This window comes from Flavobacterium aestivum, from assembly GCF_026870175.2.
GTDB classification, from domain to species: Bacteria; Bacteroidota; Bacteroidia; order Flavobacteriales; family Flavobacteriaceae; genus Flavobacterium; species Flavobacterium aestivum.
Genome location: NZ_CP113977.2, coordinates 2,998,427 through 3,113,769, shown reverse-complemented (window position 1 = coordinate 3,113,769; position 115,343 = coordinate 2,998,427). Strand labels below are relative to the sequence as shown.

Genomic DNA, 115,343 nt, shown 5'->3' with positions numbered 1-115,343 from the left:
CCTGATTGCTATTGATGAAGCACATTGTATTTCGGCTTGGGGGCATGATTTTAGACCGGCATATACGAATTTGGGATATCTAAAAAATCGCTTCCCCTCTACTCCAATCTTAGCTTTGACAGCAACTGCCGACAAAGCAACACGTACAGACATAAGTGATCAATTGAATTTGGTAAATCCTAAAACATTTGTTGCTTCATTTGACAGGAAAAATTTGAGCCTGGAAGTAAGACCGGCTTTAGACCGAGTAAAACAAATAATTGATTTTATAAAAGATAAACCCAATGAGTGTGGAATAGTTTATTGTTTAAGTCGTAAAACAACTGAAGAGCTAGCAGAAAAATTGCAAAAAATCGGAATAAAAGCAAAAGCCTATCATGCTGGTCTAGACAATAAAGTTAGATCGAAAACGCAAGATGAATTTATAAATGATGATTGTCAGGTAGTTTGCGCCACGATTGCTTTTGGGATGGGAATCGATAAATCGAATGTACGCTGGGTAATTCATTATAATTTGCCTAAAAACATAGAAGGCTATTATCAAGAAATTGGTCGTGCCGGTCGTGATGGTTTACCATCAGAAACGGTTTTGTTCGAAAGTTATGGTGATGTTGTTCAATTGCAAAAATTTGCATCTGTAGGTTTGAATGCCGAGGTACAACTGGCTAAACTGGAAAGAATGAAACAATATGCTGATGCCTTAAGTTGTCGCAGAAAAATTTTGCTTTCCTATTTTGGAGAATTGATTACTGAAAATTGTGGCAATTGTGATATTTGCAAAAATCCACCCGCTTTTTTTGATGGAACAATCATTGCCCAAAAAGCCCTATCAGCTGTGATTCGTTTACAGGAATCTGAGGCACTGCCAGTAATTGTTGATTTTTTGAGAGGCTCAAAAAATGCTTCAATTTATGACAAAGGGTATCAAAATTTAAAAACGTATAATGTAGGGTCAGATATATCTTGGCATGATTGGAATCAGTATATCATTCAACTAACTAATTTGGGATACTGTGAGATTGCTTTTCACCAGCAAAACAAAATTAAATTAACCTCTTTAGCAAAAAAAGTATTATTTGAAGGTGAAAAAGTTCAATTAACGACCGTGCCAAAATTTAATGCTGAAAAATCAGAAGTAAGTCAAGTAAGAAGTAAAACCACAACTAATTCCCTTTTTGAAATTCTTAGAAAGCTTAGAGCAGAATTAGCAAAAGAAGAAGAAGTTCCTGCTTATGTCATTTTTAATGATGCGACTTTGAAACAAATGGAAATTCAAAGACCGATGAGTGATGAAGAGTTCATCGCGATTGATGGTGTTGGAAAAGCTAAACTTGAAAAATACGGCGATTCATTTATCAAGGCAATTATAGAGTTTCAAAAAAATAAAGTAGTTCGGAAGAAAAAAGAAGGAAGTACTTATAAAGAAACTTTAGAATTATTTCAAAGCGGACTAACTGTTGAAGAAATAGCCGCAAAAAGAAAATTGGGAGTGACAACTATAACTTCACATTTGGCGAAACTATATGTTGATGGACATCCGATTGACTTGAGTGTCTATATTACTGAAGCAGAAATTTCAAAAATTGCCGAAGCCAAAATTAAATTAGAATCACCTAATGCGTTAAAACCCTATTTTGAATATTTTGAAGAACAGATTGCTTATGATAAAATCAGAATTGGTTTAGCTTTGATTGAAAAAGAAAATGCAACACTTTAATTTATGACGATATATTCATTTCCTTACTTTATAAATTCAAATACCGAAGTATTGATTTTGGGAACTATGCCTGGTTCAGTATCACTTACCAAACAGGAATATTATGCAAACCCGAGAAATCATTTTTGGAAAATTATGTATGCCCTATTTGATACATCACCAATTGCTGAAGTTTTTGAAGAAAAAGTTCAATTCCTTTTATCCAATAAAATTGGTCTATGGGATGTTTTAGAAAATTGTGAAAGAAAAGGAAGTTTGGACATCCATATCAAGAATCAAAAAGAAAATGATTTTGAATCCTTATTCAGAGAATTTCCGTCTATTACCAAAATTATATTTAATGGTAAACAGAGCCATGCCTTTTTTTATAAAAGATTTGGACAGATTGAAGGCATCACGTATTATGTAATGCCTTCGACTAGTCCTGCTAATACTATGACTTTTGAGAATAAATTGAAAATTTGGTCAGCTTGTTTCAAATAATCTATAAATATCTTTCTTGGAAAATTTTTTGATGGTGCTTTTGATGACCGATAGTAACAAAACCTAAAGCACGAACCGAAATTTCATTATTAGAAGCAATTCCTAATCTTTTTAACTGTTCATCAGATAAACTTTTATACAGCAATAAAGTTGATTGTCTTACTGCAGAAAATTCAGTTAACAAATCTTGAATACTTCTTCCGTTAGCATTAGTGTTATCTACATAATCATTTTCTTCAAAACCTGGTAAAGGAGTTTTGTCATTTCTGGAAATTCTCAACGCTCGGTAACTGAAAATTCTTTCTGTATCAATAATATGCTGAATAATATCTTTTATAGTCCATTTTCCTTCGGCATATCGATAATCAAATTTGTCTAAAGGAATATTTTGAACAAATTTGATGAAATCGTGTAAAGAGATTTCTAATTCTTCAATTAATTCAACATTTGAAGCAGCTTGAATGTAAGTCGCAAAATGACCTGAATATTCATTTACGGGTAATTGGTTTGAGTTCATTTTTGTTGGTTTGTTTAATTTGATATTTATTCTAATATTTAATATAAATCGACATTATTGCAATGATTATAATTGAGAAAAAAGACAATATCGTATAATTATAGCAGGATTTTGAGTTCCTAAAACTATATACTAATTCTTTATCCGTTAGTTTTTCAAAATCTGGATTATTAAATAAATTCATTCCATTTATCATTTCATCTTTGGAATTACCATAATCGATTTTGTTTATCCTAAATAATTCTGGCTCTTTAACTTTTAATTGACTACTAAATGATGTCACACTGCTAAAGGAATGATAACCAAAGATTGGGACTCCAAATATAAAAAATATAAAAGGGGAATAATTATTGTAATAATTTGGGCCTAATGTAACCCAAATTATACTCAAAATTAGTAACGTTAAATAATATTTTCTTGGATTGAATTTAGTTTTCATACTAAGCTGAATTTCTACTGGCATTAGTATTTCCGAAAAGAGATCGTGTTACGATTTTTTCATATACTTTTACCAGCTCCAAATCAGGATTTTTTTCTTTGTTTAATTCGTTAATTCTTAACAGTGCATATTGTTGTATTGTCAACAAAGGCAATACAATACGCTCTCTTATCTGAATAGATGCTTTACCATCAGGATAGTTCTCCATTAATTCAGTGTGACCAGCAATTTTTAATAATAATCTTTTGGTTTCCAAAAACTCATCATAAATAATTTGCCAAAAAGCTCCAAATTCAGGATCCTTACTCATGTAAGCTGTCAGTGGGAAAAATGATTTTGCCAATGACATCATACTGTTTTCCAAAAGCGTTTTGAAAAATAATGATTCATCATATAATGACTGAACTTTATCCCATTGATCCGTATCTTCAAAGTGCCTCAAAGCAGAACCCACTCCAAAAAATCCCGGTACATTTTGTTTTAGCTGACTCCAAGAACCCACAAAAGGTATTGCGCGTAAATCTGCAAAATCTAAAGTTTCGGATTTACTTCTTTTTGAAGGACGGCTTCCGATATTCGTTTTCGCATAATATTTCAAAGTACTCATTTGTTCTAAGTACGGAATGAATTTTGGATGATTCTTAAAACTTAAATATTTATTATATCCTAAATCAGCTAATTGATTTAGAATTTCTTTTTCATTGGCAGACAATTCATTTTGGCCTTTATTGAATACCTGATTGGCTACACCAGCACTCAAAAGATTTTCTAAATTATAACGACAAGAATCTAAGGTTCCGAAATTAGAACTAATCGTTTGTCCCTGAATTGTAATTTGAATTTCGTTATTTTCGATATTTGGACCCAGTGATGCATAAAATTTATGCGTTTTTCCGCCACCACGAGCAGGAGGTCCCCCACGCCCATCAAAGAAAATTGCATTAATTCCATATTTTCTGGAAATGGCAGTAAGCGATTCTTTTGCTTTATAAATACTCCAATTCGCCATCAAATAACCACCATCTTTCGTGCCATCAGAGAAACCAAGCATTATAGTTTGCTTATTATTTCTGTTTTCTAAATGTTTCGCATATTCAGGATTGGTGTACAATTTTTCCATGATTACATGGGCATTATGTAAATCATCCACGGATTCGAATAACGGAATAATATCTACAGTAGCATTTTCCCAATTACTCAAGCGGAATAATGCAAAAGTTTCCATCACATTCAGAGCGCTTTCGTTGTTACTGATAATATAACGATTGGCTCCAAATTCACCATTTTTCTCTTGAATTGTTTTAATGGCTTGAATAGACCCTAGTGTAGATTTTGTCATTTCATTATCAAAATCATTCAAATCCAAATCTCCTTTTGCATTCGATAAAACTGCAAATTTTTCTTCTTCTGATAAATTAAAATAATTAGCAGGAAAAACATCTGAACCAGATTTTAAATGATAAGTTACAATATCATTAAAAACGGCATCATGAATTTTACTGTTTTGACGAATGTCTAAAGTGGCAAAATGAAAACCAAATAAATTCAAACGGATAAGCAAAGCGTCAATTTTATCTAAATATAAAGACTGATGTTGCTCGATTATTATTGTTTTAATTTTATTTAATTGCGTTTTAAATTCTTCTAATGTAATATAGATTTCACCACGAGAATAAAAAACTGAACGATATAGTTTTTGTTCAAGTTCTGCAACCAAAACATCTACTCCAGAGAATGTTAGCTTTCTTTTTAGACTTCTAATTTCGATATAATAACATTTCAAAATTGAAGTCCTAAGACGCTCCGCAACTTTTAATGTGATTTCTGTTGTAACAAAAGGATTTCCATCACGATCACCACCTGGCCAAAAACCAAGTTTAATCAATGGATTTTGAATGGAATTCCCTTTGAAAATATTCTTCTGAAGATAATGTACCATTTCTCCGGAAGTATTATAAAATACATTTTCTAAGTACCATATTAAACTTACTGCTTCGTCATAAGGATTTGGTTTCTCATTTTGAATAAATGGAGTTTTCCCTAACTGCGCTAACAATTGTTTTATATCCTGAAGGTCATTTTTCCTGATAGCCTCTGTTAAATCATTGATAATACCCAAGACGGCTCCAGGGTAAAATTGTGTTGGGTGTGCCGTAAGAACCGTACGAACATTGAAACTCTCTAAAAACTCAATCAACTCTTCTTTATTATCTCTGGCATCTGATTTTTCTTTTATATCACGAAGAGAACCTCTTCCTTCCATATTATTTACAATAGGGAAAGCTGCATCTTCAATAGCATCAAATAAAACTATCTGACGTTCGATATATTGGATAAAATGAAACATTAAATTAATCTTATCCTTTTCTGAAGTGCTGTGCATGTACTTTTTAGAAAAGAAATCAACTATTTCCTTTGGAGTTTCTAGTCTCTTGAAACCGCTATCACAAACATCTGTAAATATTGGCAACAAAACACCTGTATTATCAATGGAGTCAAATGGTAACGTAATAAATACACTGTTGTAAATATGGTATTTAGAGAGAACGTCTTGGTTGAAACGTTCGATTTTAGGCAGCGTGTACATAAAGGTTATATCGGTTAAATTGGTTAATTTGGCATAAAAAAACCCCAAGATTACACTTGAGGTTATATTTATAATATAGCATTCAAGATTTCATTACATTTCTTTAAAGATAGTGTGCATCAAACGCTTCTTATCGTTGATGCTTTCTTCTAATGAAATCATAGTTTCTGTTCTGTATACTCCATCAATATCGTCAATCATAAAGATTACGTCTTTAGCATGCTTAGTATCTTTTGCTCTGATTTTGCAAAAAATATTAAATTTACCTGTAGTTACTGAAGCTACAGTTACATAAGGAATTTCGTTAATACGTTCTAAAACGAATTTAGTTTGTGAAGTGTTATTAAGAAAAACACCTACATAGGCGATAAAAGAATACCCCAATTTATCATAATCAAGAACCAATGAAGATCCCATAATTATACCGGCATCCTCCATTTTCTTAACTCTAACGTGGACAGTTCCTGCAGAAATTAATAATTTTTTGGCAATGTCAGTAAATGGAACTCTTGTGTTGTCAATCAACATATCTAGTATCTGGTGATCTACTTCATCTAAACGGAACTTACTCATAATTCTTTTATTATATGGTTATTTTTTAATATAAAGATTAAATTTATGCATAAAAGTTGAATAAAATGCTAAAAAAATTACTTTTTTATTAATCCATTAACAAAATGCAAATTATCATTTAAATAAAAGTCTGCTTTTTGATTTATATTAGGAATATTAGTAAAATCATCTTTATAAGATGCTCCTTCAGCATCGAACTCATAATGACCAAAATAATTTTCTAAATCACCTACTTCAATTATGTAAGCATTAAAACAAATTTGACCTTCTATTAATTCTTCTTTATATTGTGCAGCAAAATTCGTAATTATTTCAATACCATCATAATTTATTTTGACATTTTTATACATAAAATCATAAAAAACGACTTTATTCTGCGGAATGTTTAAATATTTGTCAATTCCATTGCTAACTATATCGTTTTCGTTAAGTATTGTAAAACTGGAAACTAAGGCCATAAATGCAAACTTTCTGGTCTCTTCTCTCAGATAATCATCTTGGAAATGTCCTGCCTCAAATAATAATGTAGGCACTCCAAGAAATTGAAAAGTATCTCCGATACAGTTAATATTGAACGAATCATCAAATCGACCTATTTGACCAGGTATGTATTGCTGTAAAACATCATTTATTCCTGCAATTAGGTTAATTGACTGCAATCTGGTTTCATTTACTTCTCTTTCTTCATTATAAGAAGGTGCCAAGAAAGACATTGTTGCTGGTTTTCCGGTATCTGAAACTCCAAAAATAGTGCGCTGATCGTGTAGATTAAAACAAAAATGAGGCTCAAATTCTTCGAAAGCTGCTCTTAAAACTTTACTTTCTGGCTGAGTTAGAGTTTGTGAATCACGATTCAAGTCGACATCGTTGGCATTGGCTCGTGTATATAATTTTGCTCCATCAGGATTCAGCATAGGGATGCAGGAAAAAGTAAAAGCTCCCAGTAATTCTTTTGCTAAATCTGTTTCACTGTTTAGTAAATTTATAAAGTCAAAAAGCGCTTTAGTAGTTGTGCTTTCGTTTCCATGCATTTGTGACCACAGGAAGATTTTTGTTTTTCCTGTCCCAACTTGGTAGCTATAAATTGGCGCTTCTAAAACAGATTCACCAATAATTTTTACATTCTTTTTGATATTATTTCTCTCCAATAAAGGAGTTATAGAATCTAAAGTAAGATAGCGTCCCTCAATTAAGCTTTCTTTATTCTGAATAAATAATTCTTCCAAATTCATATTACAATGTTTAATTTACAAAAGTAAACATCTTTATAGTTATAATTGTAAACAATGAAATTTTTAATCTATTTAAATTTGTAAACAATTTTTTAAACTTTTGAATTGCGATAAAAACAAAAGCATAAGAACTAATTGTATTCTGTTAAAGAATTGTCTATTTTTTTTAATATCAATTATTTAGGAGTGTTTATATAATTGATCACTATAAACAAATATACCTGATTGATGCATTTTCGTAATGCAAATTAGTAGATATCACATAGTTTAATTACATTTGTAAATGCTCTAACTTAAACAGTAATTCACAATGGTAAACACTGATGAATTTATAAAGAGACTAGAAATTATCTTAGACTATTTTGGTCTGAATGCCTCCTCATTTGCAGATAAAATTGGGGTGCAACGTTCTAGTATGTCCCACCTACTTTCAGGTAGAAACAAACCTAGTTTGGATTTTATTCTTAAAATAATTGATATTTTTCCAGAGGTAGATTTATATTGGATATTGAATGGGAGTGGTTCGTTTCCTAAAATAAATGAAGAAAATATTTTGAAGGATAGTATTTCCGAAGATTTAAAAAATACTACCACTACCCCATCCAGTTCTGAAATTTTACCATTGGATTTATTTTCAGAAATTAAAAATCCAATGGAAACTAATTCAATCGAAACTCAAAAATTAGAAAATTCAAATCTTCTTAGTAGTGCTTCATCAGATGAACTGGAGAAAATTGTGTTTTTTTACAAAAACGGCACTTTCAAAGTTTATACACCAAATTAATACTGGAAGTACTTACCTCTTCTATTTTTTGAAATTTGAAAATTTAATTTTTATTTTTTGTTTTATCCAATTCTCAGGAAGGTAGGAACAAATTAAAACTTTACTTTATTTGGAATCCTTTTTCAGGATATTTTCCAGTTACACCTTTGTAATGAGTGTACAAAATAGCTAAATCAGAATCTATATTTCCTGATGGCGTTATTGGTGCTCCAAAACTAACCACTTTTTTTCCAAAATCTAATGCGACCGGAACTATGGGTACATTTGCTTTAAGGGCTATATAATAAAATCCAGTTTTGAGTTGCTCTACCTTTTGACGGGTTCCTTCCGGTGATAATCCCAAACGGAATACTTCTTTTGAATCAAAAAGGGCAGCAATAGAATCTACTTTATTTAAACCTCCTGTACGATCCAATGGAGCTCCTCCTAAATATTTAAAAAACCATCCAAATGGAAAACGAAACAATTCTTTTTTTCCAACCCAATTGATATCTACTCCTGTTGCTCCTCTACAAATTATGGCTATATAAAAATCATGCCAACTGGTGTGTGGCATTACTGTTACTACACATTTCTTTATTTTCTCATCAAAATCTCCTCCTATTTTCCACCCCATAAGATTAAAAAATATCCATCTGTAGATTTGTTTCTTCATTAAATTTTTAATTTTTGCGCAAAATAAATAATTTAAATCCTATTTTTGGTAAAAACTCAAACTAATGTTAAAGAAACTGTTTAGTTATTTCATTCCTATAAAAATTTTTAAAGTAAATTCTTCTTTAAGTAAAACTATAGAAGTAACCTGGGCAAATGGGGAATTGGTTTTAGATTCAGAAAACACCAATTATTCTTATGGTAGTCTACAACGCATTTTGAGAAAAGGGCTAAAACATATTGGATTTGAAAAAATCGCAAAGATGGAACATGTACTGGTGCTGGGGGTTGCAGGAGGAAGTGTGATCAAAACTTTGGTTGACGAGATTAACTTTAATGGTAAAATTACTGGTGTAGAAATAGATCCTGGTATCATTACTATTGCCAATGAATATTTTAAATTAAACGAGATTCAAAATTTAGAAATTATAATTGACGATGCTTTTGAGTTTGTTTTGAAAACAAAAGACAGATACGACTTGATTATTATTGACATTTTTCAAGACACCACAATGCCTAACTTTTTATTCGAAGAATTTTTTGTGAACCGTATTTGTTATTTATTAAAAAGTAAGGGAACCATCCTTTTTAATACTATGTGTTTAACGGCAGCTCATAATTCTAGAAATAAAACCTATATAGAAGAATTTAATGATAATCATTACCAAATTCAATCAATTCCCAGAATTGAAAGACATAATGAGTTGATTATTATCAACAAAACAGCATAAAAAACAGGAATATACTTTTGTTTATTCCTGTTTTTTATGCTGTTCCTTTTTTAATTTAGGCTATAGATCTAGATCATTTTTCTAGCTTTTTCCAAATCTTCAAGAGTATCAATTCCGATTCCTACATGAGTGGTTTCAACCATTTTGATGCGCTTTCCAAATTCTAAATATCGTAATTGCTCTAGCTTTTCGGAAGCCTCTAATGATTTCATTGGCAAATTATAGAAATCTAATAACGCTTGTTTTCTAAAGGCATAAATGCCAATATGCTGCATATATCTAACACCTACATTTACTTCTCTTGGATACGGAATCACTGAACGAGAAAAGTACAAAGCAAATCCGTTTTGATCTACTACCACTTTTACATTATTAGGATTATTGATTTCATCTTCATTTGTTATCTCACGCATCAACGAAGCTAAATCGACTTGTTGGCTTAAATCGTTTTTAAAAACTTCAATAACTTTTGCCAAAGGTTCCTTATCTATAAAAGGTTCATCTCCCTGCACATTAATCACAATATCTACATCCAGATTTTCTACAGCTTCGGCAATACGATCACTCCCCGATTCATGTTCTTTTACGCTTCGAATGGCTTTTCCACCATTAGAAACAATTTCGTTATAGATTAAATCAGAATCCGTTACCACAAAAACGTCGTCGAACAAATTTGTATTTATGGCTGCTTCATAAGTTCTTAAAATCACGGTTTTGCCTCCTAAATCTTGCATGAGTTTTGCTGGAAATCGTGTAGATGCGTAACGGGCTGGAACGACTGCTATTATTTTCATTTTTCTTATTCAATTTCAATATAAGTTTCAAATATACTTTTTTATAATCTAAAATTAAATTGAAATCTTAATGAATTAATTACACAAAGCATCAGGTTCAATCCTTATATTTTTTTGTTTAAAAATCAGCTAAATATAAGTTTTAACTCTAATTTAATCTTTCTTGTTAAATATTTTACAGAATGATAGAAACACATTTTTAGTATTAAATTTCTTGCTATATTGTCATCTTCAAAAATGTCATTTGCACTCACAAAAAATAAAATAGCATGAATAAATCATTTATAGTAATTATCCTCTCACTTTTTTTAATTACGAGTAGTAGTTCTGTTTTTGCACAACTGGAAAAAAATACAACAATTAGTGCATTTCAAGATCGAGTCTTTAACAATGATCCAAAATATAAGCCTTTGGGTAACCAAAAATGGGCTTTTAAAACAAATGGAAAAATATTTTCATCACCTATCGTTCAAAATGGAATTGTTTACATAGGTAGCGAAGATGGGTTTCTTTATGCAATTGAGGAACAGTCCGGAAAATTACATTGGAAATTTAAAACAGGCGGTGCTGTACATAGTTCACCAGTAATTTTTAAAAATCTGGTCTATATAGGTAGTTTTGATGGTAATTATTATGCTATTGATACCAAAAACGGCCATTTGAAATGGAAGTTTAAAACCGGTGGGGAAAATTGGTTCGGGGAAAAAGGCTCTTTAGGCATGAAACCACTTGATATGTATATGGACGATTTATGGGATTTCTTTTTATCATCACCAGTAATAAATCTTGAAGAGGAAAATCCAAGTCTTTTCTTTGGGAGCAGTGATGGGAATGTATATGCACTCAATGCGCTTACAGGAGAACTAAAATGGACATTTAAAGCAAATGGCTCTATTCATTGCAGTCCTGTTCTTTATAAAAACAGTTTGTATATTGGTAGTTGGGATGCCAATTTATATGCGATAGATGCAGAAACTGGCAAAGAGCGCTGGCGATTTGAAACGGGAAGAAAATCTGGTTTTACAGGAATTCAATCTACAGTTGCTGTTGCCAATGATATGGTTTATTTTGGAGCTCGTGATCCTTTTTTCTTTGCTGTCAATGCCGAAACTGGTAAACTGGTTTGGAAATACAATGCCGCCTCTTCCTGGATATTAAGTTCTGCAGTTGTAGTAAATAATGTGGTGTATGTTGGCACTTCGGATTCTTATTTATTGCTAGGCTTGGATGCAAAAACCGGCACCGAATTATTTAAATTCAAAGCTAATGGCTACATATATTCCTCTCCTGCAATAGCGGGTAAAACGGCTTACTTTGGTGATTTCACAGGTAACTTTTTTGCTTTGAATATTGAATCCTCAGGCAAAGAATGGAATAGCTTTAGTACAGAAAACAGAAAACTATTTGCTCCTGGAATTCTAAATAATGACCTTTTGGACTTTAGATATGCTGCCAAAGGATCGAATATTTCACTTTATAGCAATAATAAAAAAGTAATGGATGAATTCTATAAATTGGGCCCAATTGTTTCTTCACCATTTGTTGCCAATAATACTGTGTATTTTGGAAGCGCAGATGGGAATTGTTATGCAATTGAGTTGCAAAAATAAAGAGTGATTTAAAAAAGCTTTTTAATTGTCTTAAAAAATCTTCACCGAAGTCATACTTAGAGAACCTGCAACCAATTTGTCATTAAACAAGCTCAATTCTTCTGATTTCCCTTTTAGTCCTAAAGTATAAATCAAGGGTAAATAATGGTCCGGCGTAGGAATCGATAGTTGAAATGCTTTGCTTTGTTTTTCGAAATCTATAAGCGGTTGGAAATTTTCGTTTACTAAATAATTATTTATGCTTTCTTTGGCTTCAATTGCCCAATCATAGCCATAATTGTCTTTGTCAAAATTATGAAAATCTACTAATCGCAAATTATGAATTATATTTCCGCTGCCTACAATTAGGATTCCTTTATTTCTTAATGCACTTAGTTTTTGGGCTAATTCAAAATGATACTGACCAGATTTAGTGTAATCAATACTCATTTGAATTACAGGTACATCTGCATTGGGATATAAATGTTTTATTACGCTCCATGCACCATGGTCTAAACCCCAGTGTTGGTCTAATTCTACTGCCGTTGGTGATAATAATTCTTGGGTTATTATAGCTAATTCCGGGCTACCTTTTGCAGGATATTGTACCTCGAATAACTCTTGTGGAAAACCTCCAAAATCATGAATGGTTCTAGGCATTTCCATAGCGGTAACTTTGGTTCCATTAGTAAACCAATGTGCCGAAATACATAAAATAGCATTTGGTTTTTGCAATGTTTTTGCCAAGTTTCGAAAACCAGTCACAAACTGATTTTCTTCAATAGCATTCATAGGGCTACCATGTCCTAAAAACAATACAGGCATTTTCTCGGTATTTAAAAATGAGTCCGATATTTTGTGTAAATCATTTAGAGTGTTCATAATGCATTGATTTTATTGAAAGATCAATTTAGAGATGCGATAAATCTAGAGACGCGATAAATCGCGTCTGTACGGCTGTGAGCTGATAATTATTTTCTAAAAAATTTATCTTCTCCCCATTTCGATGGGTTTTCTTCTATATAATTTTGTATTCTTTCAAAAGATTCTGAGTTTCTGATAATATGATCGTGAAAACGTGAATGCCATTCGAAATTTTGATTTACTTTTCGCATTTCAAATGTACATCTTCCTTTATACCATCGGATTATTCTTGAAATATTTTCTGCAAGCATAGGATTATTTTCTCCTGCAAATCCACCTATTGCCTTCTCTGATTCTATAGACGGAATTAATTGCGTTTCTACAGATTTATTAATAATCAATATTCCATGCATGTGATTGGGCATGATCTGAAAATTTCCCAATTCGATATATGGAAATTGTTTTACTATTTCTATCCAATATTTTTCAGCCAATGCTCCAATTGCATTTAAATTCATTCCACTATCAACAACTTCTCCAAAAAAGTGCTTCATTTCCTTTGTCTAAATCGTAATGAAATAAGCTCCATTAGTACCATAATCCCAATTTTTTAATCTAGCAGAAGGAATCCTATATTTATTTCGAAATTTTTCTGCCATAATTTATTTTTATCAGAATATAATGTACAGACGCAATTTATCGCGTCTCACGTAACAACTATATGTTAGACGCGATAAATCGCGTCTCTACAGTTATAACAATGATAGTTTAATCTACAAAACTCTCATCCTTAAATCCTATCAAATATAGTTTATTTTTGGCACGTGTCATAGCGGTGTATAACCATCGGATATAATCTCTGTCTATGCCGTTTGGCAAATACGGTTGTTCAATGAAAACGGTATTCCACTGCCCTCCTTGTGATTTGTGGCAAGTTATCGCATATGAGAATTTAACTTGCAAACCATTGAAATACTCATTGGTTTTTACTTTCTGAAATTGTTTGAATTTGGTTTCTCCTTCATAATCTTTTAGAACTTCCTGATACAGTCTATTAGATTCTTCGAATGTTAAAGAAGGAGATTCACTTTTTATAGTATCCATCAAAAGTACAGTTTCAAAGGGCTTTTGATTAGGGTAATCAATCATTCGGATTTTTACTTTGGCAAATTTAAAGCCGTATAATTCTTTTATGCCAAACATTTCCAGAACCTCGATAATATCACCATTAGCAATAAATCCAGCTTCATCAGAGTCTTTTAGCCAAAAATAATTATTCTTCACAACCATCAGGAAATCACCTGTAGACAGTTCACTTTCTTTATCGAGAATTTTGGATCGAATTTGCTCATTGTATTGATTGGCTCTTTTATTCGACCGTACAATAAAAGCCGTATCTTCTATACTGTAATTACTGTAAGCCGAATTAATAGCATCCTGAATATCGTAACCATCTGTCAATCGTACAATATCCTTGAATTTACGAACATCAAACTTAAAGTCGGTTATAAAAGAATCCTTCAATAATTCTCGCAATTCGGTGGCATTATGCAAAATTCCTGAACTTTCTTCCTGACGCATTACTTCGTCCAGTTCAATATAATCGACTTCTTTGTTGTAATTCAAACTCAATGTTTGAATGTCTAATGCAGGGCTAACTTCTAGATTTACAGGAGGTAATTGAGCTATATCTCCCAATAAAATCATTTTACAATTGGTACCCGAATACACATAGGAAATCAAATCATCTAGCAAAGAACCGTTTTCATATAATTTAGAATCCGAATTCGTATCAGAAATCATCGAGGCCTCATCGACTATGAAAATAGTGTTTTTGTGTTTGTTTGGCTGTAAAGTAAATGCAACCCCTCCTCCAGAAGTTTTCTTGGGGAAATATATTTTTTTATGAATTGTAAAAGCTGGCTTTTCTGAATAATTGGCAATTACTTTAGCAGCACGTCCTGTTGGTGCCAACAAAACATATTTCTTATTAATATCCAATAAACTATTTACAATCGTAGAGATAACAGTAGTTTTTCCTGTTCCTGCATAACCTTTTAGAACAAAAATAGTGTCATTCTCGTTCTCAGTCAAAAACACGGCTATTTTTTGAAAAAAGATATCCTGTTTGTAAGTTGGCTGAAAAGGGAATTTTCGCTGTAAAAGGCTATAAAATGAGGAGGAATTCATGGATTGTAATTTGATTGCAAATTAAGTGAAAAAAGGTCAAAAGTTTATTGGTTTACAAGTTTTAGATTGCACTTCACTTAGGCACAAACCATCTAAACGAATAACTATCTAAACTTTTAAACTAAAAAATAAAATTTGTAAGTTTGCAATCGTATGAAATCCAACTATAATTCATGGTCTATAATGAATTGTAAATCAAACAATGTCAATGCAAAACACCAATATAACAGATAAAAAATACAAAAAGCTATCAATTCAAGTTTCCTTGACAGGACTTTCTTTTTGTTGTTTTGACACTTTGAACAATAAGATTACCTCACTAAATGAGGTACGGTTTGACACTTTTCATAAAGCAACCAAAATTGAGGATTTATTTTCGGATGCCTTTCGGGATTATCCGGAATTAAAAGAATCTTATGACGAGATTCAAGTAATACATAATAATAATCTTTCGACATTTGTTCCTACAGCATTGTTTGATGAACAATTTTTGGCTAGTTATTTACAATACAATACCAAGGTTTTTGAAACAGATTTTTTTGCATTTGATGAAATCACAAATTATCAAATGAATGTGGTTTATATACCTTACGTAAATATCAATAATTTTTTTATAGATCAATTTGGTTCATTTGATTACAGACATGCCAACAGTATTTTAGTTTCAAAACTTTTGGATGCCTCCAAAAATAATGATGACAAGAAAATGATGGTTCATTTTAATCCGGGTCATTTTGAAATTATTGTTATCCAAAATCAAAAACTACTGTTATTCAATTCATTCGAATATAAAACTCCGGAAGATTTTATTTATTATTTGCTTTTTACTGCAGAACAATTAAATATGAATCCCGAAAGTTTTAAATTGGAATTATTAGGAGCCATTTCAGAAGAAGATGATTTCTATAAAATCGCTTTCAAATACATTCGAAATATATCCTTCTTTGATGTGACTGATTTACAAAAAAACAACCCTTTCACAAAAGCTCAAAATCAGCAACATTTTATACTTTTTAACTCATGAGAATCATATCCGGAAAATACAAAGGAAGACGCATTATGCCACCAAAAGGCTTACCTGTTCGCCCAACAACGGACATGAGTAAAGAAGCATTGTTTAATGTTTTGAATAATAATTTTGACTTTGATGGCCTAAAAGTATTAGACTTATTTGCAGGAACTGGTAATATCAGTTATGAATTTGCTTCACGTGGTAGCATGCCCATTACCTCAGTTGATGCTGATTTTGGTTGTGTAAAATTCATTAAGCAAGTAGCTGCTGAATACGATTTTAATATTGCTGCTACAAAAAGCGATGTTTTTACTTTTTTAGAAAAAAACAAAACTTCTTACGACATTATTTTTGCAGATCCTCCTTATGGTTTAGATCAAAAAACTTTTGAAAAAATTGTATTATTGGTTTTCGAAAAAGGATTACTCGACGATGAAGGCATGATGATTATTGAACATTCTAAATATACCAAACTGGATCACATGATTAATTTTTCTTTCCAGAAAAGTTATGGTGGCTCTGTTTTTAGTTTCTTCGAATTGGATTCAACCGAAGAGGAAGAAGTTGATGACGAGTCTAATCGTAAAGACACAGAAGAAGACGAAGGTTAATTTATCAAAGAATATATACTTACAAAGCCCTTGAAATTCAAGGGCTTTTTTAAGATTTTATCTAATTCTATTGGAGTTATCATCAATGCTTTTTTCCTTAAACTCAGTTGATTTTATTTTTCCAAAAGAATATTTAATGGCTATCGAAAATTCATGTGAATCCACCAAATATCTGGCTTTTGAGTTGATATTATTTATGGTAAATCTTTCTTCATAAATCATATTCCTAAAAATGTCATTATAACTTAAGGTACAATCCCAATTCTTGAAAAATATTTTTGAAATTCCTAAATCCAAGATGAATTTTGCATTTCTTTCAAAAACACCTTCTTTTTGTTCCGTTAAACCCCAGGCTGTCATTACTATTGTATACTCTTTTGGGAGTTTAAATTCATTACTGGAATAATAGTATAAATAGGGTTTTGATGCTATAAACAATGCCGAATCATCTTCTATTTTATTCAATATGCAGCTTAAGCTATTGGTCGATGTCCAATTTTTATATGTGAAAGGCAAGGTAAATTCTAAATTAAACCCAGATTCTTTCTCAAAATTAGTTTCTCTAAAAGTCAGTATGTTGTTTTGACTATCAAATATAAAGCTACTGTATACTGGATCTGTATTTACGTAATAGCTTAGCTTTACTGATTTGTCATGATATTGAAAACTGGATGAAATTTGATTATTGATAGTTGGATCTAAATTGATATTCCTGGAATATAAAAAATAGGGATTGATATAAGTGGCTCCCTGACTTGTAGATGAATAATTGGGTCTCGAAATACTTTTGAAATAGTTTAAAGTTATAGATTTGGTACTATCAATCGGAATATCCAGCTGTACTTTCGGAAAAAAATCAGTGTAGTTTTTATTGATTAATGGCGCATTATCATTCTTAAACTCCCCAACAATATTGGTGTTTTCAACTCTTAAACCAACTGAATATCCAATCTTTTTAAGGCTTCCAGACAATTGTGTATAAGCTGCACTATTCTTCTCTTTGAAATTATAATTGGAGTTGATTGTAATATTGGTATCAAAATTCAAGATTTTAAAATCAGTTTTGGCATTCGCTGATAAATAAAGTCCGCCGTATTCCAACTTCATTTCGTTTTTAAACTTCTTTTCGAGATCTGCCCTACCGGAAAAAACATCAATATTAAATTTTTGATTACTATTTTGAGCCCTTTCAAATTGAGTATCGTTGAAATTATTCTGAACTAAAGATTTAGAATCCTGATCAAAATTTGAATATTGAAAACCAGTAAACAATTGAGTATCTATTGATTTTATCTTCTTGGAATAATTAACAAAAGTGTTAATAAAGTTCTTTGTACTCTTATTATCACTGTGAGTTACAATATTATTTTCTACAGCTTCTTTCTTGTTATAAGTTGTAGTGTTTATATCAAAAGGTTCGCTTTGCAATTTACTGTTTGCACTGATTGAAAAATAATCGTCATCATTGATTTTATAAAACAAACTGCCTCCAAAAATAAACTGCTTCCTTTGGGTATTTGCTGTAGCAACATTATAGTTTGAGATTATATCAGCTTCTGGTATTTGATAATCAATACTATGGCTTTCCCAAGGATTCAATCTGTTGAAGTTAAAATTGACTTTCCATTCTAATTTGTTCTTTTTGAAACTTGAATTTATCCCTAGATAATTATTGAATGATTTTTTAAAGGAAGCCACTTCGGATAAAGTCGTTTGTGAACCTTCTTTTTTGCTAAATTTTCTGGTAATCAAAATGACGGCTCTTCCTTCGGCTTCATATTTAGAGGAAGGATTATTAATGAGTTCAATGGTTTTAATGTCATCTACAGTCAAGGCGTTCAAATCACTAATTCCTACTTTTTGGTTATCTATGTATACCAAAGGATTTCCCTTTCCTATAACCGTAATATTTTCTTTGTCGGCACTTATCGTAATATTGGGTAATTTTGATAGTAAATCTATTGTATTGGGAGTTGCATTTAGAATCGAATTGGCCACATCAACTTTTATATTTCCATTTTTATTGGAGAACATTTTCTTTTCTTTAGTAACAATTACTTCGCTTAAATTGTTTGATATACTGTCCTTCGCAGTTGTATTCTGTCCATATCCAAATCCAGAAATGGTAAAACAAAGTACAATGATTATAATTTTATTCATTATTAAGTAAATTAAGAATCCAATTTAGACAATCTTGCGAATCCATTATTGACCAAGAATGTGGATTTTTACTGCCGTCTAATCTTACTCCTTTTCCTTGACTAATAATTACATTTGCATTTTTATTACCCATAACTTTCAATTGATTTATCATAGCAACTATATCAATTCCATTCCAATCATACAAATCACGGTGGCGTTTATTGATTAGCCAATCAACATCTAAATCTGTATACATACGTATAGGTGTGCCTTTTAAGTATTTTGCATTTCCTCCTTCTTTTGCTCCAAAAGAAAAAATGGATGCTTCAATATACTTATCTGGGAATTTATCTGGGGAACCACCATACAAACTATCGGAATTATTCTTTATCCATCTTGCCTCATTTACTCCTGCTTCAGAAAGATTTCGTTCAATTTCTCTTTCGCAATATTTATAGAAACGGGCTTGATCCAGTGGAGTATCTAAAGCAAATACTCCTTTGGGAATTAAGAAAAATTTATTTGGGTTTTTTGTGGCTTTTTCCGCATAGGTCAATGAAATGATACCTCCATTCGACAGGCCTCCCAAAATAAAATTATCCTTGGAAACATTGTACTTTATTACTATTTCATTAAAAATCGTATTTAAAAAATAGAATTCAGCCTCTCGGCTATCGGTTCCCCAATTTACTGAAGGAATAATTACTAAGATTCCTTTTTGAACAGCAAGTTGATGTAATGTTATTTGTTTTAGTAAATCTTCTGTAGTTTCTCCTCCAGATGGTAAAATTACCAAAGCTCCAATAATTTCAGTATTTGGAACAATTTTGTAATAATACAAAGATTTTGAGTCACCGTCATTGATATATAAGTCATTGGTATCTGAATTATTAACAATTACTTTCTCAAGTCCTTGCCCATAACAAAATGTAACTCCAAGTAAAATCACTATGGATAATAGATTTTTCATAATTTATATTTTTCAGTATTTTGAATGCAAAAATGATTCTAAATACTCACTTCCTAAGTTAATCGAAGGTTAATGCGGAGTTAATGGCTAATTTGAATAATAAAAGGATTATTTTTGAATTCAATTTTATGCTTGCCTATGTTGCTTAGCAGGTAAAAATAGCACGCAGATTTTGCAGATTTACGCAGATTGTATTGGTTCTTTCATTATAAATTTGTGATAATTCGTGTAATTTGTGACAAAAGCTTTTTTTCAGGCATTAATTGCGTTTAAGCATTTTTAATTTTCACCAAATGAAGCAAAGAATCAATTTATTAATCGCGTTTTCAGTAGTTGCTCTGATTGCTCTATCTGTGGTGCAATGCTATTTAGTAAAGACTACTTATGATTATAAAGTGGCTCAATTTCACACTGAAATCAAAGATAAAATTGCCCAGATAACAAATGATTACAGCGATATTGATTCGGCTTACGTCAATAAAAAAGAATTATTGTATAAGCAGTTGGCACAAAATTATGTTTTAAACAAAAAGCCTAAATTCCATATAGAAAGTACTTTGCTTGATAATGAATCCGGAAGTGAATTAACCCGCAAACTGCACCTTAAATTTAAACGTGAATTTCCAGATATTTCAATAGATTTTGCCATTGTTCTTAACAAGTTTGTCATTTACAACAGTCATAAAAAAGCAGATACTATTTTCTCCGAAAAGCCTGTTATAAAAAATAAAATGTATGGCAATTTGACAACTTTAAACAATGCCTTTTTAGTTCGGAATTATGTTAGTACAACAAGTGGTTCTTCTGTAATGCAGGATTATAAATTACTTACGGAAGACTCCATGTATGTCTCTGTAATTGATTGGGAAGCCATAATTCTAAAAAGAATGAGAATGGTTTTATTACTGTCACTGCTTTCAATTCTAACCTTAATAACTCTGTTTGTTATTGCTATAAAAGCACTAATCAAACAAAAAAAAGTGAGTGATGTCAAAACCGATTTCATCAATAATATAACACATGAACTCAAAACTCCTCTGACCACTTTAGGAATCTCCACAAAGATATTAGAACGAAAAGACATTAGGGATAATGAACAGCAGTTCAGTAGTGTCCTTGATACTATTTCACGCCAAAACAATCGTTTGCAAAGTTTAATCGATCAGGTAATGGCCAATTCTTTGGGTGAAAATGAAATCGAATTGCAAAAAGAGAAAATCGCAACCGAATTATTTTTGAATGCCATTGTTGCTGATTTTAAGATTGCGTATCCAAAAGTGACTATTGAAACCGATTTTAATACTAAAGAAACTTCTTTGGTCTTGGATAAATTTCATTTGACAACAGCTATTTTAAATGTGCTCGAAAATGCCGTGAAATATGGCAGCACCAAAATCACGATCAAAACAGAATTAATCAAAAATCAATTCAATATCAGTATCAAAGATGATGGAATTGGAATTTCAAAAAACAAGCATTCCTTATTGTTTGATAAATTTTACAGAGTTGAGCAAGGTAATCTTCATAATGCGAAAGGATTGGGATTGGGATTGTATTATGTGAACCAAATCATAAAAGCACATCAAGGTACTATTGCCGTTATGAGTGACTTGGGAAAAGGATCGGTATTTACAATTATGTTTAAAGTCTAATATACTGCCATTGAAAAAAGTACTTTTAGCCGAAGACGATACTGATTTTGCAAGCGTTCTCAAACAATATTTAGAATTATACCAGTATGACATTACTTGGGCAGAAAACGGAGAAGATGCCTTGACTTTATTTCAAACGGAAAACTTTGATATTTGCGTTTTTGATGTGATGATGCCCAAAATGGATGGATTTACCCTTGCCGAAAAAATCATCAAAATAAATCCCGAAATACCTTTTATATTCCTCACAGCCAGAAAGCTAAAAGAAGATAAAATCATTGGACTAAAATTGGGTGCCGATGATTATATCGTAAAACCATTTGAGGCTGATGAGCTTGTTTTACGACTAAATAATATCTTGAAAAGAAGTCAACAAAAACAAACTCATTTTTCTACAATTGATGAATTACAAATAGGCACTTATGTATTTGACACCAAGCGGCTTTGTCTAAAAAACAACTCTATGATTCAGCAACTTACTGAAAAAGAAGCCGCTCTAATCCATTTTTTCTATACACACAAAAATCAAATGGTAAAACGGGAACAAATATTAAAAACCGTTTGGGGCAGTGACGATTTTTTTTCCGGAAGAAGTATGGATGTTTATATCAGTAAGATTCGAAAATATTTTAAAAACGATGATCGAATCAGTATTAACAGTGTGCGAAATATTGGGATAGAATTTAAGATAACAAACAACTAGTCCTTTTTTAAAGCTAGTTTTTCATCTTTAGAAGCGGCAATAACGATTAAGCCTAAAATTAAGGCACAACTATATTCCATTCCGCCAGCACCATGCTCACCAACCCACCAACCATTCTCATAGTGTATGATGATGTTACCCATAATTAGCATTAAGATAAATCCAAGAGAAAGATACCTTTGGAAATAACCAAAAGCAAGTGCTAGTCCTCCAACAATCTCATAGAAAGTAATACCCCATACCATTGCGGTAGTTGCAAAAAAGCCTTTGTTAGATAAAAAACCAGCAAATCGTTCTATAGTTCCGTTTGCTATTCTCGTAACCGCATGGGCTACAAAAAACAAAGGAAGTACTATTCTAAAAAGTAAAAGTGATTGCGATGAAGACAAAAAAGGAAACTTTTTCATGTTTTTTTTACTAAAATAATAAAAAAACATAAAAAACAGCAAAAAAAAATGCAGACCTATAAGCCGGATTCTGTTCTCGTCTTGCGACGATACCTTATCATTTATCTAGATCTTGCATTACTGCAAGACTCAAGCTATCTACCCTTCAGCAACGGACGAGAAACCCTTAAATGCTGATATACTTGATATTTCACCGCATAGAGTTTACCTGGTTTCACTACAGCATTACCTGTACATACTTTCTGTTGCACTTGTCCTAATCGCGTCCTAAAACGCAACCGACGGGTGTTACCCGCTATGCTTCTCTTTGGTGTCCGGACTTTCCTCCCTCCCGATTCATCGGGACGACGATAAGGCGGTCTGCGGCGCAAATTTACATTTTTTATTACTGGTTTACTATTCTAAAATATTTACTTTAACCATACTTTTACAACATCTTAATTATAAAATAGTTAACTTTATTCCATAATACTAATCTCCTTTATATCATGGCAAAAATGTATCATTATTCTACTGTTTCTGAAGCCTTGGAAGATTTAAAAGAAAAAGGTTTTACCTATGATTTCAATCTTAACGAAGCTGATATTGTAAAAAATCCAGACAAATATGAGATTGTGCATATTTATCGTTACGAGGGAGATTCAAGTCCAGATGACGAAGCTGTTGTCTATGGAATAAAATCAAGCTCAGGTGAAAAAGGCGTATATGTAGCTGGATTTGCCGCAAATTCTGTCAATGAAGCTACACAAGTACTAATCCAATTAAGTATTAAGGGAAGATAAAATCATCTTCTCATAAATTAAAACAAGGGCGTGCCACCAGTAGAAAAGGAGCCCAATATACAAACCGCTTATCCGGCTCCTTCTCTACTGCTGTCAGGCTATCCGGGCTACTTCGGTAGCTTCCTGCTATCCTTCACGCGATTCGGTGCAAATCAAGAACATTTTTAGATCCACATAAATTGGAATTTAGAATTTGATATTTTTAAACCAATGCTACTTTCAGAAATAATAATCGAACAAATCAAAAATCAAGGGCTTATGTCATTTCGGGATTTTATGGAAATGGTTTTGTATTATCCGGAGTTGGGCTATTATAACTCCAAACAAAATATAATTGGAGCCGAAGGTGATTTCTATACCAATGCCAGTCTATCGGCTTCTTTTGGAGTCATGTTAGGGCGACAAATAGAGGAAATGTGGAAAAATTTAGGCAAAAAAGCATTGAGAATTATTGAATATGGAGCCGGAACCGGATTATTATGCCATGACATTTTAGATTATCTAAAAAACAATGCGGACTTATATAATGATTGCTCCTATTCTATTATCGAAAAAAGCAGTAGCATGCGTGAAATAGAAAAAAAACATTTACATGAAAAAGTGAGCTGGCATTCTTCTATTCAAGAAATCCCTCAAATGAATACCTGTATACTATCAAATGAATTAGTCGATAATTTTGCTGTACATCAAGTTGTTATGCAAGATCAATTAATGGAAGTCTTTGTAGATTATGAGAATGGATTCAAAGAAGTATTACAACCAGCAAATCCAACTCTTCTTGCTTATTTTGAAGCTCTAAATGTGACATTACCAAAAGGATTCCGAACCGAAATAAATCTTGAAGCCACCACTTGGATAAAAGAAATAGCACAATGGCTCAAAAAAGGATACGTTATCACTATTGATTATGGTGCACTATCATCAGAAATGTATAAAATAAATAAATGTTTGGGAACGCTCTTGTGTTATAACAAACACCAAATCAATGATAATCCATATCAATTCATTGGGGAACAAGATATCACGACACATACCAATTTTTCAGCGTTAAAACATTGGGGCTCAAAATACGGATTAAAATACCGAGGGTTGGTTAATCAAACTAGCTTTCTACTAGGACTAGGTTTCAAGGAATACCAAGATACAATGCTAAAAGAAAAAATATCGAATGCAAAATTAGCCTTAGAAGAATCAATCATAAATTATAGATTGTTGATGGACTTAGGAACAAAAATAAAAGTGTTGATTCAGCAAAAAGGAGTATCTGATTACCCATTATCAGGACTGAAATTTTTAAATCCTACTCCAAATTTACCTTAAAATTGCTTTTAGGTTGTTTTTCAAAATTTGAATTTTGTTTATTTTGGATTTGAGTTTTTTAAAACTATATTTGCTTTCGAATAAAAATACCTATGGAACAATTTATAGTATCGGCACGTAAATACCGTCCACAAACATTTAAAGATGTGGTGGGACAAAAAGCCATTACCAATACTTTGCTTAATGCCATAGAAAACAATCACTTGGCTTCGGCTCTTTTATTTACAGGACCTCGAGGAGTAGGAAAAACAACTTGCGCTCGTATATTGGCCCGTAAAATAAATCAGCCAGGTTATGATGATCCTAACGAAGATTTTGCCTTCAATGTATTCGAACTCGATGCTGCTTCTAACAATTCAGTAGACGATATTCGAAATCTAATCGACCAAGTGCGTATCCCGCCACAAACAGGACAATACAAAGTTTATATTATAGACGAGGTGCACATGTTGTCTTCGGCAGCTTTTAATGCTTTCCTAAAAACATTGGAAGAACCGCCAAAACATGCTATTTTTATTTTAGCAACAACAGAGAAACATAAAATCATTCCAACGATTTTATCTCGTTGTCAGATTTTTGATTTCAAAAGAATCACGGTAAAAGATGCAAAAGAGCATCTAGCTGATGTAGCAACCAGCCAAAATGTTGTTTTTGAAGATGATGCTTTGCATATTATCGCCCAAAAGGCAGATGGTGCCATGCGTGATGCTTTATCTATTTTTGATAGAGTAGTTTCTTTTTGCGGAAATAACTTAACCCGTCAGGCCGTAACAGAAAATCTAAACGTTTTAGATTACGAAACTTATGTTACTGTTACTGATTTAATTCTTGAAAATAAGATCCCAGATTTATTAATGGCATTCAATGATATTCTTTCCAAAGGATTTGACAGCCATCATTTTGTATCAGGATTAGCCACTCATTTTAGGGATTTATTAGTTAGCAAAACACCTGCAACCCTTGTTTTACTGGAAGTTGGGGAACAAGCACAAAAAATGTACGGAATTCAGGCACAAAAATGCAGTCAAGATTTTTTATTAAAAGGAATCGATATTGCCAATGATTGTGATTTAAAATATAAAGCCAGTCAAAATCAACGACTGCTTGTTGAACTTTGCTTAATGCAATTAGCCTCTATCACTTTTGATGGAGAAAAAAAAAAGTTGAACAATATATAATCCCACCTACTTATTATAGAAAAACTCCTGATTATTCTATTGCAGAAGTTCCAAAAAGCAACAGCGATAGCAATACAAATACTATTGGTAATGAAAATTCAAATTCAAAAGCTGAAGTTTCAAATCCAATTGCAGTTACACAGGAAAAGCCTCAAGCTCCTTCTATTACAAGTCCTAACACACCGAGCAACGAATCTAAAATTCCTGCATTATCACTTTCTAGCATTAAAGCTAAAAAAGCTTTAGAACAAAGTATTAAAGGATTTGTAAGAGAAACTACAACATTACCTTCGGAGCCTTTCTCAGAAACCGAAATGCTTTTGCAATGGACAAAATATGCACAACGTCTTGGTGAAAAAGGATACAAGATAATGGAATCCTTGTTGCTGATGAATGATCCTGTATTAAATGGAACAAATATTTCTTTTGAATTACCTAATGAAGGTTCAAAACTGGATTTTGAAAGCGAAATGATTGGACTTTTAGGACATTTGAGAGGACATTTGCACAATCATGACATTACAATTCAAGTTAATGTAAATGAAACTATTGAAACCAAAAGAAGCTTTACAGATCAGGATCGCTACAATAGGCTTTTAGAGTTAAATCCAAACATAGAACTTTTAAGAACAACCTTTGGTTTGGATATAAATGCTTAATTAAGTTTTTTTGAATAATGATTAATGATTTTTGATTAAAGAGTTATAAATCTAAAGTCAAAAATCATTAATCTATTTCTATATCTATTTAAATTTTCCCATAAAACATAGCTTTCACAATACCATCAGAAAGCCCTATTTTTGGTACATAAATTTGTCTGGCACCACTCCATTTCATTGCATTAAGATAAATTCGGGTTGCAGGCACAATTACGTCAGCTCGGTCGGGGTTTAAACCCAATTGTGATATTCTTTGCTCATACGTTAGTGAATTCAAATAAGCATATTGAGAATTAACATAAATGTAAGACAAGGGCTTTTCTTGTACTTTGCCAGACATTTTAAATAGTTTATTGATGTTACCACCAGATCCAATTAGAGTAACTTCCTCATAATCTTCTGTGATAGTTTTAATCCATTTTTCAATTTCATTCCAAACCACTTCACAAACCATTTCGTTCAATAATCGAACAGTACCTGCTTTGAAAGATCTTGAGGTAACCATTTTTCCATTAGCAAATAAGGTGAATTCTGTACTACCCCCACCTACATCTACAAAGAGATAGGTTTCGTCAGATTTTATTAAATGATGTAAATCTGTTGAAGCAATTATGGCTGCTTCTTTCTTACCATCAATAATATCAATTTTTATATCTGCCTTTTTTTTAATCAAAGCCACAACTTCTTTTGCATTGTAAGCCTCTCGCATTGCAGACGTTGCGAACGCCATATAACGTTCTACTTTATGTACTTTCATTAATAGATTGAATGCTTTCATGGCATCACACATTCGCTCTATATTTTCAAGAGAAATCTCTCCAACTGTAAAAGCATCCTGTCCTAAACGAATAGGAACCCTTACTAACGAACTTTTATTAAATTGAGGTTCTTTACCATCTTCCTCTACAATGTTGGTAATTAACAAACGCATGGCATTTGATCCAATATCTATAGCGGCATATTTCTTTATTTTAATCATATTTTGATGGATACCATTAATGGTTTATTATGCAATTATTATGTTTTGAGATTTGAAGATTTAAACTGATTCTTCAAATACTGCTACTTTGTTTTGATAATATTTATAAGTCTCTAATTGTGCCCTAAATACTGGATTATTGCCACGAACTCTATATTTATTATCTAATTTATAGGAATGATATCTTGCTTTTACGTTTCCTTTCCAACCTAAATCAAAATTATCTATCAATTCATTTTTTATATTTTGATCATAAATAGGACATGTAACTTCTACTCTTGCATCTATATTTCTGGTCATAAAATCTGCCGAAGAAATATAAACTTCAGGTAAACCTGCGTTACCAAATATATAAATTCTGGAATGCTCCAGATAATTATCTACAATACTAATGGCTTCTATGTTTTCACTTAGTCCTTTTATTCCCGGAATTAGAGAACAAATTCCTCTAACCTCCAGCTGAATCTTAACACCTGCTTTACTGGCTTCGTATAGTTTATCAATCATCAATAAGTCTGATAAACTATTCATCTTTAGCTTCATATAGGTTTTTCTACCGGCAAGGGCATGTATAATTTCCCGATCAATCATTTTTACAAAACGTTGTCTTGTATATTGAGGGGAAACAATAAGATGTTTATAACGCTGTACTTTATAATTAGTGTCAAAAAACTCAAATATTTTTGATACGTCTTTTAAGATTTGCGAATGACAGGTAAATAAGGTGACATCAGTATATATTTTTGCTGTAGATTCATTAAAGTTCCCTGTTGAAATAAAACCGTATCTTTTTATTTTATGCTTTTCAAATCTTTCAATAACACATACTTTACTATGAACTTTTAATCCTTTTATTCCAAAAATAAGTTCAATCCCTTCGGTTTGCATTTGCTCAGAATAGGAAATATTTGAAGCTTCATCAAATCTAGCCTGTAACTCAATCTGAACCGTTACTTTCTTTCCGTTTTTGGCAGCATTAATTAGAGAACTTATAATTTGTGAATTTTTGGCCAATCGGTATAATGTAATTTTTATGGAGATAACCTTAGGATCTAAGGCTGCTTCACGCAAAAACTTAATCAAGTATGAAAAAGACTGATAGGGAGCATTCAATAAATAATCCCTTTTATTTATTTTTTCCAAAATACTACCTTCCAGACTAAGCCCCGGAACTGGTAAAGGGTCATTCTTTTTATACAATAAATCATATCTCCCTAAGTTGGGAAAATCCATGTAATCCCTACGATTATGGTATCTACCACCAGGAATGATACTATCTGTCGCATCGATACTCATTTTATCCAAGAAAAACTGAAGCGTATCTTTATCAATTTCCTGATCATAAATAAAACGTACAGGCTCTCCTATTCTTCTGTCTTTTACACTGGAAGCAATTTTTTCCAGCATACTCTTACTCAAATCACTATCGATATCCAATTGGGCATCTCTTGTGATTTTTATCATGTGTGCCGATACACTTTCGTAATCAAAAATATTAAAAATGCTACTTAAATTGTCTCTTATAACATCATCAATTAAAATAACATATTGCTTTTCATCATTACTTGGCAATACCACAAAACGATTGATCATTTTTGGAATCTCGATAATGGCATATCGCACTTCCTGATCTTTTTTCATCACTAATTTTACCGCTAAGTAACCAGATGAATCTTTTAATACAGGAAATTCGGCTAAGTCATTTAATATAATGGTAACTAATTCAGGACTTAACGTTTGAATAAAAAAGTCTTTCAAAAAAACTTTTTGATCTATGTTAATATCCTTCTCATTAATGATAAAAATATTTTCAGTCTGTAATTTGGATTCAATATTGCTTAATATCCTTAAACTTTCAGACTGTTGTTGAATTACTATTTCTGTAATATCTTTTATTAATTGTTGAGCAGATACACCACCAAAATATTTTTCTCCGGTTATTCCGCTTAAACTTAATCTTCTAATCGCTGCAAAACGAACTCTAAAAAACTCATCTAAATTATTAGAGAAAATCCCTAAAAAACGCATACGGTCTAATAATGGAACGCTGTCATCACCTGCTTCTTGAAGTACTCTTGCATTAAAGGCTAACCAACTTTTTTCTCTATCTATATATCTTTGTTCTAACACTCTTTATTATTTTAAATCTCTGGGGAATAGTATTTTCTTGGTATGGCCTTTTTCGATTGTGTCCCAGGTATCTGAATCGAATTCGATATGAACAAATCCGGCAGTAGGAACATTATCTATAAAAACATTTCCAAATTTATTAACAAAATTTGTAATAGCCTCGTTATGCCCGAAAATAATAATATTCTCGTAATCATTATTACTGGTTTTAATGACTTTTTCTAATTTTCTTTCATCAAATGTATAAAGCTCATCCTTATATAATATACTATCTAAGGGAAATGATATATTTTGGGCAAAAATCATTGCTGTTTCTAATGCTCTTTCTGCCGTACTACTCCAAACATTATAGGTTTTAGGAAGAAATTTTTTTATATGGGAAGAAACCAAATGCGCACTTTTCATGCCTTGAGCTGTTAATGGTCTGTCTTTGTCATGTAATGGAGATTCCCAACTTGACTTTGCATGTCGTACTAATATTAAATTTTTCATAAAACACTACTATTAAGTTTGTAATAATTGACAACTATATCGTATGCTAACTTTAAAAAAATAAGATTTTCTGATTATAATGATTTTAAATATGTTACTACGACATTGTAATAAAATGAAGTGTAACCTATTTTTAAAGGGAGTAACAATTTACAAAAAAATAAATTAGAATTGTCTGTTTTAGATTTTCATTTTAAAATATTTTAAGAATCATTAATTACAATGAAACTTAATTGAATTCATCATTTAGTAATGCTATCCTAAATTTATTCAAAAAATAAAAATTCATAACCATAATTATATCAATTACTTATACCCAAAAACACAAAAAAAAGAACTAAACAATTGTTCATTCAGTCTTTTAAGCATTCAAATACATATAATAGTCATTAAGTAATTCTGTTAATTTTTAGGAGAATTATTTTTGACTTGATATCTCTCTTTAACTTTCTTAGGAGATTTTTAAAACAAGTAAATATATTAAGCTGATTTTTAGTGATTTTAAGAAAAGTTTACATGGATTATATTACACTTTTAACTTTTCAACGAGTTTTTAGGTTATTAAAAGATAATCAGAACAATTTTAGAACATTATGCATAATTTTAAACTGTAAACAAATTCTAGTTTTTAGAATGTTCATTTTGATTTTATCCCCAAATTGGAATTAAAATGGATTATTGTCAATAAGTTATGATCTTAATTCGGTTTATTCAAAAACGAATTTCAAACGATTGAATTTTAAATAAAAAAAATTCAAAGTAAGCGATTAAAGAAAATCTATTAGCTCCAAGTTAAATTTAATTTTAATTGAATGGGAACAAAACTACTTTCTTTTTCAGACTTTGTATATACTCATTGGTAGCGCATTTATTTACTTGCGATACTTCAAGAGTATAAAATAAATCAACAAAATAACGTGAATTTTTCTATTGCCTATTGATGCAATCAATAAGGCAACCACTATAACTATTTCTTGTTTTTTATAAAGCTTTATTGCTTTGTAAAATTATTTATTCAAAAAATTTGCATGAATTTTTAAGTGTGAATTTCATTATATACCTACTCAAAATACTTTCTAACGATTTAAAACAAATCAAAATGGAACCAATTTTACCTCAAAAAAAACTAAAACAAACCTTAATTTTGGTTTTACTACTTTTATTAGTCTCTTTCGCAAATGGATATGCTCAAGATGCCTCTGAAGGAGATTACTGCCCGGGTCCTGGAGCAATTGGTGATGAATATGCCACTGGAATAGTTTTTAGCCAAGAAATAACGTCAAGTCCATCATCTACATGTCAAATAGGAACAGTCTTTGCTAAGGTCATTACCCAAGATCAAGTACTAAGATTAGGGATGAATATTGGTAATGGAGGTTCGGCGCTTTTCCGACTATATCTAGATACCGATAATAACCCTACAACTGGATTAACATCAGATTCATTTGGCGGTAGTTTAGGTGTAGCTGGTGCTGAGTATATTTTAGAGCTTAATTCAAATGGTAGTGGCTTCGTTCTATATTCTGGAAACGGAAGTACTAAAACTCCTCTAGCCATTAATAATGGACTTGCTGCTGCAAACGGTAGCTCTACGGGTTGTAATGCTGGTGGAGGTCAATTTTTAGAATTCAATATTCCTTTTGGCAGTATTGGCATAAATATTTGTGATCCAAATAACCCAGGTTTAATCAATCTTACAAAATTAGCCTCTGTTAGTGGTAACTCACCTTCTTCAAGTAGATGTATAGATGTCCCTCTTAGTTTTGGAATACCATTAAAAGGATCTGTTGCTCCAGATGCAAATGTATGTGAAGGAGTTAATAACACAGTCTTAAATGTAAGCGGTCTTACCAGCAATGCCACAGTTACTAAATGGCAATACAGCATAAATGGCGGCTCTACATGGAATGACATTCCTAATACAACAACTACTTATACAGCAGTTAATTTAACTGTAACTACCAAATACAGAGCGGTTATAAAAGATAATGGTTTGTGTCTAAATACATTTAACACAAGTGAAGCAACAATAACTGTAACCCCTTTGCCTACTGATGCAGAAGCCGGTAACAATCAAGCACAGTGCAACAATGGGAACTTTACACTTTCAGGTAATATCCCAACTATAGGTACAGGTACATGGACTGTTGTAAGCGGAACAGCAAACATAACTAGTATACATTTAGCAACATCTGGTGTAACTGGCGTACCAGCAGGAACTACGGCCGTACTAAAATGGAAAATTGTAAATGGAACTTGCAGCACCGAGGATACAGTGTCATTAACCAATGATCTTGCTCCAACTGCAGCATCAGCAGGTAATAATCAAACCAACTGTAATAACGGAAGTTTTACACTTGCAGGTAATGCTGCATCTGTAGGTACTGGCACATGGACAGTAGTTAGCGGAACAGCAATTATTGCTAATATACATTTAGCAACATCTGGTGTAACTGGTGTACCAGCGGGAACTGCTGCCGTACTGAAATGGAAAATTGTAAATGGAACTTGCAGCACTGAAGACGATGTAGTTTTGACCAATGATGCTGCACCAATTGCTGTAGCTGGCCCAAACCAGACAAAATGTAACACAAGTACTTTTACCATGGCTGCTGTTCCTTCTGTAGGAACGGGAGTTTGGAGTTTTGTTGGAGCATCAGGAACAGCCGTGATTACTTCGCCATCTTTGGCAACAACAACTGTAACATCAGTTCCGGTTAATCAAAATATAACTCTCCGTTGGACAGAAACTAATGGAACATGCCCTAGTAGTACAGACGACGTGATTATTAAAAATGATGGAGCACCAATAGCATCTGCTGGAGGCGGAAGCCAAACCATCTGTTCCAACTCTTCTGCAACAGTAAGTGGAGCTACAGCCTCAAACGGAACTATACTTTGGACAGAAAATGGTGCAGGTACTTTAAGTAATGCAACTACTTTGACTCCAACCTATACTGCTGTTGCTGCCGATGAGGGAAAAACCGTGACCTTGACTATGACCGTAACCAGTAATAATACTTGTGGAAGTGCCAAAGCTACATCAACCTATCTCATTCATGTAGATCCAACACTAACAATTTCAGGTACACTTAATGTATGTGTAAACTCAACTACACAATTGTCTGCATCTGCAACAGGAGCTGCTTCTGATGCATGGGTATCATCTAATCCTTCAGTTGCCACTGTTTCTGCTACAGGATTGGTAAGTGGTGTGTCTAATGGTACAGCTGTGATTACTTTTACTAATGCTACTGGTTGTCAAAAATCTGCAACTGTAACAGTAAATAGTCTGCCAGTTCCACCAATTTCCGGAGGCAACATAACCGAATGTATGGCTCCTTCAATACAAACATTAACAGCTACAGCCACAGCCCCTGCAGGTCAGCATGTTGATTGGTATACCTCTGCAACTGGAGGTAGTCCTATAAGCAGCCCAACTCTAAATACTGTAGGAACTATTACCTATTACGCTCAAGCTGTAAATAATATCACTTCTTGTGTGAGTTCTACTCGTACTCCAGTAGTCTTAACCATAAACTCATGCTCGCTTAAAATTACGAAAGATGGAACCTATCAAGATACCAATGCAGATGGCATAACTAATATTGGAGATAACGTAATATATAATTTTGTTGTAACCAATACTAGTAACGTAACTATGACAAACATTACAGTTACGGATATTAATGCTGTTGTTTCTGGTGGCCCAATTGCTTCTCTTGCCCCTGGTGCCACAGATAGTACGACTTTTACCGCGATTCATGCAATAACACAAAGTGATATAGATTCTGGAATTGTTTATAACTGGTCTAAAGTTACTGGAACTCCTCCTACTGGTGATGATATATCATCTATGTCTACTGATCCTACACCTTGTACAACTTGCCCTATTAACCCTCAATGTCCAGATTGTACTATCACACCTTTGACTCAAACACCTAAAATCGCTTTAGTAAAAACCAACAACATAGAAGTTGGACCAAACGGATGCGCTGTCCTAGCGGTTGGCGATGTGGTAACCTATACCTTTGCAGTGACCAATCCGGGTAATGTGAGTTTACATAATATAACTGTTACCGACCCACATACCGGCTTATCTGCCATAGCACTACAAAGCGGAGATAGCAATAACAACAATATACTTGAGGTTACCGAAACCTGGATTTATAAAGCCACCTATACCGTAACCCAAGCCGATATTGATAACGGAAGCATTACCAATCAGGCTTCGGTTAGTGGTACCGCGCCTAATAATGCCACAGTGAGTGACCAATCCGGTGATTCCCCAACAGGTGATAATCCTAACGTAATCCCTATTTGTACTAACGCTGGTATTCGTTTAGTAAAAACCAATGACATCGAAGTGGGACCAAACGGATGCTCTACTCTAGCCGTTGGCGATGTGGTAACCTATACCTTTACGGTGACCAATTCCGGTATTGTGAGTTTGCACAACATAACTGTTACTGACCTTCATCCTGGCTTATCTGCCATAGCGCTACAAAGCGGTGATAGCAATAACAATAACATACTGGAGGTTACCGAAACCTGGATTTATAAAGCCACTTATACTGTAACCCAAGCCGATATCGATAACGGAAGCATTACCAATCAGGCTTCGGTTAGTGGTACCGCGCCTAATGATACTGTAGTGAGTGATCAATCCGGTGATTCACCAGCAGGTGATAATCCTAATGTAATTACGTTTTGTATTACTCCTGGATTAACCGTTACCAAAACAACCACAACTGCCAGTTTTAGCGCCGTTGGTGATGTAATTAACTATACCATAAACGTAAAAAATACAGGTAATACCACATTGCACCAAATAACCGTAAAAGACCCATTAACCGGACTTGATACTGTTATAGAAACCCTAGCTCCGGGTGCCAGTTTAGACTACACCCAAAGCTATACAGTAACTCAAGAGGATCTAGACAAAGGATCCGTTATCAATGTAGCCAAAGCTGATGGATTAACTCCTACCAATACGCCTGTGAGTGCCACCGATGATGAAACTGTAAACGAGAGTGCCCATCCTATTGATGCCGTTGATGATAATGCCGGTACCATTGTCGGGGTGAACCAAATCACGCCTAATGTGATCAATGTATTTACCAATGATACTTTAAACGCAGCTGCGGTTAATCCTGCCGATGTTATTCTAACCACTGTAACACCTAACCCATTCCTGCAATTAAATCCGGATGGTTCTATAGATGTGTTGGCTGATGCCCCTGTGGGTCCTCAAACATTGGTGTACCAAATCTGTGAAAAACTAAACAACACCAATTGTGATTCTGCCACTGTAACGGTAAACATAGAAGCGCCAAGCATGACCATCTCCGGAGAAGGGATCTGTATCAACGATGTGCCTTACTTTAGTTATACTGCCACTGCCAATAACTTTACTCCGGTAAATGGTTTAACATTGACTTGGACTGACAGCAAAAACAACGTTGTTAGCACTATGACCAACTTACCGCTAAGCGGAAAAGTGTTATGGCCTGGGGCTACTGTGGATCAAAACGGCAATGGTACCGATTGGCCTGGTTGGGTTCTAGAGGGTCAAAAATGGATTGAAGCCCCTGATGGTTTTGAAAACACACGACCTACTGCATCGGTAACATTTACCTTAAACCCTAGTGAAACTATTGTTGTTAACTACCCTCCTTCTGATCCGTTGTGTACCGCCAGACCAACATTCTTAATCGATGCGGTAGATGATACTGCCAGTACCGTAGATGGATTGCATGGGGTGAAAAACATATTGAATGTCTTTAATAATGACACCTTAAACACCGTTGCGGTTAATCCGGCCGATGTTACCTTATCGATTTTGGTTCCTGATCCTAACGGAGCTATCACTCTAAACCCCGATGGATCTGTTGATGTAAAAGAGAATGCTCCTAGCGGTACCTATACCTTAACCTATCAAATATGCGAAATAGCGGATGCCGGTAATTGTGATTCTGCTCTGGTTACCATTACTGTTGTAAATACCCCTCTTGTTATTCAAGCCACAAACGACACCTTTAGCGTTACGCAATGTTCTGTTCTGGAAGGGGTTCGAAATGCCTTAAGCAATGATTTATTAAATGGTGTGGTAGCCAATCCGGCTGACTTTAAATTCAAATTGCTAACCGCTCTTGGACAATTCATCACCATAGATGAACAAGGTAATATCACCATTGCAAATAATGTGGCTGCGGGACAATACGTCTTCGATTATCAAATCTGTGAGGCTGCTAATCCCAACAATTGTTCTACTGCTACCATTACCATTAATGTGGCTGGAATCGAATCAGTTACCATAACCATTCCAAGTGATAGATCTCCTTGTAATGCTGATACTACTCCGGTGGATTTATTTACTTTCCTTCCTGAGGGAACTCCTAGAGACGGGGTTTGGGTAGACTCTGATCATACCGGAGCTGTAAACGGAAATATCCTTAATGCCTTTGGACTTCCTATTAGCACCTATCATTTTGAATATAAAATTGCCGGGGATTGCCCTAGAAGCATATTCCTTGTACTGAACATTAATGATGATTGTAAAGTGCTTCCTTGTAAAAGCTTAGTGATTCATAATGCTTTCACTTCGAATGAGGATGGTAGAAATGATTATTTCCAAATTGATAATCTGGACGACAACGATTGTTACAAAAACATCAGACTTGAGGTTTTCAACCGTTGGGGTGTTTTAGTATTCGAGAAAGACAATTATAATAATGGCAGCAATGCTTTTAGAGGATATTCAGAAGGTAGAACTACCATCAATAAAAGAGAAGGTTTACCAACCGGTACCTATTTCTATATCTTAAGCTATGATACTAGCGATGGTCTTGGTAAACCGCAAAGTGTTAAAAAAGATGGTTATCTCTATTTAATCAAATAATTATGAGCCCCAAAAAATACTCTGGGCTATGACAATTCCCAGAGTATTTTTTAACTATCTTTAATACAATTACTACAATATCATTTCAAAATACCTCAAAGCTAGATTGTTACAAAAACGTAACAACCATTTTTAACCAACAAATATCGACTATGAAAACAAAATTATTCTCTTTCGTTTTGATGTTTACAGCCATTGCAAGTTTTGCGCAGCAAGATGCACAATATACCCAATATATGTATAACACAATAAATGTAAATCCTGCCTATGCGGGTACAAGAGGTGCATTAAGTATTTTTGCCCTGCATCGTACGCAATGGGTTGGTCTTGATGGAGCCCCGATTACCAATACTGTCTCTGTAAATACCCCTTTTAATAACAGCAGGGTTGGATTGGGAGTCTCTATTGTCAATGATGAAATTGGTCCTTCCACCAACAATTCCATATCTGCGGACCTATCCTACTATATCCCCCTTTCTGAATCCTGTAAACTCTCTTTTGGTATCAAAGGAACTGCAAATATTTTTAGCATTGATGTTACCAAATTGAATCCTGGTGATCAAACCGACCCTCAATTTCAAAACATTGACAATGACTTTTCTCCCAACATTGGAGCAGGTATTTACCTGCATTCCCAAAAGGCCTATGTAGGGTTTTCGATCCCGAATTTTATAGAAACTAATGCCTATAACGACAATGAAGTGGCTATTTATAAAGAAAAGATAAACTACTATTTAATTGGTGGGTATGTTTTTGATCTGAATTCTTCCATAAAATTCAAACCTACTTTTATGGCCAAAGTGACTGAGGGTGCCCCATTACAATTTGATATTTCCGGTAACTTTCTCTTCAATGAAAAATTTACTGTGGGGGTTGCCTACAGATGGAGCGCCTCTGTGAGTGCCATGGCTGGGTTTCAAATCTCTGACGGGTTCTATATAGGTTACGCCTATGATTTTGAAACTACTGCTCTGGATAATTACAATTCCGGATCTCATGAGATATTCTTGCGTTATGAAATATTCAAGAAAAACAGTAAAATGTCTACCCCTAGATTTTTCTAGTGTAATGGCAAACATCTAAAAAACGGTGATATGCGCTAAGATTCCTTTTAAAAATAATTATCATGAAAAAGAAGATACTTATTTACATAGCCATAGCAAATATTCTCTCATTGAATGGTTTTGCCCAAATCGTTCAGCTTGACACAAGCGTGAAAAAAAAAGCGGACAACCAAATAAATGCCAGAACCGGAACAATGACCTCTTCCGTAAAAACGGTTAAAACGGTAAAGACTGTAAAATCGTATCATGTAGTAGAAACCATTAACTTAACATTTGGAGGACACACCACCACTTATGACGTACCGGATCCTAAATTAATCAACACCTTCGATTTGGGTCCCAACAACACCCGGGTTATAACTGTTATAGATAAAATCGTAGAGCAAAATACCCAGGTTGTAACTCCAGTAGAGCCCCAACTGAAACAGGAAACCAAAGAAACAACACCGGTTAAAACCCCAATAAAAGAGGAAACAAAGGAAGCGATTCCGATAGAGCCCCTAGTGAAACAGGAAACCGCGATAGCCGCTCCGGTAGAGACCAAAGTTGAATCCGTTGGTTCTATTGGATCTAAAAATATTGATCCTTTACGTGACCGATTAAAGATCAATACCCATATTGACAGCCCCAAGAAGATGGGTGATTACGCTTATATCGATATTGTAAAAACCTACGAAAGAGTTACCGAGAAAGGATATAAATCCATTTTTATGCTCAAAAAAGTATGCAATGCCTATTTCTTCAATGATGAATTTGAGAAAGCCGCCAAATGTTATGCCGAGTTATTTGCCCTAACCACCGATGTGGAACCTGAATACTATTACCGCTACGCCATCTCCCTAAAAGCGATTGGGGAAGATAAAAAGGCCAGTGAAAATTTGAAAAAATACAATGAATTATCCGGAAATCGCATCAAGTAATTGATCTGTAATGAGAACATGCAAAAGATAAACCTGAATCACCCTAAAGCCAATCGTTATGCAAAAGAACCTACTATTTTATCTGACTATACTGGGACTTTTCTCTCTTAGCAGTTATGCCCAAAAAGTAAAAGCTGCTTCTAAGGAGCCCCAAAAAAAAGACAATTACACCTATATTGACGCCGTAAAAACCTATGAAAGAGTCTCCGAGAAAGGATATAAATCCCCAGATATGCTAAAGAAATTGGGCGACTCTTATTTCTTTAATGAACAACTGGAGAAGGCCGCCAAATGTTACGGTGAATTATGTGAGATGACAACCAATCTGGAACCTGTATATTATTACCGCTATTCCATTGCATTAAGAGCTATTGGAGAAACCCAAAAAGCCGGTGAGAACCTGAAAAAATTCAATGAGCTGTCTGGTAACCAATCCAAATGACGTGAACCATAAATGACAATTTTAAATTCCTATAAAAATAATTATTATGAAAAATAACATTCTACTCTACCTGATGATACTCGGTCTTTTTTCATTTAACAATTATGCCCAAAAGGGCAAGGTATCTAATGCGGATAAAAAATATGATAACTATGCTTATATAGATGCCATAAAGACCTATGAGCGAGTATCCAACAAAGGATACAAATCGGCTGAGATGTACCAGAAATTAGGCAATGCCTATTTCTTCAATGCTGAGTTGGACAAAGCCGCCAAATGGTATGGGGAACTCTTTGCCATAACCTCTTCTGTAGATCCGGAATACTATTATCGTTATGCCCATTGCTTGCGATCTATTGGGGAGAATGATAAAGCCAATGAAATGCTGAAACTCTACAATGAGAAATCCAAGGATCCCGCCAAAGGAGAAACCTACATCAAAGAGGTGAACTATCTCGATAAAATAAAAGCCAATTCCGGCAGATATAAAGTCAAAGATGCCGGTGTGAACTCTAAATATTCCGATTACGGTAGCTCCTTTTATAACGGAAAACTCGTTTTTACTTCCTCCAGAGATACCGGTAGCTTAGGGCAAAGAAAACATACCTGGACCGATCAATATTTTACTAACCTTTATATCTGCGATCTAACCGGAGACTCCCTAACCCCAGGACCTCCTAAAAAGTTTGCCCCTGGAGTGAAATCAAAATTCCATGAAGCGAGTGCTGTTTTTACCAAAGACGGCAATACCATGTATTTTACCAGAAATAATTATCTGGAAGGCAAAAAAGGGAAAGACGACAATAAAATTACTTTGGTTAAAATATACAAAGCCAGTTATGCCAAAAATGACTGGACCAATGTAACCGAGTTACCCTTTAACAGCGATAACTACAGTACAGCACACCCTGCCCTTAGTCCCGATGAGAAAACATTGTACTTTGCATCGGACATGCCGGGTACTTTAGGGGAATCGGATATTTTTAAGGTTAGTATCAATAGCGATGGGACTTATGGCATTCCGGTGAATTTAGGCAAAACCATCAATACGCCCGGTAAGGAAACCTTTCCGTTTGTTACAGATGACAATGAAATCTATTTTGCATCCGATACCCATTCCGGTCTTGGCGGACTCGATGTATTTGTATCCCAAATCAAGGAGGACGGAACTTTTGGTCCGGTACAAAATGTGGGCGCCGAGGTAAACTCCCCTAAAGATGATTTTGCCTATCTAATTGATACTAAAAGTAGAATCGGGTTCTTCTCCTCCAATAGGGACAACGGCAAAGGGTATGATGATATCTATAAATTCCTGGAAACAAGACCCATAAAATGCAAATATGAGTTAAACGGTACCACTTCTGAATTGGCAACCAACGAAATGCTTCCCAAATCTAAGGTCTCCCTATATGACGATCAGCACAAATTGCTTAAAACCACCGAATCCGATGATAAAGGATACTATTCCTTTGATATTGAAGGGGAAAAAACCTATAGCGTAAGAGCCGAAAAAGAAGAATATACCACTACCGAAAAAACGGTAACCATTGCCGAGAAAGACTGTAAAACCCAACTCAACCTTACTTTCGAAAAAGCGCTATGTAAAGTGGCCGTTGGAGATGACTTAGGTAAATGCTTTGGCATCAAATGGATTTATTTTGAATTTGATAAATCCGACATTAAACCAGTAGCCGCTTTGGATCTTGCCAAAATATTGGACGTAATGGCCGAGTATCCAAACATGAAAATCGACATCCGCTCTCATACCGATAGTAGAGGTAGCGCCAAATACAACGAAGGCTTGTCCGACAGAAGAGCCAAATCTACCAGAGAATGGCTTATCAAAAACGGTATCAACCCTAACCGATTATCCAGCAAAGGATATGGGGAAAGTCTATTGTATAACAACTGCTCCGATGGCGTAAAATGTACCGAAGAAGAACACCAACAAAACAGACGCAGCGAATTTATTATCACAGCATTATAATCCAAAAACAATCCTCTGAACCAAAAAGGCTACCCAATCAAGGTAGCCTTTTATCTTTTCTTTTAAAATCTGAAATATTTTTTTAATTCTTTCCTACAATTATCACCTAATAACTAGATAATTAGCAAAAAAACAGAAGCAAAATGAAATAATTTTCAGCATAATTTTAAAAGATTGTTTTTTAACGAGTTTTTATGCTATTAATGGAATTTTAGTACCATAATTAAATATTAATACTTAACTTTATTACTACCAATAAGTTACAAAGGTAAAAATAAAAAAAATTGGATACGATAATATATAAAAAGACCCTAATCTAGTATTAACTTAACACTAAAATATATGGGAATAAAAACTTACTTTTTCTTATAAGCATTCTTTTTGTACAAGATTGCTTCTACTATATTTTATCAATACATTACTCAAAATTCAAAGTAAGTAAAACTTAAAAAAGCATAAATCAATTATCAAGGATTTTGGTTTTTTGCTACTTATTCGAGTAACCACAAAGTCTATTTATTTGATTTTTATAAAGCTCTATAGTTTTATAAAATTAGCTATTCAACAATTCACGTATGTCCTATTATATGTGGGTTTCACTATATACTCATAATACTTTCTAACGATTTAAAAAAAATCAATATGAAAACATTTTTTACCCATTCGACAAAATTGTTTACCTTTTTTTTAGTATGCTTCTTGAGTTATTCAACTATAACAATTGCCCAAATTGGTACGGGTACAGTAACAGTTAATCCACCAAGTGGAGGTTTCAGCATTTTAGGAAATCTTCAGGCAAATTCAACAGCGGGTGACTGGTTAGCTGGGACTGGAAGCGGTGGTTTTGTACTTACAAATGCAGGAGTTCCTGTAAATTCTGTAACTACTTTCCATTTAACAGACCCTTATAGCACCTCGGATAACATATTTTCTGGAGGTATTAAAATAGATGATAACCCAAATATTATGACATGGGTAACGGGTGGTGCCAATGACAAAACCGACATGAATAACGTACTGCTCCATTTTACTACAAAAGATGGTCATGTATGGGCCGTTTTTGCTGCAGATCGATTAAGTGCCAGCACTGCAAATGCCTATATGGATTTTGAATTCCTTCAAGATCGTTTAACAAAAAACTATAGCGCTGGTAATCTTTCTGGTGGATTTTCAACCTCTGTTCCTCTAAGTTCTTCTGGAGGTCGAACAGAAAACGATTTTATTCTTACTGTAACTTTTACTAGTGGTATGGCTGGTTTTGAATATAGTGTTTGGGAAAATGACGGAACAGGTTATAAATATGTATCACATACACCTCCTGCTAACTCAGTATATGCAGCAACAAATAGCGGAACTATTAATACCCCTTCACTTTATAAAGTGTTCGGGGGAAATACTTATAGCACAAATACATTTATTGAAGGAGCTGTTGATTTAACTGCATTATTAAAAGATGTTGATCCCTGTGCAAATATTAGAATAAAATCCATTTTTGTAAAATCAAAAACTTCAGCTGGTGGTGGAGCACAACCAAAGGATTTTGCAGATCCTATTGATGTTAATTTCTTGCTTACAACTGCAGCTGGAATAATTAGCGGAGAAAGTACCGTTTGTTCTGTTAGTAATAGCACAGAATTAAAATTATCAGGTCAAACAGGAACTGTTGACAGATGGGAATCATCTCCTAATGGGACTAGTAATTGGACAACTATTCCAAGTACCTCTGGAGTTACTACCTACACAGCAAGTGGTCTAACAACTACAACATATTATCGAGCAGTAGTTAATGGTGCTTGCGGAACTGTATTTTCAGAACCAGTTTCTATAAAAGTGACACAATTACCAACTGCAAGTATTTCCTATACAGGTTCACCTTGGTGTAAAACGGTAACTCCTCAGTCAGTAACCTTAACCGGTAATACAGGCGGAGTTTACAGCTCAACAGCAGGTCTGACTATTAATGCCTCAACTGGAGAAATAACCCCAAGCACCAGTACAGCCGGAACCTATACCGTTACCTATACCATTGCTGCAGCTGGCGGATGCTCCGCTGTAACCGCAACCACTTCGGTAACCATAACAGCTTTGCCAAATGCCAATATCTCCTACTCAGGTTCTCCTTGGTGTACGACAGCAACTACTCAGTCTGTAACCCTAACAGGTACCGGAGTATATACCGGTGGAGTGTATAGCTCAACAGCGGGCTTGACTATTGATCCTTCGACAGGTGCAATAACGCCAAGCACCAGTACAGCCGGAACCTATACCGTTACCTATACTATTGCCGCAGCTGGTGGATGTGCGGCTGTAACAGCAACTACATCAGTAACAATAACTGCGTTACCAACAGCCAATATCTCTTACTCTGATTCTCCTTGGTGTACTACAGCAACTGCCCAATCGGTGACCTTGACCGGAACCGGAGTTTATACTGGCGGAGTTTACAGCTCAACAGCTGGATTGACTATTAATGCTGCAACTGGAGAAATAACCCCAAGCACCAGTACAGCCGGAACCTATACCGTCACCTATACTATTGCCGCAGCAGCTGGATGTGCTGCTGTAACAGCAACTACATCAGTAACAATAACTGCGTTACCAACAGCCAATATCTCTTACTCAGGTTCTCCTTGGTGTACGACAGCAACTGCCCAATCGGTGACCTTGACTGGAACTGGGGTTTATACTGGCGGAGTTTACAGCTCTACAGCAGGTTTGATTATCGATGCTGCAACTGGAGAAATTACACCAAGTACCAGTACAGCCGGAACCTATACCGTTACCTACACCATTGCAGCAGCTGGAGGATGCGCTGCAGTTACAGCGACTACTTTAGTAACCATAACAGCATTACCAACTGCGAGTATCTCCTACTCAGACTCTCCTTGGTGTACAACAGCAGCTTCCCAATCGGTAGCCTTAACTGGAAACACAGGTGGAGTTTACAGTTCAACAGCAGGCTTGACTATTAATGCTGCAACTGGAGAAATAATCCCAAGCACCAGTACAGCAGGAACCTATACTGTTACTTATACTATTGCGGCAGCTGGCGGATGTGCCGCTGTAGCAGCAACCACTTCGGTAACCATAACCGCTTTGCCAACTGCCAATATCTCCTACTCAGGCTCTCCTTGGTGTACGACAGCAACTGCCAAGTCTGTAACCTTGACTGGAACCGGAGTTTATACTGGAGGAGTTTACAGCTCAACAGCAGGTCTGACTATTAATGCCTCAACTGGAGAAATAACCCCAAGCACCAGTACAGCAGGAACCTATACTGTTACCTACACTATTGCAGCAGCTGGCGGATGCTCCGCTGTAACGGCAACTACTTCGGTAACCATAACCGCTTTGCCAACTGCCAATATCTCCTACTCAGGTTCTCCTTGGTGTACTACTGCAACTACCAAGTCTGTAACTTTAACTGGAACCGGAGCCTATACCGGTGGAGTGTATAGCTCAACAGCGGGCTTGACTATTGATCCTTCGACAGGTGCAATAACCCCAAGCACCAGTACAGACGGAACCTATACTGTTACCTATACTGTTGCGGCAGCTAGCGGATGTGCCGTTGTAACAGCAACAACTTCGGTAACCATAACAACTTTGCCAACTGCCAATATCTCCTACTCAGGTTCTCCTTGGTGTACTACTGCAACTACTCAGTCAGTAACTTTAACAGGTGCAACCGGTGGAGTTTATAGCTCAACTGTAGGCTTGACTATTGATGCTTCGACTGGAGAAATTACTCCAAGCACCAGTACAGCGGGAACCTATACCGTTACCTACACTATTGCAGCATCTAGCGGATGTGCAGCTGTAACAGCAACTGCTTCAGTAACCATAACCGCTTTACCAACTGCTAATATCTCCTATTCTGGCTCTCCTTGGTGTACTACTGCAACTGTCAAGTCAGTAACCTTAACTGGAACCGGAGCCTATACTGGTGGAGTGTACAGCTCAACAGCTGGTCTAACTATTAATGCTTCAACAGGTGCAATAACCCCAAGCACCAGTACAGCGGGAACCTACACTGTTACCTATACCACTGCAGCAGCTGGCGGATGCGCGGCTGTAACAGCAATAACTTCCGTAACCATAACAACTTTGCCAAATGCCAATATCTCCTACTCAGGTTCTCCTTGGTGTACTACTGCAACTACTCAGTCAGTAACTTTAACAGGTGCAACCGGTGGAGTTTATAGCTCAACCGTAGGCTTGACTATTGATGCTTCGACTGGAGAAATTACTCCAAGCACCAGTACAGCGGGAACCTATACCGTTACCTACACTATTGCAGCATCTAGCGGATGTGCCGCTGTAACAGCAACCACTTCGGTAACCATAACCGCTTTACCGACTGCCAATATCTCTTACTCAGGTTCACCTTGGTGTACTACTGCAACTGCCAAGTCTGTAACCTTAACCGGAACCGGAGCCTATACTGGTGGAGTGTACAGCTCAACAGCAGGTCTAACTATTAATGCTTCAACAGGTGCAATAACCCCAAGCACCAGTACAGCAGGAACCTACACTGTTACCTATACCACTGTAGCAGCTGGCGGATGCGCCGCTGTAACAGCAACCACTTCCATAACCATAACAACTTTGCCAACTGCCAATATCTCTTACTCGGGTTCTCCTTGGTGTACGACAGCAACTACTCAGTCTGTAACCCTAACAGGTACCGGAGTATATACCGGTGGAGTTTACAGCTCAACTGCGGGCTTAACTATTGATGCTGCAACTGGAGAAATTACTCCAAGCACCAGTACTGCCGGAACCTATACCATTACTTATACTATTACAGCTGCTGGAGGATGCAACGCTGTAACAGCAACTACTTCGGTAAAAATAACCGCTTTGCCAACTGCCAATATCTCTTACTCAGGTTCTCCTTGGTGTACTTCGGCAACAGTCAAGTCTGTAACCTTAACCGGAACAGGAGTTTATACCGGTGGAGTGTATAGCTCAACAGCTGGTCTGACTATTAACGCTTCAACTGGTGCAATAACCCCAAGCACTAGTACAGCGGGAACCTATACCGTTACCTATACTATTGCCGCAGCTGGTGGATGCGCCGCTGTAACAGCAACCACTTCAGTAACCATAACAACTTTACCAACTGCGAGTATTTCCTACTCAGGTTCTCCTTGGTGTACTACTGCAACTACTCAGTCAGTAACCTTAACTGGTACTGGAATTTATACTGGTGGTGTTTATAGCTCCACAGCTGGTTTGACAATTGATGCTGCAACTGGAGAAATTACTCCAAGCACCAGTACTGCCGGAACCTATACCGTTACTTATACTATTGCCGCAGCTGGAGGATGCGCAGCTGTAACAGCAACTACTTCGGTAAAAATAACTGCTTTGCCAACTGCGAATATCTCTTACTCAGGTTCTCCTTGGTGTACTTCGGCAACAGCCAAATTGGTAACCTTAACTGGAACCGGAGTTTATACTGGTGGAGTGTATAGCTCAACTGTAGGTCTGACTATTAACGCTTCAACTGGTACAATAACCCCAAGTACCAGTACAGCCGGAACCTATACTGTTACTTATACTATTGCCGCAGCTGGTGGATGCGCAGCAGTAACAGCAACTACTTCGGTTACCATAACAACTTTGCCAACAGCTCATATCTCCTATTCAGGTTCTCCTTGGTGTACTTCGGTAACTACTCAGTCTGTGACCTTAACTGGTACTGGAATTTATACTGGTGGCATTTATAGCTCTACAGCAGGATTAACAATTGATGCTGCAACTGGAGAAATTACGCCAAGCTCAAGTACTGCCGGAACCTATACCGTTACCTACACTATTGCAGCTGCTGGCGGATGTGCCGCTGTAACAGCAACTACATCTGTAACAGTGAATTCACTTCCAGCTCCACCCATTTCCGGAGGTAACATAACCGAATGTATGGCTCCTTCAATACAAACATTAACAGCTACAGCCACAGTACCAGCAGGTCAACATATTGATTGGTATACCACTGCAATCGGAGGTAGTTCTATAAGCAGCCCAACTCTAAATACAGTAGGAACTGTTACTTATTATGCTCAAGCTGTAAATAATACTACTCTTTGTACTAATTTGAACCGTACTCCAGTTATCTTAACTATAAATTCATGTTCTGTTGAGATTACCAAAGATGGAACATATCAAGACACTAATGCAGACGGTATAACAAATATTGGAGATAAAGTAATCTATAATTTTGTTATAACTAATACTAGTAACGTAACTCTAACAAACATTAAAGTTACGGATATTAATGCTGTTGTTTCTGGTGGTCCAATTGCGTCTCTTGCTCCTGGCGCATCAGATAGTTCTACGTTTACTGCTAGTCATGCCATTACACAAAATGAAATTGATTCTGGAGTTGTTTATAACTGGGCTACTGCTATTGGTACACCTCCAACCGGTGCTGACGTAAAAGACACATCTACTGATCCTACACCTTGTACATCTTGCCCTATTAATCCTCAATGTCCTGATTGTACAATGACTCCTTTGACTCAAACACCTAAAATTACTTTAGTAAAAAGTAATAACATAGAAGTTGGACCAAACGGATGCGCTACCTTAGCAGTTGGCGATGTAGTGACTTATACTTTTACAGTAACTAATCCTGGTAATGTGAGTTTACATAATATAACTGTTACCGACCCTCATACCGGTTTATCCGCAATTGTGTTACAAAGTGGTGATAGCAATAACAATAATAAACTAGAGGTTACCGAAACTTGGATTTATAAAGCTACCTATACTGTAACCCAAGCTGATATTGATAACGGAAGCATTACTAATCAAGCTTCGGTTAATGGTACTGCGCCTAATAATGCCATAGTAACCGACCAATCTGGTGATTCGCCAACGGATAATAATCCTAATGTAATTCCTATTTGTACTAATCCTAATATTAATTTAGTAAAAAATAATAACATTGAAGTTGGTCCGAACGGATGCGCTATCTTAGCAGTTGGTGATATAGTTACTTATACCTTTAAGGTGACTAATCCAGGTAATGTGAGTTTGCACAATATAACTGTCACCGACCCTCATACTGGTTTATCTGCCATTGCACTACAAAGCGGCGATAGTAATAATAACAATATCTTAGAAGTTACTGAAACCTGGATTTATAAAGCCACTTATACCGTAACCCAAACCGATATTGATAACGGTAGCATTACCAATCAAGCTTCGGTTAATGGTACTGCACCAAATAACACCGTAGTAACCGATCAATCTGGTGATTCACCAACAAGTAATGTTCCTAATGTAATTACTATTTGTACTAATCCTAAAATTACTTTAGTTAAAACCAATGACATCGAAGTTGGACCAAATGGATGTGCTACTCTAGCAGTTGGTGACGTAGTGACTTATACCTTTAAAGTGTTTAATTCTGGTAATGTGAGTTTACACAATATAACTGTCACCGACCCACATACCGGCTTATCTGCCATAGCATTACAAAGCGGCGATAGCAATAATAACAACATATTGGAGGTTACAGAAACTTGGATTTATAAAGCCACTTATACTGTAACTCAAGCCGATATTGATAATGGCAACATTATCAATCAAGCTTCGGTTAACGGTACTGCGCCAAATAACACCGTAGTAACTGACCAATCTGGTGATTCACCAACAGGTGATAATCCTAATGTAATCCCAATTTGTACTAATCCTAAAATTGCTTTAGTCAAAACCAATGACATCGAAGTTGGGCCAAACGGATGCGCTACTCTTGCGGTTGGTGATGTGGTGACTTATACCTTTAAAGTAACTAATCCCGGTAATGTAAGTTTACACAACATAACTGTCACCGACCCTCATACTGGTTTATCTGCAATAGCACTACAAAGCGGAGATAGCAATAATAACAACATATTGGAGGTTACTGAAACTTGGATTTATAAAGCCACTTATACCGTAACCCAAGCCGATATTGATAACGGAAGCATTACCAATCAAGCTTATGTTAATGGTACTGCACCAAATAATACCATAGTGACCGATCAATCAGGTGATTCACCAACAGGTAATAATCCTAATGTAATCCCTATCTGTACTAACCCTAAAATCGCTTTAGTAAAAACCAACAACATAGAAGTTGGACCAAACGGATGCGCTGTCCTAGCGGTAGGTGATGTGGTGACTTATACTTTTACGGTAACGAATCCCGGCAATGTGAGTTTACATAATATAACTGTTACCGACCCACATACCGGTTTATCAGCCATAGCACTACAAAGCGGTGATAGCAATAACAACAATATACTTGAGGTTACAGAAACCTGGATTTATAAAGCCACTTATACCGTAACCCAAGCCGATATTGATAACGGAAGCATTACCAATCAAGCATCGGTTAGTGGTACTGCGCCAAATAATGCCACAGTGAGTGACCAATCCGGTGATTCCCCAACGGGTGATAATCCTAATGTAATCCCTATCTGTACTAACGCTGGTATTCGTTTAGTAAAAACCAATGATATAGAAGTGGGACCAAACGGATGCTCTACTCTAGCCGTTGGCGATGTGGTAACCTATACCTTTACAGTGACCAATTCCGGTATTGTGAGTTTGCACAATATAACTGTCACTGATCTTCATGCTGGCTTATCTGCCATAGCGCTACAAAGCGGTGACAGCAATAACAACAATATATTGGAGGTTACCGAAACCTGGATTTACAAAGCCACTTATACTGTAACCCAAGCCGATATCGATAACGGAAGCATTACCAATCAGGCTTCGGTTAGTGGTACTGCGCCTAATGATACTGTAGTGAGTGATCAATCCGGTGATTCACCAGCAGGTGATAATCCTAACGTAATTACGTTTTGTATTACTCCCGGATTAACGGTTACTAAAACAACCACAACTGCTAGTTTTAGCGCTGTTGGTGATGTGATTAACTATACCATAAACGTAAAAAATACGGGTAATACCACATTGCATCAAATAACTGTAAAAGACCCATTAACCGGACTTGATACTGTTATAGAAACCCTTGCTCCGGGTGCCAGTTTAGACTACACCCAAAGCTATACGGTAACTCAAGAGGATTTAGACAAAGGATCCGTTATCAATGTAGCCAAAGCTGATGGATTAACTCCTACCAACACTCCTGTAAGTGCCACTGATGATGAAACTGTAAACGAGAGTGCCCATCCTATTGATGCCGTTGATGATAATGCCGGTACCATTGTCGGGGTGAACCAAATCACGCCTAATGTGATCAATGTGTTTACCAATGATACTTTGAATGCAGCTGCGGTTAATCCGGCCGATGTTATTCTAACCACTGTAACACCTAACCCATTCCTGCAATTAAATCCGGATGGTTCTATAGATGTGTTGGCCGATGCCCCTGTTGGTCCTCAAACATTGGTGTACCAAATTTGTGAAAAACTAAATAACACCAATTGTGATTCTGCCACTGTAACGGTAAACATAGAAGCGCCAAGCATGACCATCTCTGGAGAAGGGATCTGTATCAACGATGTACCTTACTTCAGTTATACTGCCACTGCCAATAACTTTACTCCAGTAAATGGTTTAACATTGACATGGACTGACAGTAAAAACAACGTTGTTAGCACTATGACCAACTTACCGCTAAGCGGAAAAGTGTTATGGCCTGGGGCTACTGTGGATCAAAACGGTAATGGTACCGATTGGCCTGGTTGGGTGCTAGAGGGTCAAAAATGGATTGAAGCCCCTGATGGTTTTGAAAACACACGACCTACCGCATCGGTAACATTCACCTTAAACCCAAGTGAAACTATTGTTGTTAACTACCCTCCTTCTGATCCGTTGTGTACCGCCAGACCAACATTCTTAATCGATGCGGTAGATGATACTGCCAGTACTGTAGATGGATTGCATGGGGTGAAAAACATATTGAATGTCTTTAACAATGACAACTTAAACACCGTTGCGGTTAATCCTGCCGATGTTACCTTATCGATTTTGGTTCCGGATCCTAACGGGGCTATCACTCTAAACACCGATGGATCTGTTGATGTAAAAGAGAATGCTCCTAGCGGTACCTATACCCTAACGTATCAAATATGCGAAATAGCGGATGCCGGTAATTGTGACTCTGCTCTGGTTACCATTACTGTTGTAAATACCCCTCTTGTTATTCAAGCCACAAATGACACCTTTAGTGTTACACAATGTTCTGTTCTGGAAGGGGTTCGAAATGCCTTGAGCAATGATTTATTAAATGGTGTGGTAGCCAATCCGGCTGACTTTAAATTCAAATTGCTAACCGCTCTTGGACAATTCATCACCATAGATGACCAAGGTAACATCACCATTGCAAATAATGTGGCTGCGGGACAATACGTCTTCGATTATCAAATCTGTGAGGCTGCTAATCCTAACAATTGTTCTACTGCTACCATTACCATTAATGTGGCGGGAATAGAATCAGTTACCATAACCATTCCTAGTGACAGATCTCCTTGTAATGCAGATACTACCCCGGTGGATCTATTTACTTTCCTTCCTGAGGGAACTCCTAGAGACGGAGTTTGGGTAGACTCTGATCATACCGGAGCTGTAAACGGAAATATCCTTAATGCCTTTGGACTTCCTATTAGCACCTATCATTTTGAATATAAAATTGCCGGGGATTGTCCTAGAAGCATATTCCTTGTACTGAACATTAATGATGACTGTAAAGTGCTTCCTTGCAAAAGCTTAGTGATTCATAATGCTTTCACTTCGAATGAGGACGGTAGAAATGATTATTTCCAAATTGATAATCTGGACGACAACGATTGTTACAAAAACATCAGACTTGAGGTTTTCAACCGTTGGGGGGTTTTAGTATTCGAGAAAGACAATTATAATAATGGCAGCAATGCTTTTAGAGGATATTCAGAAGGTAGAACTACCATCAATAAAAGAGAAGGTTTACCAACCGGTACCTATTTCTATATCTTAAGCTATGATACTAGCGATGGTCTTGGTAAACCGCAAAGTGTTAAAAAAGATGGTTATCTCTATTTAATCAAATAATTATGAGCCCCAAAAAATACTCTGGGCTATGACAATTCCCAGAGTATTTTTTAACTATCTTTAATACAATTACTACAATATCATTTCAAAATACCTCAAAGCTAGATTGTTACAAAAAGGTAACAACCATTTTTAACCAACAAATATCGACTATGAAAACAAAATTATTCTCTTTCGTTTTGATGTTTACAGCCATTGCAAGTTTTGCGCAGCAAGATGCACAATATACCCAATATATGTATAACACAATAAATGTAAATCCTGCCTATGCGGGTACAAGAGGTGCATTAAGTATTTTTGCCCTGCATCGTACGCAATGGGTTGGTCTTGATGGAGCCCCGATTACCAATACTGTCTCTGTAAATACCCCTTTTAACAACAGCAGGGTTGGATTGGGAGTCTCTATTGTCAATGATGAAATTGGTCCTTCCACCAACAATTCCATATCTGCGGACCTATCCTACTATATCCCCCTTTCTGAATCCTGTAAACTCTCTTTTGGTATTAAAGGAACTGCAAATATTTTTAGTATCGATGTTACCAAATTGAATCCTGGTGATCAAACCGACCCTCAATTTCAAAACATTGACAATGACTTTTCTCCCAACATTGGAGCAGGTATTTACCTGCATTCCCAAAAGGCCTATGTAGGGTTTTCGATCCCGAATTTTATAGAAACGAATGCCTATAACGACAATGAAGTGGCTATTTATAAAGAAAAGATAAACTACTATTTAATTGGTGGGTATGTTTTTGATCTGAATTCTTCCATAAAATTCAAACCTACTTTTATGGCCAAAGTAACTGAGGGTGCCCCATTGCAATTTGATATTTCCGGTAACTTTCTCTTCAATGAAAAATTTACTGTGGGGGTTGCCTACAGATGGAGCGCCTCTGTGAGTGCCATGGCTGGGTTTCAAATCTCTGACGGGTTCTACATAGGTTACGCTTATGATTTTGAAACTACTGCTCTGGATAATTACAATTCCGGATCCCACGAGATATTCTTGCGTTATGAAATATTCAAGAAAAACAGTAAAATGTCGACCCCTAGATTCTTCTAACGGTTAAGCCGGTGATATGAGCTAAGATTCCTTTCTAAAAATAATTATCATGAAAAAGAAGATACTTATTTACATAGCCATAGCAAATGTTCTCTCATTTAGTGGTTCTGCTCAAATCGTTCAGCTTGACACAAGCGTCAAAAAAAAAGCGGACAATCAAATAAATGCCAGAACCGAAACAATGATCTCTTCCGTAAAAACAGTTAAAACTGTAAAGACTGTAAAATCGTATCATGTAGTAGAAACCATTAACTTAACATTTGGCGGACACACCACCACTTATGACGTACCGGATCCTAAATTAATCAACACCTTCGATTTAGGACCCAACAACACCCGGGTTATTACTGTTATAGATAAAATCGTAGAGCAAAATACCCAGGTTGTAACTCCAGTAGAGCCCCAACTGAAACAGAAAATCAAGGAAACAACTCCGGTAGCCCCACCGGTGAAACAGGAAATCAAGGAAGAGATTCCGGTGAAACAGGAAGTCAAGGAAACTGTTCCGATAGCCCCTGCGTTAGAAACCAAACTTGAATCCGTTGGTTCTATTGAATCTAAAAATATTGATCCTTTAAGTGACCGATTAAAGATCAATACCCATATTGACAGCCCCAAGAAGATGGGTGATTACGCTTATATCGATATTGTAAAAACCTACGAAAGAGTTACCGAGAAAGGATATAAATCCATTTTTATGCTCAAAAAAGTATGCAATGCCTATTTCTTCAATGATGAATTTGAGAAAGCCGCCAAATGTTATGCCGAGTTATTTGCCCTAACCACCGATGTGGAACCTGAATGTTATTACCGCTACGCCATATCCCTAAAAGCGATTGGGGAAGATAAAAAGGCCAGTGAAAATTTGAAAAAATACAATGAATTATCCGGAAATCGCATCAAGTAATTGATCTGTATTGAGAACATGCAAAAGACAAACCTGAATCACCCTAAAGCCAATCGTTATGCAAAAGAACCTACTGTTTTACCTGACTATACTGGGACTTTTATCATTTAACAGTTATGCCCAAAAAGCAAAAGCTGCTTCTAAGGAGCCCCAAAAAAAAGACAATTACACCTATATTGACGCCGTAAAAACCTATGAAAGAGTTTCCGAGAAAGGATATAAATCCCCGGATATGCTAAAGAAATTAGGCGACTCTTATTTTTTTAATGAGCAACTGGATAAGGCCGCCAAATGTTATGGTGAATTATGTGAGATGACAACCAATCTGGAACCTGTATATTATTACCGCTATTCCATTGCGTTAAGGGCTATTGGTGAGACCCAAAAAGCCGGTGAGAACCTGAAAAAATTCAATGAGCTGTCTGGTAACCAATCCAAATGACGTGAACCATAAATGACAATTTTAAATTCCTATAAAAATAATTATTATGAAAAATAACATTCTACTCTACCTGATGATACTCGGTCTTTTTTCATTTAACAATTATGCCCAAAAGGGCAAGGTATCTAATGCGGATAAAAAATATGATAACTATGCTTATATAGATGCCATAAAGACCTATGAGCGAGTATCCAACAAAGGATACAAATCGGCTGAGATGTACCAGAAATTAGGCAATGCCTATTTCTTCAATGCTGAGTTGGACAAAGCCGCCAAATGGTATGGGGAACTCTTTGCCATAACCTCTTCTGTAGATCCGGAATACTATTATCGTTATGCCCATTGCTTGCGATCTATTGGGGAGAATGATAAAGCCAATGAAATGCTGAAACTCTACAATGAGAAATCCAAGGATCCCGCCAAAGGAGAAACCTACATCAAAGAGGTGAACTATCTCGATAAAATAAAAGCCAATTCCGGCAGATATAAAGTCAAAGATGCCGGTGTGAACTCTAAATATTCCGATTACGGTAGCTCCTTTTATAACGGAAAACTCGTTTTTACTTCCTCCAGAGATACCGGTAGCTTAGGGCAAAGAAAACATACCTGGACCGATCAATATTTTACTAACCTTTATATCTGCGATCTAACCGGAGACTCCCTAACCCCAGGACCTCCTAAAAAGTTTGCCCCTGGAGTGAAATCAAAATTCCATGAAGCGAGTGCTGTTTTTACCAAAGACGGCAATACCATGTATTTTACCAGAAATAATTATCTGGAAGGCAAAAAAGGGAAAGACGACAATAAAATTACTTTGGTTAAAATATACAAAGCCAGTTATGCCAAAAATGACTGGACCAATGTAACCGAGTTACCCTTTAACAGCGATAACTACAGTACAGCACACCCTGCCCTTAGTCCCGATGAGAAAACATTGTACTTTGCATCGGACATGCCGGGTACTTTAGGGGAATCGGATATTTTTAAGGTTAGTATCAATAGCGATGGGACTTATGGCATTCCGGTGAATTTAGGCAAAACCATCAATACGCCCGGTAAGGAAACCTTTCCGTTTGTTACAGATGACAATGAAATCTATTTTGCATCCGATACCCATTCCGGTCTTGGCGGACTCGATGTATTTGTATCCCAAATCAAGGAGGACGGAACTTTTGGTCCGGTACAAAATGTGGGGGCCGAGGTAAACTCCCCTAAAGATGATTTTGCCTATCTAATTGATACTAAAAGTAGAATCGGGTTCTTCTCCTCCAATAGGGACAACGGCAAAGGGTATGATGATATCTATAAATTCCTGGAAACAAGACCCATAAAATGCAAATATGAGTTAAACGGTACCACTTCTGAATTGGCAACCAACGAAATGCTTCCCAAATCTAAGGTCTCCCTATATGACGATCAGCACAAATTGCTTAAAACCACCGAATCCGATGATAAAGGATACTATTCCTTTGACATTGAAGGGGAAAAAACCTATAGTGTAAGAGCCGAAAAAGAAGAATATACCACTACCGAAAAAACGGTAACCATTGCAGAGAAAGACTGTAAAACCCAACTCAACCTTACCTTCGAAAAAGCGCTATGTAAAGTGGCCGTGGGAGATGATTTGGGTAAATGCTTTGGTATCAAATGGATTTACTTTGAATTTGATAAATCCGACATTAAACCCGTAGCCGCTTTGGATCTTGCCAAAATATTGGACGTAATGGCCGAATATCCAAACATGAAAATCGACATCCGCTCCCATACCGATAGCAGAGGTAGCGCCAAATACAATGAGGCACTATCTGACAGAAGAGCCAAATCTACCAGAGATTGGCTTATCAAAAGTGGTGTCAATCCTAACCGATTATCCAGCAAAGGATATGGGGAAAGTCTATTGTATAACAACTGCTCCGATGGCGTAAAATGTACCGAAGAAGAACATCAACAAAACAGACGCAGTGAATTTATTATCACAGCATTATAATCCAAAAACAATCCTCTAAACAAAAAAAGGCTACCCAATCAAGGTAGCCTTTTTAATATCTATTCAATTTTAATAAAATCTATATTTTTACAAAGATATTAGTGTAATATTTTTTGCCAGTTACAGGATTTTCTCTTACAGAAATACCAAAATGAGTATAATCACCTACTATATTTTCTTTGTGTGCTGAGCTATTCAACCAAGCATCGAAAGCCCCTTTTGCACTATTGTAATTATAAGCTACGTTCTCACCTACACTTTTTGCTCCTAATACTTTAATTATATTTTCTGAACGAGATACAAAATCATCATGATTTACCACATTATTAGTTATCATATAATTATCATGTTCTTCAGATTTAAGAGAAACATAGTTCACTTTTTCTAACGCTTTTAAACCAATACTAACTCTATAATTATTAATTAATTCCATCGTTTCTAATTCCAGAGGACTGTATTCATAGTTTGAAGAAACAGATAATGTTGATTGTGATTCTGGAACCGAATTATTGTCTTCTGGGGAACATGAAAACATAAAACATAAAATAAAAGCAAAAAAGGTCAAACGAAGAAATTTCGAATTCATAGTGATAATAAGTAGTTTAGCTTAAAGTAGATTGTGGGGCAAACTCCTTTAATATTAGGTTTAGGTTAATAGTTTATTCTGTTTCAAATAAACATACTTTATGTTAAACTACCAAACAAAATCGATGAAATGCACGGATAATTATTAAAGATCAATAATTTTCTTAAAAAATTATCCCTTCAAACACTTGACCTTTTTTTTAAAATAAAACAGTAATAAACTTTTAATTATTACTTTCAAAAATTATGCTTTCTTTTTTGTTATTAATTCAATATTTAATTTTTAATACTTAAATTCACTTTTAGTCAAATCTATATTTTTACAAAAATATTTGTGTAATATTTTCTACCGTTCACAGGATTCTCTCTCACTGAAATGCCAAAATGAGTAAAATCACCCTCTATGTTTGCTTTGTGTCCTTCGCTTTTTAGCCAAGCATCAAAGGCTCCTTTTGCGCTATTATAATTATAGGCAATATTCTCACTTACTTTTTTTGCCCCCAAAGCCTTAATTATATTTTCAGAACGGGATGCAAAATCATCATGGTTTACCACATTATTAGCAATCATATAATTATCATGCTCTTCTGACTTATAAGAAACATGATTTATTCTTTCTAACGCATTTAAACCAATACTAACTCTGTAGTTGTTAATCAAAGCCATTGTTTCTATTTCTACAGGGTTGTATTCATAGTTTAAAACAATAGGCACTTTTTGAGATTCTAAGGTCGAATTATTATCTTCTTCTGGAGAACATGAAACCATAAAACTCAAAATAAAAACAAAAAATACGAAAGGGTGTAATTTTGAATTCATAATAATGAAGTTTAATTTTAAAGTAGATTGTGGGGCAAACTCCTTTAAGGTTAATAGTTAAAGCTCATTTTTAAAATCTATATCAAAGGACGTGCATTTCGGTCAAACAGACAAATAAATCAGATGAACTACATCATTTTGAATAAACATAAAGGGAATATCCTACATTATGATTTGCAAAAAATAGAGGCATTTTTTATAGAAAAAAAACACTCCGCATCATTGAAAAATAGTAAGAAGACTAATAGAAAATATTAACAAGTTTTATACTTTAAATTAAAGATCTAATACTTTTAAAATCATAAGATTACTAGTTTAAAAAATTCAAAATAATGTAGCATAGATTTTGGTTTGCATTCATACTTCCCTAAAAAACAAAAAAGGCTGCATCTTGAAGATACAGCCTTTAGAATCCAAAAAAGAAGAATTATATTTTAGCAAAAATATTAGTGTAATATTTTTTCCCTTCAGAATTTGCTCTAATTGAGATTCCGAAATTGGTAAATGAACCTTCAATATTAGCCTTGTGGTTTGGACTGGCTAACCAGGCATCAAAAGCAGCTTGTGGCGTAGTATTATTACAAGCTATATTCTCCCCAACTGAACTAGCTCCTAATGCCGTCATTATGTCTCTAGAGCGTACAGCAAAATTATCGTGACTAATTATATTTGCCGCAATCATATAATTGTTGTGTTCTGCCGCTTTAGAAGAAATATAATTAGTTACCACTAATCGATTCAAGCCTATACTTACTCTATAATTATTTATTAAATCCATAAGCTGGATTTCTGAAGTGCTATATGAATAATTATTTAAATCTGTAGGAGACGTTGTTGGAGTTGATGGCTCTGTAGGTGATGTTGTTTGTCCAGTTTGTCCAGTTTGTCCAGTTTGTCCAGTTTGTCCTGTTGGTGTTGTCGGAGTTGTTGGTGCTACAGATGCTGAAGCAATTTCATGAGCATCCGTGGTGCAAGAATACATTGTACTAATTATTGAAACTAGTAACAATGCGAGTAGTGAATTAAATTTCATAAAATTTTGTAGTAGCTTAATTGTCAAATAGTTTATAATTAAACTATTTGATGAGTTTTGTAATTATTTTGTTTTCTTATAATCCAAAACTACTTTTTACAATCATAAACCACTACTCAAAATCAACAATTTAGATAACTTTAACTGCTTCTTATGAGATTTTAGTACAATCAAGGCGACAGACGTTCAATTTTCCAAGAAAAATCTTCCTGAGCGCTATATAGGATTCTATCATGCATACGATTAGGTCTCCCTTGCCAAAATTCTACTTCAACAGGAGTTACCAAAAAGCCTCCCCAATGTTTTGGTCGCGGAATTTCTTTTCCTTCAAAATCTTTTTCTAATTGTTTTAAATTCTCTTCCAAAAAAGAACGGGATGCAACAACTTCACTTTGGTTAGATGCTATTGCTCCTAACTTACTTCCATCGGGTCTGGATGCAAAATAATTATCTGAAATATCCTCTGATGTTTTACTGGCAATTCCTTTTATGATAACCTGACGTTCCATACTTTCCCAAAAAAATGAAAGACATACATTTGGATTTTCAGCAATGGCTCTACCCTTTTCAGAATTATAATTTGTAAAAAAAATAAATCCTTCCTCATTAAATTTTTTCAACAACACTACTCTTGATTTTGGAAAACCGTCCAAACCAATTGTTGAAACGGTCATTGCATTAACCTCTCCTGCTGCATCAAAATCCTCTACTTCGTGAAACCATCTATTAAAAAGATTTATAGGATCTTCCGGTATAGATGATTCTAACAATTCACTCTTTTCGTACGACTTTCTGTAATTACTTAAATCATTCATTTTTACACCTTTTATATTCAAATAAATCTATTAAAACTCAAAGCTTTTGCCATCATCTGCCAATAAAACTGCTGCAAAAATGGTTTCTGCTTCTTCTTTAAACAAATCGATACTGGCATATCGAGTAGAGTAATGACCTAATAACAATTGCTTTGCATTAGCTTTCAATGCTATTCTAGCGGCTTCTTTGGCAGTAGAATGCATCGTTTTTGTTGCCAAAGCTTCTTCTGAATCTAGAAATGTAGATTCATGATATAGCACATCTACATCTTTTATAATGGGAATTATTGACTCATGATACTTCGTGTCTGAACAAAAAGCATAACTCATTGCAGGAATAGGATCAAACGTAAGTTTAGCATTATCAATTACCCTTCCATCTTCTAAAGTAATATCTTTTCCTTTTTTTATATTTTGATAATAACATTTGTCAATTTCAAAATTTTGCACGGCATTCAAGTCTAATATTCTGTCTCCTGTTTTCTCTTGAAACAAAAAACCATTTGTATAAACTCTATGTTTTAGTGGGATAGTTTTGACTATTACTTTTTCATCCTCAAAGATTGTCTCACTTTCGCTAGATTCTAATTCGTGAAAGAACAATTTATAATTAGTCCATGAATTGGATAAACGCAATTGTAATTCAATTATTTCTTTTATTCCTTTTGGTCCAAAAACATGTAGATCTGTAGTACGTCCTAATAATGCAAATGTAGAGATCAAACCAATTAGTCCAAAAAAATGATCTCCATGCAAATGGGAAATAAAGACATGGTTGATTTTTGAGAATTTCAATTTGTTTTTGCGCAACTGCACCTGAGTTCCTTCTCCGCAGTCAATTAAAAAAAGTCTGTTTTTAATTTCTAATACCTGTGAAGTAGGATTCGTTAAAGATCTAGGTGTTGCGGCGTAGCAACCAAGAATTGTTAATTTCAAATTTAGTTTTTTGTTATTTGTTTAAACAATTTTAATCATTTAAAACCCTAAATCTCTTTCAATTTCATCCATTTCAATCATATCGTGTGCTTCTAATAATGTAGGAACAACCGATAATGACGTTGGAACTTTATTAAAATCGATATTTTGAACAACTAATAGAAATGATTTTTTTGATTTTATATGTTTTTTAGATAATTCGGAAAAAATCATGATTGATTTTGCATCAACCGATTTATCGTGTGATATATCTAAAATAAGATTTTGACTTTCAAAACTCTTATATTGACTGTTTATTTTTTCTAAAAATTGCGCTATATCTCCTTCTGTATCTTTGATAATAGTGCTGTGCCCCTTAGTTGTTACTTTCATTGTAATACGTTTATTGAATTTTTGATGCCAAAAGATAGATTACTGCCATTCTAATGGCAACACCATTTTCTACTTGATTTAAAATTACAGATTGTTGTGAATCTGCAACATCACTTGTTATTTCTACACCTCTATTTATGGGGCCTGGGTGCATTATAACGATCTCTTTGTCGAGTGAATCAAGCAAAGCTTTATCAACTCCATACTGTTGTGCATATTCTCTGGTTGATGGAAAAAAATTCACATCCATTCTTTCGTTTTGAACACGCAACATATTTGCTACATCACACCATTCTAATGCTTTACGCAAATTTGGTTCAACTTTTACTCCAAGTGATTCTATATATCTTGGGATAAGTGTTTTTGGTCCGCAAACCTTTACTTCTGCACCTTGCATTTGCAAAGCATATATATTGGATAAGGCAACTCTTGAATGTAATATATCACCAACAATAACTACTTTTTTACCGGCTACATCTCCCAATTTTTCTCTAATAGAATAACTGTCTAATAATCCTTGTGTAGGATGCTCATGTGCACCGTCTCCAGCATTTACGATGCTGGCCTTTACATTTTTAGACAAAAAATAAGCTGCACCAGGATTAGAATGTCTCATTACAACCATATCTACTTTCATGGAAAGGATATTATTTACAGTATCAATAAGTGTTTCTCCCTTTTTTACTGATGATTGTGCTGCTGAAAAACTTATTACATCTGCTGATAACCTTTTTTGAGCTAATTCAAATGATAGTTTTGTTCTTGTACTATTTTCAAAAAAAATATTAGCAATTGTAATATCCCTTAACGAAGGTACTTTTTTGATTGGTCTATTAATGACTTCTTTAAAATGATCGGCGGTTTCAAAAATTAGGTCAATATCTTTTTTGTTAATGTATTTGATCCCTAATAAATGATTTACACTTAATTCGCTCATTGTTCTTTTTTTATTTTTTTGTTTATGGTTGGTTTACTGCTTATGGTTCCTTTACAGACGAAGTACAAACTATAAACAATAAACTATAGACATTTTTAACTTAATTAGTAACCAAGTAAACTCCGTCTTCCCCATCTTGTTCTACCCAACATACTTTTACTTTTTCACCATTGATTGCATCTACCTGACGACCTCTATAATCGGGTTGTATTGGCAAATCTCTACTAAATCGACGATCAATTAATGTTAATAATTCGATCGCTGAGGGCCTTCCAAAGGACTGTATTGCTGTTAATGCTGCACGAATGCTACGTCCAGTGTATAATACATCATCTATAAAAATGACTTTTTTATTCTCAACTAAAAAATCGATTTGGGTTTTATTGGCTTCTAAAGGCTTGTTTGTTCTACGAAAATCATCTCTAAAAAAAGTAATATCCAAATAGCCTAAAAGAACATTTGGTACTTGATATTCATTCTCTAACAAATCTTTTAAGCGCTCCGCTAAAAAAGTTCCTCTAGGTTGGATTCCAACTAAAATAGTATCCGAAAAATCAAGATGCTTTTCAATTAATTGACAAGCCAAACGGTGCAGAATGATATTGACTTCCTTAGAAGTGAGCAATACTTTTTGATTCATAAGAAGTGTTGTTTGGGATGTAAAAGTACAATAATTTTGTTAATCCTCGAATTCGATTATTTGAAAAATAAAATAGATTTAGGTAGAATTAAAATTTAAAACAAAAAACTCTTATTTAAATAAATCTAAAACACTCCTGGATATACTTTATTTGTTTAACAACAAAAACTCCCGCTATTGACGGGAGTTCTTAAACAAATTTGAACTTTATATTGGGTTGTTATTTTACAATTAATTTAGCTGTAAATAATTTACGGGAATGAATTTTTAGAACATAAGTTCCTTTTGGCAAATCCTGGGTAATTAATGAATATCTATTATTATTTACGTTTTTAGTGGCGTACATCAATTTGCCATCTATACTAAATATTTCTATTTCATCTATTGGATAATCTGACTGTACAATTGTTTGATTGTCTCCATTTGTTGGATTTGGATAAACTTTTAATCCATTGTCAATCTTAAATTCATCCTTACTTAAACTACCTTTCTTTGTTGTACTATCAATAACTTCAAAAACAACTCTATTGGAGACTTCATTATAAGAATCGTTTGTAAACATTACTAAAAAATAACTTCCTGTTTGTGTAGGTAATTCTGCTCCCGTGATATTTTTTGTTCCTTGGGCAAGTCCATTAAAATAAGTGTAACTCACTAATGGATTACTATTGGGATTATCACCTTGATGATAAATTCCCAGCCAGTCTTTTACAATTCCGGGAGCATCTGTCCATGAGGCAGAAATTTGTTCTCCAAGGTCATACACTGGTTTATTTATCCATAATTCAGTAACAATGTCCCCTATTTTGAAAAACACTTTATTACCAATCGGGTTATATCCGTTTTGCAGATAGTATTCTGCATAATAATATCCTTTAGGTAGATTGTTAAATGTTTTAGTTCCCGAAGTGGTCGTAACATATTGCCAGCTCGTTGATGAAGTGCCCGATCCTGGATTAACTCCCATTCTATAAATACCTATCCAATCGTTAGTCAATTGAAGACCATTGCTGAAATTAACCACTACAGGAGAACCTAGAGCATATTCTGATTGGTTGGTACTTAATACCGGAATTGGTCCAACATAAAAATACTTTCTAGATGCAATTTCTGTATAGCCTCCATTTGAAAATATGGCAGCAAAATAACGTCCTTTATTAGCTAATCCGCTTGAGAAATTAATAGAGCCACTGGCACTACCATTGGTATATTGCCATGTTTGGGAAGGAGATGTTCCTCCCGGAGTTTGCCCGTCTTTATATAAGCCTACCCATGTAGATGTACTGGCTGGGGCATCAGTAAAGTTTACTTTTATAGGGGCATTTTGAGCATAATTTTGAGCGTCTGTAACTATTTCTGTATTGACAGTATTACTGCCAGCAATGACAAATCCTTTTGCATCACTCCAAGGCGACCACTCTAAATTTTGATCTCTGTATCTTACCTTTACATAATATTGGCCATTAGGAAGCGCATTCGAAGCCAAATTCATCTTAGTAATATCCACGCCAAGATTAACATTCACTGTTGAATCTTTTTGTGTACCGTATTTACCATACAAATCTTCAAAATCACGATATACTTCTTTCTTTACAATATCGAAAGTTGGAGTTTGTGAAATTAAAAATTGAGTTGTATTTAATAATTCATTTGTTGTTGTACTATATGTAGAACCAGATATAGTTACCGGCAAAGTAATATTGGTGCTAAAATTATTTGTGATGGAAGGTTTTGCGGGTGCAGGTCTGTTTTTATACCTATGAAACACATCCATTAATTGGTTGTTTTTCCTTTTGTTTACGCTTCCGATAGAATAGCTTTCTATATCCATTTTTCCATTTGTTACATCAATATCCACAATTTGATAGATCCAGTTGCAAATTGTTTTTTGAACGTCTTCAAAATCTTGTTCTGTAGATGATCCCCAGTATTGATCCCAAGCAGTACCTCCTGAAATGATGTTGTATGTAGGAGTGTTTTTCAATTGTCCTCTATGATAAAGGTGATGATGTGCACCTATATGCATGGCATATTTTGAGGAGGTTACTAACAAGGGAACGGCAGTATTTCTTACCCATGTAGAGATATCCCCTACATATTGCTCTGCCTGATATGGTCTATGGCTTAATGAAAATATCCACTCTACAGTATTATCTGAATTGGCTGCTGTTAAAACTTGTTGCAACCAGTTGAATTGGGCAGCTCCAGTATGTTCAGAACTTAAGCTGATAAACAATACATTTCCCGCTTGCATTGCATAATAGTTTTCTGTGCCAGATGAAATTCCTTTATACGATAATTCACTGATAAAAAAATGGTCATAATAGGAGTTCATTCCCAAAGTACCATAAGTTTCATGATTACCCACTGTGGTTTGAATTGGAATATTTCCGGAGAGTGCTTTATTCTTTTTAAAATGTACGTTCTCGTAATGGTCTAAAGTACCTACATCTACTTGATCACCTACCATAAAAGTCATGGCAATGTTATCATCCGGAGATAAAGTTGAACCCCATTTTTCTTTTATTTTTCTTTTTGCAGATGCTACTAATGAATCGTATCTTGGTTCGGCTTTTAATTGATTATCTCCCATAATCAAAAACCGAATATGCCCATCTGCTGTTGCTGCTTGACCTGGATTTGGCAATGTTTTAAATGATTTAACCAAAGAAACACTCGTTCCAGTTTTAATTCTATAAAAATATTTTGTGTTTGGAGAAAGGTTAATCAGTTTTGTACTGTGATAGAAATAATTCCCAGGATATCCTGAATCAGTAAATACATTCGTATTTCCTGTAACAGTAACATTCAGATTGCTTGCAGATGTGCCATATTCTACAATCGATTCTGAATTACTGCTTGTTTTCCAACAAACATATATAGAAGTTGGTGTTACATTTTGCAAATAGGGATCAAGGTTTTGGGCTTTACATATCAAAGTGACTAATGATAGTAATACTAAAAAGTAGGTTTTTTTCATTGTATATTTGGTTGTTTATTTGAGTTAACTCAAAATTAACACCTTGATAATCAATGAATTTTAAGAAAATGTAACTAATTTCTTAACATCTTTATCTTTTTGTAAATTTTACGTAAACTTATTGCTCTTCAATTTTAATTCAATTGTCAACTTCAAGATTTTACGTTTGATTTTTGGATTGATTCTTAATTTATACAAACAAAAAAACTCCCGCATATAGCAGGAGTTTTTTGTTATTAAATATTGTGAAGTATACTAAACAGTGTACATTTTCTTTCTTTGTTCTTGAATTTTCTCATCATCCAAATACTCATCAAAAGTCATATAACGATCGATAACTCCGTTTGGTGTTAATTCAACCACACGGTTACCAACAGTTTGAGCAAATTCATGGTCATGTGTGGTAAAAATAACCGATCCTTTATAATTTTTCAATGAATTATTGAAAGCGGTGATAGATTCCAAATCTAAGTGATTGGTTGGTTCGTCTAACATCAAGATATTAGCTCTTTCCATCATCATTCGAGACAACATGCAACGAACTTTTTCTCCTCCTGATAATACACGGCTTGTTTTTAAAGCTTCTTCACCTGAGAAAATCATTTTCCCCAGGAAACCTCTAATATAAACTTCATCACGCTCTTCCTCTGTTTTTGCCCATTGACGTAACCAATCCACCAATGTCAAATCGTTTTCAAAAAACGAGTGATTTTCTGCTGGCAAATACGCTTGGTTTGTGGTAACTCCCCAATCAAATTCTCCTGAATCAGCTTTTTGATTTCCATTTAATATTTCATAAAAGGCTGTCGTAGCACGTGAATCTCTTGAAAAAAGGACAATTTTATCACCTTTGGCCATATTCAAATCTACTCCTTTAAACAAAACCTCTCCATCGATAGAAGCACTTAAGTTTTGTACGTTCAGGATTTGATCTCCAGCTTCACGGTCTTGATCAAAAATAATAGCAGGATAACGACGGCTAGATGGTTTGATTTCGGCTATATTCAATTTAGAAATCATTTTTTTACGGGAAGTAGCTTGTTTAGATTTAGCCACGTTCGCACTAAAACGACGAATAAATTCTTCTAATTCCTGTTTCTTTTCTTCGGCCTTTTTGTTTTGTTGAGCACGCTGTTTAGCCGCTAATTGACTAGACTCATACCAAAAAGTATAATTCCCTGAATAATGATTAATTTTATTAAAATCAATATCAGATATGTGTGTACAAACTGAATCTAAAAAGTGTCTGTCGTGAGAAACTACAATTACGGTATTTTCATAATTTGCTAAGAAATTTTCTAACCAGGCAATTGTTTCAAAATCCAGGTCATTGGTAGGCTCATCCATAATAAGTAAATCCGGATTTCCAAAAAGAGCTTGTGCCAAAAGCACACGAACTTTCATTTTCCCTTCCAAATCACTCATTAAAGTATAATGGTTGTCTTCTGTAATTCCAAGATTGGATAACATAGATGCAGCGTCAGAATCAGCATTCCATCCGTTCATCTCTTCAAACTGCACTTGTAACTCCCCTATTCTATCTGCATTATCATCATTATAATCTAAGTAAAGTTCATCCATCTCTTTTTTAACGGCATACAAAACTTTGTTACCCATCAAAACAGTTTCAAGTACTGTATGTTCGTCAAACATATTGTGGTTTTGGTTTAAAACCGACATACGTTTTCCTGGTTCCAAATGAATATGTCCCGAAGTTGGGTCCATATCACCTGCTAATATTTTAAGAAAAGTTGATTTTCCAGCACCATTGGCTCCAATAACTCCGTAAACGTTTCCGTGTGTAAAGGTTGTATTTACTTCGTCGAACAAAATTCGTTTGCCAAACTGAACTGATAAATTATTAACTGTTAACATAAAGATCTCTTTATTAATTTTCCGCAAAAGTACAAAAAATGTCTGTTTTTCTTTATTCTAAACATCAAATTTATAATCAGAATTATCCTTACAAAAAAACCTGACATAATGTATCAGGTTTGTAGTGTCAGATTCTTTAAAAATAACCAGTTAAAAAGAAATCATATGCTTATTCAAAATACAAAAAAAATGAGGCTTAGGCACAAACTCTAAAACTTCATTTTAACCTCTTAACCCTATATTTTATTTAACTTTCTTCACATTAAAAAGTCAAGCAACCGATAATCTTAATACTTGTCAAAAAAAAAAACCTGATAACTATAACTACATAATTATCAGGAAAAAAAATGATGATTTTCTAAAAGAAAAAAAACATTAACTCAAAATAAAAACTTTATCAAAATATAAATAACCAAACTTTATCTTAACAATAACTACTTTTATTTTTATCTTTTTTTTTAAGCTTGAACTAGCTTTTTTAAGCTATTATATATTGCCAATTCAACATCGGCATGTGCTTTTGTATTGCATTTCTCCAGTAAGTCATTTAATACTGAAGAATCTGGATTTTGCTTTTTATCTATTTTCAACAATAGTAATTCAGACAAATCATTTAAATTCTTGGAAAGTGGCAAAATTGGCTGAATAAGTGGTGCATTATTACTTAACTGAATAAGATCAGTATTCATTTTAATCCATTTATTCAAATAACCAACTACAACATTTTGATTATCATTTGATTTATCTTTAATATATTTTGTAACAGCTAAATCAAATTCTAAAGCATCTGATGCGTCTGGTGTACAAACATCTGCAAACAATGTCAGTGGTGAATACATTTGATATTCTGTACCTCCTTTATTTCTAGAATACTTTTTGAGAGGCTCACAAATATTTGAAAAATCTTCTAAGGCAACATACTTTTGATTATTACTAACGTTTCTTAACAAAGCTTCTTTGCTTTTGATGTGGGTTAAACCGAGTTCTTCTAACCTAAAAGAAACTGTTTTTAATCTTTTGCGCAAGCTATTGATATCTGTAACTGATTTATCAGACCATAACCTTTCGGCTATTGCCGCAGTTCTTGGCCATATTCTGGAATCAATGGTATTTGATGTCGCCAATTCTGACCACATTGTTGCTTCGCCCCCTAAAATTCTGGTCTTTTCTTCTTCAGTAAACGAAACATTATTTGGCATTGGGTCTACAACATAATGGTCTTCAACCCCAAAAACCAAATCAACGTAATAGCCATTAGAAAGTACAGTTTTATATCCATTTTTTACTGCATCAACTAGTGATTGTCCAGCTGGAACACCTTCGTTTGGACCTTTCCAAGCATGAATAATCGCCGACTTAGACATATTTTTGGTCATAATTTCTTCCCATCCCATTAATTCTTTATTGTGCTTTTTGAGCATCGGAATCAATTGCATCGTAAAATACGTTTGCAGCTCATGATTGTTTGCCAGATTATGTTTCTTTTTGAATTCTTGTATTTTAGGATTCGAATCCCAATCTTTTCCTTCGTTTTCATCTCCTCCTATATGAAAATATTTCCCTGGAAACAGTGGGCAAATTTCATCAAAAAACTCATTTAGTAACTGATATGTCTTAGGATTTGACGGGTCTAATGTTGGTGAAAAAATACCAGCATTTCTTTCGACTGTATACGTTTGTATCTGAACTGACTGTTTGCCGTTCTCTGTAGAATTTGAGTTCATTGTTACAACCTTGCTTCCTATCTCTGGATAAGCCGTAAGTATGGCTGATCCATGACCGGGAACATCTAATTCCGGAACTACCAAAATTCCTCTATCATCAGCATATTTTACTATACTTTTAATCTCTTCCTGAGTATAATAATATCCATCCGAAGCCATTTGAGTCAGTTTTGGATGTTTTTTCATCTCAATTCTCCATCCTTGATCATCTACTAAATGCCAGTGAAAAACATTCATTTTTACTGCAGCCATTCCATCAATGTTTCTCTTTACAACATCAACCGGCATGAAATGTCTTGATGCATCCATCATCAGTCCTCTCCATGTAAACCTAGGAAAATCAGAAATTTTCACATTAGGAAAATAATAGGAATTACTGTTGTTTTGCAACAATTGCAATAATGTTTCTAAACCATGTAATGCCCCTAAATCTGTTGTAGCATTAATGGTTATTTTATTTCCGGTAATTACGAGTAAGTAACTTTCATCTTCATACAATTCTATTTTCCCGCTTCGTACACAATTTATTTGCAATTGAGCAGTAGGTTCTTCGTTCGTTTTTGTAATAAACCCCTGATTGAAAAACATTCCTGTTCTACCATCCAATCTTCTTAAAAAATTTGTTGCACCAAGAAATATTCTTGAATTTGGTGCACCGGTAATGTTTACTTTGAACTCTTTTGTCAAAGCAAAAGTGCCTTCTGTTAGTGTTAAATTTTGTGGCCACGGCATAACATCTAGTTGCTCTTTTTTTATTTGAGCAAAAGAGATAAAGGAGGTAAATAGAAAGATTATTAGGTATTTCATTTTTGTTTTTACAGTTAATTGACAGTCTAATATTGGGGTTTAAAAAAAGTACGAACCAAAATCAAAAAATGATTTTTAATGAATTCGATTCTGTACTTTCAAAACAAACTCAACTCTTTTTTAATATTCAAAACGTTTAAAAGCTTCAATAGCTTCATACTCGGCAAGACCTAAATCATCATATATCCTTGCGGTGTTTTTGTTACGGTCTTCGGCTCGTACCCAAAATTCTCTGGCATCATTTCCTTGAAACATTACTCTGTCTTTTTGTGATTGGTGACATAAAATGGCTTGTCTTTTTATTAAAACTTCATCTGGACTCAGCGGAACTGCCATGTCTATATCATGAACATCCCATTCGTGCCAAGCCCCTCTGTACAACCACAACCAACAATCATTCATGTAGGATTCTGATTTTAATTCCCCCATTGCCGCAAATATGGCATTCAGACATACTTCATGCGTTCCGTGTGGATCGGCTAAATCTCCTGCTGCAAATACCTGATGTGGTTTTATTTGTGCAATGATATCCTTTACAATGGCAATGTCTTCCGCCCCCAATGGATTCTTTTGTATTAATCCGGTTTCGTAAAACGGTAAGTCCAGGAAATGTACGTTTTCATCTTTTAGTCCAATATACCTAACTGCGGCATAGGATTCTCTTCTTCTAATTAAACCTTTCAATTTGCGAACTTCCAAGGAATCCATTTCACCTTGTGTTTTGGCATTTAGGGTATCAATAACCGATTGAAAATTTATCCCAGTTTGATTTTCTCCCACAAAATCATTACAGACTTCCGCAAATTTTAATGCTTCATCATCTGTAACGGCTATATTCCCTGATGTTTGATACACCACATGTACATCATGCCCTTGCTTTATTAATTTAGCAAATGTTCCTCCCATAGAAATCACGTCATCATCCGGATGTGGGCTAAAAAGTATTACTCTTTTCTTTGCCGGTGTTGAGCGTTCCGGTCTGTTGGAATCATCTGTATTGGGTTTTCCTCCTGGCCATCCTGTTATGGTATGCTGCAAAACGTTGAACATATTGATGTTCAAATCATAGGATGAACTTCCTCCTGCTGCCAATAAATCTGACATTCCGTTGTTGTTGTAATCTCTATCCGTTAATTTTAGTATCGATTTGTTGCTATGTTGGCATAACCAAACTATCGCTTTGTTTTTTAGTTGTTCTGTCCAGATACATTCGCCAACCAACCATGGGGTTTCCAAACGTGTTAATTCTGAGGCAGCACCTTCATCTAATACAAAAGTGGTATTCTTATGATTCTGCAAAAAGGTCGCTGGTACCTCAGAACTAATCTCGCCTTGGATTGTTCGTTTTATTATCGATGCTTTATTTTGTCCCCAAGCCATCAATACTATTCTTTTAGATCTAAGGATTGTAGAAACTCCCATGGTTACGGCTTTTTTAGGAACATTTCCGATTCCGTTAAAATCTCCCGAAGCATCTACTCTTGTTATATGATCCAAAGTAATGATACGAGTTCCCGAGTTGATGTGTGAACCTGGCTCGTTGAATCCTACATGTCCTGTACGCCCTATTCCCAGTAATTGAAAATCTAGTCCTCCTGCACTTTTTATCTTCAATTCATAATCTACACAAAACTGGTTCAAATCCTCAATGGCTACTGTTCCGTCTGGAATATTGACATTTTCAGGTTTTATGTCTACATGATTAAAAAGGTGTTGATGCATAAAGTGGTGGTAACTCTGGTTACTTTCCTTTGGCATTGGGTAGTACTCATCTAAGTTAAAAGTTACAACATTGGCAAAACTTAATCCTTCTTCTTTATGCATACGAACCAATTCCTGGTATACTTTTATAGGAGATGAGCCTGTTGCCAGTCCTAGTACGCAGGTTTTGTTTTTGGCTTGTTTGGAACGGATTAAATCTGCAATTTCATGAGCCACAACAATGGAAGCTTCTGCTGAATTCTTAAAAATTACATTGTGTATTTTTTCAAAACGGGTTTCTTCAAACTGTCCAGCTGTCTTAAAGGTTATGTCTTTTTTAAAAATTGATGTAGTAATCATAACTTGTATATTTTATATATTAATTTTTATTTTACTTAAAAAATAAAATGTTTTATTCAGTTTAATGTCTCTTAAAATACAGCAGTGATTGCTATATAAATCAGAGTGATTGGTACAAATACCTTGTAATTAATTATAATCTCATTTTTATTCTGCCGCTTCTTCTATTCTCTCATTTCTAACCCCTTTCTTCAACCTTCTTACTTTGTATTCTCTCTTATGTTTTTATTAAAACCAGACAGATTTTCATCTGTCTGGAGTAATAAAAAAAAAACAATTATCTATTCAACTAATATCAATTCTTAGAAATTTCCTGCTGTGGTATCCCACCAAAGTCTGGTTCCACCATTATCAGGTCCTCCTAATTTAGAAAGTCCTGTTGCAACACCTCCTGGGTTACCATCTTTTTCAGACTGTACAAAGTTTACCCTACGAGGACCAAATTCTGTAGTGATTGTTCCTCCGCTGGTATTATGCAATACTCTGAACAGTTTAGGATATCCAGTTCTTCTGTATTCAGACCAAGCTTCTTGACCCTCTGGGAAGTTAGCAATCCATTTTTGAGTGATGATTTTTTGCAGTTTCACTTCATTTATAGCGGCTTCGTCCCAAGCAATAGTTACTTTATTTACTGCAGCTCCATTATTAGCAGCGTCTTTAACATCAACAAAATCTTTAGCCATTTTTACGTTGTCTGTAATGTAAGTAGCTGCACCAGAAGCGCCATGTTGTGCAAATGAAGTTGTTATACCAGCTTCGTATAAAGATTGAGCAGTTCCTCCCATATTCCATCCTCTTAATGCTCCTTCTGCTCTTAAGAAATATACTTCGGCTGTAGTCATTAACACTTTTTCATTTGAGCCTACAATTGAACCTATTTCAGACATACCCGTACGATCTGACTTAGCAATCATATTTATACCTGTACGGATTCCTCTGTATTCACCAGGAAAATCAGCAGATTCCTTAAAGTATTTAGCAAGTCTTGGGTCTGAATATCCATTCATAATAGACTCCATATCTGCAGACATTCTAATATCACCCCATGCAGATGAGATTGTTAAAATTGGATCAATGTAATTTGGGATAATCACTTTGGCGATATCAGCATTTGTTGTCATTACACCAAAAGGATGGGCGATTGCCTTTTCAGCTTCTGTTTTTGCCAAAGCCGGTTTGATTTTTACAATTCTCATGGCTAAGCGTAAACGCAATGAGTTGGCATATTTCACCCATTTTTTGTAATCACCTCCATAAGCACTCATATCTGTACTCACAAAAGTTGAAGCCTCTCCTGCGTTTACTCTTTTAGTTAATTCAGCTACTGCAAAATCAAGTTCAGAAAACATTTTAGTATATACTTCTTCTTGTGAATCATAAGGGATTGTAGCATTTGTAGTCCCGAATTGAGAATATACAATTGGTCCAAATACATCTGTAACCCTATGCATTCCTTCTACTTTCAAAATCAATGAAATAGCATAAAACTGATCGTATTTCCCTTTGGTTCTTTGCTCGATTTTAAGCGTATTTGCCATTACGTCTGTGTAAGGCAAACTCCAGATAAAACCATTCCACCCATCAACATAGTTATAATTTGAGTTATCTCCTGCAGCTCCTTTAAAAGGTGTTGGAGTAGCCATATAACCAGACCATATATCAGCATTTAGGTTTTGTTGCAATTGGTATTTCCAGTGTGTTGTATTGAAAATCCCCGTAAACACGGTGGTAAAAGGAACTCTTACATGGTTAAAATCTTGCTCAAGATCCTTCGCAGTAATCCCAGTCGGGTTCGTATTCGTTTCGTTGAAATCGCTTGTACAACTTACTGCTGCTAACAAAGAAGCACATATAGCAGTTGTTTTTATTTTATTTAGTATCATGATGATATAATATTAGAAAGTTACATTTAAATTAAGACCGATACTTCTTGTAGATGGCGCTGCATATACATCAATCCCTTGTAAACCATTACCTGTACTCAAAGAAATATTTGGGTCAAATGGTGCGTCTTTATAGAAAAAGAATAAATTTCTACCTACTAATGATAAATTAGCTGCTTTGAAAATTTTACTGTTTTTAATATCAAATGTATATCCAATAGCCAATTCTCTTAAGCTCACATTTGTAGCATCATAAACATACTCTCCTGTTATACCAGCTCTACCTCCTACTTGGCTATAGTAACTTTCAGCATCATATTTTCCTGCATAAGCCTGTCCTGCTTTTGTAGTTCCCGGAGCATAAACTGCATTAACATCTACACCTCCAGCAGCTCTAGCATCTCCAGTTGTTCTTGAAACACCAAATTGATCATTTACAGCTTCAGTCAAGCTCATTACATCTCCTCCAAAACGTCCATCAATGGTGAAGTTCAAGAAGAAATTATCGTATTTGAATGAGTTAGTAAATCCTAACATAAAATCCGGATTCGCATTTCCTACCTCTTCAAATTCCGTTTTTTGGAATGAACCATCTTCATTCAGTAAAATTCTACCCTGAGTATCTTTCTTAAAGTTTATCCCTTCAATAACTCCAAACGGACGACCATTAATTAATGAATATCTATAACTGTTTACACCCGGTTGAGTCAAAATAACTGATCCTCCTAATTCTTCTGGTAATCCTGAAACCTCATTGTTGTTTTTTGAATAGTTTACCGTTGCGTCCCATTTAAACTTATCATTATCAATAATTCTGGCATTCAATAATACTTCAAAACCATTATTTTTAATCACACCACCATTGTAAGCATAATTTTGGTATCCTTCTGGGTTTGTAGCCGGAGCAGGAATGGTAAGCAATTGATCTTTGGTTTTGTTATTATAGTACGTTAATTCTATTCCGAATCTATTATTTGCAAATCTCCATTCTGTACCTAACTCATAAGAATCTTGGCTTTCAGGTTTCAAATTTGTACCAGGTCTTGGTCCAACTGTTGGATTGATGTTCTGTGGATTTGTTGCTACATATACAGATGTTGGTGATGTGTAAAACGCTGGAACGTCATTACCTACTTGTGCATATGAAGCACGAACTTTGGCAAATGAAATTGATTCTGGCATTTTTATCATTTCACTCAAAAGTGCTGTAACACCTACTGATGGATAAAAGAAAGACATATTACCTGTATTCGCCAATGTAGAAGACCAATCATTGCGTCCTGTAACATCTAGATACAACATATTTTTGTAACCAAAAGTTGCTGCTGCAAAAATGGATTGTTGCTCTCTACGGAATCCGTAATTTTGATAATTACCTGTATTTGAATTAAAATTATGAAGTGTAAACCAGTTTGTAATCCCTAAACCTGATGGATCAGAATCTAAAACGGTTTCATCATTGATTGATGTTTTTGTAAAACTGGTACCTACGTTTGCAAAAAAGGTAAGATCATCAGTAATTTTAGTATTGATGGTAGCAATTAAATCACCATAATTTTGAGTACTCACGTCAGTAATATTGATATATCTACCATTTGCGTGAGACAATGTTCCTTGAGTAGAAGCGTAAATTTGTTTATCAAATTCTGAAGTAACTCTATCATAATTATATCTGGATCCAACAGATAGCCAGTTATTGACTTTGTAATTCAATCCAACAGATCCATTCATATATTGATTGCCATCTTTAGATTTATTACGGTTCAATCCCCAATACGGGTTTTGTTCAATATCTCTGTCAGTCATCCAATTTTGAACCATCATATTTCTGGCAGGATCAAACTTTTCGAAATTATTTTTATAATATTCGAAATCATTACCTCTTGGCATTAAGTAAAGACCTGTAAGCGGGTTAAAATACAAACCACTAGTTGGTCTGTTGGTTACATATTGTGAAGTATAATTTGCATTAGCATTAACAGTCAATTTATCTCCGAAAAATTTACCCATTTGTCTAATGCTAAAGTTATTCTTGCTCAATTTATTAGTTGGTAATACTCCATTGGCAGAAGTATTGGCATACGATATATTAGTAGCAGAATTTGAAGAACCTGTAGAGAAACTAAAAGAAGATATTTGAGTTACTCCTGTATCAAAAAAGTCTCTTGTGTGATCTGGTGTACTTTGTGCAGCTCCCCATGACTCATCAGCTCCTGGTTTAGCGATGTATGAGGTTTGAAATTTAGGCAAATAAGCTGCCGTTTCTACTGTTGTATTAGAAGAAACTCTGAAAGTAGAAACTCCTTCTTTAGCTTTTTTAGAAGTTAATAAAACAACTCCTCTAGCACCTTGACTACCATACAAAGCAGTTGCAGAAGCACCCTTAAGTACTGTCATCCCTTCAAAATCATCTGGATTTAATAATCCTATTACATCTCCTCCATCACGGTTACCACCTTGAGTAGAACCAAATGAATCGTTTGGTTGTATAGAAGATATATTCAGCATTGGAACTCCATCAACAACATATAATGGGTTGTTATTTGTAGTAGATGAGTTTCCTCGTATAGTAACTTTTGTAGAACCTCCAGTACCACCAGCACTTTTAGTTACTGCAACCCCGGCAATTTTACCGGCAATCGTATTCATAAGGTTAGGGTCTTTTGCTCTAACTAGCTCCTCTCCTTTTAATTCTTGTGCAGAATAAGTCAAAGATTTTCTGGATTTTTTGATACCCAATGAAGTCACAACAACTTCTGTCAAAGTTGTAGAAGCAGCTTCTGCTAATTGAACATTAACCGTTCCAGATTCTCCTACAACAACGCTTTTGGTTTCATATCCCATGTACGAAATCACCAAAGTTTCCCCAACTTTTGCGTCGATAGCAAAAGTTCCGTCAAAACTTGTAGATGCTCCATTCTTCGTCCCTTTTACATTAATATTTGCTGCAGGTAGTGGGGCGCCCTTTGCATCAGAGATAAAACCCTTGATTGTTTTTACCTGAGCAAGAGAGACTTGCGCGGTAATAACAACCATTACGATTAGAAAAATTTTTTTCATTTTTAAATTGTTTTTTGTTAGTTATACTGTAAATTTAGACGGAAGGTGTTTTCTAAAAAAAAAAATTATACCAACAACAATGTTTTTTAAACAAACGACAGAATTTGAACTACAAAGCGTTTTCCGAAAACGTTTTCTGGATAAGTTTTAGGATTTTTTTAACTTTTTAAGCGATATAATTCCATTAATAAGCACAAATTGTTTAATGTTGCAGTAAAATAATTCGAGTGCTTAATTGATTATAGATTTCTAATTCCATTGTATCGCTTAAAAGTCCAAAAATGAAAAAATTAAATCTTGATATTAAAATTCAATATCATTTATGGTTTTGGGGAGTCTATTTTTTACTTAACTTTTTGCGTTGGGGTGCCTATTTTAATGATTATGGGTATTCCTTTAAATCAAACTTGATCGAATTCAGTTTGCACATTCCTTTAGTATACTTTAATATATATGTACTTGGACCAAAATACATACTTGAAAGTAAATATTTAAAATACACTACATCACTGTTTTTTAGCTTATTAGTTGTCTATGTTTTAAAAACAGGTTTAACCTATTTTATTATATCAAAAAATATTTGGCCGGAAGCCAATAGAGATTATCATCCTTTTGATATAAACCACATTGTAGCAGTTTGTATTGGGGAAATATACGTTTTAGCAATTGCCACTTCTATCTATCTTATGCTAACCTGGCTAAAAGAAAGAGAAAGAAACAGGGCTATAATGGAAAATCAGAATAAAATCAAATTAAAATATTTGAAAAACCAGATTCAGCCTCATTTCTTTTTCAATACCTTAAATAATTTATATGCCTTGTCACTAGAATCATCAGACAAAGTTCCTGATGTAATTATAAAACTATCCAATTTGATGGAATATGTATTATACGATATAGAAGGATCTAAGTTTGTACCATTGATAAAGGAAATAGACTATATTCAAAATTATATTGAAATTGAAAAACTCCGCTTTGAAAATGTTGAGGTAAGAATAAATCTTGAGTCTGACATAGATACGGTCAAAGTTCCTCCTTTATTATTCATTTCTCTAATAGAAAATGCGTTTAAACATGGTGGTGTAAATAATGAAAGGCTCAAAATTAAAATAAACATTAGGATACGAAACGGTATGCTTGAATTTGAAATATTAAATAATTTTGTATTTTCACAAATAAAAAAGAGTAAAAAAGGAATAGGTTTAACTAATACCAAAAAAAGATTAAAACTAATTTTTAAAAATAATTTTAATCTAATTCAAAGCGTAAAATTTAATTTTTACATCATTACTTTACAAATACCATTATACAATGAAGATTAAATGTGTGCTTATTGACGACGAACCATTGGCTATAAAAGTATTGCTCAATTATTTTGAAAATTTTTCAGATTTTGAAGTAATAGGTACATTTAACAATCCATTGGAAGGACTCGAATTTATAAATACCAATAGTACTGATGTTGTTTTTCTAGACATCAATATGCCAATGATGACTGGATTTGAGTTAATTAGTCTTCTCGAAAAAAAGGCTCGAATAATTATTACTACCGCTTTTAGGGAATTTGCTGCAGAAAGTTATGATCTGGAGGTTCTTGACTATTTGGTAAAACCAATTCCTTTGCCACGATTCATTAAATCTATTCATAAAATTGAAGCCGATTTTAATCTAAAAAATAATATTAAGATTGATAATCATCGTATTGAACCTCATATTTTTATCAAAGTAGATAAAAAAATGGTTAAAATAAATATTGATGAAATTCTTTTTATAGAAGGAATGAAAGAATACATCAAAGTGGTAACTACTGATAAAACTTATATTACACACAAGTCTTTGACATCATTGACAGAAGAAATGCCAGCTGATAGATTTATGAGAATTCACAAATCTTACACGATTGCATTAGATAAAGTAAAATCAATAGAAGGCAATCGAATTCATATACACTCCTACACTATTCCTATTGGAAGAAATTATAGTAAGGATGTAAAAATTAGAATACTCGAATAAAAAAATTCAATTATAAATTTCCTTGTTTTTTTATTGCAACATCAAAACTATTAAAAAATAAAACGCAAATCATTAAAAACCAATTAATTACAACAGTAATTTAGTTGAATTTTACAGAAAAACCCTTTTGAGAATTTAATATTTAATTTTGAACCGTGATTATGACTGAATATTAAAATCTGAGCAAGGAAATTTTCAATGAAAATGCAGTTAAAATCAAAAAAGGTTCATTCTTGCCAAAACTTCCAATTTTATTAAGATGCTATTCTAGCAATCTTTTCATTCTATCCTCTAAATAGTAAAACTGATTATTATAAACCGACTATAATTTTAAGCTTTTTACAGTATTAAAATATTTTAGTTTTTATAAGAATAAAATATCATTTTTCACACATTAAGTGTGTTCGAACACATTTTTATTGGTTTTTCTTGCTTAACAATATTTTAATCCATAGTTTCGTGATTAGATAACTTTTAAAAAGCAATTATTGAAAAGACATAACAGTTGTTTTTCATAAATAAAACAGAAACAACAAAAAGACAAATAACACATATCCAATAAGTTAATATTGAGTTTCATCTAACACTATAACCAATTGCATATTACTAACCCGAACCATTAACCAATAAAAAAACCAAAATGAATCAAACCAACCATACTGCAAGAACCCCGCTCATTATCATTGCATCCTTATTTTTTATCTTCGGATTTGTAACTTGGGCTAACGGAACACTGATACCCTTTTTTAAGTTATCATTTGGTTTATCAAACACTCAAGCGTTTTTTGTAACCTTCGCTTCTTATATCGCCTATTTCTTTTTGGCATTGCCTTCATCATGGATTTTAAAAAAAATAGGGTTCAAAAATGGAATTATTTTTGGCTTACTAATCTTAGGACTGGGTTCATTGATTTTCATTCCAGCGGCACAAGCACGTTCATTTCCCCTATTCTTAGCCGGTATTTTTATTCAAGGTGCCGCCTTAGCTTTATTACAAACAGCTGCTAATCCTTACTTAACAATCATTGGGCCAATAGAAAGCGCAGCAAAACGCATTAGTATTGCGGGCATCTGCAACAAATTTGCAGGTATGATTGTACCAGTGATTATGGGTACTATTTTCTTAAAAAATGCAGCCGAGATCGAGAAAAAGATTGCAGATGCTACAGGAATTGAAAAAGAAAATATATTAGCAGAAGTTTTGTCTAGAGTAAATACTCCATATATCGTTCTCGCCATAGTTTTCTGCGCATTTGCCATACTGGTAAAATACACCTACTTGCCAGAAATTGAAGTTGAAGAAGATATAATAGATGAAACCAAAGGAGAAGTTATAAAGCATAAATCTATTTTTCAATTTCCTCATTTATTTCTTGGAGCAATTTGCATCTTTGTTTATGTAGCTGCTGAAGTTATGGCTGGAGATATAATTGGAGTTTACGGAAAAGCCTTGGGAATTGCCCCCGATTCTGCCAAATACCTAACTTCTTTGACTTTATTCAGTATGTTAATAGGTTATATAACGGGGATTTTCACAATCCCAAAATATATATCACAACAAAAAGCATTACGCATTTGTGCCATTTTAGGAATTGTATTTTGCACATTGGCTTTTTTAACCGCAAGTTCTCAGCTTTCGGTTGTATTTATTGCCTTACTGGGATTATCAAACTCTTTGATGTGGCCGGCAATCTTCCCACTTGGAATTAGCCATTTAGGAAAATTTACTAAAACTGGTTCGGCTATTATGATTATGGGTATTGCAGGTGGCGCAATTTGGCCGTTAATATATGGTTTTTTAAGTGACCTACCATCACATGGCGGATTAGGTATTCCTTTTCATATTGCGTTTTATGTTTCTATACTTCCTTGCTATTTGTACATTTTATATTTTGCAATATCTGGGCATAAAGTTGGTAAAACCCTAAAAAAAACTATTGCAGAAAAGTCAGCTGTGCAACTTGAAAAAATAAGTGAATTCTAAAAAAAGAAAAAACTTAACCCAAAAATAAAACTAAAGCTTATTTCGCTAGCATCCGAAATAAGCTTTTTTTTTGAGTCCAATTTTATAATTTTCTTTGACAAAAACTCCCTTGGTTGAAGAAATAATGTCGTTCATATAAAAGTCAAAAAAATTATAACAGATAATTTTTTTTAGAAATTCCTAACAAATATATTTACAGCCTTGCAGCAAAAAAACAACAAATTATTAACTAAAAAAATTAAATTTTAAATCATGAGTTCAGAAAATTCACAGACCAAATGGGGTCAATTTATTCCTCTAGTTATAGTATTCTTTTTTTGGGGATTTGTAGCTGCAAGTAATGACATTCTAATACCAGTTTTCAAAAAAGCATTTGATTTAACACAAGGCGAAAGTCAATTAGTAGCTTTTGCATTCTATATTGCATACACAGTTGGTTCTCTTATTTATATGGGAGTTTCTGTTTTAATAAAAGAGGATTTAGTGAACAAAATTGGATACAAAAATGGATTATCACTAGGTTTGCTTATTTCTGCATTAGGTACACTTTTGTTTTATCCGGCAGCCAATACAGGATCTTTTCAATTAATGCTAGCAGGTCTTTTTATAGTTGGTTTAGGATTTTCATTGCAACAAACCGTGGCAAACCCATTGGCAATTGCTTTAGGACCAATCAAAACCGGTTCACAACGTCTAACATTAGCAGGAGGTATCAATAATTTAGGAACTACAATTGGTCCGCTAATTGTAAGTTTTGCTATTTTCGGATCAAGTGCAAATGCTAATCCGGATGCAAATATAGAAAGCGTTAAAATTCCATACCTAGTGCTAGGATTTGCTTTTTTAGTAGTGGCGATTTTATTAAAATTTTCATCATTACCAGAACGACCAGAACTAATTGAAGAAGATGATTCTCATGATAAAATAACAGTAAAAACATCAGCCTTGCAATACCCACAATTAGTAATGGGAATGATTGCTATATTTTTATATGTTGGTGTCGAAGTATCTACAGCAAGTAATTTGCCTGCCTATATGGAAAGTAAATTAGGATTTTTGACTAAAGATGTAGCTCCATACATATCGTTATATTGGGCAAGTTTAATGATTGGCCGTTGGACTGGGGCTATTGAAGCTTTTACAGAAAATATGAGTTTACAAAAAATTCTACGTTTCATTGCTCCATATTTAGCATTTGGTGTTTTCTTAGCTGTTAATGCAATAGCAAAACATGATTTAACTCCTTTTTATATCTACGGATTAGTAATTCTGGTATTAATTGCTGCTGATATGGCCAGTAAAGGAAATCCAGCCAGAATGTTACTTATATTTTCTTTATTAGGAATAGTAGCTTTAGGTATCGGAATGTTTACTCAAGGAATGGTGAGTGTATATGCCTTTACAAGTGTAGGTTTATTTTGTAGTACCTTATGGCCTTGTATCTTTACTTTGGCAGTAAGCGGATTAGGAAAACACACTAGCCAAGGAAGTAGCTTCCTGATTATGATGATTATGGGTGGTGGTTTTGTTAGTGTTTTTCAAGGTAAAATTGCAGAGATCATCGGAATACAAAATAGCTATATCGTGGGTATCATTTGCTTTGCTTATTTAGCATTTTATGCTTGGAAAGTAAGTGCAATTCTAAAAGCACATGGAATCAATTTTGACCAAAAAATATCTGGAGGGCATTAAGATTTTAGATTGCAGATTTTAGATTTCTGATTTAAGTGGAAATTTTATTTATATCGAAAATCTAAAATCTATTAGATTTATACTTAACATTTTAGATAAGCTAAAACAGAAATTACTAGAATTGATACAAACAAAAACTCCCATTTTGCTATGCATAATGGGAGTTTTATTTATATCGAAAATCTAAATTCTAAATTCTGAATCTAAAATCTAAAATTAGAAATCTGCAATCTAAAATCTATTTGTTTCCTTTCTCGAAATCAGCAACAAACTGAGCCAATCCAATATCTGTTAATGGGTGTTTCAATAAACCAGAAATAGCAGATAAAGGTCCAGTCATAACATCGGCACCAATTTTTGCACAGTTTACAATATGCATTGTATGACGAACAGAAGCTGCAAGAATTTGAGTTTCATAACCATAGTTATCGTAGATTTCTCTAATTTCTTCAATCAAAGCCAATCCATCAGTTGAAATATCATCTAAACGTCCAATGAATGGAGAAACGTAAGTAGCACCTGCTTTAGCAGCCAATAAAGCTTGACCAGCAGAGAATACTAAAGTTACATTAGTTTTAATATCTTTATCTGAAAAATATTTGGCAGCCATTACCCCTTCTTTAGTCATTGGTAATTTTACAACGATTTGCTCGTGTAAATCTGCTAATTCTTCACCTTCTCTAATCATTCCATCGTAATCTAGCGCGTTTACTTCAGCACTTACATCACCATCAACCAAATTACAGATATCAACATAATGTTTCAAAATGTTGTTTTTTCCTGTAATTCCTTCTTTAGCCATCAAAGATGGATTAGTCGTTACTCCGTCTAAAACGCCTAATGCTTGTGCTTCTTTAATTTGAGCTAAATTAGCAGTGTCAATAAAAAATTTCATAATATATTTATATTTAATTGTGTGTTCAAAAAATTAGGTGCAAAATTACGAAATCAATATCAATAACAATTGCAATTTCAAAATAATATGCTCCTTATCAAATCCCCCTTTTTGAATTACTAAAGCTTATAATGGTTCATAAGCATTTTTTCATATACTTTATCTGGCAGAACCCTCTTAAGTACAATAGAGAACTTTTGCATAAAAGCACCAACTTTATAGTGAATTTTTGGGCTTGAATTTTGGATAACTGCATAAACAGCTTCAGCCATTTCATTGGGATTACTTCCGCTATCAACATGTTCATCCATCGTTTTCAGGTTGTTTCCATAAGGCACTTCATAAGCAGACCCTTTTATGACAGGCGCATGAAAACGCCCAGCAGCAATGTTTGTTGCAAAATCACCTGGAGCAATGTTGGTAATTTGTATACCAAAAGACTTCACTTCCATTCTCAATGCTTCGGTAATTAATTCTAAAGCTCCTTTAGATGCTGAATAAATACTTCTATACGGTAAACCCATGTAACCCGCAATTGAGGTTACATTAATAATTAATCCCGATTGTTGTGCACGCATTTGTGGTAATGCGGCTTTCATCACTTCAATAGGTCCAAAAAAATTGGTTTCGAAGTTATTTTTAATTTCAGACATCGGAATTTCTTCCAAAGGTCCAGTGATACCAACACCGGCATTATTGATTACTACATCTAGTCTTCCTGATGTTGTTATAACTTTGGCAACAGCCGATTGAATAGATGCTGCATCCCTAACATCTAAAGCTATTAAAGGAAATACTGAATTAAGAATACGTTCCGGATTTCTACTTGTACCATACACCACAAATCCTTTATGATGCAAAAATTCTCCTATGGACTTCCCTATTCCTGAAGATCCTCCCGTAATTAGTACTACTTTATTCATTATTATGAGTTATGAATTATAAATTATGAGTTTTGAATTCTGTCTTCTGCCATCTTACTTCTATCTTCTTACTTCTATCTTCTTACTTCTATCTTCTTACTTCTATCTTCTTACTTCTATCTTCTTACTTCTATCTTCTTACTTCTGTCTCCTTACTTCTATCTTCTTACTTTTATCTTCTGCTTAATTAGCATTGGGTAAAAATAAAAAAATCCTCCCGAAGGAAGACTACTTTTCTTATAATTCTTTAAAAATGGCAAGCGACCTACATCGCACCGCTCAACCACGTACCCTTGCTATGTTCCCATCCTGGGGGAGTCTGCAGGAGCTGGTCGTGTAGGACTTGCCGGTGCAAATATACAACCTTTTTATATTTGTGCAAGTCCTTTGTACCTTAAAATTATCGTTGTATATTGGCTTTTTAAAATATTAAAACTATGAAAAATTATAACTTCCTACTAACCATTTTATTAGGAATCACTTTAGTAAATTGCGAAGCCACAAAAAAAGGTGAAAATTCTATATTTACCTTCGATAATTCTAATTATAAGTCCCAATATCTATCAGAAGACGCCCTTTCCTTGGGAGTTTTGAACCCAAATTCTAAAACAGTAGATAGTATAATCTACTATGTAAACGATAAAAAAGTAGGTTCAGAAAAAGGTTTAGAGAAATTGAATTTTGAATTGAAAGACCAAAAACTAGGTTACCAATACCTGAAAGCACTGGTTTATTTTGGCGGAGAAAACTCTACAGCAACTGCTAGGATAGAATTGGTTTCGAATGTGCAACCAAAATTATTAAAATATAAAATTGTAAATACCTATCCGCACGATACTGCTTCATTTACTGAAGGATTAGAGTTTCACAATGACACCCTATTCGAAAGCACAGGACAAAAAGGAGATTCTTATTTTAGAAAATACGATTATAAAACCGGAAAAATATATAAACAGATAGATTTGGAACCTCAATATTTTGGTGAGGGAATTACCTTTGTAAACGATAAATTATACCAATTGACATGGCAAGAAAAAACAGGCTTCATATATGATGCAAAAACTCTGAAATTGGAAAAAAAATTCGCTTACGATAAAGATATCGAAGGATGGGGAATGACCAATGATGGAAAATACATTTACCAAACGGATAAAACAGAAAAAATTTGGAGAATGGATCCCAAAACACAAAAAATGATAGACTATATCAATGTATATTCTGGAGATTCCAAAATTAAAGCCATCAATGAGTTAGAATGGATTAATGGTAAAATTTATACTAATGTTTGGACAAAAGATGCAATTGCAGTAGTAAACCCAAACAACGGAGCTGTAGAAGGAATTCTAGACATGTCCGGTTTACGTAAATTAGTAAAAGTAACTCCAGATGATGTCTTAAACGGAATTGCATACAACCCAAAAACTAAAACCATTTTTGTTACTGGTAAAAATTGGGATAAAATGTTTGAAATAACAGTTTCTGAATAAATATAAAATGACAACATTAATCGTTAATATAAAGGAGCTGCTTCAAATTCGGGAAACTTCGATTCTAAAAGTTTCAGGTGCCGATATGGCGGTGCTCCCAACACTAAAGAATGCTTATTTATTACTCCAAGACGATCTAATTACTGATTTTGGATCAATGGATAATTTGCCAAAAATTACCGCAGATAATACTATTGACGCCACTGGAAAAATCATCCTTCCTTCTTGGTGTGATAGTCATACTCACATTGTTTACGCAGGCAATCGCGAACAAGAATTCGTAGATCGTATAAACGGAATGACGTATGAAGAAATTGCTAATCGTGGTGGTGGAATTTTAAATTCAGCCAAAAAACTCAACGAAACTTCTCAAGAAGAAATTTACGAGCAATCGAAAGCACGTCTTGAAGAAGTAATGCAATTAGGAACCGGAGCTGTTGAAATTAAATCAGGTTATGGACTCACTGTTGAAGGTGAACTCAAAATGCTTAAAGTAATTCAGCAGTTATCACAAAACTATCCAATAACCATAAAAGCTACTTTTCTTGGTGCACACGCCTTCCCTATTGCTTATAAAGACAATAAAAAAGGATATATCGATTGCATTATAAATGAAATGCTTCCTGAAATTGCTAAAAATAAATTAGCCGATTTTATTGATGTATTTTGCGAAACTGGTTATTTTACTGTTGAAGAGACAGAACAAATTATGAAAGCAGGGATAGAATTTGGCTTAAAGCCAAAAATCCATGTTAATCAATTCAACTCTATTGGCGGAATTCAAGCTGGAATAAAATACAATGCGCTTTCTGTAGACCATCTCGAAGTAATGAAACCGGAAGACATACAGTCCTTAAAAAATACCGAAACTATGCCAGTGGCTTTACCATCATGTTCGTATTTTTTGAGTATTCCATACACCCCAGCTAGAGAAATGATTGCCGAAGGTTTGCCTTTGGCTCTTGCAACAGACTATAACCCTGGCTCTACTCCATCTGGAAATATGAATTTTGTAGTTGCTACTGCTTGCATTAAAATGAAAATGACTCCAGAAGAAGCCATAAATGCTGCTACAATAAATGGTGCTTATGCCATAGGGATTTCCAACACTCACGGAAGTATTACAATTGGAAAAAAAGCCAATCTTATCATAACAAAACCAATTCCTTCTTATTATCAATTGCCGTATGCATTTGGTAGTAATTTAATCGATACAATTATCATTAATGGTACAATTTTAAAATAATAAAAAAGGAACATACAGTTCCTTTTTTATTTTAAATACATTTTTACAGCATAATAATTAGAATAAAATCTTTTAAAATTATGCGCAAAAAAAGAGGAGCCAATTAGCTCCTCTTTTTTTTGACAAATTGTCTAATTACTTCATTTTCTTATCTCAATGAAAAACTTGTTGTAGAAACCATTTGATCTTTATCAAATACATTTACGGTATACAATCCTTTTGCGAAATCTTTACCTGCTAAATCTTGTGAAACTTGAACCGTTTTATTTTCGTATTTCACACTAGAAATAAAGCTGTACTTCAATTCTTTATCTCCAAAAGTAATAGTTTTAGAATCACCCAAAACATTATTTTTACTGTCAATCACTTGTACATAATAGTCTTTATCTCCTGATTTTGCAATAGAGTTTTCAGCAATAGTAAAGCTTATTTTAAGAACATTAGCTCTACTCGCTTTATCTGTAGCAATTTCTTTTCCTGAACTTTTTAATTTATAAGCTGCAGTTTGTAAATTTAAAATTGACAATTTAGACCCTTTTTCAACTGTTTTAGCTAAGTCTTCATTTTGACCTACTAATACTTCATTGAATTTTTGTGCTTGACCTAAAACAACAACAGTACTGTCACGTTGAGTAGTCAAAGTTGTATTTTGTTTTTTCAATCCTTCATTTTCAGCCATCAAAACTTTCATGTTACCTTGAAGAGTTTGCATTTGGCTTCTGAATTTTGAAACATCCCCTTGTGACTTTTTAAGATCATCCATCAACTTTACAACTTTATCTCTTTCTTGGATTAACTCCTCAGACATAGATGTGTTTTCTGCAATTGCAGCGTCATAAGTTGCTTTTAAGTCCTGTAAGTCTTTCATTACTGATTCTTTTTCAGAACTTGTTTTTGTAATTTCTGAATGAACTGTTTCTACTTCTGAAGACATTTTAAAAATATAAACTAAACTTCCTACTAATAAAATAGCTAAAACCGCTATAACAGCCTTTAGACTCGAATTACTCTTTTGATTTTCCATGTTAAAATATAATTGTTTATACAAATTTAATAATATATATAACGTAAGTATGTACAATTATATTATTTTTGGCAAATATTTTTTTATGGAAAAACTTATCACATTCAGTATTAACGACCTCGCTAAAATTACCAATCACAGAAGTGGTGAAATTAAGTTTGGCGAAAAAATGCTTACAATTCCTAAAAATACTGATCCTATTGCCTTCATAAAATCTAGTGAAGCAAAATATGTTTTGTTTGGAATCCCTGAAGATATTGGAGTTAGAGCCAATTTCGGACGCCCTGGAGCAGCATCTGCTTGGGCAAGTGCCATAAAAAGTATCGCAAATATTCAGCACAATCGTTTCTCCAAAGGCAATCAAATTATCATTTTAGGTCAGCTTGACGTGAGCCAGGAAATGAAAGAAGTAGAAAATTTAGACTTTAACGATGTTGATGATCGTTCTAAATTAAGTCAATTGGTTGTAAAAATCGACAAAGAAGTTTCCCATATAATATTCAAAATTGTTCAAGCCGGAAAAATTCCTATAGTAATAGGTGGAGGTCATAATAATGCCTACGGAAATATTAAAGGATCTGCCCTAGCAAAAGGAAAAGCAATAAATGCAATAAATTTTGATGCCCATTCTGACTTTAGAATTCTTGAAGGCCGTCATAGTGGAAACGGATTTTCATATGCATATGAAGAAGGCTTTCTGAAAAAATATTTTATTTTCGGGTTACATGAAAATTACACTTCTAAAAGTGTTTTGGATATCATAAAAAAAATCGAAGATCGAGTTCGATACAATACTTATGATAGCGTAAACATAAGAAAAGAAAAAAACTTCAATCAAGAAATGGTTAATGCTCTGGAGTTTATAAAAAATGACAGTTACGGTATAGAAATCGATCTTGATGCTATTCCGAATATTGCCAGTAGTGCCATGACTTTAAGTGGTTTTTCTATTGAAGAACTCCGCCAGTTTGTTTCTTATTTTGGTAAAAATAAAAACGCAACCTACCTTCATATTTGTGAAGGCGCACCCGATTTAGGCGAAGAGAAAAACAATCATTTAATTGGAAAACTTATAGGATACTTGGTTACTGATTTTATGAAAGCACAAAATTCAATTACAGTATAGTACTAAGTTAATTAAAAAATTGAATGATTGAATGATTGAAAAATTGAAACCCTTAATCTTTTAATCTTTTAATCTTTTAATCTTTTAATCTTTTAATCTTTTAATCTTTTAATCTTTTAATCTTAAAGTCTAAGAATCTAAGAAACTTAGTAACTAAGAATAATAACACTATCTTTGTGCCCTTATCTCTGTACTTAATACAAGATATTTAATACAAACAATATGTTATTCGAAGATTTATCACTTTCAAAAAGTATACAAAGAGCCGTATTTGAAGAAGGCTATACACAAGCAACTCCCATTCAGGAACAATCTATTCCAGTTATATTGGCTGGAAAAGATTTGGTGGGTTGTGCACAAACTGGAACAGGAAAAACTGCTGCTTTTGCCATTCCGATCATTCATCAATTACACCGAATAGTAGGTTCTTCAAAAAAAACTAAAGTAGTTCGTGCGCTCGTGGTTACTCCAACCAGAGAATTAGCTGTTCAAATTGGACAAAGCTTTGATACTTACGGAAAGTATACTAATTTAACACAACTAACTCTTTTTGGAGGAGTTTCTCAAAACCCACAGGTTGACGCTCTTAAAAATGGCGTCGATGTAGTAATTGCAACACCAGGAAGACTTCTTGACTTGCACAAGCAAGGATTTATAGACCTTAATCACTTACATACATTAGTTCTTGATGAAGCTGACCAAATGCTTGACATGGGATTTGTAAATGATGTAAAAAAAATTGTAAAACTTACACCAAGAAACAGACAAACGCTTTTGTTTTCTGCAACTATGCCAATCGCTATTAGAGAATTGGCCGAAATGTTCCTTACAGATCCAGAAACTGTGACGGTTTCACCTGTATCATCAACAGCAGAAAATGTAGAGCAGCGTATTTATTTTGTTGAAAAGGGAGAAAAAAGAAACTTATTATATCATTTGATTAAAAATGACAATCTATCTAATGTCCTTGTATTTTCAAGAACAAAGCATGGTGCCGATAATGTGGTAAAAGCATTAAGAAAAAACAATATTCCTGCCGAAGCTATACATGGTGATAAATCACAAAATGCAAGACAACGCGTACTTGACGCCTTTAAAAACAAAGAGGTTGGTGTACTTGTAGCAACTGATATTGCTGCTCGAGGGATAGATATTGATCAATTGCCTTTTGTCATCAATTTTGATTTGCCTAATATTCCTGAAACTTATGTTCATAGAATTGGTAGAACTGGTCGTGCAGGAAATGGCGGAATTGCAATTTCGTTTTGCAGTAAAGACGAGCATGTTTACTGGAAAGATATTCAGAAACTAATAAAAGTGGATGTTCAAACCGTAAGCGATCATCCTTATCCTTGGCATTCAGGAAGTCCTGAAAAAACTCAAACCCCACAAAAAAACTCAAATAGAAGTGGTGGAGCACATAAATCCAGAAAATCTAACGCTTCTAAACAAAACAAAAAACGTTGGTATTAAACCATTTTCTGTTGAATTTAAAATGTAAAAAAACACTTTTTAACCTTGAGTTAAAAAGTGTTTTTTATTATATAACACAATACAAAACAGCGATTTGCATCGTAAATTTGTAATAGCAAAACGATTAACTCTAAAATAATCATATCATGGACTCATTAATTAAAAGAGATGGTATGTTCCCAACTGTGGTAAGCAAATTGGTTAATCCTCTATTTGAAGATTTTTTCACTAGAGACATTTCTGATTGGGCAGATAGAAGTATTCCTTCTATAGGAGTAAATTTACCATCAGTGAACTTGAAAGAGACCGAAACTAAATTCGAAATTGAATTAGCGGCTCCAGGTTTAAAAAAAGAAGATTTTAAAATCGAAGTAGACAATAATATGCTTATTGTTTCCGCTGAAAAAGAAGAGAAAAAAGAAGAAACAAATAAAAAAGATAATTATGTTCGAAAAGAATTTAACTATCAATCTTTTTACAGATCATTCAATCTACCTGAAAACGCAGATGAAAACAAAATAGAAGCCACTTATAAAGATGGTATTCTTGATGTTAGCATTACTAAAAAAAGTGTAGAAAGAAACAAATCATTGAAAGCTATTCCAGTAAAATAAAAATAGTAAATCACGCAGTATCATCAATCAAGTAAGGATTTACAAGAAAATTAAAAAGCGTTGTTTAGACAACGCTTTTTGCATTTTGTATAAGGCAGTTTATAATTTTAAATAACTGTAGTGGTTCAAAAGGTTTTACAATAATATCATTCATTCCTGCAGCAATTGCCTCCTCAGTGATCTCATTTTTGTCAAAGGCTGTTAAAGCAATAATTGGCGTTTCGATTCCGTTTTGCCTAATCCGTCTTGAAGTTTCAAAACCATTAATTAAAGGCATATTGATATCCATCAAAATAACATCAAATACCTCTGTATTTAAAATTTCTAAAGCTGCATAACCATCTTCTACAACGGTACACGAATAATTATTCCTTTCAATGGTCTTTTTTGTAATAACCTGATTTATTAGATTGTCTTCAACAATAAGTACATTGAATGTCTGACCAAAAGTTAAATTAATATCTATATCATTGATAATCTCGGTTGCTTTTACTTTATCGTATTCAAAATCAATAGCAAATCTAAAAACAGTTCCTTTACCCAGCTCACTCTCTACTGATATAGTACTGCCAAATAGTTCTAATAATCTTTTAACGATTGATAAACCAAGACCTGTACCTTGATAATCTATTTCTTTTCTTCCGACCTGAACAAACTTATCAAAAATTTTATCTTTATCTATTGGGGCAATACCTATTCCGTTATCTTCTACACTAAATTCCAGTGTATGTATATTCCCTTTTATTTTTGTTTGTTTGACAACTATCCAAACCTCTCCATTATTAGTGAATTTCAATGCGTTACTCACTAAATTCATAAAGATTTGTGCAAACCTTAATTTATCACCTATCAAACTTTCTGGAATGGTAGGATCTACATCTATGTAGATGGTATTTTTGTTCTTTTGGGCGATGAACGAAAGTGAATTTTTTATCATATTCAATTCATCCAATATATTGAAGGTTAAACGCTCCAGCACAATTTTATTTTCGTCCATTTTGTTAATTTGAAGAATATCATTCACCAATGACAACAAATACCTTGCCGAGAATTTTAAGGAATTCAAATGTGGGCTTGTTGCAAGTTCTTGATGTTCTTCCAGAAGTAAATCAGTAATACCAACTACTCCATATAAAGGGGTTCTAAGCTCATGGCTTATTGTAGATACAAATTGTGTTTTAAGATGTGATAATTCTTCGGCTTTTTTATTGGCAATTATCAACTCTTTATTGGCATGCATCAAATCTAAATTTGATTTTCTTCTGTATTTGTTATTTTTAATTAAAGAGTTGAGAAAAAGCAACAATACAAACAAAACTATTACAAAAAGCAATACGATTAGCCTTGATTTTTTAAGGCTTTTATATTGCAAATATTTTTCACTTTCTATTTTATCAATCGCTCTTTTGTATTCATCCAATTCAAAATTAACACCTGCAATGTTAGCTTTAACAGATTTTACTTCGGCAAACATTTCCTCAGTTAACCTATTATAAAGAGATAAATTCTCATAAGCTTCTTTATACGCCTTCTGCTTTAATAAAAACTTAGAATATTCCAGATGGGCATATGACAAATCTGATTTATTATTTTGCTCTTGCCCTATTTTAATTGCCTCAAGAAAATACTTATCTGCCTTATCATTTTCCTTACTATAGCTGTAATACATGCCGTTAAGCATTTTACGAATTACAATGGTAGAACTATCCTCATGCTTATTATGGAATCTATTTAAAAAATCTAAATTATACTTACCATTTCTAAAGCGGCCAATATCAAAATAGGCCCAAGTGATATTGAGATTAGTCAATGCCATTTGAGATGAATCAGGGATTGCTTTGCTATATTCTAATGCTTTTTTATAAAATTCAATTCCTTTCTCGTATTTCTTTTTTTCAAAGCAATACATATTCCCCAAGTTATTATTGATTCTTTCCTTTATGGAATCATTCGAAGTCAAATTGGCAAAGATTAGGGCTTTGTTATAATAAAATATGGCTTTATCAAATTCCATTAATTCATTATAATTTGAAGCGACAACATTATAATTCTTAGCAATAAGTTCGTTATTTTTTATAAATATAGCTTTACGCAATGCAATTCTTGTAATCAATAAAGACTTTTCAAAATTACCGGATTCACGTAATTTTGATGCTTTATAAATTAACTTATCAATGTCTTTCTTAGTTGACGATTGGGTTTGTCCTAACAGGGTGCTTCCTAAGAAATTTAATAATAAAGTAACCAGTATAACTATTCTTGTGAAAGCCATAAATAGCAAATGTTTTTTCAAATATACACTTAAAAATAAACTTTAAAAGCTTTTCCTTAAGTATATTACAAAAAAAATCACTTCCTAAATTAGGAAGAAATATTTTATCTAAAATAAAAAAACAGCTACCCAAAAAATTGAGTAACTGTCTTTATTATTTTTAAAATCCTGATAAAGAATCCTATCCTAAATTTTAATTTATTGCATTAAAATTTGTTGTTTTATTTAGCAATTGAATTCTCTTTTTCATCTTCCCATTTTCCAACTACAGATGTAGCCAATGCATTTCCTAAAACATTTGTTGCGCTTCTAAACATATCACAAAAATGGTCAATTGGCAAAATCAATGCTATTCCTTCAATTGGTATTTTAAACATCCCACAAGTAGCCGCAACAACAACCAAACTTGCTCTTGGCACACCTGCGATTCCTTTACTCGTTAGCATCAAAACAAAAAGCATAGTAAATTGGGTAGGATAATCTAAATGTATTCCATATGCCTGGGCAATAAAAATCCCTGCAAAAGTCATATACATCATACTTCCGTCAAGGTTGAAAGAATATCCTAATGGCAACATAAAAGAAACAATTTTATCTTTTACTCCAAAGTTTTCTAACTCTTCTGTAAGCTTAGGAAAAACTGCCTCAGAACTGGTTGTTCCAAAAGCAATTATCAATGGGCTTACGATATGCTGCAATAATTTTTTCATTCTTTGTCCTAAAAATAGGTATCCTACTAAAATTAACACTACCCAAAGTGTGCTAATCCCTACTAGGAAGGAACCAAAGAATTTAAAATATGTAATTGCCAATTCTTGAAAATCTCTTACAGCAAACACACCCGAAATGGCTCCAAATACACCTATTGGGGCAAACTTCATTACGAAATTCACCATTTTTAAAACAATGTGTGAAGTTCTATCCAAAAAGTCAGTTACTGGTTTTGCTTGATCTCCTAATGAGGCTGCTGCTAGACCGAAGAATATAGAGAATATCACAATTTGTAAAATCTCATTGGTTGCCATCGCTTCAAAAATACTCTTTGGTACAATGTGTTCTATGAAATTTTCGAAAGATAAACTTTGTGTTTTTGTTGTAACATCTGAAGCTGTTGCTAAATCTACATTTGATAAATTTAATCCAACTCCTGGTTGCAATAAATTTACATACAACATTCCGATCAGTAATGAAATGAAAGAAGCGGTAAAAAACCATCCTAACGCTTTCCCTCCAATTCTACCAACTGCTTTTATGTCTCCTAATTTTGCAATTCCAACTACCAAAGTTGTAAATACTAATGGGGAAATAATCATTTGAACTAATCGAATGAAAATAGTGGCCAGCATTTTTATTTTAGTGCTAAATTCTAAAGCCCCCTCAGCTGAAACAGTATTGTGAATAATTACTCCTAATACCGCTCCTAAGAGCATCGCAATTAAAATCTGACCTGTAAGGCCTTTAAAAAAAGATGGTTTTGTGGTCGTGGTTGTATTCATTAAATTAATTTCAAGATTAAGTCTCAATATTTAGCTCGTCAAAATATTGAGTATGCTTTTTTTCTAAAGTGTTTTTTAACTATAAATACGTTTTGTTTATAAGATAAAAATCAGCCAAAACAATAGCAGCCATTGCCTCAACAATAGGCACCGCACGAGGAACTACACATGGATCATGACGTCCTTTTCCTGTCATTTCAGTAATATTCCCTTTATTGTCTAATGATTCTTGTTTTTGCATGATTGTTGCAACCGGCTTGAAAGCAACACGGAAATAGATATCCATTCCGTTGCTGATTCCTCCTTGAATTCCTCCAGAAAGGTTTGTTTTTGTAGTTCCGTCAGGATTGTATAAATCATTGTGTTCACTCCCTTTCATTTTAGAACCACAAAATCCGCTTCCGAATTCAAATCCTTTTACTGCGTTGATCGATAACATTGCTTTTCCTAATTCGGCATGCAATTTATCAAATACCGGTTCTCCCAAACCAATAGGCACATTTTGAATCACGCAAGTAACGGTTCCTCCTACTGTATCTCCTTCTTTACGAATTTCGCGAATATAATCTTCCATAAGCACAGCTGATTCTTCATCTGGGCAACGAACTGGATTATTTTCTGTTTTGGAGAAGTCAAGTTCTTGGTATGGTTTTTCTAAAAATATTGGTCCAACCGAAGAAACGTATGCATTTATTTTAATTTCAGGCAACATTTGTTTTGCTATTGCACCTGCCACAACTCTACTTGCAGTTTCACGTGCTGAACTTCTTCCTCCGCCTCGGTAATCACGTACACCGTATTTTTTTTCATACACATAATCGGCATGACTTGGTCTATAATTATCTTTTATATGGGAGTAATCGTCTGATTTTTGATTGGTATTTGGAATAATAAAACCAATTGGTGTTCCTGTCGTTTTTCCTTCAAAAATTCCCGATAAAAATTGAACATCATCTGGTTCTTTTCTTTGGGTTACTATTGCAGATTGACCAGGCTTTCTTCTAGACATTTCGAATTGAATGGCATCCAAATCCAGTTGAATTCCAGACGGACAACCATCAATGATTCCGCCTAATGCTTCTCCATGTGATTCTCCAAAAGTGGTTACTCTATATAGTGTTCCGTAGCTATTTCCTGCCATTGTTTTATAATTTTAGGCAAATGTAAGTTTTAAGAAGTAAACAAAAAATTATAAACTAGTAATATTTTGCATTTTCAGTTAATCTATTGCCTTTTTCAAAGAGAAGTAAATCATTTTTTTTTGATTTTAAGATTCTAACAGCATTGTATTAAATTAAAATCATATCAATATTTTAAACTCATTTAGGCAATGCTCTTTATTACAAATAACTTTTGATGTTTTTAACTTCATCTCCATTTGTTATTTCAGTAGAATCAGTAATCGCTGAAGAATGGTAATAAGATGCATTTACTTTTTGATCTAACATCCTGATATTTGTAGAGCGCAATCCACCACCGGGCATAACCACAATTCTTCCATTGGCTTTTTCTACCAAAGTTTGTAAAACTTCAATTCCTTCGACCACATTTTCACCTTGTCCTGAAGTCAATACCGTTTGAAATCTGCAATCGATTAACAACTCCAATGATTGGTATACATCAGAAACAACATCGAAGGCACGATGAAAAGTACAGGGAATTGGACTGGCAAGATTCACTAATTCTTTATTTCTTTCTAAATCAAAACTATTATCATTATTTAAGATTCCGAAAACGAATCCATCTACATTGATAGTTTTAAATTGCTCAATTTCAGATTTCATCTGTTCAAATTCAGCATCAGTATAAACGAAATTGCCTCCTCTGGGGCGAATCATCACATTCATTTTTATACTTAATTCAGCACGGACTTTACGAGCGAGTTCAAAATCTGGTGTGGTACCACCTTCCAGCATATTGGCACAAAGTTCCACTCGGTCTGCTCCATTTTGCTGTGCAATTACTGCTGATTCAGCATTGAAACAGGCAATTTCAAGATTCTTATTATTCATAATTTACACATATCGCTATTCCTTTGATCTAGCTTTTCAAAAAATATTCTGCATCGATTAATCGATTTCCAGTTGCATCACAAACAGCATAATTAAAACCGCCCTGAACACAATAGGAACCGTATTCGCCTTCTTTATTTAGAGCTATAAAACCAACTTGTATATCTTTCAGGTTCTTTTTTCGGTTATTCATCAGTTTTACAATTCGAGCTACAGCTTCTTCACAAGCTTTTTGGGGAGAATGACCTTGTCGCATCAGCTCTACAACCAAATTTGATCCGGAAATCCTAATAACTTCCTCTCCGTGTCCCGTGGCTGTTGCAGCACCAACCTCATTATCTACATACAAACCTGCACCAATTATAGGAGAATCTCCTAAACGACCGTGCATTTTGAAAGCCATACCGCTTGTGGTACAAGCTCCTGATAGATTTCCGTTTGTATCCAAAGCTATCATCCCAATCGTATCGTGGTTTTCTATATTTGCTATTGGTTTATACTGGCTTGTTTTAAGCCATTCTTTCCATTCTTTTTCAGATTCTTTGGTCAACAAATTTTCTTTTTTGAATCCTTGTGTTAAGGCAAAACTCAATGCCCCTTCACCTACCAACATTACATGTGGTGTTTTTTCCATTACGGCTCGAGCAACAGAAATAGGATGCTTTATAAATTCTAAACAGCCTACTGAACCAATATTAGATAATTCGTCCATGATACAAGCATCCAGTGTTACTCGCCCATCTCGATCTGGTCGTCCGCCATAGCCTACACTTCTTTCTTCCGGATCGCCTTCTGGGATTTTGACTCCCGCCTCAACGGCGTCTAAAGCACGCCCATTGTTTTTTAGCACATTCCAGGCAGCTTCATTCGCTTGAATTCCAAAACGCCAAGTTGATAGAACAATCGGTTTTCTAACACTTTTTTTGATAGCCGGTAATTCATTCTCTTCAGCTTCAGCTTTGAATGAATTTAAAGCCACTGCTACTGATGCAATGGTGGCTGTCTTTATAAAATTTCTTCTGTTTGTCATATTCTCTTATTATTAAGGCAATATTCTAAAAATCAATTGTATAAATTTAAACCATATAAGACATATAAGCACATTTTTTAGTTTTATTGCAGCAAAATTATATTATATACCCTTACTGTTTCTTATATGGTTGTTTGTTTAAGTGGCTAAGCAACTAAGTTGCTAAGGCTCTAAGATTTTTAAGTTAAAAAGTTTAAGGCTTTTTCTAAACTTTAAAACATAAAATCAAGCTCCACAAAATATTTAAAGATTGTCTACTCAAATCTTAGCAACTTAGTGTCTTTCAATCTTAAAAAGAAAGCATACTCGCCGCTCCTAGCAATGCCGCATCTTCATTGTCACTGGAAACCTGAATACCGATTTCACACCCTGCTTCCTTGATTTTTTTATTGAAAGTGGGTAAGAATAAAGCACTAGAATTAGCAATTTTCCCGCCAATTATAAAATGCTCCGCAGAAAACTTTTTCAAACAAGGAATGACAATTTCAGCCAAATCCTCCCCCATTTCTTCAAATACTTGTAGTGCGTCTTTATCTTCAGCTATTGCACGGTCGTATAGCTCTAATCCGTTTTCTAGTTGAATTCCGCTCAAGGCAAAATATTTCGATAGAAGCCCTCGCAAAGACACATAATCTTCTGCAATACCGTTTTTAAAAGGAAGATTCCAGATTTCACCATCTGTTGGCACAAGAATACCCGAACTGATAGATGCTCCTTTATCTATAAAACAAGAACCTAATCCTGTTCCTAATGTGATTGCCATTACCTTTTTGGAAAGATTCATTTTATCTTTATACACTTCACCTTTACCAAAACAAACGGCATCATTTTCGAAAAAAATATTAAAATCATTCGAAAAACTAAGTCTTTCCCTAAGCAAATCGCTAATATTTAAACCATAAAAATTCTCATATTTATCCTGCCCTTTAATCATAGAAATACCATTTTCATAATCAAATGGTCCAGGGAAACAAACCGTTATTCCTTTTACTTCTTCAACTTCTGATTTAATCAAGGAAAGACGAATTGATTTTTCCCAAAAATCCATAACCTCGTTCACAGATAAATTCGAATCAAAACATTCTTTATGTATTGAAGATTCTAAAACTTCCATGTTTGTAACATCTACAATTGCAGAAGTAATATGACTTCCTCCTACATCCATTCCAATAGCATATACTTTTTTCATTTTGCTTATTCATTGTCAATTAAGGCAATATTTTCACTTATAGTAATACTATAAATAATTCATATTTAATCCTTAATTAGTAACCTATTATATTTACTTATTTATTGTATTAATCAATATTTTTGATGCAATAAGACTTCTGTAAATTCATAATTTACAATCTTTCATCTCTATTCTTTGTGATAAACTATTTTGCTGTTTTTAGCTGATATATTGCATCTACCATACCATTTTGAGGACTATCTAAAACAAGCTCCCAAAACATAATACCTCCCAGTTTGTTTTTTATGGCATAAGACGTTTTGGCTTTTACTGAAGTGATATCATCGCCGGTGGCAAATATTTTTTCCTTTTCGTTATACCAATAGGGAGCCATTGCTTTCTTGTCCCAAAAATATTCCCAACCGTTTGATGGCAGAAAAGTGCTGGAAAAATTCTTGAAATCTACACTGGCTGTTGGTTCTCCCGATTGGTACAATCCTTTGTTTGTATTAGAAACTTCTTTCCAATTACGGGTATAAAAAGCGGCGCCGATAACTAACTTATTTGCTGGTATCCCCATGCTCAGCAAATAGGACACCGCTTTATCTGTAGATTCTTCATCTTTTTTGGTACTATACAATGGGGTGTGATGACCTGTAACTTTTGAATAACCGTTTACTAAATCGTAACTCATAATATTGACCCGATTTACCAATGGCATTATTTTTTTCCACTCGACCGATTCGTCTAAATATTTCTGGAACCCGCCTGCAGCAAAGCTTAATTCATTTTTATTGCCTAATGTTTTGCGAAGTATTTTTATCAGTTCCGTAAAATTTCCTTTATCTGCAGCTTGGAATAAATGCCCTGGATATCCTTCTATTGTTGGATATTCCCAATCTAAATCTAATCCATCACATTTGAAATAATCATTCACTTCTTTTACCGATTGGGCAAAAACTTCCCGCCCTTTTGGAGTGGAAAACGCTTCTGAACACGGAGCACATCCGCTCCAGCCTCCTAATGATAGCATTACTTTTAATTGTGGATTTTTTGATTTTAATGAGACTAGATATTTAATCGCTAGAGAATCTTTTGAAGTATCAACATTTAATTTTCCTTCCTTCAAATGACAAAAACTATAAATGATATGGGTCAATTTATTTACCTCAAATTCATTTATCAATTTATCATCTCCTGTGTAATAGGCTATGATATCCAGATTTTTAGCTTTTTGTGCATTTGCATAGCAAACCGTTAAAAGCGCCAACAAGATAAATTTTATACTTCTGGTCATTGGGTTAGATTTTAAATTAAAAAGAGAATTTAAATATTTTTATCTTTTAATATTTGAGGATGTTTTATACTGGTTTGAACAATCATTTCCCCAAACAAAGTATTTGCCCAAGCAAACCATTTGCGGGTAAACTGCCTGGCATCGTCTTTATGAAAAGATTCATGCATAAATCCAGTATCTGCGTGGGTTTTCTTTAATATCCCTATGCAGTATTTAATCTCATTTTCATCTACACTCGTAATCGCTCTAAGAATGATACTCATTGGCCAAATCGTGTCGGCTCCAGTGTGTGGTCCACCAATTCCTTCGGCTGCTTTTCCTTTATAAAAAAACGGATTGTTTTCTGAAAGCACTACTTTTCTTGTATTCAAATACAATGGACTATCTGGTTTTACCGCTCCTAAATATGGTAATGACAATAGCGAAGGAACATTGGCGTCATCCATAAAATGAAAACTTCCGTAACCGTTTACTTCAAATGCAATTATTTCTCCAAATTTTGGATGCGTGATGATTCCGTTTTCTTTCAATCCTTTTTGTACTTGTTCTTGAAGTTCTTTTGCTTTAGCAACTATAGCATCATCTTTTAAGACTGGGGTTGAGAACATCTCAATTAAATACCCCAATACCTCTATAGCAAACATATTACTCGGAATCAGATAACCAAAAAGTGTGCTATCATCGCTCGGGCGGAAAGTTGAAACAATTAATCCGCAAGGTTTTACAGGGTAACCATATCCGGACAATGGCACTCCGTCTGTAGCCCAAGCTGTATTGCGCTGAAAAGTGTATGGCCCTTTATTTGTCCATCTTTGTTGCTCCTTGAATGTTTGCAAGACTAGATTCATTGCGGCTTTCCAATCATTGTCGAACATACTGATATCTCCGGTTTCTTTCCAATAGCCGTGTGCTAACCTGATTGGGTAACACAAACTATCAATTTCCCATTTGCGTTCATGAATACCCGGTTTCATTTTAGTCAAATCATTCTTCCATTCGCTCACCTGATTAAAATCTTTATAAAAAGCATTTGCATAAGGATCTAGTAGGATACATTTCGTTTGGCGATTAATCACTCCTTTTACAAGCTCTCCCAGTTTTTTATCTTCTTTTACAAAAGGTATATAAGGCCAAATCTGTGCAGTACTGTCACGAAGCCACATGGCATCTATATCTCCCGTAATGACATAAGTATCTGGTTTGCCATCAATAACCTCAAAGTCTACAGTGGTATCTAAAGTATTTGGAAAACAGTTTTCGAATAGCCATGCTAATTCCGGGTTTGCAATTTGCTTTTTGATACGAACAATAGCATCTTCAATGGCTTTACTTGTGAATTTCCTTTGTGCCAAAGGCGGGCGTTGACTCACGAAGTCTTTTTGCTGTAAATTAAAAACTGAATCCGTATTTAAAGCAAATGCATCTGTTTGCAAAGCAAGAACTCCTGCCGAAAAAATTCCTGTGTTTTTTATAAATTTTCTACGTGTTTGCATCGTTTTTAGTTTGTGACACCTGTTACATTAATTTTCAAAAAATTGAATTCCTGAAAATTCCTGAAATCCGTGTTTATTTATTTTTCTGTGTTGAATACGAATAAGGGTAGCTCTCTGATGAATTTCCTCTGTTTTTATTTGGAGTTGTCATCATATCAAAATCTAGCTCTGCTCCTTTCAATAATTCGAAATGATTGATATAGTTTTTGTTATATGACGTTTGATTCCATTTTAACTCCTGAACGTATTTATTATTAGCCGAATTATTTTCGGCTTTAATGACAATCTGTTTTCCGTTTTCTAAATCAACTGTTGCTTTTTTAAATAATGGCGCTCCCAAAACATATTCATCCGTTCCCGGACAAACAGGATAGAATCCTAAAGCGGAGAAAACATACCAAGCCGATGTTTGTCCGTTATCTTCATCTCCGCAATAACCATCTGGTGTAGGCTTGTACAAACGATTCATCACTTCTCTAGACCAATATTGTGTTTTCCATGGTTCTCCAGCATAATTGTATAAATAAATCATGTGCTGAATTGGCTGATTCCCATGCGCATATTGTCCCATGTTCATAATTTGCATTTCTCTTATTTCGTGGATAACTGAACCGTAATAACTATCATCAAAAACTGGTGGTAAAGTAAAAACTTCATCCAATTTAGATACAAATTGCTTTTGTCCTCCCATTAAGTTAACCAATCCCTGTATGTCATGAAACACACTCCAGCTATAATGCCAACTGTTACCTTCCGTAAAATCTCCACCCCATTTGAATGGATTGAATGAAGATGAGAATTTACCGTCTTTGCTTTTTCCGCTCATCAAATTAAAAGACGGATTAAAAAGCAACTTATAATTCATCATACGTTTTTCGTATAAATCAATTTCCTTCTTTGGTCTTTTTAGAGCTTTTGCCAGTTGCCAAATAGTAAAATCATCATAAGCATATTCCAGGGTTCTTGCCGCACTTTCATTAATCCCAACGTCATTTGGCACATAACCCAATTTGTTATAAAAAGCTGCTCCTTTTCTTCCTGTGGCATTTGGCCCTTCGTTGTTTGCTCCTTTCAAAAGAGCAGCATATAATGTTTGAATATCCTGTACTTGTACTCCTTTAAGATAAGCATCTGCAACTACTGAAGCTGAATTGTTTCCGACCATGCAATCTCTAAATCCAGGACTTGACCATTCTGGTAGAAAACCACCTTCTTTATAGACATTTATCAAACCTTCTTGCATTTCTTTATTTATAGAAGGATAAAATAAATTTAGCATAGGATACAATGCTCGGAACGTATCCCAAAAACCGGTACCCGCAAACATATATCCTGGCAAAACTTGCCCATTATGCGGACTGTAATGAACAATTTTCCCGTTCGAGTCTACTTCATACAGTTTTTGCGGAAAACAGGCAGTTCGATAAAGACAAGAATAAAAAGTCTGCATTTGTTCGTCTGTTCCGCCCTCAACAGTAACTTTTGCTAATACTTTATTCCATTCTTTTTTGGATTCAGCAACAGTTTGCTCAAAAGAAGCAGTTCCTAATTCATGTTCCAAATTCAACTCTGCCTGTTCAAAGCTTATAAATGAAGAAGCTACCTTCACGTTAATCTTTTCTCCTTTTTTGGTTTTAAACCCAATAATGGCTCCAGCATGATCCGACGACATTTCCAATTTTTCTTTCTCCAAAGTTTTGCCCTGCCAAGTCTGACTCAAAGCAAAAGGCTTATCAAATACAATTACAAAATAGTTCTTGAAATTTTGTGGTACACTACCACTATTGCGTGTTGTATAGCCAATTATTTTGTTTTCTGACGGAATAATTTTTACATAAGAGCCTTTGTCGAATGCATCAATAACGATCGAAGACTGTTCATTTTCCGGAAAAGTAAATTGAAAATGAGCTGCTCGTTCCGTTGCGGTCATCTCAGTGGTTACGTCATAATCTGCAAGATAAACGCTGTAATAGTACGGCTTTACTGTCTCTGATTTATGGCTAAACCAACTGGCTCTATCCTCTTCTGTAAAAGCTAATTTACCTGTAACTGGCATGATCGAAAACTGTCCGTAATCATTTATCCATGGAGAAGGTTGATGTGTTTGTCTAAAACCTCTTATTTTCTCGGCTGTGTAGGTATACATCCAACCGTCACCCATTTTTCCGGTTTGTGGTGTCCAAAAATTCATTCCCCAAGGACGTGAAATCGCTGGATAGGTATTCCCGTTTGAAAGACTGTGCACCGATTGTGTTCCCATCAAAGGGTTTACATAATCGACGGGGCTTCCTGTTTTATTCTGAGCTTTGACAGCTAAAACTACAAGGCATAATCCCCAAATAATTATCCACTTATTTCTCATTGTAACTTTTATTTATACTTTAGATATACTATCACAAATTATTATTAATTAATAAATTGTAATTAAAATTTAATCTACAAAGGTCTGTCTTCTTTTTTTACTCCAAATGTTTGTGAAGGCTGACTTCCCATATATAATTTTAACTCACCTCCTTTTACAATCATGTCATGAGTTATGTATGATTTTGTATAAGGTTTTCCGTTGTACTCTATTTTTTGAATGTATTTATTGGCTACACTGTTGTCTATTGCCACTATCTTGAAAGAAACATTCTCTTTATAATGAATTGTTGCTTCATTGACTGCTGGGCTTCCCATAACATAAATACCATTGGCAGGATTTACGGCATAGAATCCCATTGATGACAAGACATACCAAGCAGACATTTGCCCGACATCTTCATTACCACAAATTCCATCTGTCTTGGTGGTATAGAATTTATCAAAAACTTCACGGACAATCTCAGCTGTTTTCCATGGTTGCCCTACATATGCATACAGATAAGGGATATGGTGACTTGGCTCATTGCCTTGTGCATATTGACCAATCAAACCACTAATATCTGGCGAGGCTTCCTCTCCCGCTACTTTTTCTTTAATTTTAAATAATTGATCAAATTTTTCGACGAACTTATCATCTCCTCCAAACAATTCTATCAAACCGTAAGGATCTTGCGGTACAAGCCAAGTATATTGCCAAGCATTTCCCTCTACATAATCGTCTTTTCTATGGGAAGAGGATAGCGGATTGAAAGGCTCGCGCCATTGTCCGTTTTTCAATTTTCCTCGCATAAATCCACTGTTTTTATCAAAATACTGTTTGTACAATTCGGCTCTTTTTGAGAAATAAGCATAGTCCTCCATTTTATTCAAATCCTTAGCCATTTTTGCAATACACCAATCGTCAATTGCATATTCCAAAGCATTGGCAACCGTTTCCAGTTGGCTATCTGCCGGTATATATTGCAATTGCTGTACATAATCTAAACCGGCACGTTTTTGCATGGCTGTAGTCTTAATTGCTTCGAATGCCAATGCTACATCATAATTTCTATAGCCCTTAAAATAGGCATCAACAATAACAGCTATAGAATGATTTCCGTTCATACAATCCGTTTCATTCCCCATCAAATGCCAAACTGGTAATCTTCCTTGTTGCTGATAAATTGCTAAAAAGGTCTTGACAATATCATTGATTTTATCTTCCTGTGTGATCGTATATAGCGGATGCAAAGCACGGTAAGTATCCCACAAAGAGAAAGTGGTGTAGTTTACAAATCCTGCATTTTTATATACTTTTTTATCAGTTCCTCTGTAATCTCCATTGGCATCATTAAAAATGGAAGGCGCAAACATGGTGTGATAGAAAGAGGTATAAAAAATAGTTTTGGTATCAGCATCTCCTTTAATGTCGATTTTGCTCAAAGCTTTATTCCATTTAGCATCGGCTTGTTGAACAGTTTTGGCAAAATCCCAATGAGCAATTTCGGTTTTTATGTTGGCCAAAGCATTTTCATAACTCACTGGAGAAAGTCCCACTTTTGCCATAATCACTTTATTGGATTTAGTTGCAAAGTCAAGCACTGCTTTCATTTTTAAACCCTTGCCTTCAATTCCTGTCACCACTTTTGTACTGTCATACAATGCAAGGTTTGAAATGTCTTCCGAAAATTCTATGGCAAAAAACAAACGCTGATCTGCAGCCCATCCCTTAGAATGTCTATATCCGACCAAAGTTCTGTTTCCCGTTTTTTTAATGAAAGTTTCCTTCGGGCTATCCCATCCCACTCCATCTGCTAAGTCTAACAATATGTGGGCCTCTTCTTTTGAATTAAAAGTGTATTTATGAAAACCAACTCTCTCAGTTGTTGTCAGTTCTGCTTTTACATTATATCGGTCTAAATTAACACTGTAGTAGCCCGGTTTTACCACCTCATTTGCATGCGAAAATGTAGAACCGTATCCGCTTACATCTTCTTTTGTTGCTTTTTTCAATGGTACTTTTCCAGTAACTGGTAAAAGCAGAATATCATTAAGATCACCAATTCCTGTTCCACTCAAATGGGTATGCGTAAATCCTAAAATGGTGTTACTGGAATAATTATAGGCACTGCACCAATCCCAACCCTCAAAAATTGTTGATGGTCCCAACTGTACTGCACTAAAAGGAACATTCGCTCCAACAAAAATATGTCCGTGACCTCCCGATCCGATATATGGATTTACATATTGTGTGTATCCTGTTTTAGATTGTTGCTTTGTCTTTCCTTGTGAATAGATAGATAAAGTATGCAATGATGTACTGAGTAAGGCTACTGCAAAAAATATTTTTTTAAATTCCATCTTCTCCTTATTTTTTTATTTTCTTCCAAAAATGTATTTAGATATTACATTCTATTTATTCCTATTTAAAACTTCATACAAAGATGTGATTGTGATACTTGGGTTTGCAATCTGACTTTCTATACTAATGGTCTTTTCCTGTCCTGCTTTCAAATCAAAATAGTTATCACTCAACCTTCCTGTATATCCTTTGATGTCTATCCAAACATATTTGGCATCTTTATCAGCTTTAAGAACTATTTTTTGTCCATCCAGTTTAAATTTGATTTTAGGATTTTCTAACTTCAAATTTATTGGGCGGGTCAAATCTACTACCGGTTTTACATCATCTCTATACGCTTCTTTTACAGCATACCAAGCTGCTTTGGGTTGGCGATTGTAGTAATCGGTAATACTCCAACTAGCCACTGGCCAACAATCATTGAGTTGCCACAAAATGGTTCCCATATTATAAGGCGCTTTTGAACGATGTATTCCTATTATGTTTTTAAAAGAATAATATTGTAAGCACTGCGTGAGATACGTATAATCTTTTACAGACCATGTTTTGACATTGGTGGTGTCTTTGAAATAGCGCTGCAAATACGAATTCAATTTATTAAATCCTTTACCTGCTTTTTGGTGTGCTTTTAACACATCCGAATACAAATGTCTATCCTCTTCAATTGTGATTCTTTCGGTGGTAGAATAATTAGGCATTGCCTGCATTCCGTATTCACTCACAAAGCGACCGGTTTTCTTTTGGGTAACTTCTATATCTTCCAATCCCCACCAAGTTCCCCAATAATGACTGTCGCCTTCGGTAATGCTTTGTGGTTTTCCCCAACCCAATAAAGGTGAACTACTCACGTAAGGTCGATGCGGATCTACCTCTTTTACCCACTTTGGAATACTATCCTGAAATAATCTTTTATAATCATTCCATAATCGGATAGAATCCTTTTTATCTATTTTGAATGTTTTTTGCCATCCCCAGTTTTTGAAAGCTTCATCTATTTCATTGTTTCCACACCAAACTACAATTGAAGGATGGTGACGCAAACGCTTTACTTGGTATTTTACTTCTTCCCTTACATTATCAAAAAAGTGTTTATCGCCAGGAACCATCGTGCCGGCAAACATAAAATCCTGCCATACATAAATTCCGTTTTTATCACATAAATCATAGAAGTAATCACTCTCGTAGATTCCGCCTCCCCAAACTCGAAGCATGTTCATATTCGCATCTTTGGCGGTAGCAATCACTTTATCATATTCTGCATGGGTTACTCTGGAAAGGAATGCATCCGATGGTATATAATTTGCCCCTTTCATGTAAACGGGCTTACCATCTATTTTGAAATAAAATGATTTGCCGACATTATCAGCTTCTTGTACCAGCTCGTATTGGTGTGGTGCCTTATATTCCTTTTCTATTGCTGTTTCGTTGAATACTTCTAATCTAACTGATTTCCAAATTCCGCATGTAGTAAATTTTGGTCCCCAATCCCAACCAAAATGATATTGGGCTTTGCGCACATAAGCTCTTGGATTATCTGGAATCACATACGGTAAATCTTTTTTAGCAAGTGAGTCTACTACGTTTTGGGCAGATTTAAAGACTACTCTCAATTCATTTTTTCCTTCTTTCAAATAAGGTTTTACATCAGCACTCCACTGACGGAACATATTATCAGTCTTTAGTATTTGCTTATCGTTCAAATATACCGTGGCGTATGTATCCAGACCATCAAAAACCAATTTGCTATTTTTTTTATCTAATATCTTTTGAGCAACTTCAAAAGTAGTCTTATACTCCCAGTCTTTCTTTTCTATCCATACCAACTTTTTCTCATTATCACGATAAAAAGGGTCTGGTATCATTTTGTTTTTCAATAAATCTGTGTGCACTTCTCCAGGTACAGTTGCAGGATGCCAGTCGCTTTGATTTACTTGATGAAATTGCCAACCTTTATTGATTTCAATAGAAATGTTCTGACTGTTATCTGAACGTCCGTTTATGAAACCAATAAGCAATGATAAAGATCCGAAAAGAAGGGAGTGTGACTTTATTAGATTCATTTTCTTTGTTTTTTATTATTTACAAACTACAAGCTATGCTTTTCATTTTTACTCTAATTTAAACTTTTATCGTATTGACTTTCAACACTATTCCAAGTATTTTAAAATAGTAACAAAATTATATGTGGGCTATTTACATGCAATTGGATTATAAATAATGATTGAATTTTTATTTTAAGAAACCTAACTCTAGAAATACCAAATTGATTTACAAAATCAATTTTACTACTTGTTTCAGCAATATAGCTATTGCGAAAGAACCAATAAAATACTGCAACTCTGCTGTTATACTAAGTCTTTTTCTTTGATAAAATTCAAGTATTTATAAAGCAAACCGGGAATACCAATACTCCCGGACTTGCTTCACATCCATTATACCATGAATGATTTATTTATCCCACCAAATTCTGGTTGTCATTAAGTCTAAACCTTGGCGTTGTACAGCTTCCTTATAGTTGGCTGCATTTGTTATTAATTCTGACTGATCATAAATTAATCTTCTTGGAATTGTCCCGTTAGTTTCTCCAGAAGGATCATTAACAGGAACTAAAACAGGATATCCTGTTCTTCTCCACTCTGAATATGCCTCGAAACCATTAAACAACAAAACAATCCATTTTTGAGTTATAATTTGTTCCAACTTTTCGGCATTTGTTCCTGAAGCTTTAAAAGGATTAGCTGTCATGTAAGTATTGTACTCTGATAATGAAACAGCAGGCACTTTGTCTCCAAAAATGGTTAGAATTCCCATTGCTCCTTTTACCCCATCTTCATAATGTTGTTGTGCCGTTCCAGAAACATTCCAACCTTTTAATGCAGCTTCTGCCAACAAGAATTGAACCTCTGCATAAGACATAATTAATGTTGGTGCATCTAGACGCAATACTGTAGATGTGTTAGGATCTGAGAACTTTTTTTTGTCTCCGCCTGGAAACTCTTTTGCATCATTGGCTAGCCCTTGTTGACTCGCTGGATTGTTGTCTCCTGTAGCTTCTAATTTAGCATAAATTCTCAAACGAGGGTCATTGGTGTTTTTTAGCAAATCAATAAAAGTTTTGCTGTATTTTGTATTTCCATCACCTGCATTCAAGTCATTTCTAACCCAAGATGAAGTTATTGGGTTTGTTTTTACCCCTTGTGGATTAGCTTCATGTTTCAATACTAAACTTTCAGCATTTGAACTAAAAACACCTTTTGCAAAAGCTTTTTCTACAAATTGTTTTGATTTAGCAGGATCTACTTTAGACAAACGCATAGCTACTCTTAGCATTAATGAGTTGGCTAATTTTTTCCATTTAGTAACATCACTTTGGTAAAACAAATCTGCGTTACCCACAAAACCCTTGTTAACATCTAATGCATCACCAGCTTCATCCAACTCTTTTAAAAGATCGTTGTAGATTACTTCCTGAGTGTCGTATTTTGGAGCAAAAATATTTCCATTATACCCTTTACCAGCTTCAAAATAAGGAACTTCTCCATAAGTATCCGTCAATTTTTGAAACAAGAATACCTTCATAATTCTACAAGCCTGAATCATATTTGTATTCTCTGGTGTGTTTGGTAAAACTGACATCAATTGGAAAATCTGATTCAATCCTTTACCATATGATTCTCCAAACAAAGAAGCTGAATACTCAGATGAATAACTGTATTTTGAACCTGGTCCTCCCAATGAAGCAAAATGCTGAACCATTTGGGCTGCATAAGCATTGTTTCCTCTGGTATTAGAATAATCTTGTCCATCCATATATATTTCAGCAAGCGTAAACATAGATTTTGTTGCTGGTTTTGATAAAGCGTTTGGATTAGTATTCAATTCCTCGAATCCGCTATCACATGAAGTCAATGTCACTGCACTAACTATTGCGATACAAAATAGTTTTATATATTTATTTTTCATCTTTCAATTTTTATAATTAGAATTTGACATTAAGCGTTAAACCGTAGTTTCTTGTCAAAGGCATAGAAGCTCTCTCAAGCCCTTGAGCATTACTATTAGAGTAATTTGACTCTGGGTCAATATTTGGCGTTGCACTATAAATTGTCCATAAATTATGAGCAGAAAAAGCTAAACTAACTGATTGAAATGGAGAATTTGCAAAAGCAGATTTTGGGAAGTTATAGCTTAAAGATACTGCTCTAAGTTTTACAAAGTCAGCATCATAAACAAAATTAGAGGTTACATCACTATAGCTTCTCCAGTAATCATAAGCAGAAACTTGTGTATTTACCGGATTACCATTAGGATCTTTACCTGTTACAGCAATTCCTCCCTCACGTCCTGGAAGTGTATCCTCTGATAATCCATAACGAGTTCCCAATTGGTTTGTAGCTGAATAAATTTCGCCTCCAAATTTAGCGTCTACAAAAACAGAAAGTGTAATGTTTTTATATGAGAAATCATTTGAAAGTCCCATAGAAGTTGGAGCAACACCTTGTCCTGCAATTATTAAATCTCCTCTCATGAATTTACCATTAGAACCGATTACGATATTCCCGTTGGCATCTCTTAAATAATCATAAGCTTTGATTACCCCAAAAGGTTGTCCTTTCTCTAAAACCACAGAAGCTCTTGAATCTCTGTTACCTTCTAGTGATTTAGTTTTTATTTGATCTGATAAATTGATTACTTCACTATTATTATAAGCAAAATTATAACCAACATTCCATGTAAAATTATCTGTTTTCACAGCTTTTGCATTAATGGCAAACTCTACCCCTTTGTTTAGGATTTCACCCACATTGATTTTGGTAGTTCTATAACCAGATGATTGAGAGATATCCGCATCTGTGATGTCGTTGGTCGTTCTCTTGCTATAGAAAGTCAAGTCTGTGCTAATTCTATTATTGAAAAATGTATTTTCGAAACCAAACTCAATAGTACTTACATTATAAGGTTGCAAGTTTTTGTTAGGAACCGTTTCTCCGTTTACTCCCAAAATTGGTTGTCCTAATGCATCTGTTTGTCCATCTGGAGCAGAATAAGTCAAAGCTAATGCATATGCATCCGGCAATGCTCCTCCTACGTTACCCCAACCTGCTCTTATCTTACCATATGACATCCATTTTGGTAAATCAATCACTTCTGAGTAAATAAAACTTGAACTCACAGAAGGATAAAAAGTACTGTTATTAGATGGATCTAAAGTAGAGAACCAATCTTCACGACCTGTTAAACTAAGAAATAAATAATTTTTGTATCCCAAATCGGCTGAATAGAAAAGAGAGTTAACCTCGCTTTCAGAAAACAATACCTCTGATTTATCCGGCATAGTGTTTCCATAAAAATATTCAAATGGAACTATAAAATTGTTTCCTTTTATTTTCAGACCACTAAATCTGTTATGCTGACGGTTTGCCCCAACAAATGCATCCAATGAAAAGTCTTTGGCTAAATTTCCTTTATATCCTAAATATGCAGATCCGTTAATCTCTGAACGATTTTCAATTCTGTTTTCGATAGATCCACCTGGGTTATAGTTAATTCCTGTAGGCTCAATTTCAGTATATTCGTAATTAATATCATCAACACCAATAACCGCTTTGGCATACAATTTCTCTGTGATATTATAGTTCAATTTAGCAGAACCAATAAAACGTTTTCTTAAATCTTCATTTAAGGTTTCAGCAGCTGCAAAATATGGGTTTGTATGATACACATTCGCTCCTAAATAATCTGATTCACCTCCATTTTCATCATACGGATTATTTAACCATCTGATGTCTGTTCCCGGAGTCATAAAAGTAACTGGGAAAGATGCATTTCTAGGAGAGTCATTCAAGTAAGGTCTGTTATGACTTTTCTCTGTAATATATTGCGCATTAGCTTCAACACTTATTTTTTCATTTGGTGTTGAATTAAAATTCAAAGCAAAGTTGTTTCTTCCGAAATTGGTTCCCGGCATGATTGACTCGTCTTTTGTGTTTCCGAATGACAATCTGAAATTGGTTGCATCACTACCTCCAGATACTGCCAAAGTGTTAGAGAAAGAATATCCTGTTCTATAAAATTTATTAACATTATCCTTCCCATAAGCTTTATAAGGACGATTTTGCCCATCTATAGAAAGAGAGTTTGTCCCGTCGTATTTATCACCCCAAGCAAAATAGTAGCTATCTCTAAGTTCTTGTAGATCTGAAAATCTTGTAGGAACTCCATTTACCGGTGCTCCCGCTCCATATTGGTCTTGCCATTTCAAAAGATTTGCTGGCGTATTAAAAGTAGAGTTTGTACTGAAATCTACTCCAATTCCTTTACCACCTTTTCCTTTTTTAGTTGTAATCAAGATAACCCCATTAGAACCTCTATATCCATAAAGTGCAGAGGCAGCACTACCCTTTAACACAGACAAAGAAGCAATATCATCAGGATTGAATGATGACATACCATCTCCTTTATCAGCTCCACCCCACATTCCGGCATTTCCTTGTTGGCTGTTATCAATAGGAATACCATCAACAACATACAAAGGTTGGTTAAGTCCAGAAGCTGAAGTCGCTCCACGAATTACAACGCGGCTTGAACCTGATGGACCCGTAACTGGTGCAGAAACATTTACCCCGGCAATTTTACCCTGAAGGGCATTTCCTAAGTTAATTTCTTTATTTTTTGTCAGTTCATCACCTTTTATTTCTCCAACTGCGTATCCTAAAGCTTTCTTTTGTTTTTTCACCCCAAACGAGGTAACCACTACATCCTTCAAACTTTCTACAGATGGTGCTAAAACAACAGTTACCTTAGTATCCTCTTGAGCAACTTTAACTGCTTTTGCGATATAACCAACAGAAGAGATGGATAGAGTAACTTCTCCAGCTGGAACCTTGATTTCAAATTTACCATCTGCATCCGTTACCACACTTATTGATTTCCCTTTTACTTTAATGGTAGCAGAACTTATTGCTTTATTTTCTGTATCCATAATTACTCCTGATACTGGTCTGTTTTGTGCAACTGCTCCAAAACTTCCCAACAATATCAGTCCCAATACTAATAATATTTGTTTCATAAGTTTTTGTTTTTCATAAGTTTTATTGTTCATTTGTTTTTGGTTGTTTTTCATAGATGTTCTAATTCATAGAGGTTTGTTTTGGTTAATATTTGCATAAATAATGACTTGTACTTTCAATCAAACTATTCCTAATTTTTATCTTAATCTTGATTTCATTAACGCAATCCTTATTGTTTCTTCAATAAATTCTAAATACTTTTAAATTTTACTAAATCGATTTAGTAATCAGCCTAAAAAAAATGTCTTACTAGACTCACTTTTAAAAATGCGTATAATCTTCTTTTGCACCACAGAACAGCTAAATCGTTTTAGCAAATGCTATAAAAAAATACTGTCAGACAGATTCTCTTTCTACAAAATCCCCTTTTAGTATGACTTTTTCAATATCTGAATGTTTCCCCGTTGTCATTTGGCTAACAAGCATATCTATTGCTTTTTTGGCCATAGCTGCTATTGGCTGTGAAATAACCGATATCGAAGGTGTGTGCAATCTGAAACTATCATGATCGTCAAAACTAATAACCGATATATCACTTGGTATATTGATTCCTAATTGACGAAATGCCTGTAACCCACAAAGTCCTAAATAATTTGATAAAAATAATATCCCATCAACTTGAGGGTGATTTTTTAATAATTCCGTGATTGCTTTTATTTTGTCTTCTTCGCTATCCTTAAAATTAATTTGAACTATCAGTGATTCATCATAAATGCCGTTCTCTTTCAGTGCATCCTGATATCCTGATTCCCTTAATTTCATTTGGATCATTCCAGAATTTACATTCACAACTGCAATATTCCGACAACCAGAATCCATCATTTTTTTGGTAGCAG

The 115,343-nt window shown here is 34.4% G+C and carries 79 protein-coding genes and 2 other RNA genes (2 of these 81 running past the window's edge); 32 read left to right on the top strand and 49 right to left on the bottom strand.

Annotated elements, in window-relative coordinates; genetic code table 11:
• Both recQ and OZP08_RS13245 read left to right on the top strand, forming a co-directional pair.
• Positions 1-1,717, top strand: the 3' portion of a protein-coding gene (gene recQ, locus OZP08_RS13250; protein ID WP_281322066.1) for a DNA helicase RecQ. The gene continues 395 nt to the left of window position 1, outside the view; 1,717 of the gene's 2,112 nt are visible here — the last part of the coding sequence; the start codon falls outside the window, past its left edge; it ends in the stop codon at positions 1,715-1,717.
• 3 nt (positions 1,718-1,720) lie between these two features.
• On the top strand, positions 1,721-2,200 hold the full coding sequence (locus tag OZP08_RS13245; RefSeq protein WP_268846553.1) for a DNA-deoxyinosine glycosylase: 480 nt from the start codon (positions 1,721-1,723) through the stop codon (positions 2,198-2,200).
• A gap of 1 nt (position 2,201) precedes the next feature.
• Here the strand turns inward: OZP08_RS13245 and OZP08_RS13240 are convergent, their stop codons facing one another.
• From OZP08_RS13240 to OZP08_RS13220, 5 genes are all read right to left on the bottom strand, one after another.
• Positions 2,202-2,717, bottom strand: a complete 516-nt coding sequence (locus tag OZP08_RS13240; protein WP_268846552.1) for a DinB family protein — start codon at positions 2,715-2,717, stop codon at positions 2,202-2,204.
• A gap of 31 nt (positions 2,718-2,748) precedes the next feature.
• Positions 2,749-3,156: a hypothetical protein gene (locus tag OZP08_RS13235; protein WP_268846551.1), complete on the bottom strand. Its 408-nt coding sequence runs from the start codon at positions 3,154-3,156 to the stop codon at positions 2,749-2,751.
• 1 nt (position 3,157) lies between these two features.
• Positions 3,158-5,743 (bottom strand): phosphoenolpyruvate carboxylase, encoded by a 2,586-nt coding sequence (locus OZP08_RS13230; protein WP_281322065.1) that lies wholly within the window; start codon positions 5,741-5,743, stop codon positions 3,158-3,160.
• A gap of 93 nt (positions 5,744-5,836) precedes the next feature.
• Positions 5,837-6,316 carry an Lrp/AsnC family transcriptional regulator gene (locus tag OZP08_RS13225; protein ID WP_281322064.1) on the bottom strand — a complete coding sequence of 160 codons (480 nt, stop codon included), beginning with the start codon at positions 6,314-6,316 and terminating at the stop codon, positions 5,837-5,839.
• Positions 6,317-6,393: 77 nt separating this feature from the next.
• Positions 6,394-7,548, bottom strand: coding sequence for a M14 family metallopeptidase (locus OZP08_RS13220; protein ID WP_268846549.1), 1,155 nt, complete (start codon positions 7,546-7,548; stop codon positions 6,394-6,396).
• A gap of 310 nt (positions 7,549-7,858) precedes the next feature.
• Between OZP08_RS13220 and OZP08_RS13215 the strand changes: the two genes are divergently transcribed.
• Positions 7,859-8,332: a helix-turn-helix domain-containing protein gene (locus OZP08_RS13215; protein ID WP_268846548.1), complete on the top strand. Its 474-nt coding sequence runs from the start codon at positions 7,859-7,861 to the stop codon at positions 8,330-8,332.
• Between the two features lie 100 nt (positions 8,333-8,432).
• Here the strand turns inward: OZP08_RS13215 and OZP08_RS13210 are convergent, their stop codons facing one another.
• Positions 8,433-8,987 (bottom strand): 1-acyl-sn-glycerol-3-phosphate acyltransferase, encoded by a 555-nt coding sequence (locus OZP08_RS13210; RefSeq protein ID WP_281322063.1) that lies wholly within the window; start codon positions 8,985-8,987, stop codon positions 8,433-8,435.
• Between the two features lie 64 nt (positions 8,988-9,051).
• Here OZP08_RS13210 and OZP08_RS13205 point away from each other — a divergent pair, with 64 nt between their 5' ends.
• Positions 9,052-9,717: a spermidine synthase gene (locus OZP08_RS13205; RefSeq protein WP_268846547.1), complete on the top strand. Its 666-nt coding sequence runs from the start codon at positions 9,052-9,054 to the stop codon at positions 9,715-9,717.
• A 68-nt stretch (positions 9,718-9,785) separates the two neighbouring features.
• Here OZP08_RS13205 and kdsB read toward each other — a convergent pair whose 3' ends face one another.
• Positions 9,786-10,511 carry a 3-deoxy-manno-octulosonate cytidylyltransferase gene (kdsB, locus tag OZP08_RS13200; RefSeq protein WP_268846546.1) on the bottom strand — a complete coding sequence of 242 codons (726 nt, stop codon included), beginning with the start codon at positions 10,509-10,511 and terminating at the stop codon, positions 9,786-9,788.
• Positions 10,512-10,780: 269 nt separating this feature from the next.
• Between kdsB and OZP08_RS13195 the strand changes: the two genes are divergently transcribed.
• Positions 10,781-12,121: a beta-alanine-activating enzyme beta-propeller domain-containing protein gene (locus OZP08_RS13195; RefSeq protein WP_268846545.1), complete on the top strand. Its 1,341-nt coding sequence runs from the start codon at positions 10,781-10,783 to the stop codon at positions 12,119-12,121.
• A 30-nt stretch (positions 12,122-12,151) separates the two neighbouring features.
• On the opposite strand, the gene ygiD is transcribed toward OZP08_RS13195, so the two are convergent.
• The 3 genes from ygiD to OZP08_RS13180 form a co-directional block, all read right to left on the bottom strand.
• Positions 12,152-12,982 carry a 4,5-DOPA-extradiol-dioxygenase gene (ygiD, locus tag OZP08_RS13190; RefSeq protein ID WP_268846544.1) on the bottom strand — a complete coding sequence of 277 codons (831 nt, stop codon included), beginning with the start codon at positions 12,980-12,982 and terminating at the stop codon, positions 12,152-12,154.
• An 89-nt stretch (positions 12,983-13,071) separates the two neighbouring features.
• Entirely contained in the window at positions 13,072-13,518 is a 447-nt protein-coding gene (locus OZP08_RS13185) for a transposase (protein ID WP_281322062.1), read from the bottom strand.
• A 214-nt stretch (positions 13,519-13,732) separates the two neighbouring features.
• Positions 13,733-15,154 (bottom strand): ATP-dependent DNA helicase, encoded by a 1,422-nt coding sequence (locus OZP08_RS13180; RefSeq protein ID WP_281322061.1) that lies wholly within the window; start codon positions 15,152-15,154, stop codon positions 13,733-13,735.
• 202 nt (positions 15,155-15,356) lie between these two features.
• Here OZP08_RS13180 and OZP08_RS13175 point away from each other — a divergent pair, with 202 nt between their 5' ends.
• A complete protein-coding gene (locus OZP08_RS13175; protein WP_281322060.1) occupies positions 15,357-16,178 on the top strand; it encodes a DUF3822 family protein in 822 nt (273 codons plus the stop codon).
• Positions 16,175-16,777, top strand: a complete 603-nt coding sequence (locus OZP08_RS13170; RefSeq protein WP_268846541.1) for an RsmD family RNA methyltransferase — start codon at positions 16,175-16,177, stop codon at positions 16,775-16,777. Before OZP08_RS13175 ends, OZP08_RS13170 begins: the two co-directional genes overlap by 4 nt.
• A gap of 57 nt (positions 16,778-16,834) precedes the next feature.
• Here OZP08_RS13170 and OZP08_RS13165 read toward each other — a convergent pair whose 3' ends face one another.
• Together OZP08_RS13165 and OZP08_RS13160 are read right to left on the bottom strand one after the other, a co-directional pair.
• Entirely contained in the window at positions 16,835-18,937 is a 2,103-nt protein-coding gene (locus OZP08_RS13165; protein WP_268846540.1) for an outer membrane beta-barrel family protein, read from the bottom strand.
• Positions 18,930-19,889 carry a hypothetical protein gene (locus OZP08_RS13160; protein WP_268846539.1) on the bottom strand — a complete coding sequence of 320 codons (960 nt, stop codon included), beginning with the start codon at positions 19,887-19,889 and terminating at the stop codon, positions 18,930-18,932. The genes OZP08_RS13165 and OZP08_RS13160 overlap by 8 nt, the downstream gene beginning before the upstream one ends.
• Before the next feature lie 293 nt (positions 19,890-20,182).
• Here OZP08_RS13160 and OZP08_RS13155 point away from each other — a divergent pair, with 293 nt between their 5' ends.
• Together OZP08_RS13155 and OZP08_RS13150 are read left to right on the top strand one after the other, a co-directional pair.
• Complete coding sequence (locus OZP08_RS13155) at positions 20,183-21,541, top strand: sensor histidine kinase (RefSeq protein ID WP_281322059.1); 1,359 nt, start codon at positions 20,183-20,185, stop codon at positions 21,539-21,541.
• A 10-nt stretch (positions 21,542-21,551) separates the two neighbouring features.
• On the top strand, positions 21,552-22,244 hold the full coding sequence (locus tag OZP08_RS13150; RefSeq protein WP_281322058.1) for a response regulator transcription factor: 693 nt from the start codon (positions 21,552-21,554) through the stop codon (positions 22,242-22,244).
• Here the strand turns inward: OZP08_RS13150 and OZP08_RS13145 are convergent.
• Both OZP08_RS13145 and rnpB read right to left on the bottom strand, forming a co-directional pair.
• Positions 22,241-22,651, bottom strand: coding sequence for a DoxX family protein (locus OZP08_RS13145; RefSeq protein WP_268846536.1), 411 nt, complete (start codon positions 22,649-22,651; stop codon positions 22,241-22,243). The genes OZP08_RS13150 and OZP08_RS13145 overlap by 4 nt on opposite strands.
• Positions 22,652-22,694: 43 nt before the next feature.
• An RNA gene (gene rnpB, locus OZP08_RS13140) (RNase P RNA component class A) lies at positions 22,695-23,018 on the bottom strand.
• 121 nt (positions 23,019-23,139) lie between these two features.
• On the opposite strand from rnpB, the gene OZP08_RS13135 reads away from it, so the two are divergent.
• From OZP08_RS13135 to OZP08_RS13120, 4 genes are all read left to right on the top strand, one after another.
• The gene (locus OZP08_RS13135; RefSeq protein ID WP_268846535.1) at positions 23,140-23,433 is read left to right on the top strand and encodes an SH3 domain-containing protein; all 294 of its coding nucleotides are present in this window, start codon (positions 23,140-23,142) and stop codon (positions 23,431-23,433) included.
• A 210-nt stretch (positions 23,434-23,643) separates the two neighbouring features.
• The gene (locus OZP08_RS13130) at positions 23,644-24,753 is read left to right on the top strand and encodes a class I SAM-dependent methyltransferase (RefSeq protein ID WP_268846534.1); all 1,110 of its coding nucleotides are present in this window, start codon (positions 23,644-23,646) and stop codon (positions 24,751-24,753) included.
• Positions 24,754-24,845: 92 nt separating this feature from the next.
• Positions 24,846-25,931 (top strand): DNA polymerase III subunit gamma/tau, encoded by a 1,086-nt coding sequence (gene dnaX / locus OZP08_RS13125; RefSeq protein ID WP_281322057.1) that lies wholly within the window; start codon positions 24,846-24,848, stop codon positions 25,929-25,931.
• 314 nt (positions 25,932-26,245) lie between these two features.
• A complete protein-coding gene (locus OZP08_RS13120; RefSeq protein WP_281322056.1) occupies positions 26,246-26,590 on the top strand; it encodes a DNA polymerase III in 345 nt (114 codons plus the stop codon).
• An 88-nt stretch (positions 26,591-26,678) separates the two neighbouring features.
• Here the strand turns inward: OZP08_RS13120 and OZP08_RS13115 are convergent, their stop codons facing one another.
• From OZP08_RS13115 to OZP08_RS13105, 3 genes are read right to left on the bottom strand one after another with little or no spacing between them, the layout of a single operon-like run.
• Positions 26,679-27,569, bottom strand: coding sequence for a Ppx/GppA phosphatase family protein (locus tag OZP08_RS13115; protein WP_281322055.1), 891 nt, complete (start codon positions 27,567-27,569; stop codon positions 26,679-26,681).
• 60 nt (positions 27,570-27,629) lie between these two features.
• A complete protein-coding gene (gene ppk1 / locus OZP08_RS13110) occupies positions 27,630-29,699 on the bottom strand; it encodes a polyphosphate kinase 1 (RefSeq protein ID WP_268846533.1) in 2,070 nt (689 codons plus the stop codon).
• Positions 29,700-29,705: 6 nt separating this feature from the next.
• Positions 29,706-30,191 carry a SixA phosphatase family protein gene (locus tag OZP08_RS13105; protein ID WP_268846532.1) on the bottom strand — a complete coding sequence of 162 codons (486 nt, stop codon included), beginning with the start codon at positions 30,189-30,191 and terminating at the stop codon, positions 29,706-29,708.
• 1,099 nt (positions 30,192-31,290) lie between these two features.
• Between OZP08_RS13105 and OZP08_RS13100 the strand changes: the two genes are divergently transcribed.
• The 10 genes from OZP08_RS13100 to OZP08_RS13055 all read left to right on the top strand — a co-directional run bounded on the left by OZP08_RS13100 (position 31,291) and on the right by OZP08_RS13055 (position 56,957).
• On the top strand, positions 31,291-37,092 hold the full coding sequence (locus OZP08_RS13100) for a DUF7507 domain-containing protein (RefSeq protein WP_281322054.1): 5,802 nt from the start codon (positions 31,291-31,293) through the stop codon (positions 37,090-37,092).
• A 152-nt stretch (positions 37,093-37,244) separates the two neighbouring features.
• The gene (locus tag OZP08_RS13095) at positions 37,245-38,156 is read left to right on the top strand and encodes a PorP/SprF family type IX secretion system membrane protein (RefSeq protein ID WP_268846523.1); all 912 of its coding nucleotides are present in this window, start codon (positions 37,245-37,247) and stop codon (positions 38,154-38,156) included.
• Between the two features lie 62 nt (positions 38,157-38,218).
• Positions 38,219-39,076 carry a tetratricopeptide repeat protein gene (locus OZP08_RS13090; protein WP_281322053.1) on the top strand — a complete coding sequence of 286 codons (858 nt, stop codon included), beginning with the start codon at positions 38,219-38,221 and terminating at the stop codon, positions 39,074-39,076.
• Between the two features lie 58 nt (positions 39,077-39,134).
• A complete protein-coding gene (locus OZP08_RS13085) occupies positions 39,135-39,518 on the top strand; it encodes a tetratricopeptide repeat protein (RefSeq protein WP_281322052.1) in 384 nt (127 codons plus the stop codon).
• A gap of 46 nt (positions 39,519-39,564) precedes the next feature.
• Positions 39,565-41,505 (top strand): OmpA family protein, encoded by a 1,941-nt coding sequence (locus OZP08_RS13080; RefSeq protein WP_268846528.1) that lies wholly within the window; start codon positions 39,565-39,567, stop codon positions 41,503-41,505.
• A 642-nt stretch (positions 41,506-42,147) separates the two neighbouring features.
• A complete protein-coding gene (locus OZP08_RS13075) occupies positions 42,148-52,557 on the top strand; it encodes a DUF7507 domain-containing protein (RefSeq protein ID WP_281322051.1) in 10,410 nt (3,469 codons plus the stop codon).
• A gap of 152 nt (positions 52,558-52,709) precedes the next feature.
• Positions 52,710-53,621: a PorP/SprF family type IX secretion system membrane protein gene (locus OZP08_RS13070; RefSeq protein WP_268846523.1), complete on the top strand. Its 912-nt coding sequence runs from the start codon at positions 52,710-52,712 to the stop codon at positions 53,619-53,621.
• A 49-nt stretch (positions 53,622-53,670) separates the two neighbouring features.
• On the top strand, positions 53,671-54,528 hold the full coding sequence (locus tag OZP08_RS13065; protein ID WP_281322050.1) for a hypothetical protein: 858 nt from the start codon (positions 53,671-53,673) through the stop codon (positions 54,526-54,528).
• Between the two features lie 58 nt (positions 54,529-54,586).
• Complete coding sequence (locus tag OZP08_RS13060; protein WP_281322049.1) at positions 54,587-54,970, top strand: tetratricopeptide repeat protein; 384 nt, start codon at positions 54,587-54,589, stop codon at positions 54,968-54,970.
• 46 nt (positions 54,971-55,016) lie between these two features.
• Entirely contained in the window at positions 55,017-56,957 is a 1,941-nt protein-coding gene (locus OZP08_RS13055; protein ID WP_281322048.1) for an OmpA family protein, read from the top strand.
• 79 nt (positions 56,958-57,036) lie between these two features.
• Here the strand turns inward: OZP08_RS13055 and OZP08_RS13050 are convergent, their stop codons facing one another.
• From OZP08_RS13050 to OZP08_RS12985, 14 genes are all read right to left on the bottom strand, one after another.
• Positions 57,037-57,492 (bottom strand): CAP domain-containing protein, encoded by a 456-nt coding sequence (locus OZP08_RS13050; protein WP_281322047.1) that lies wholly within the window; start codon positions 57,490-57,492, stop codon positions 57,037-57,039.
• Positions 57,493-57,854: 362 nt separating this feature from the next.
• Positions 57,855-58,361, bottom strand: a complete 507-nt coding sequence (locus OZP08_RS13045; RefSeq protein WP_268846519.1) for a CAP domain-containing protein — start codon at positions 58,359-58,361, stop codon at positions 57,855-57,857.
• A 427-nt stretch (positions 58,362-58,788) separates the two neighbouring features.
• On the bottom strand, positions 58,789-59,394 hold the full coding sequence (locus OZP08_RS13040; protein WP_281322046.1) for a CAP domain-containing protein: 606 nt from the start codon (positions 59,392-59,394) through the stop codon (positions 58,789-58,791).
• Positions 59,395-59,564: 170 nt separating this feature from the next.
• Positions 59,565-60,209 carry a pyridoxamine 5'-phosphate oxidase gene (gene pdxH, locus OZP08_RS13035; protein ID WP_281322045.1) on the bottom strand — a complete coding sequence of 215 codons (645 nt, stop codon included), beginning with the start codon at positions 60,207-60,209 and terminating at the stop codon, positions 59,565-59,567.
• A 30-nt stretch (positions 60,210-60,239) separates the two neighbouring features.
• The gene (locus OZP08_RS13030; RefSeq protein ID WP_281322044.1) at positions 60,240-61,145 is read right to left on the bottom strand and encodes a ribonuclease Z; all 906 of its coding nucleotides are present in this window, start codon (positions 61,143-61,145) and stop codon (positions 60,240-60,242) included.
• Positions 61,146-61,184: 39 nt separating this feature from the next.
• On the bottom strand, positions 61,185-61,517 hold the full coding sequence (locus OZP08_RS13025) for a ribonuclease Z (RefSeq protein WP_268846517.1): 333 nt from the start codon (positions 61,515-61,517) through the stop codon (positions 61,185-61,187).
• A gap of 10 nt (positions 61,518-61,527) precedes the next feature.
• A complete protein-coding gene (locus tag OZP08_RS13020; protein ID WP_281322043.1) occupies positions 61,528-62,454 on the bottom strand; it encodes an aspartate carbamoyltransferase catalytic subunit in 927 nt (308 codons plus the stop codon).
• 100 nt (positions 62,455-62,554) lie between these two features.
• Positions 62,555-63,094 carry a bifunctional pyr operon transcriptional regulator/uracil phosphoribosyltransferase PyrR gene (gene pyrR, locus OZP08_RS13015; protein WP_281322042.1) on the bottom strand — a complete coding sequence of 180 codons (540 nt, stop codon included), beginning with the start codon at positions 63,092-63,094 and terminating at the stop codon, positions 62,555-62,557.
• A 220-nt stretch (positions 63,095-63,314) separates the two neighbouring features.
• The gene (locus OZP08_RS13010; protein WP_268846516.1) at positions 63,315-66,074 is read right to left on the bottom strand and encodes a fibronectin type III domain-containing protein; all 2,760 of its coding nucleotides are present in this window, start codon (positions 66,072-66,074) and stop codon (positions 63,315-63,317) included.
• 255 nt (positions 66,075-66,329) lie between these two features.
• On the bottom strand, positions 66,330-67,949 hold the full coding sequence (locus tag OZP08_RS13005) for an ABC-F family ATP-binding cassette domain-containing protein (RefSeq protein ID WP_281322041.1): 1,620 nt from the start codon (positions 67,947-67,949) through the stop codon (positions 66,330-66,332).
• A 458-nt stretch (positions 67,950-68,407) separates the two neighbouring features.
• Positions 68,408-70,480, bottom strand: coding sequence for a beta-N-acetylhexosaminidase (locus tag OZP08_RS13000; RefSeq protein WP_281322040.1), 2,073 nt, complete (start codon positions 70,478-70,480; stop codon positions 68,408-68,410).
• 120 nt (positions 70,481-70,600) lie between these two features.
• Positions 70,601-72,541 (bottom strand): glucosamine-6-phosphate deaminase, encoded by a 1,941-nt coding sequence (gene nagB, locus OZP08_RS12995; protein ID WP_268846515.1) that lies wholly within the window; start codon positions 72,539-72,541, stop codon positions 70,601-70,603.
• A 302-nt stretch (positions 72,542-72,843) separates the two neighbouring features.
• On the bottom strand, positions 72,844-74,424 hold the full coding sequence (locus OZP08_RS12990) for a RagB/SusD family nutrient uptake outer membrane protein (RefSeq protein WP_268846514.1): 1,581 nt from the start codon (positions 74,422-74,424) through the stop codon (positions 72,844-72,846).
• Between the two features lie 12 nt (positions 74,425-74,436).
• The gene (locus OZP08_RS12985; protein ID WP_281322039.1) at positions 74,437-77,484 is read right to left on the bottom strand and encodes a SusC/RagA family TonB-linked outer membrane protein; all 3,048 of its coding nucleotides are present in this window, start codon (positions 77,482-77,484) and stop codon (positions 74,437-74,439) included.
• A gap of 281 nt (positions 77,485-77,765) precedes the next feature.
• Between OZP08_RS12985 and OZP08_RS12980 the strand changes: the two genes are divergently transcribed.
• The 4 genes from OZP08_RS12980 (at position 77,766) to OZP08_RS12965 (ending at position 83,173) form a co-directional block, all read left to right on the top strand.
• On the top strand, positions 77,766-78,806 hold the full coding sequence (locus tag OZP08_RS12980; RefSeq protein ID WP_281322038.1) for a sensor histidine kinase: 1,041 nt from the start codon (positions 77,766-77,768) through the stop codon (positions 78,804-78,806).
• Positions 78,796-79,497 (top strand): LytR/AlgR family response regulator transcription factor, encoded by a 702-nt coding sequence (locus OZP08_RS12975; RefSeq protein ID WP_268846512.1) that lies wholly within the window; start codon positions 78,796-78,798, stop codon positions 79,495-79,497. The genes OZP08_RS12980 and OZP08_RS12975 overlap by 11 nt, the downstream gene beginning before the upstream one ends.
• 640 nt (positions 79,498-80,137) lie before the next feature.
• The gene (locus OZP08_RS12970; RefSeq protein WP_281322037.1) at positions 80,138-81,481 is read left to right on the top strand and encodes a sugar MFS transporter; all 1,344 of its coding nucleotides are present in this window, start codon (positions 80,138-80,140) and stop codon (positions 81,479-81,481) included.
• Positions 81,482-81,733: 252 nt separating this feature from the next.
• Positions 81,734-83,173 (top strand): MFS transporter, encoded by a 1,440-nt coding sequence (locus tag OZP08_RS12965; protein WP_268846511.1) that lies wholly within the window; start codon positions 81,734-81,736, stop codon positions 83,171-83,173.
• 238 nt (positions 83,174-83,411) lie between these two features.
• Here the strand turns inward: OZP08_RS12965 and fsa are convergent, their stop codons facing one another.
• The 3 genes from fsa to ffs all read right to left on the bottom strand — a co-directional run bounded on the left by fsa (position 83,412) and on the right by ffs (position 85,340).
• Entirely contained in the window at positions 83,412-84,068 is a 657-nt protein-coding gene (gene fsa / locus OZP08_RS12960) for a fructose-6-phosphate aldolase (protein ID WP_268846510.1), read from the bottom strand.
• A gap of 119 nt (positions 84,069-84,187) precedes the next feature.
• Positions 84,188-84,991, bottom strand: a complete 804-nt coding sequence (locus tag OZP08_RS12955; protein WP_268846509.1) for an SDR family oxidoreductase — start codon at positions 84,989-84,991, stop codon at positions 84,188-84,190.
• A 251-nt stretch (positions 84,992-85,242) separates the two neighbouring features.
• An RNA gene (ffs, locus tag OZP08_RS12950) (signal recognition particle sRNA small type) lies at positions 85,243-85,340 on the bottom strand.
• A gap of 88 nt (positions 85,341-85,428) precedes the next feature.
• Between ffs and OZP08_RS12945 the strand changes: the two genes are divergently transcribed.
• Both OZP08_RS12945 and hutI read left to right on the top strand, forming a co-directional pair.
• Positions 85,429-86,478, top strand: coding sequence for a glutaminyl-peptide cyclotransferase (locus OZP08_RS12945; protein ID WP_281322036.1), 1,050 nt, complete (start codon positions 85,429-85,431; stop codon positions 86,476-86,478).
• Between the two features lie 7 nt (positions 86,479-86,485).
• Entirely contained in the window at positions 86,486-87,724 is a 1,239-nt protein-coding gene (gene hutI / locus OZP08_RS12940; protein WP_281322035.1) for an imidazolonepropionase, read from the top strand.
• A 148-nt stretch (positions 87,725-87,872) separates the two neighbouring features.
• On the opposite strand, the gene OZP08_RS12935 is transcribed toward hutI, so the two are convergent.
• Positions 87,873-88,748 carry a DUF8428 domain-containing protein gene (locus OZP08_RS12935; protein WP_268846508.1) on the bottom strand — a complete coding sequence of 292 codons (876 nt, stop codon included), beginning with the start codon at positions 88,746-88,748 and terminating at the stop codon, positions 87,873-87,875.
• A gap of 85 nt (positions 88,749-88,833) precedes the next feature.
• Between OZP08_RS12935 and OZP08_RS12930 the strand changes: the two genes are divergently transcribed.
• From OZP08_RS12930 to OZP08_RS12920, 3 genes are all read left to right on the top strand, one after another.
• On the top strand, positions 88,834-89,874 hold the full coding sequence (locus OZP08_RS12930) for a formimidoylglutamase (protein ID WP_281322034.1): 1,041 nt from the start codon (positions 88,834-88,836) through the stop codon (positions 89,872-89,874).
• A 222-nt stretch (positions 89,875-90,096) separates the two neighbouring features.
• Positions 90,097-91,347 (top strand): DEAD/DEAH box helicase, encoded by a 1,251-nt coding sequence (locus OZP08_RS12925; protein WP_281322033.1) that lies wholly within the window; start codon positions 90,097-90,099, stop codon positions 91,345-91,347.
• A 146-nt stretch (positions 91,348-91,493) separates the two neighbouring features.
• Positions 91,494-91,961: an Hsp20/alpha crystallin family protein gene (locus OZP08_RS12920; RefSeq protein ID WP_281322032.1), complete on the top strand. Its 468-nt coding sequence runs from the start codon at positions 91,494-91,496 to the stop codon at positions 91,959-91,961.
• Between the two features lie 64 nt (positions 91,962-92,025).
• Here OZP08_RS12920 and OZP08_RS12915 read toward each other — a convergent pair whose 3' ends face one another.
• The 14 genes from OZP08_RS12915 to OZP08_RS12850 all read right to left on the bottom strand — a co-directional run.
• Positions 92,026-94,233, bottom strand: coding sequence for a tetratricopeptide repeat-containing hybrid sensor histidine kinase/response regulator (locus tag OZP08_RS12915; protein ID WP_281322031.1), 2,208 nt, complete (start codon positions 94,231-94,233; stop codon positions 92,026-92,028).
• 221 nt (positions 94,234-94,454) lie between these two features.
• Complete coding sequence (locus tag OZP08_RS12910) at positions 94,455-95,729, bottom strand: dicarboxylate/amino acid:cation symporter (protein ID WP_281322030.1); 1,275 nt, start codon at positions 95,727-95,729, stop codon at positions 94,455-94,457.
• 79 nt (positions 95,730-95,808) lie between these two features.
• Entirely contained in the window at positions 95,809-96,870 is a 1,062-nt protein-coding gene (gene aroC, locus OZP08_RS12905) for a chorismate synthase (protein WP_268846505.1), read from the bottom strand.
• A gap of 199 nt (positions 96,871-97,069) precedes the next feature.
• Complete coding sequence (locus tag OZP08_RS12900; RefSeq protein ID WP_268846504.1) at positions 97,070-97,741, bottom strand: copper homeostasis protein CutC; 672 nt, start codon at positions 97,739-97,741, stop codon at positions 97,070-97,072.
• A 28-nt stretch (positions 97,742-97,769) separates the two neighbouring features.
• Positions 97,770-98,771, bottom strand: coding sequence for an isoaspartyl peptidase/L-asparaginase family protein (locus OZP08_RS12895; protein WP_281322029.1), 1,002 nt, complete (start codon positions 98,769-98,771; stop codon positions 97,770-97,772).
• Between the two features lie 289 nt (positions 98,772-99,060).
• Positions 99,061-99,960, bottom strand: a complete 900-nt coding sequence (locus tag OZP08_RS12890; RefSeq protein ID WP_281322028.1) for an ROK family protein — start codon at positions 99,958-99,960, stop codon at positions 99,061-99,063.
• A gap of 187 nt (positions 99,961-100,147) precedes the next feature.
• Complete coding sequence (locus OZP08_RS12885) at positions 100,148-101,239, bottom strand: glycoside hydrolase family 18 protein (protein WP_268846501.1); 1,092 nt, start codon at positions 101,237-101,239, stop codon at positions 100,148-100,150.
• A gap of 29 nt (positions 101,240-101,268) precedes the next feature.
• Complete coding sequence (locus tag OZP08_RS12880; protein ID WP_281322027.1) at positions 101,269-102,732, bottom strand: glycoside hydrolase family 125 protein; 1,464 nt, start codon at positions 102,730-102,732, stop codon at positions 101,269-101,271.
• A 73-nt stretch (positions 102,733-102,805) separates the two neighbouring features.
• Positions 102,806-105,094: a GH92 family glycosyl hydrolase gene (locus OZP08_RS12875; protein ID WP_281322026.1), complete on the bottom strand. Its 2,289-nt coding sequence runs from the start codon at positions 105,092-105,094 to the stop codon at positions 102,806-102,808.
• A gap of 74 nt (positions 105,095-105,168) precedes the next feature.
• Positions 105,169-107,436: a GH92 family glycosyl hydrolase gene (locus OZP08_RS12870; RefSeq protein ID WP_281322025.1), complete on the bottom strand. Its 2,268-nt coding sequence runs from the start codon at positions 107,434-107,436 to the stop codon at positions 105,169-105,171.
• Positions 107,437-107,487: 51 nt separating this feature from the next.
• Positions 107,488-109,497 carry a beta-mannosidase gene (locus OZP08_RS12865; protein WP_281322024.1) on the bottom strand — a complete coding sequence of 670 codons (2,010 nt, stop codon included), beginning with the start codon at positions 109,495-109,497 and terminating at the stop codon, positions 107,488-107,490.
• A 388-nt stretch (positions 109,498-109,885) separates the two neighbouring features.
• A complete protein-coding gene (locus tag OZP08_RS12860; protein ID WP_281322023.1) occupies positions 109,886-111,400 on the bottom strand; it encodes a SusD/RagB family nutrient-binding outer membrane lipoprotein in 1,515 nt (504 codons plus the stop codon).
• Positions 111,401-111,416: 16 nt separating this feature from the next.
• Positions 111,417-114,506, bottom strand: coding sequence for a SusC/RagA family TonB-linked outer membrane protein (locus OZP08_RS12855; RefSeq protein WP_281322022.1), 3,090 nt, complete (start codon positions 114,504-114,506; stop codon positions 111,417-111,419).
• A gap of 337 nt (positions 114,507-114,843) precedes the next feature.
• Positions 114,844-115,343 carry the end of a LacI family DNA-binding transcriptional regulator gene (locus OZP08_RS12850; protein WP_268846492.1) on the bottom strand. 511 nt of this gene lie beyond the right edge of the window, so only the last 500 of its 1,011 coding nucleotides appear in the window; its start codon lies beyond the right edge, outside the window — the gene reads right to left on this strand; its stop codon occupies positions 114,844-114,846.

Bases quoted from the DNA above. Each gene is read 5' to 3' on its own strand.
- OZP08_RS13245 (WP_268846553.1), top strand. From the start codon at position 1,721: ATGACGATATATTCATTTCCTTACTTTATAAATTCAAATACCGAAGTA.
- OZP08_RS13240 (WP_268846552.1), bottom strand. From the start codon at position 2,717: ATGAACTCAAACCAATTACCCGTAAATGAATATTCAGGTCATTTTGCG.
- OZP08_RS13235 (WP_268846551.1), bottom strand. From the start codon at position 3,156: ATGAAAACTAAATTCAATCCAAGAAAATATTATTTAACGTTACTAATT.
- OZP08_RS13230 (WP_281322065.1), bottom strand. From the start codon at position 5,743: ATGTACACGCTGCCTAAAATCGAACGTTTCAACCAAGACGTTCTCTCT.
- OZP08_RS13225 (WP_281322064.1), bottom strand. From the start codon at position 6,316: ATGAGTAAGTTCCGTTTAGATGAAGTAGATCACCAGATACTAGATATG.
- OZP08_RS13220 (WP_268846549.1), bottom strand. From the start codon at position 7,548: ATGAATTTGGAAGAATTATTTATTCAGAATAAAGAAAGCTTAATTGAG.
- OZP08_RS13215 (WP_268846548.1), top strand. From the start codon at position 7,859: ATGGTAAACACTGATGAATTTATAAAGAGACTAGAAATTATCTTAGAC.
- OZP08_RS13210 (WP_281322063.1), bottom strand. From the start codon at position 8,987: ATGAAGAAACAAATCTACAGATGGATATTTTTTAATCTTATGGGGTGG.
- OZP08_RS13205 (WP_268846547.1), top strand. From the start codon at position 9,052: ATGTTAAAGAAACTGTTTAGTTATTTCATTCCTATAAAAATTTTTAAA.
- kdsB (WP_268846546.1), bottom strand. From the start codon at position 10,511: ATGAAAATAATAGCAGTCGTTCCAGCCCGTTACGCATCTACACGATTT.
- OZP08_RS13195 (WP_268846545.1), top strand. From the start codon at position 10,781: ATGAATAAATCATTTATAGTAATTATCCTCTCACTTTTTTTAATTACG.
- ygiD (WP_268846544.1), bottom strand. From the start codon at position 12,982: ATGAACACTCTAAATGATTTACACAAAATATCGGACTCATTTTTAAAT.
- OZP08_RS13185 (WP_281322062.1), bottom strand. From the start codon at position 13,518: ATGAAGCACTTTTTTGGAGAAGTTGTTGATAGTGGAATGAATTTAAAT.
- OZP08_RS13180 (WP_281322061.1), bottom strand. From the start codon at position 15,154: ATGAATTCCTCCTCATTTTATAGCCTTTTACAGCGAAAATTCCCTTTT.
- OZP08_RS13175 (WP_281322060.1), top strand. From the start codon at position 15,357: ATGTCAATGCAAAACACCAATATAACAGATAAAAAATACAAAAAGCTA.
- OZP08_RS13170 (WP_268846541.1), top strand. From the start codon at position 16,175: ATGAGAATCATATCCGGAAAATACAAAGGAAGACGCATTATGCCACCA.
- OZP08_RS13165 (WP_268846540.1), bottom strand. From the start codon at position 18,937: ATGAATAAAATTATAATCATTGTACTTTGTTTTACCATTTCTGGATTT.
- OZP08_RS13160 (WP_268846539.1), bottom strand. From the start codon at position 19,889: ATGAAAAATCTATTATCCATAGTGATTTTACTTGGAGTTACATTTTGT.
- OZP08_RS13155 (WP_281322059.1), top strand. From the start codon at position 20,183: ATGAAGCAAAGAATCAATTTATTAATCGCGTTTTCAGTAGTTGCTCTG.
- OZP08_RS13145 (WP_268846536.1), bottom strand. From the start codon at position 22,651: ATGAAAAAGTTTCCTTTTTTGTCTTCATCGCAATCACTTTTACTTTTT.
- OZP08_RS13135 (WP_268846535.1), top strand. From the start codon at position 23,140: ATGGCAAAAATGTATCATTATTCTACTGTTTCTGAAGCCTTGGAAGAT.
- OZP08_RS13130 (WP_268846534.1), top strand. From the start codon at position 23,644: ATGCTACTTTCAGAAATAATAATCGAACAAATCAAAAATCAAGGGCTT.
- dnaX (WP_281322057.1), top strand. From the start codon at position 24,846: ATGGAACAATTTATAGTATCGGCACGTAAATACCGTCCACAAACATTT.
- OZP08_RS13120 (WP_281322056.1), top strand. From the start codon at position 26,246: ATGCTTTTGCAATGGACAAAATATGCACAACGTCTTGGTGAAAAAGGA.
- OZP08_RS13115 (WP_281322055.1), bottom strand. From the start codon at position 27,569: ATGATTAAAATAAAGAAATATGCCGCTATAGATATTGGATCAAATGCC.
- OZP08_RS13105 (WP_268846532.1), bottom strand. From the start codon at position 30,191: ATGAAAAATTTAATATTAGTACGACATGCAAAGTCAAGTTGGGAATCT.
- OZP08_RS13100 (WP_281322054.1), top strand. From the start codon at position 31,291: ATGGAACCAATTTTACCTCAAAAAAAACTAAAACAAACCTTAATTTTG.
- OZP08_RS13095 (WP_268846523.1), top strand. From the start codon at position 37,245: ATGAAAACAAAATTATTCTCTTTCGTTTTGATGTTTACAGCCATTGCA.
- OZP08_RS13090 (WP_281322053.1), top strand. From the start codon at position 38,219: ATGAAAAAGAAGATACTTATTTACATAGCCATAGCAAATATTCTCTCA.
- OZP08_RS13085 (WP_281322052.1), top strand. From the start codon at position 39,135: ATGCAAAAGAACCTACTATTTTATCTGACTATACTGGGACTTTTCTCT.
- OZP08_RS13080 (WP_268846528.1), top strand. From the start codon at position 39,565: ATGAAAAATAACATTCTACTCTACCTGATGATACTCGGTCTTTTTTCA.
- OZP08_RS13075 (WP_281322051.1), top strand. From the start codon at position 42,148: ATGAAAACATTTTTTACCCATTCGACAAAATTGTTTACCTTTTTTTTA.
- OZP08_RS13070 (WP_268846523.1), top strand. From the start codon at position 52,710: ATGAAAACAAAATTATTCTCTTTCGTTTTGATGTTTACAGCCATTGCA.
- OZP08_RS13065 (WP_281322050.1), top strand. From the start codon at position 53,671: ATGAAAAAGAAGATACTTATTTACATAGCCATAGCAAATGTTCTCTCA.
- OZP08_RS13060 (WP_281322049.1), top strand. From the start codon at position 54,587: ATGCAAAAGAACCTACTGTTTTACCTGACTATACTGGGACTTTTATCA.
- OZP08_RS13055 (WP_281322048.1), top strand. From the start codon at position 55,017: ATGAAAAATAACATTCTACTCTACCTGATGATACTCGGTCTTTTTTCA.
- OZP08_RS13050 (WP_281322047.1), bottom strand. From the start codon at position 57,492: ATGTTTTCATGTTCCCCAGAAGACAATAATTCGGTTCCAGAATCACAA.
- OZP08_RS13045 (WP_268846519.1), bottom strand. From the start codon at position 58,361: ATGAATTCAAAATTACACCCTTTCGTATTTTTTGTTTTTATTTTGAGT.
- OZP08_RS13040 (WP_281322046.1), bottom strand. From the start codon at position 59,394: ATGAAATTTAATTCACTACTCGCATTGTTACTAGTTTCAATAATTAGT.
- pdxH (WP_281322045.1), bottom strand. From the start codon at position 60,209: ATGAATGATTTAAGTAATTACAGAAAGTCGTACGAAAAGAGTGAATTG.
- OZP08_RS13025 (WP_268846517.1), bottom strand. From the start codon at position 61,517: ATGAAAGTAACAACTAAGGGGCACAGCACTATTATCAAAGATACAGAA.
- OZP08_RS13020 (WP_281322043.1), bottom strand. From the start codon at position 62,454: ATGAGCGAATTAAGTGTAAATCATTTATTAGGGATCAAATACATTAAC.
- pyrR (WP_281322042.1), bottom strand. From the start codon at position 63,094: ATGAATCAAAAAGTATTGCTCACTTCTAAGGAAGTCAATATCATTCTG.
- OZP08_RS13010 (WP_268846516.1), bottom strand. From the start codon at position 66,074: ATGAAAAAAACCTACTTTTTAGTATTACTATCATTAGTCACTTTGATA.
- OZP08_RS13005 (WP_281322041.1), bottom strand. From the start codon at position 67,949: ATGTTAACAGTTAATAATTTATCAGTTCAGTTTGGCAAACGAATTTTG.
- OZP08_RS13000 (WP_281322040.1), bottom strand. From the start codon at position 70,480: ATGAAATACCTAATAATCTTTCTATTTACCTCCTTTATCTCTTTTGCT.
- nagB (WP_268846515.1), bottom strand. From the start codon at position 72,541: ATGATTACTACATCAATTTTTAAAAAAGACATAACCTTTAAGACAGCT.
- OZP08_RS12990 (WP_268846514.1), bottom strand. From the start codon at position 74,424: ATGATACTAAATAAAATAAAAACAACTGCTATATGTGCTTCTTTGTTA.
- OZP08_RS12985 (WP_281322039.1), bottom strand. From the start codon at position 77,484: ATGAAAAAAATTTTTCTAATCGTAATGGTTGTTATTACCGCGCAAGTC.
- OZP08_RS12980 (WP_281322038.1), top strand. From the start codon at position 77,766: ATGAAAAAATTAAATCTTGATATTAAAATTCAATATCATTTATGGTTT.
- OZP08_RS12975 (WP_268846512.1), top strand. From the start codon at position 78,796: ATGAAGATTAAATGTGTGCTTATTGACGACGAACCATTGGCTATAAAA.
- OZP08_RS12970 (WP_281322037.1), top strand. From the start codon at position 80,138: ATGAATCAAACCAACCATACTGCAAGAACCCCGCTCATTATCATTGCA.
- OZP08_RS12965 (WP_268846511.1), top strand. From the start codon at position 81,734: ATGAGTTCAGAAAATTCACAGACCAAATGGGGTCAATTTATTCCTCTA.
- fsa (WP_268846510.1), bottom strand. From the start codon at position 84,068: ATGAAATTTTTTATTGACACTGCTAATTTAGCTCAAATTAAAGAAGCA.
- OZP08_RS12955 (WP_268846509.1), bottom strand. From the start codon at position 84,991: ATGAATAAAGTAGTACTAATTACGGGAGGATCTTCAGGAATAGGGAAG.
- OZP08_RS12945 (WP_281322036.1), top strand. From the start codon at position 85,429: ATGAAAAATTATAACTTCCTACTAACCATTTTATTAGGAATCACTTTA.
- hutI (WP_281322035.1), top strand. From the start codon at position 86,486: ATGACAACATTAATCGTTAATATAAAGGAGCTGCTTCAAATTCGGGAA.
- OZP08_RS12935 (WP_268846508.1), bottom strand. From the start codon at position 88,748: ATGGAAAATCAAAAGAGTAATTCGAGTCTAAAGGCTGTTATAGCGGTT.
- OZP08_RS12930 (WP_281322034.1), top strand. From the start codon at position 88,834: ATGGAAAAACTTATCACATTCAGTATTAACGACCTCGCTAAAATTACC.
- OZP08_RS12925 (WP_281322033.1), top strand. From the start codon at position 90,097: ATGTTATTCGAAGATTTATCACTTTCAAAAAGTATACAAAGAGCCGTA.
- OZP08_RS12920 (WP_281322032.1), top strand. From the start codon at position 91,494: ATGGACTCATTAATTAAAAGAGATGGTATGTTCCCAACTGTGGTAAGC.
- OZP08_RS12915 (WP_281322031.1), bottom strand. From the start codon at position 94,233: ATGGCTTTCACAAGAATAGTTATACTGGTTACTTTATTATTAAATTTC.
- OZP08_RS12910 (WP_281322030.1), bottom strand. From the start codon at position 95,729: ATGAATACAACCACGACCACAAAACCATCTTTTTTTAAAGGCCTTACA.
- aroC (WP_268846505.1), bottom strand. From the start codon at position 96,870: ATGGCAGGAAATAGCTACGGAACACTATATAGAGTAACCACTTTTGGA.
- OZP08_RS12900 (WP_268846504.1), bottom strand. From the start codon at position 97,741: ATGAATAATAAGAATCTTGAAATTGCCTGTTTCAATGCTGAATCAGCA.
- OZP08_RS12895 (WP_281322029.1), bottom strand. From the start codon at position 98,771: ATGACAAACAGAAGAAATTTTATAAAGACAGCCACCATTGCATCAGTA.
- OZP08_RS12890 (WP_281322028.1), bottom strand. From the start codon at position 99,960: ATGAAAAAAGTATATGCTATTGGAATGGATGTAGGAGGAAGTCATATT.
- OZP08_RS12885 (WP_268846501.1), bottom strand. From the start codon at position 101,239: ATGACCAGAAGTATAAAATTTATCTTGTTGGCGCTTTTAACGGTTTGC.
- OZP08_RS12880 (WP_281322027.1), bottom strand. From the start codon at position 102,732: ATGCAAACACGTAGAAAATTTATAAAAAACACAGGAATTTTTTCGGCA.
- OZP08_RS12875 (WP_281322026.1), bottom strand. From the start codon at position 105,094: ATGAGAAATAAGTGGATAATTATTTGGGGATTATGCCTTGTAGTTTTA.
- OZP08_RS12870 (WP_281322025.1), bottom strand. From the start codon at position 107,436: ATGGAATTTAAAAAAATATTTTTTGCAGTAGCCTTACTCAGTACATCA.
- OZP08_RS12865 (WP_281322024.1), bottom strand. From the start codon at position 109,497: ATGAATCTAATAAAGTCACACTCCCTTCTTTTCGGATCTTTATCATTG.
- OZP08_RS12860 (WP_281322023.1), bottom strand. From the start codon at position 111,400: ATGAAAAATAAATATATAAAACTATTTTGTATCGCAATAGTTAGTGCA.
- OZP08_RS12855 (WP_281322022.1), bottom strand. From the start codon at position 114,506: ATGAAACAAATATTATTAGTATTGGGACTGATATTGTTGGGAAGTTTT.